This is a genomic window from Tianweitania populi (genome assembly GCF_014652875.1).
In the GTDB taxonomy this organism is placed as follows: domain Bacteria; phylum Pseudomonadota; class Alphaproteobacteria; order Rhizobiales; family Rhizobiaceae; genus Tianweitania; species Tianweitania populi.
Window position 1 is genome coordinate 1 of sequence record NZ_BMZQ01000004.1, and the last position, 115,343, is coordinate 115,343.

90 protein-coding genes and 1 pseudogene (1 of these 91 running past the window's edge) are annotated in these 115,343 nt (G+C 61.7%); 48 read left to right on the forward strand and 43 right to left on the reverse strand.

The annotated features are described in order from the left end of the window. Positions 1–243 precede the first annotated feature (243 nt). Positions 244–1,153 (forward strand): annotated as a pseudogene (locus IE166_RS17570) (ISNCY family transposase); the annotation flags it as partial. Positions 1,154–1,424: 271 nt separating this feature from the next. Here IE166_RS17570 and IE166_RS20890 read toward each other — a convergent pair. The 5 genes from IE166_RS20890 to IE166_RS17590 all read right to left on the reverse strand — a co-directional run bounded on the left by IE166_RS20890 (position 1,425) and on the right by IE166_RS17590 (position 3,310). Beyond that, a complete protein-coding gene (locus tag IE166_RS20890; protein ID WP_189506894.1) occupies positions 1,425–1,565 on the reverse strand; it encodes a hypothetical protein in 141 nt (46 codons plus the stop codon). 62 nt (positions 1,566–1,627) lie between these two features. Further along, positions 1,628–1,849 carry a zincin-like metallopeptidase domain-containing protein gene (locus tag IE166_RS20975; RefSeq protein ID WP_385963962.1) on the reverse strand — a complete coding sequence of 74 codons (222 nt, stop codon included), beginning with the start codon at positions 1,847–1,849 and terminating at the stop codon, positions 1,628–1,630. Positions 1,850–2,009: 160 nt separating this feature from the next. Then, a complete protein-coding gene (locus IE166_RS20980) occupies positions 2,010–2,147 on the reverse strand; it encodes an ArdC-like ssDNA-binding domain-containing protein (protein WP_385963959.1) in 138 nt (45 codons plus the stop codon). A gap of 246 nt (positions 2,148–2,393) precedes the next feature. Then, positions 2,394–2,579, reverse strand: coding sequence for a hypothetical protein (locus tag IE166_RS17585; protein ID WP_189506528.1), 186 nt, complete (start codon positions 2,577–2,579; stop codon positions 2,394–2,396). A 419-nt stretch (positions 2,580–2,998) separates the two neighbouring features. Beyond that, complete coding sequence (locus IE166_RS17590) at positions 2,999–3,310, reverse strand: hypothetical protein (RefSeq protein ID WP_189506530.1); 312 nt, start codon at positions 3,308–3,310, stop codon at positions 2,999–3,001. Between the two features lie 180 nt (positions 3,311–3,490). Here IE166_RS17590 and IE166_RS17595 point away from each other — a divergent pair, with 180 nt between their 5' ends. Then, positions 3,491–3,754: a Rossmann-fold NAD(P)-binding domain-containing protein gene (locus IE166_RS17595; RefSeq protein WP_189506532.1), complete on the forward strand. Its 264-nt coding sequence runs from the start codon at positions 3,491–3,493 to the stop codon at positions 3,752–3,754. 31 nt (positions 3,755–3,785) lie between these two features. Here IE166_RS17595 and IE166_RS17600 read toward each other — a convergent pair whose 3' ends face one another. The 3 genes from IE166_RS17600 to IE166_RS17610 all read right to left on the reverse strand — a co-directional run bounded on the left by IE166_RS17600 (position 3,786) and on the right by IE166_RS17610 (position 7,906). Then, positions 3,786–4,217 carry an FAD-binding oxidoreductase gene (locus IE166_RS17600; RefSeq protein WP_189506534.1) on the reverse strand — a complete coding sequence of 144 codons (432 nt, stop codon included), beginning with the start codon at positions 4,215–4,217 and terminating at the stop codon, positions 3,786–3,788. 347 nt (positions 4,218–4,564) lie between these two features. Beyond that, positions 4,565–5,839, reverse strand: coding sequence for a hydroxymethylglutaryl-CoA reductase, degradative (locus tag IE166_RS17605; RefSeq protein WP_189506536.1), 1,275 nt, complete (start codon positions 5,837–5,839; stop codon positions 4,565–4,567). 114 nt (positions 5,840–5,953) lie between these two features. Continuing rightward, complete coding sequence (locus tag IE166_RS17610) at positions 5,954–7,906, reverse strand: helix-turn-helix domain-containing protein (protein ID WP_189506538.1); 1,953 nt, start codon at positions 7,904–7,906, stop codon at positions 5,954–5,956. Positions 7,907–8,085: 179 nt separating this feature from the next. On the opposite strand from IE166_RS17610, the gene IE166_RS17615 reads away from it, so the two are divergent. The 10 genes from IE166_RS17615 to IE166_RS17660 all read left to right on the forward strand — a co-directional run bounded on the left by IE166_RS17615 (position 8,086) and on the right by IE166_RS17660 (position 20,801). Then, entirely contained in the window at positions 8,086–8,976 is an 891-nt protein-coding gene (locus IE166_RS17615; RefSeq protein ID WP_189506540.1) for a hydroxymethylglutaryl-CoA lyase, read from the forward strand. 84 nt (positions 8,977–9,060) lie between these two features. Continuing rightward, complete coding sequence (locus IE166_RS17620; protein WP_189506542.1) at positions 9,061–10,281, forward strand: CaiB/BaiF CoA transferase family protein; 1,221 nt, start codon at positions 9,061–9,063, stop codon at positions 10,279–10,281. Further along, on the forward strand, positions 10,281–11,036 hold the full coding sequence (locus IE166_RS17625) for an enoyl-CoA hydratase/isomerase family protein (protein ID WP_189506545.1): 756 nt from the start codon (positions 10,281–10,283) through the stop codon (positions 11,034–11,036). The genes IE166_RS17620 and IE166_RS17625 overlap by 1 nt, the downstream gene beginning before the upstream one ends. 164 nt (positions 11,037–11,200) lie before the next feature. Then, complete coding sequence (locus IE166_RS17630) at positions 11,201–12,439, forward strand: ABC transporter substrate-binding protein (RefSeq protein ID WP_189506547.1); 1,239 nt, start codon at positions 11,201–11,203, stop codon at positions 12,437–12,439. A gap of 70 nt (positions 12,440–12,509) precedes the next feature. After that, positions 12,510–14,090 (forward strand): ABC transporter substrate-binding protein, encoded by a 1,581-nt coding sequence (locus tag IE166_RS17635; RefSeq protein ID WP_189506549.1) that lies wholly within the window; start codon positions 12,510–12,512, stop codon positions 14,088–14,090. Positions 14,091–14,140: 50 nt separating this feature from the next. After that, positions 14,141–15,340, forward strand: a complete 1,200-nt coding sequence (locus IE166_RS17640; protein WP_244641560.1) for an amidohydrolase — start codon at positions 14,141–14,143, stop codon at positions 15,338–15,340. 21 nt (positions 15,341–15,361) lie between these two features. Next, the gene (locus tag IE166_RS17645) at positions 15,362–16,339 is read left to right on the forward strand and encodes an ABC transporter permease (RefSeq protein WP_189506551.1); all 978 of its coding nucleotides are present in this window, start codon (positions 15,362–15,364) and stop codon (positions 16,337–16,339) included. An 11-nt stretch (positions 16,340–16,350) separates the two neighbouring features. Further along, a complete protein-coding gene (locus IE166_RS17650) occupies positions 16,351–17,181 on the forward strand; it encodes an ABC transporter permease (RefSeq protein WP_189506553.1) in 831 nt (276 codons plus the stop codon). Next, complete coding sequence (locus tag IE166_RS17655) at positions 17,178–18,800, forward strand: ABC transporter ATP-binding protein (protein WP_189506555.1); 1,623 nt, start codon at positions 17,178–17,180, stop codon at positions 18,798–18,800. The genes IE166_RS17650 and IE166_RS17655 overlap by 4 nt, the downstream gene beginning before the upstream one ends. Before the next feature lie 9 nt (positions 18,801–18,809). Next, positions 18,810–20,801, forward strand: a complete 1,992-nt coding sequence (locus tag IE166_RS17660; RefSeq protein ID WP_189506557.1) for a pyridoxamine 5'-phosphate oxidase family protein — start codon at positions 18,810–18,812, stop codon at positions 20,799–20,801. A 142-nt stretch (positions 20,802–20,943) separates the two neighbouring features. Here IE166_RS17660 and uxuA read toward each other — a convergent pair whose 3' ends face one another. The 7 genes from uxuA to IE166_RS17695 form a co-directional block, all read right to left on the reverse strand. After that, positions 20,944–22,164 carry a mannonate dehydratase gene (gene uxuA, locus IE166_RS17665; protein WP_189506559.1) on the reverse strand — a complete coding sequence of 407 codons (1,221 nt, stop codon included), beginning with the start codon at positions 22,162–22,164 and terminating at the stop codon, positions 20,944–20,946. 65 nt (positions 22,165–22,229) lie between these two features. Next, positions 22,230–23,267 (reverse strand): ABC transporter ATP-binding protein, encoded by a 1,038-nt coding sequence (locus tag IE166_RS17670; RefSeq protein WP_189506561.1) that lies wholly within the window; start codon positions 23,265–23,267, stop codon positions 22,230–22,232. Between the two features lie 12 nt (positions 23,268–23,279). After that, positions 23,280–24,113, reverse strand: coding sequence for a carbohydrate ABC transporter permease (locus IE166_RS17675; protein ID WP_189506563.1), 834 nt, complete (start codon positions 24,111–24,113; stop codon positions 23,280–23,282). Further along, complete coding sequence (locus IE166_RS17680; protein ID WP_189506565.1) at positions 24,110–25,036, reverse strand: carbohydrate ABC transporter permease; 927 nt, start codon at positions 25,034–25,036, stop codon at positions 24,110–24,112. Before IE166_RS17680 ends, IE166_RS17675 begins: the two co-directional genes overlap by 4 nt. A gap of 12 nt (positions 25,037–25,048) precedes the next feature. Next, on the reverse strand, positions 25,049–26,290 hold the full coding sequence (locus IE166_RS17685) for an ABC transporter substrate-binding protein (protein WP_189506567.1): 1,242 nt from the start codon (positions 26,288–26,290) through the stop codon (positions 25,049–25,051). A 51-nt stretch (positions 26,291–26,341) separates the two neighbouring features. Continuing rightward, positions 26,342–27,130 (reverse strand): SDR family NAD(P)-dependent oxidoreductase, encoded by a 789-nt coding sequence (locus IE166_RS17690; protein WP_189506569.1) that lies wholly within the window; start codon positions 27,128–27,130, stop codon positions 26,342–26,344. Then, positions 27,127–27,882: a FadR/GntR family transcriptional regulator gene (locus IE166_RS17695; protein ID WP_189506570.1), complete on the reverse strand. Its 756-nt coding sequence runs from the start codon at positions 27,880–27,882 to the stop codon at positions 27,127–27,129. The genes IE166_RS17690 and IE166_RS17695 overlap by 4 nt, the downstream gene beginning before the upstream one ends. A gap of 101 nt (positions 27,883–27,983) precedes the next feature. Between IE166_RS17695 and IE166_RS17700 the strand changes: the two genes are divergently transcribed. The 4 genes from IE166_RS17700 to IE166_RS17715 are packed head-to-tail and all read left to right on the forward strand — an operon-like array spanning position 27,984 to position 31,128. Next, complete coding sequence (locus tag IE166_RS17700) at positions 27,984–29,111, forward strand: mandelate racemase/muconate lactonizing enzyme family protein (RefSeq protein WP_189506572.1); 1,128 nt, start codon at positions 27,984–27,986, stop codon at positions 29,109–29,111. Positions 29,112–29,148: 37 nt separating this feature from the next. Continuing rightward, on the forward strand, positions 29,149–30,015 hold the full coding sequence (locus IE166_RS17705) for a DUF6772 family protein (RefSeq protein ID WP_189506863.1): 867 nt from the start codon (positions 29,149–29,151) through the stop codon (positions 30,013–30,015). Beyond that, a complete protein-coding gene (locus IE166_RS17710; RefSeq protein WP_189506574.1) occupies positions 30,015–30,350 on the forward strand; it encodes a hypothetical protein in 336 nt (111 codons plus the stop codon). The genes IE166_RS17705 and IE166_RS17710 overlap by 1 nt, the downstream gene beginning before the upstream one ends. 4 nt (positions 30,351–30,354) lie before the next feature. Continuing rightward, positions 30,355–31,128 (forward strand): SDR family NAD(P)-dependent oxidoreductase, encoded by a 774-nt coding sequence (locus IE166_RS17715; protein ID WP_189506576.1) that lies wholly within the window; start codon positions 30,355–30,357, stop codon positions 31,126–31,128. Between the two features lie 115 nt (positions 31,129–31,243). Here the strand turns inward: IE166_RS17715 and IE166_RS17720 are convergent, their stop codons facing one another. Then, entirely contained in the window at positions 31,244–32,131 is an 888-nt protein-coding gene (locus IE166_RS17720) for an alpha/beta hydrolase (protein WP_189506578.1), read from the reverse strand. A gap of 17 nt (positions 32,132–32,148) precedes the next feature. Beyond that, complete coding sequence (locus tag IE166_RS17725; protein ID WP_244641562.1) at positions 32,149–34,167, reverse strand: TonB-dependent siderophore receptor; 2,019 nt, start codon at positions 34,165–34,167, stop codon at positions 32,149–32,151. A gap of 366 nt (positions 34,168–34,533) precedes the next feature. Between IE166_RS17725 and IE166_RS17730 the strand changes: the two genes are divergently transcribed. The 4 genes from IE166_RS17730 (at position 34,534) to IE166_RS17745 (ending at position 39,750) form a co-directional block, all read left to right on the forward strand. After that, a complete protein-coding gene (locus IE166_RS17730; RefSeq protein ID WP_189506582.1) occupies positions 34,534–35,313 on the forward strand; it encodes an ABC transporter substrate-binding protein in 780 nt (259 codons plus the stop codon). An 11-nt stretch (positions 35,314–35,324) separates the two neighbouring features. Next, positions 35,325–37,319 carry a Fe(3+)-hydroxamate ABC transporter permease FhuB gene (gene fhuB, locus IE166_RS17735; protein ID WP_244641563.1) on the forward strand — a complete coding sequence of 665 codons (1,995 nt, stop codon included), beginning with the start codon at positions 35,325–35,327 and terminating at the stop codon, positions 37,317–37,319. Further along, on the forward strand, positions 37,319–38,167 hold the full coding sequence (locus tag IE166_RS17740; protein ID WP_189506584.1) for an ABC transporter ATP-binding protein: 849 nt from the start codon (positions 37,319–37,321) through the stop codon (positions 38,165–38,167). Before fhuB ends, IE166_RS17740 begins: the two co-directional genes overlap by 1 nt. 497 nt (positions 38,168–38,664) lie before the next feature. Continuing rightward, the gene (locus IE166_RS17745) at positions 38,665–39,750 is read left to right on the forward strand and encodes a glucosamine inositolphosphorylceramide transferase family protein (RefSeq protein ID WP_244641564.1); all 1,086 of its coding nucleotides are present in this window, start codon (positions 38,665–38,667) and stop codon (positions 39,748–39,750) included. A 2-nt stretch (positions 39,751–39,752) separates the two neighbouring features. Here the strand turns inward: IE166_RS17745 and IE166_RS17750 are convergent, their stop codons facing one another. After that, the gene (locus IE166_RS17750) at positions 39,753–41,048 is read right to left on the reverse strand and encodes a VpsF family polysaccharide biosynthesis protein (protein ID WP_189506586.1); all 1,296 of its coding nucleotides are present in this window, start codon (positions 41,046–41,048) and stop codon (positions 39,753–39,755) included. Positions 41,049–41,205: 157 nt separating this feature from the next. Here IE166_RS17750 and IE166_RS17755 point away from each other — a divergent pair, with 157 nt between their 5' ends. The 4 genes from IE166_RS17755 to IE166_RS17770 are packed head-to-tail and all read left to right on the forward strand — an operon-like array spanning position 41,206 to position 46,443. Then, a complete protein-coding gene (locus tag IE166_RS17755; protein WP_189506588.1) occupies positions 41,206–42,822 on the forward strand; it encodes a GumC family protein in 1,617 nt (538 codons plus the stop codon). Further along, a complete protein-coding gene (locus tag IE166_RS17760; protein ID WP_244641565.1) occupies positions 42,791–43,921 on the forward strand; it encodes a glycosyltransferase in 1,131 nt (376 codons plus the stop codon). Before IE166_RS17755 ends, IE166_RS17760 begins: the two co-directional genes overlap by 32 nt. Before the next feature lie 57 nt (positions 43,922–43,978). Continuing rightward, positions 43,979–45,127 (forward strand): glycosyltransferase family 4 protein, encoded by a 1,149-nt coding sequence (locus IE166_RS17765; protein WP_244641566.1) that lies wholly within the window; start codon positions 43,979–43,981, stop codon positions 45,125–45,127. After that, complete coding sequence (locus tag IE166_RS17770) at positions 45,124–46,443, forward strand: phenylacetate--CoA ligase family protein (protein WP_189506590.1); 1,320 nt, start codon at positions 45,124–45,126, stop codon at positions 46,441–46,443. Before IE166_RS17765 ends, IE166_RS17770 begins: the two co-directional genes overlap by 4 nt. A gap of 7 nt (positions 46,444–46,450) precedes the next feature. Here IE166_RS17770 and IE166_RS17775 read toward each other — a convergent pair whose 3' ends face one another. The 3 genes from IE166_RS17775 to IE166_RS17785 all read right to left on the reverse strand — a co-directional run bounded on the left by IE166_RS17775 (position 46,451) and on the right by IE166_RS17785 (position 50,679). After that, positions 46,451–47,602 carry a GNAT family N-acetyltransferase gene (locus IE166_RS17775; RefSeq protein ID WP_189506592.1) on the reverse strand — a complete coding sequence of 384 codons (1,152 nt, stop codon included), beginning with the start codon at positions 47,600–47,602 and terminating at the stop codon, positions 46,451–46,453. Next, the gene (locus tag IE166_RS17780) at positions 47,599–48,597 is read right to left on the reverse strand and encodes a sterol desaturase family protein (RefSeq protein WP_189506872.1); all 999 of its coding nucleotides are present in this window, start codon (positions 48,595–48,597) and stop codon (positions 47,599–47,601) included. The genes IE166_RS17775 and IE166_RS17780 overlap by 4 nt, the downstream gene beginning before the upstream one ends. A 162-nt stretch (positions 48,598–48,759) precedes the next feature. Further along, positions 48,760–50,679, reverse strand: coding sequence for a heparinase II/III family protein (locus IE166_RS17785; RefSeq protein ID WP_189506594.1), 1,920 nt, complete (start codon positions 50,677–50,679; stop codon positions 48,760–48,762). Between the two features lie 104 nt (positions 50,680–50,783). On the opposite strand from IE166_RS17785, the gene IE166_RS17790 reads away from it, so the two are divergent. Both IE166_RS17790 and IE166_RS17795 read left to right on the forward strand, forming a co-directional pair. Further along, positions 50,784–52,031, forward strand: a complete 1,248-nt coding sequence (locus IE166_RS17790) for a glycoside hydrolase family 5 protein (protein ID WP_189506595.1) — start codon at positions 50,784–50,786, stop codon at positions 52,029–52,031. Between the two features lie 44 nt (positions 52,032–52,075). Continuing rightward, complete coding sequence (locus tag IE166_RS17795) at positions 52,076–53,527, forward strand: lipopolysaccharide biosynthesis protein (protein ID WP_189506597.1); 1,452 nt, start codon at positions 52,076–52,078, stop codon at positions 53,525–53,527. Between the two features lies 1 nt (position 53,528). Here the strand turns inward: IE166_RS17795 and IE166_RS17800 are convergent, their stop codons facing one another. The 4 genes from IE166_RS17800 to IE166_RS17815 form a co-directional block, all read right to left on the reverse strand. Then, complete coding sequence (locus tag IE166_RS17800; RefSeq protein ID WP_244641567.1) at positions 53,529–54,338, reverse strand: WecB/TagA/CpsF family glycosyltransferase; 810 nt, start codon at positions 54,336–54,338, stop codon at positions 53,529–53,531. After that, positions 54,335–55,657, reverse strand: a complete 1,323-nt coding sequence (gene wecC, locus IE166_RS17805) for a UDP-N-acetyl-D-mannosamine dehydrogenase (protein ID WP_189506599.1) — start codon at positions 55,655–55,657, stop codon at positions 54,335–54,337. Before wecC ends, IE166_RS17800 begins: the two co-directional genes overlap by 4 nt. After that, positions 55,650–56,801: a non-hydrolyzing UDP-N-acetylglucosamine 2-epimerase gene (gene wecB, locus IE166_RS17810; protein WP_189506601.1), complete on the reverse strand. Its 1,152-nt coding sequence runs from the start codon at positions 56,799–56,801 to the stop codon at positions 55,650–55,652. Before wecB ends, wecC begins: the two co-directional genes overlap by 8 nt. Before the next feature lie 194 nt (positions 56,802–56,995). After that, entirely contained in the window at positions 56,996–58,099 is a 1,104-nt protein-coding gene (locus tag IE166_RS17815) for an NnrS family protein (RefSeq protein ID WP_189506603.1), read from the reverse strand. Between the two features lie 447 nt (positions 58,100–58,546). Here IE166_RS17815 and IE166_RS17820 point away from each other — a divergent pair, with 447 nt between their 5' ends. Together IE166_RS17820 and IE166_RS17825 are read left to right on the forward strand one after the other, a co-directional pair. Beyond that, on the forward strand, positions 58,547–66,547 hold the full coding sequence (locus IE166_RS17820) for a non-ribosomal peptide synthetase/type I polyketide synthase (RefSeq protein WP_189506605.1): 8,001 nt from the start codon (positions 58,547–58,549) through the stop codon (positions 66,545–66,547). Continuing rightward, complete coding sequence (locus IE166_RS17825) at positions 66,544–69,306, forward strand: condensation domain-containing protein (RefSeq protein WP_189506607.1); 2,763 nt, start codon at positions 66,544–66,546, stop codon at positions 69,304–69,306. The genes IE166_RS17820 and IE166_RS17825 overlap by 4 nt, the downstream gene beginning before the upstream one ends. A gap of 77 nt (positions 69,307–69,383) precedes the next feature. Here the strand turns inward: IE166_RS17825 and IE166_RS17830 are convergent, their stop codons facing one another. The 9 genes from IE166_RS17830 to IE166_RS17875 all read right to left on the reverse strand — a co-directional run bounded on the left by IE166_RS17830 (position 69,384) and on the right by IE166_RS17875 (position 81,437). Further along, positions 69,384–70,058, reverse strand: a complete 675-nt coding sequence (locus IE166_RS17830; RefSeq protein WP_189506609.1) for a response regulator transcription factor — start codon at positions 70,056–70,058, stop codon at positions 69,384–69,386. After that, positions 70,058–70,723, reverse strand: coding sequence for a sensor histidine kinase (locus tag IE166_RS17835; RefSeq protein WP_189506611.1), 666 nt, complete (start codon positions 70,721–70,723; stop codon positions 70,058–70,060). Before IE166_RS17835 ends, IE166_RS17830 begins: the two co-directional genes overlap by 1 nt. A 451-nt stretch (positions 70,724–71,174) precedes the next feature. Beyond that, the gene (locus tag IE166_RS17840; RefSeq protein WP_189506613.1) at positions 71,175–71,948 is read right to left on the reverse strand and encodes a sugar transferase; all 774 of its coding nucleotides are present in this window, start codon (positions 71,946–71,948) and stop codon (positions 71,175–71,177) included. 18 nt (positions 71,949–71,966) lie between these two features. Continuing rightward, on the reverse strand, positions 71,967–74,231 hold the full coding sequence (locus IE166_RS17845; protein WP_189506615.1) for a hypothetical protein: 2,265 nt from the start codon (positions 74,229–74,231) through the stop codon (positions 71,967–71,969). Next, positions 74,228–75,685, reverse strand: coding sequence for a hypothetical protein (locus tag IE166_RS17850; RefSeq protein ID WP_244641568.1), 1,458 nt, complete (start codon positions 75,683–75,685; stop codon positions 74,228–74,230). Before IE166_RS17850 ends, IE166_RS17845 begins: the two co-directional genes overlap by 4 nt. After that, positions 75,682–76,953 (reverse strand): glycosyltransferase family 4 protein, encoded by a 1,272-nt coding sequence (locus IE166_RS17860; protein ID WP_189506621.1) that lies wholly within the window; start codon positions 76,951–76,953, stop codon positions 75,682–75,684. Before IE166_RS17860 ends, IE166_RS17850 begins: the two co-directional genes overlap by 4 nt. A 5-nt stretch (positions 76,954–76,958) precedes the next feature. After that, the gene (locus IE166_RS17865; RefSeq protein ID WP_189506623.1) at positions 76,959–77,879 is read right to left on the reverse strand and encodes a glycosyltransferase family 2 protein; all 921 of its coding nucleotides are present in this window, start codon (positions 77,877–77,879) and stop codon (positions 76,959–76,961) included. Between the two features lie 16 nt (positions 77,880–77,895). Then, positions 77,896–80,058, reverse strand: coding sequence for a GumC family protein (locus IE166_RS17870; RefSeq protein WP_189506625.1), 2,163 nt, complete (start codon positions 80,056–80,058; stop codon positions 77,896–77,898). Further along, positions 80,055–81,437, reverse strand: a complete 1,383-nt coding sequence (locus tag IE166_RS17875) for a polysaccharide biosynthesis/export family protein (protein ID WP_189506627.1) — start codon at positions 81,435–81,437, stop codon at positions 80,055–80,057. Before IE166_RS17875 ends, IE166_RS17870 begins: the two co-directional genes overlap by 4 nt. A 405-nt stretch (positions 81,438–81,842) precedes the next feature. Between IE166_RS17875 and IE166_RS17880 the strand changes: the two genes are divergently transcribed. From IE166_RS17880 to IE166_RS17905, 6 genes are all read left to right on the forward strand, one after another. After that, on the forward strand, positions 81,843–83,330 hold the full coding sequence (locus IE166_RS17880; protein ID WP_189506629.1) for an oligosaccharide flippase family protein: 1,488 nt from the start codon (positions 81,843–81,845) through the stop codon (positions 83,328–83,330). Next, the gene (locus tag IE166_RS17885) at positions 83,327–84,601 is read left to right on the forward strand and encodes a polysaccharide pyruvyl transferase family protein (RefSeq protein ID WP_189506630.1); all 1,275 of its coding nucleotides are present in this window, start codon (positions 83,327–83,329) and stop codon (positions 84,599–84,601) included. The genes IE166_RS17880 and IE166_RS17885 overlap by 4 nt, the downstream gene beginning before the upstream one ends. Continuing rightward, complete coding sequence (locus IE166_RS17890) at positions 84,598–85,812, forward strand: AGE family epimerase/isomerase (protein ID WP_189506632.1); 1,215 nt, start codon at positions 84,598–84,600, stop codon at positions 85,810–85,812. Before IE166_RS17885 ends, IE166_RS17890 begins: the two co-directional genes overlap by 4 nt. Next, on the forward strand, positions 85,809–87,266 hold the full coding sequence (gene rfaE2 / locus IE166_RS17895) for a D-glycero-beta-D-manno-heptose 1-phosphate adenylyltransferase (protein WP_189506634.1): 1,458 nt from the start codon (positions 85,809–85,811) through the stop codon (positions 87,264–87,266). Before IE166_RS17890 ends, rfaE2 begins: the two co-directional genes overlap by 4 nt. A gap of 89 nt (positions 87,267–87,355) precedes the next feature. Further along, positions 87,356–88,366, forward strand: a complete 1,011-nt coding sequence (locus IE166_RS17900) for a glycosyltransferase family 9 protein (RefSeq protein ID WP_189506636.1) — start codon at positions 87,356–87,358, stop codon at positions 88,364–88,366. Next, positions 88,366–88,992, forward strand: a complete 627-nt coding sequence (locus IE166_RS17905; RefSeq protein ID WP_189506638.1) for a D-glycero-alpha-D-manno-heptose-1,7-bisphosphate 7-phosphatase — start codon at positions 88,366–88,368, stop codon at positions 88,990–88,992. Before IE166_RS17900 ends, IE166_RS17905 begins: the two co-directional genes overlap by 1 nt. On the opposite strand, the gene rfaD is transcribed toward IE166_RS17905, so the two are convergent. Beyond that, positions 88,877–89,884 (reverse strand): ADP-glyceromanno-heptose 6-epimerase, encoded by a 1,008-nt coding sequence (gene rfaD / locus IE166_RS17910; protein ID WP_210312993.1) that lies wholly within the window; start codon positions 89,882–89,884, stop codon positions 88,877–88,879. The genes IE166_RS17905 and rfaD overlap by 116 nt on opposite strands. Here rfaD and IE166_RS17915 point away from each other — a divergent pair. The 8 genes from IE166_RS17915 (at position 89,861) to IE166_RS17950 (ending at position 99,765) form a co-directional block, all read left to right on the forward strand. Continuing rightward, on the forward strand, positions 89,861–90,844 hold the full coding sequence (locus IE166_RS17915; protein ID WP_189506640.1) for a 4'-phosphopantetheinyl transferase family protein: 984 nt from the start codon (positions 89,861–89,863) through the stop codon (positions 90,842–90,844). The two genes, rfaD and IE166_RS17915, sit on opposite strands and share 24 nt — an antisense overlap. Before the next feature lie 78 nt (positions 90,845–90,922). Then, positions 90,923–91,939: a class 1 fructose-bisphosphatase gene (locus IE166_RS17920; RefSeq protein ID WP_189506642.1), complete on the forward strand. Its 1,017-nt coding sequence runs from the start codon at positions 90,923–90,925 to the stop codon at positions 91,937–91,939. A 115-nt stretch (positions 91,940–92,054) separates the two neighbouring features. After that, the gene (locus IE166_RS17925) at positions 92,055–93,170 is read left to right on the forward strand and encodes a hypothetical protein (RefSeq protein WP_189506644.1); all 1,116 of its coding nucleotides are present in this window, start codon (positions 92,055–92,057) and stop codon (positions 93,168–93,170) included. Between the two features lie 154 nt (positions 93,171–93,324). After that, a complete protein-coding gene (locus tag IE166_RS17930; protein ID WP_189506646.1) occupies positions 93,325–94,374 on the forward strand; it encodes a substrate-binding domain-containing protein in 1,050 nt (349 codons plus the stop codon). A gap of 66 nt (positions 94,375–94,440) precedes the next feature. Beyond that, positions 94,441–97,026, forward strand: a complete 2,586-nt coding sequence (locus IE166_RS17935) for an ATP-binding cassette domain-containing protein (RefSeq protein ID WP_189506653.1) — start codon at positions 94,441–94,443, stop codon at positions 97,024–97,026. 11 nt (positions 97,027–97,037) lie between these two features. Next, positions 97,038–98,030 carry an ABC transporter permease gene (locus IE166_RS17940; protein WP_189506655.1) on the forward strand — a complete coding sequence of 331 codons (993 nt, stop codon included), beginning with the start codon at positions 97,038–97,040 and terminating at the stop codon, positions 98,028–98,030. 28 nt (positions 98,031–98,058) lie between these two features. Continuing rightward, entirely contained in the window at positions 98,059–98,778 is a 720-nt protein-coding gene (locus IE166_RS17945) for an amidohydrolase family protein (protein ID WP_189506657.1), read from the forward strand. Positions 98,779–98,802: 24 nt separating this feature from the next. After that, positions 98,803–99,765 (forward strand): sugar-binding transcriptional regulator, encoded by a 963-nt coding sequence (locus IE166_RS17950; RefSeq protein ID WP_189506659.1) that lies wholly within the window; start codon positions 98,803–98,805, stop codon positions 99,763–99,765. Between the two features lie 127 nt (positions 99,766–99,892). Here IE166_RS17950 and IE166_RS17955 read toward each other — a convergent pair whose 3' ends face one another. From IE166_RS17955 to IE166_RS17970, 4 genes are all read right to left on the reverse strand, one after another. Beyond that, positions 99,893–101,056 (reverse strand): NAD(P)/FAD-dependent oxidoreductase, encoded by a 1,164-nt coding sequence (locus IE166_RS17955; protein WP_189506661.1) that lies wholly within the window; start codon positions 101,054–101,056, stop codon positions 99,893–99,895. Then, positions 101,053–102,438, reverse strand: coding sequence for an FAD/NAD(P)-dependent oxidoreductase (locus IE166_RS17960; RefSeq protein WP_189506663.1), 1,386 nt, complete (start codon positions 102,436–102,438; stop codon positions 101,053–101,055). The genes IE166_RS17955 and IE166_RS17960 overlap by 4 nt, the downstream gene beginning before the upstream one ends. Further along, complete coding sequence (locus tag IE166_RS17965; RefSeq protein WP_189506665.1) at positions 102,435–102,743, reverse strand: (2Fe-2S)-binding protein; 309 nt, start codon at positions 102,741–102,743, stop codon at positions 102,435–102,437. Before IE166_RS17965 ends, IE166_RS17960 begins: the two co-directional genes overlap by 4 nt. 91 nt (positions 102,744–102,834) lie before the next feature. After that, positions 102,835–103,617, reverse strand: coding sequence for an IclR family transcriptional regulator (locus tag IE166_RS17970; RefSeq protein ID WP_244641569.1), 783 nt, complete (start codon positions 103,615–103,617; stop codon positions 102,835–102,837). Positions 103,618–103,865: 248 nt separating this feature from the next. Between IE166_RS17970 and IE166_RS17975 the strand changes: the two genes are divergently transcribed. From IE166_RS17975 to IE166_RS18000, 6 genes are all read left to right on the forward strand, one after another. Next, positions 103,866–104,639, forward strand: coding sequence for an enoyl-CoA hydratase/isomerase family protein (locus IE166_RS17975; RefSeq protein ID WP_189506667.1), 774 nt, complete (start codon positions 103,866–103,868; stop codon positions 104,637–104,639). 89 nt (positions 104,640–104,728) lie between these two features. Next, positions 104,729–105,787 (forward strand): ABC transporter substrate-binding protein, encoded by a 1,059-nt coding sequence (locus tag IE166_RS17980; RefSeq protein WP_189506669.1) that lies wholly within the window; start codon positions 104,729–104,731, stop codon positions 105,785–105,787. A 117-nt stretch (positions 105,788–105,904) separates the two neighbouring features. Continuing rightward, entirely contained in the window at positions 105,905–106,987 is a 1,083-nt protein-coding gene (locus IE166_RS17985; RefSeq protein ID WP_189506670.1) for an ABC transporter ATP-binding protein, read from the forward strand. Further along, positions 106,984–108,729 (forward strand): ABC transporter permease subunit, encoded by a 1,746-nt coding sequence (locus IE166_RS17990; protein ID WP_189506672.1) that lies wholly within the window; start codon positions 106,984–106,986, stop codon positions 108,727–108,729. The genes IE166_RS17985 and IE166_RS17990 overlap by 4 nt, the downstream gene beginning before the upstream one ends. A 53-nt stretch (positions 108,730–108,782) precedes the next feature. Further along, entirely contained in the window at positions 108,783–110,327 is a 1,545-nt protein-coding gene (locus IE166_RS17995; RefSeq protein WP_189506674.1) for a class I adenylate-forming enzyme family protein, read from the forward strand. Beyond that, complete coding sequence (locus IE166_RS18000) at positions 110,324–111,415, forward strand: hypothetical protein (RefSeq protein WP_189506676.1); 1,092 nt, start codon at positions 110,324–110,326, stop codon at positions 111,413–111,415. Before IE166_RS17995 ends, IE166_RS18000 begins: the two co-directional genes overlap by 4 nt. A 27-nt stretch (positions 111,416–111,442) precedes the next feature. Here IE166_RS18000 and IE166_RS18005 read toward each other — a convergent pair whose 3' ends face one another. The 4 genes from IE166_RS18005 to IE166_RS18020 all read right to left on the reverse strand — a co-directional run. Continuing rightward, positions 111,443–112,720 (reverse strand): four-carbon acid sugar kinase family protein, encoded by a 1,278-nt coding sequence (locus IE166_RS18005; RefSeq protein ID WP_189506678.1) that lies wholly within the window; start codon positions 112,718–112,720, stop codon positions 111,443–111,445. Then, complete coding sequence (locus IE166_RS18010) at positions 112,717–114,003, reverse strand: RuBisCO large subunit C-terminal-like domain-containing protein (RefSeq protein WP_244641570.1); 1,287 nt, start codon at positions 114,001–114,003, stop codon at positions 112,717–112,719. Before IE166_RS18010 ends, IE166_RS18005 begins: the two co-directional genes overlap by 4 nt. After that, positions 114,000–114,539: a VOC family protein gene (locus IE166_RS18015; RefSeq protein ID WP_189506680.1), complete on the reverse strand. Its 540-nt coding sequence runs from the start codon at positions 114,537–114,539 to the stop codon at positions 114,000–114,002. The genes IE166_RS18010 and IE166_RS18015 overlap by 4 nt, the downstream gene beginning before the upstream one ends. A gap of 76 nt (positions 114,540–114,615) precedes the next feature. Beyond that, positions 114,616–115,343, reverse strand: the 3' portion of a protein-coding gene (locus IE166_RS18020; protein WP_189506682.1) for a TRAP transporter substrate-binding protein. It continues 295 nt past the right edge of the window; 728 of the gene's 1,023 nt are visible here — the last part of the coding sequence; its start codon lies off the right edge, out of view; its stop codon occupies positions 114,616–114,618.

Sequence of the window (115,343 nt, forward strand, 5' to 3'; positions counted from 1 at the left end):
GCTCGCCCAAGCCTGCCATTGCGACGGATGGTGGCGCTTGGTGGATTCAAAAGCTACACTGCAACTGTCTAAAAGAATCGACCCGCAGACCTCTTTGTCGGTTCCATAACACAGATTATACAACTTAAGGCCATAACCGCAAAGTTCGAATGTCCTGTTCCTGCAAAGTTGGAATGTCACTCCTTGGTCTGAATGGCGCCTGGGAGCTTGCTGATGGGACTAATTACGATGAGCTAGCGCGATCTGCCGCCGATCGAGATTTTGTCGAAGGTCATTGCCGTCCGAATGAGCATGGTGTCCGGGGCGCATGTGCTTGATCTGAGCACACGCAAGATCCGGCGGCTGCTCGAGCGAATGCAAAATGGTGGCGCGGTATCGATCCGGCACAAGGCGATCGGCCGGCCATCGAACAACCGGATCAGCAACGGTGTCTGAGATTACGCGGTGACGCTGGTTCGCGAACGCTACGCGGATTTTGCGCCGACATTGGCGGCCGAGAAGCTGGCTGAGCGCGAAGGGTCTGATGTCTCGCGTGAGACGTTGCGCAACTGGATGTCGGAGTGCGGTCTTTGGCTATCCCGCAAACAGCGGCGGACGTTTCGTCAGCCGCGGCTGCGACGTGAAGCCTATGGCGAGCTGGCGCAGATTGACGGATCGGACCATCGTTGGTTCGAGGATCGCAGCCCGCCGTGCTCGTTGCTGGTGTTCGTCGACGATGCGACTGGCAGATTGATGCAGTTGCGGTTTGTTCGCTCGGAGAGTGCCTTCACCTATTTCGAGGCACTGGAGCTTTATCTGAAGTGTCACGGTGCACCGGTTGCCTTTTATTCCGACAAGCACTCGGTGTTTCGGGTGGCGAGGAAGGATGCCAAGGGCGGTCAGGGCATGACCCAATTTGGTCGTGCGCTTTGCGAGCTCAACATCGAGATCCCTTGTGCAAATTCGAGCCAAGCCAAGGGCCGCGTTGAGCGGATGAACCGCACGCTGCAGGATCGACTTGTTAAGGAGCTGCGGTTGGCGGGCATCGACACCATGGACGCAGGCAATGCGTTTTTGCCGGGCTTCATGGAGGACTACAATACACGCTTCGCGATCATCCCTCCCCGATCTGACGACCCTGCATCGTCCGATGAACCTGGCGCCCGATCGACTGGGCTTCCTTCCCGGTACGGCGCGTGCCCATAGTGACGATTTCGCCTTCGTCATCCTTGTCGAGGAATGGCCCGCGCCGCCGGCCGGCTTTACCGTTCGGGGGAAGGCCGGTACCGAGGCGCAGCGATGGCCCTCGCCGGCGGCCAAAAGCTGCACGCAAATATTGCCGACCGACACGACATACACCGGGAAGGGCAAGCCATTCGGCGACATCAGCCAGGCAAGCTGGTCATATACCGCCTTCGGTTCCAGCTGGTATCGGCGAAGATGGCTCAGTCGGGCATCGGCCCGATGTCGCCATGCGCGGCCATCAGCGCCATGGTGGTGGATTGCACGCCCGGTCCAAGCGAGACGGCGCGCAGGCAGATCGAGGACGCCTTGCCCTCCCCGGTGACAACAGGAGCGTGGAACATCAGGCCGCCGCGCGATCGTCGGAGGCGGCCGGTTGCAGCACATGCAGATAGTTGACCGCCCGCTAGGCATCGGCGGCGGCCTGGAAGATAGCTCGCTTGTAATTGGCGCGGACGGTCAGCCAGCTTTCGAGGTCCGCCGTTCGATCGGGCCAGCGGGTTTTATACTTGGTATAGGGACTGAGATCGCGACTGACACGGTCGGCCTTCGCTGTCCAATGAATGTGCTCATGGCTCAGGACAGCGACGTAGGAGGCCGCATCCCGGACGGTCTCGAAGGGTGGCATCTGGATGTGGTCGGAGACAGGTGCATAGAATGGCTACGATCCGACATGCTGCATATCGGCACCGGCATTGGTAAAGGATTGGTCGGCGCCCTCATTCGTTTGACCGGATCGATGACCGGCGCGGGCCGGAATAATAATGTTCGGGCAGCCTGCTTGAAGGTTATCCAGATAGGCCCGGCATAGCCACGCGCCAGGGCTGGACCCAAGGTCGCACCATCTTCTCTAGCTGCCCGACGATCAGGTTCGTGATTCGCTCATAGATGTCGATGCGAGTCTTGTTCTTCTCTTTACTGCGCATTTTTAAGAACCTCCCGTCTGGGGCATGCGCCAATCACGGCCTCGTCGCGAGGTGCAAAAAAAGGCGGAGCAGGCTCGCAGGCAGAGCACCCGGAAAGGCCGGAACGGAGCGCCGGACGGCGAAGCCTTTGCGCTGGCTGCCTGGCTTCGCCAAGATCCTCGACAGGACGGGGTCGTGAACTACCGCTGCGGAAAGAGAAAGGCGGCGCGCTGCGCCGCCTTTCTGCAATCAAGGAGGAAAGTCGGTTCAGTGAACCGAATGGCCGCCGCAATAGGGATCGCAGACGTAATGAGCACCGACTTCGGCGTCGTAGAGTTCGATTTCGGGAATGACGCCGTATTCGTCGGCGAAGCGGAAGAGGATGACCGTGGTTATGAGGGTGCGGGCGAGGTTCCAGGCGTGCTCCTGGGCAAGTTCGAGGTTGTGCGACACCTGAGGGCTCCATCTTGGAGCGGGACAATCCCGCTCGATGGCTCTGTCAGCGTGCGGCGGCGGGCGCGATCACCACAGGCGAAGACAAGCGGCCACAATTTGCTAGCGGACCCCTGCGGGTTGATCGTGGAAGATCCGCAGCCGCATCAGGAATGCCATTACTGGAAAGCGGGTTTGTACTGCGGCAATGGGGATAAAGGTGTGTTGCCGAGCGCCGTCCCGTCCGACATGCCGGGGGACAAGCCTGTACAGTTCGGCTGAGGGGATAGTCTTGCTTGCCGCTATGGGAGCGGTGCGACATGGTTCGTCAGCCTCAAGACTAATGGGATGTTACAGCATAGAGGACGGTACGCTTGACGTACGAAAGTGCACCTCACGGGATCCCGACCACGCACGCAGATGAGTTGAACGCCGATCTCCTATCGTTCGTCCGGAGCGAGTGATGACACGTTCGCCGATTGGTCGGCGACATTCATGGACAGGAGCTCCGACCGCCACAGCCGATCCTTTCCCTTCGCAACTCGCCAGGTTCGACCGTTCACAACTGTACCCCGCGCGGTGCAATATTCGGGAATTGAAAGGCGGAGAACATCGTCCTCCCCCGACCATTCGGCGATGACGGTGATGCCGTCGCCAAACTCGACCAGGCATTCCGGTCCGGGTTTTCCGTCGTCATCGACCGTCACCCGGCCCTTCCGGAAAGCGTGGCTGTGCGGAAACACGAAGCGCATGCGGCACTGCTCCTCTCGACGCGTTTCGTCATCTGCCCGCGGCGGGGCACCCTCGTCAAAAAAGCATAGTAGATTCAAACGATCCTCGGTGCCTACGGGCAGATCTCAAACGAGCCTGCCGTCTAACTAAAACGCAGCTTCACCAACGAAATTCGGCTGGTTAGCCGGAACCCAAGAAAGGTGAACGACAGCAACCATCTGCATAAAGCTGATCTGCTCGACGCTAGGGAAGCGCTTGAGGCATTCGAAGGCTCAGAGATCGTCTACCTGACCGCTGGGCTGCCGATGGATCTTAAGCTTTGGGTCGAACAGTGGCCGGTCAACATGAAGAACGTGTTCGACGCATGCGCCGACCACGGCACCCGGCTGGGAAGCGAGACGTCGAAGTCGACCATCATCTTGAACAACGCTATCACCGCTTCGAAGTCTTCGCGGATATTCTAAAGCTAAGGCCGCTGGCGCGAGGATTGCGGGATCACCGCATCGGCGATGTCTCCGCTTCCAGCGCGGTGGCGACAGCAGACTCGAACATCGCCGCATCCGTCCGACTCGAAGCCTTCGGCCTTGCAGACCACGTAAAAGGGATAGCCGAGACCAATCGGCGCGCGCTCGCCGAAAACAGCGCGGAGAATGAACTCGAGGGCTCATTCCACACGAGTTCGAAGGAAGAGAGCGTACCGGCCAGATCGCGCTGCATCCGGTTCAGCGTTCGTGCACCTGCGTCTAAACTGTCGAAGGACAACAGCGCGGTGCTTGTGGTGGATGGTGCCGGATGCAAACGCAGCACCGCTTTCGTGATCACACCGAGCGGTCCTTCGGACCCGATGAACAGGTGCATCAGATCATAACCGATAATGTCCTTGGGATACGGAACAAGGTGGCTGAGCACAGTTTCGTTTGCCAGCACGCATTCCAGCCCGAGAGCCTGGTCGCGCGCAACGCCATAGCGAAGGGGCCGGAAGCCACCTGCATTGGTGGGCAGTGTACCGCCGAGATGGGCGCTGCCGCGCAGGCCATTGGCAATCTCATGAAAATAACACCTTCGTCAAACCGCTGGACCTGTCGTTTACCTGTGGCACCAGGTTCCGGGTGGTCGCCAGGAAAGATCGCACCTTAACGCGTGCCACTGCGGTTCGTGGTTGGCTGCTGGCCATCCGCGATCAACCCATCGGGACTTGAGCGGCGGACGCTTGCGCAACCAACCCCAAGACGGGTGAAGCGGCAGGGCTTTCGCCTCGCCACCGAGTCTCTGGATCAAGCGCCCTGCCTGATCTCGTCGAGGATTGCGTGGGCGCGATCCATGCGCACGTGCCCGCCGCTGCGCAGCTTGGCGACGACGGCTTCGATCTCCTCGCCTTGCGCACCGGCCATGACGGCGATGTTGCGGGCATGGAGCGACATGTGGCCTTTCTGGATGCCTTCCGCCGCCAAAGCGCGCAGCGCGCCGGTGTTCTGGGCGAGGCCAACCGAAACGATCACCTGCGCCAGTTCCTGCGCGCCGGTGACACCGAGAAGCTTCACCGCGGCCTGCGCCACAGGATGGGTCTTGGTGGCGCCGCCGACGAGGCCAACCGGCATCGGCACTTCCATCGTGCCGACGAGGTTGCCGGCAGCATCCTTCTCGTAATGCGAAAGCGATGTGTAGCGTCCGCCCGCTGCTGCATGTGAGTGGCAGCCGGCTTCCACGGCGCGGGTGTCGTTGCCAGTTGCCAGCACCACGGCGGTGATGCCGTTCATGATGCCCTTATTGTGGGTCGCGGCGCGGTAGGGGTCGGCTACGGCGAACGCATAGGCGTCGATGATGCCGTCGACGACGTCCGGGCCACCAAGCGCTGCTGCGTCGTAGGTCGCGCGCACACGGGCCATGCGGCGGTCGGCTTTGTTGGAGAGGATCCGTAAGCGCACGCGGGCATCGGCGATTTCGGCCACCAGCGGTGCCAGCGCCTCGGCCATCGTGTTCACCGCATTCGCACCCATCGCATCGCGCACGTCGACGATGAGATGGAGCACGACATAAATGCGCCCTACCCCGGCTTCCACGATGCGCACGTCGATGTCGCGCGCACCGCCACCCAGCTTCACGAGGACCGGATCCTGCTCGTTTGCGAGCGCCAGAATGTCGTCGCGGCGCTCATAAAGCTTGAGGCGAGCGCCATACGGGTCCTTCGTGCCGACGAGCTGGATCTGCGAGATCATGATCGGCTGGTCGGCCGAGGTGAAGAAGCCGCCATTGATGCGGGCGACCGAGGCCATGTTGCTGGCCGCCGCCACCACCGAGGGCTCCTCGGTCGCCATCGGAATGAGGTAGTCACGGCCGTTGACAGTGAAGTTCGCGGCTACACCGACCGGGATCGACAGCGTGCCCACCACGTTCTCGATCATGCGGTCGGCAATCGACAGTATGTCCGGATTGGGCTGGGTCAGGCTGGCCAACTCGCTTTCGGGCAGCCCGGTCAGCTCGACGACGGCCTTGAACCGGTCCGCTGGCGAGAGCTTGTAGAAGCCCGGAATACGGCTGTTGACAGACATGTGGCGAAACTCCCTGCGTTTCTTTTTCGGGAAGCTAGGTGGCACGAGCTGCGATGGACAATGTGCAGGAAACACACAGAGCCGGGATGCGCCTGTGGCTTCGTCACACGTCGCTCAAACGGCTTGGCCCAATACGTGCAGGCGCAGCGCTACGTGAACTTCAAGCGTGCGCGCGGGGTCGGACCAGTCGGGATTGATATGCGCGATCGTATCAAGGCGCTGCCGCATCGTATTGACGTGGATGCCGAGCAGCTCGGCGGCTTTTTGCACGCTTCGGCCGGTGTCGAGATAGGTGAGCAGCGTCACCGCAAGCTGGCTCTTGCGCTTCTCGTCCTGCTCCACAAGCGTGCCGACCGCACTGCGCAGGAAGGCTGCGATGGCATCCTCGCCACGGTTCTGGAACAGCAGGCCGTACATCGAGAGGCTGCGCTCGAAGGTCACGCGACCCTGCTGGTTCAGGCCGCGGATGAGACCGAGGCAGCGGCGCAGCGCCTCATACTGAGCCGGCACCTTGTCGAAGCTGGAAACGGGATCGGAGATTACGATGGTGAAGCGCTGGTCGAAGGCCTCATCGAGCCGTTCGGAGATCCGTTTTGCGAGCTTTTCAGGGTCAGCCGCATTGGAAACGATCGCAAGGTCGCCGTTGAATTCGGCAAAGATCGTGTCGCGTCCTGCGAGCGTCGAGCGCAGTGCCGACGAGGCCTGCGCCGAGGTGATTGCAAGCAGTTCCACCAGGATGACGGTGACCGGCCATGTCAGGCTGATGCCTGGCGGCAGGCGGCGCGCGCTTTCAGGCGAAAACGGATCGGCAATGCCACGCAGCAGCGCCGACACCGTGTCGGCGACGTTGCGATGGGCCATCTGTGCGATGCGATCGAGCGACAGCAACACGATGCCGGTGGCGATGGCGCTGCGCTCGAGCGTGCGCGTTTCAGACGGCGAAAGCGGGCGACTGCGGGTAAAAACCAGCGCGCCGAGCCGTGCCGAGCCGCCCATTACGGCAGCGACCAGCGTGGTGCGGCCGTCCGCCCCCATGAGCGCCACGGAACGGCCAAGCCGATCACTTTCGCGCACGGCCTTGGCCAGCTCTTCATCGGTAAGCTGGCCCGGCGCCGTGCCGGAGATCGCGGTGCGGCTCTCGTCGATCACGCCGGCCTCGCCCTTGAGCAGCTTGGACACGCGGTTGACCAGGTCGTCCAGCGTACCGCCGCGTGCGATCAACTCGGTAAGCTGCTCATGCGCCACTGCCGCCTGCTCGATATCGTCGGCCTTGGCCCGTAGCGCGGCATTGGCGTCCTTAGCCAGCAGGAGTGAACGCTGCGCTTCCTCGAGCAGCCGCGCATTCTCGATGGCCAGGGCTGCAAAGGTGCCGAGCGAAGAAAGCACTGCCATTTCCTGCGGCGTATAGGAACGCACATAGCGGTCGCCGACGAAAAGCACGCCCATGACATGGGCTTCGAGTTCCAGCGGGATGCCGAGGATCGAGACAATGCCTTCGCCGCTGGTGGCGCGGTCGATCTCGACATCGTGGTCGAAATTGCGGTCGGCGGTATAATTGTTGGAATAGAACGGCCGGCGGGCGCGCGCCACGCTGCCGCAAACGCCGATGTTGCGCGGTACGCGGATACACCCGAAATCCTGTGACATGACGCCTTCCGTCACGCGCACGTAGAAGTCGCCGCGCTCGTCGTCGGCTGCCGAAAGATAGGCGATGTCGCTGCCCACGAGCTGGCGTGCGCGTCGCACGATAGCCTGCAGGATCTGGTCGGTATCCCGCAGGGCAGACAGATCGCGCGCGGTCTCGTAGAGCGCCGAGAGCTCCACCTCGCGCTTGCGCTTCAGCTCGAAGTTTTCGCGCAGTCGCAGCGCCGTCGCCATGGCACTACCCAGCGTATCGGCAGCCGCCTCGTCGCGCGCCGTACCTTTGGCGGCATTCGCGAGTTGCTCGAAGCTCGACAATGGCGCATTGCCGTCGAGAAGCGCCAGCATGCGTTGGTAGTAGGATGCGATATCCAGATTGTCTGCCGGCTTGTGGCCAATGGGCACGATCTCAGCATGACGCGACATGGCAACTCTCCAACATGGCGGCTCATCTAAGGCGTTGCCTGCCACCCTGTATGGACTGACACAGGCCCCGGTGGGAGATAATGTACAGAAAGCACACAACAACAAGCGATCCATATTGCCTGTGAACATCCGCACAAGCCAAGCCCCCGGCTAAATGTCGCTCGAAGAGGAGACACGGCATGGCGGATAGCGTGCGGATCGTGGAAGTGGCGCCACGCGACGGACTTCAAAACGAGGCGGTTGCTGTTTCGGTCGCAACCAAGCTCGACCTGATCCGGCAACTGCGCGACGCAGGACTTGCCGCGATCGAGGTCGGAAGTTTCGTGTCGCCTAAGCGCGTGCCGCAAATGGCAGATACCGACGAGGTCGTGCGGCAACTCAATTTAGATGGCGGGGTCCGTTATCCGGTGCTTGTTCCCAACGAACAGGGCATGGTGGCGGCCCTTGCCGCCGGCGTGCGCGAGATTGCCGTCTTCGCCTCGGCGTCCGAGACGTTCTCGCAAAAGAACATCAACTGCTCGATCGAACAAAGCATCGACCGCTTCCGGCCGGTGGTCGAGATGGCAAAGGCCAATCATGTTGCGGTGCGCGGCTATGTTTCTTGCGTGCTTGGCTGCCCTTACGAGGTCAAGGTGGCGATGAATGCCGTCGTTTCCGTGTCGCGCAAGCTGGCCGAACTCGGTTGCTACGAAATCTCACTCGGCGACACGATCGGCATCGGCACGCCGTGGCAGGCCCGCGATATGGTGCGCGCGGTGGCGGGTGAACTCGACATCGCCACGCTCGCTGCTCACTTCCACGACACACGCGGCCAGGCGCTGGCCAACATCCTGGCCTGCCTTGAAGAGGGCGTTTCGGTTGTCGATAGCGCTGTCGGCGGTTTAGGCGGCTGTCCTTATGCACCGGGTGCCGCGGGCAATGTCTCGACCGAGGATCTCGCTTTCATGCTGGATGGCCTGGGAATCCACACCGGCGTCGATCTCAGCCGCGTCGTGGCGGCAGGGCAGTTCATCTCGGCCGCACTCGGCAAAACGTCTCGCTCCAAGGTGGCGCAATCCATGTGTGCATGAGCCATCATCGAGGTCCGCACGATATGGCAAAGCCACATTGCGAACGCTACGCCAACGCCTGACCGTTTCCACAGGAGGAACAGAATGACCCAACACACCGCCGCATCCGGCCCGCTCGCCGGCGTGACCGTGCTCGACATCACCCGCGTGGTGGCCGGTCCTTTCTGCTCGATGCTGCTTGCCGAACTGGGCGCCACGGTCATCAAAGTCGAGCACCCCGACGAGCCCGATTATGCCCGCACCTTCCCGCCGATGGTTGAGCATGGTGATGACGAGTTCAGCGCCTTCTTCGCGCAGTACAATCGAAACAAGCAAGGCATTACGCTCAACATGAAGACGGTCGAGGGCAAGCAGCTTCTGCGCCAGCTCGTCCGCAAGGCCGACATCCTGGTGGAGAATTTCCGGCCCGGCACGATGGAAAAGCTCGGCCTCGGCTACGAGGTTCTGAAACAGGAAAACCCGCAGCTGGTTTATACGGCGATCAGCGGTTTCGGCCGCACCGGACCTAATGCATCCCGGCCTGCCTATGACAATACCGGCCAGGCAGCTGGCGGCCTGTGGTCGATGAACGGCTATGCCGACCGCCCGCCGGTTCGCGTCGGCACCATCATCGGCGATCTCGCCGCCTCGCTCTATGCTGCGATCGGCACGCTGGCTGCTCTGCGTCAGGCCGAACGGGACGGCTTGGGCCAGGTGGTGGACATTTCGCAGCAGGATTCGGTGCTGACGCTGACCGAGAACGCCGTTGTTCGCTACACGACGAAGGGCGAGGTCGCCTCCCCGCTCGGCAACGACCATCCCTTCGTGCGCCCTTACGGTTCCTTCCCCTGCAAGGATGGCTACGTGTTTTTCGGCGGCTATACCGACAAGTTCTGGCGTATCACCTGCGAAATGTTCGGCGAGCCGGAAGTGGCTGATGATACCGAGATCGACACGATGGAAAAGCGCTTTGATCCGGCTGTTGCCGAGCGTCGCGTGACGCCTTTGCTGGCGCGCTGGTTCGGCCAATACACCAAGGCCGAACTCGAGGAGATGGCGGGCGACCGCGTACCGCTCAGCGCCATCAAGACCATCGCCGAAGTCGTCGAGGATCCGCATATCGCCGCGCGCGAAATGATCGTCAACGTGCCTGTCGCCGGCAAGCTGGTGCGCATGTTCGGCATGCCGATCAAGCTTTCGGAGGCGAAGAGCCGCGACCATGTGAAGGCGCCGACGCCCGGCGAGCACAACGCCGAAATCTATGCGCGCCTCGCCGGTCTGTCTGCGGAAGAGATCGCCGGACTGGCTGAACGGGGGGTGATCTGATGTCGATCGAAATCGAGCGGGTCGGCCACGTCGCCACCATCCGCATCAATCGGCCGGAAAAGCTGAACGCGCTGTCGCTTGCCATGTACGAGGACCTCGGCAAAGCCTTTGCCGAAACGCGCGACGACGACGCGGTTCGGGCCGTGGTGCTGACGGGTGCGGGCGAGCGCGCCTTTTGCGTCGGCGCCGACCTGATGGAGTCGATTCCCGCTCTTGCCAGCGACCGCTTCGATATCAGCGCCTGGGACCCAGCGCATCTCAAGGGCATGAACTTCTACAAGCCGATCATCAGCGCCGTGCGCGGCCTGTGTATCGGCGGCGGCTTCGAGATCATGCTGGCGACCGACATCCGCATTGCCGCGACCGATGCCGTTTTCCAGCTACCGGAACCGAGCCACGGCTTCGTGCCGGCCGGCGGCACGCTGGTGCGGCTTGTGCGCCAGATCGGCTATGCCCATGCCATGGAGATCCTGCTGTCTGCTCGCCGCTTCGGCCCGGAAGAGATGCGCGCAAAGGGCGTGGTCAACCAGGTGGTCGCGGCCGACAAGGTCGAGGGCGTGGCGCATGACATCGCAAGCCACATCGCAACGCTGAGCCCAACCGCGATCCAGACCATCAAGGAAGCAGTGTTGAAACTGCAGGATCTGCCGCTGGAAGAAGCTTTCGCCAGGGAAGCGGAGCTTGGACAGCGCACCTTTACCAGCACCGATGCAAAGCGGGGCCTGCAGGCCTTCGCCGACCGGGCTGCACGCTAGGGCGTGTAGCGATTTGTCGAAGACCGACACTGCCGGTCTGCCCATGTGTGTTTCCGCGACATTGAACGCGGCCTCGCCCCACCCCTAGGCTCACACCCATACCGCTCGGCTGCGTGCAGGAGGTGCGTGCTGCATAGACGGGAAACCCTGGGAGGAGAAACGATATGAAAGGTTCGACGCAAATCGTGCGCACCATGTGCCTGACCATCGCTGCGACGGTATCAGCATTCGCCGTGACAGGCGCGTGGGCGCAGGATGCCAAAATCAGCGACGGTGTGGTGAAGATCGGCTTCATCGAAGACATGTCGGGCGTTTATGCCGACATTACAGGCAAAGGGGCGGTCACGGCTGCCGAGATGGCGGTCGAGGAGTTCGGCGGCAAGGTCCTGGGTAAGCCGATCGAGGTGCTTTCGGCCGATCACCAGAACAAGCCCGACATCGCGGCCTCGGTTGCGCGCAAGTGGTTCGACGAAGACAAGCTCGACGCGGTGCTCGACGTGGCTTCCTCCTCGCCCGCGCTGGCGGTGCTGGAAGTCGCAAAGCAGAAGGAAAAGATCATCACGCTGAGCTCGCCGGGCTCGCTGAGGATCACCAACGACGTTTGCGGCCCCACGGTCGTGCACTGGGCCTATGACAGTTATGCCATCGCGCATTCCACGGGCCAGGCGCTCATGGGGGCCGGCTTCGACAGCTGGTACTTCGTGACCGCCGATTATGCCTTCGGCCACAGCCTGGAGAAGGACACAGGCGACGTCGTCACCGCGCAGGGCGGCAAGGTTCTCGGCAGCACGCGCCTGCCGGTCGGCACCAGCGATTTCGGTTCGGCGCTGCTGACCGCTCAGTCGTCGGGTGCCAAGGTGGTCGCGCTGGCCAATGCGGGCTCGGATACTATCAACTCGATCAAGCAGGCCGCGCAGTTCGGATTGGCTCAAAGCGGCATAAAGATTGCGACGCTCGCAGGCTTCATCAACGACGTGCACGGCCTCGGTCTTCAGGAAGCGCAGGGGCTCACCATCACCGAAGCGTCCTACTGGGATATGAACGACGAGACCCGCGAATGGTCGAAGCGCTTCTTTGAGCGTGTCGGCGCAATGCCCAACATGCTGCAGACCGGCACCTATTCCTCGGTCAAACACTATCTGAAGGCGGTCGAGGCGGCGGGTACCGACGACACCAAGATCGTGATGGCCAAGATGCGCGAATTGCCCATCGAGGACATCTTCTACAAGGGCACGATCCGTCCCGACGGGCGCATGGTGCACGACATGTATCTCTTTGAGGTCAAGACGCCGGAAGAATCCAAGGCGCCCTGGGATTACTACAAGCTCGTTTCGAAGATCGACGGCGAGAAGGCCTTCCAGCCGCTCGAGAAGTCGACCTGCGAACTGGTCACCAAGAAATAGCGGTCGGGGAACCGCTTGCCGGCAGGGCGCGATTTGTATCCTGCCGGCATCGTTGAACAAAGGAAACGACATGAATCGCCGCGAATTCAATTTGTTGCTATCGGCCACCGTTGGCGCAACGGCATTCATGGGCAAGGCAGCCGTCGCGCAGGAACAGGGCGAAACGCTGACTGCCCTCATCCAGCCGGAGCCGCCGATCCTCAACCTCGGCATCAACCAGCAAACGCCGACCGGCGTGGTTGGCGGCAAGATGTATGAGGGCCTGTTGTCCTACGCCAGGGATCTGACCCCGCAGCCGCTGCTTGCGGATTCATGGGAGATCTCCGAGGACGGTTTGACCTACACGTTCAAGCTCGTCCAGAACGCCAAGTGGCACGACGGCCAGCCCTTCACCTCAGCCGACGTCGTGTTTTCGTGCAAGCAACTCCTGCCCGAGACCCACCCGCGCGCCCGCGCCGTATTCGACCGCTGCGCAAGCATCGAGGCGCCGGACGATTTCACCGTCGTGTTCAAGCTGAAATCGCCGTTCCCGGCCTTCATCATGGCCTTCGAAACGGCGTCCGCCCCAATCCTTCCGCGCCACCAGCTCGAGGGCAAGGACTTCAAGAAGGAAGGCGCGGAACTACCGCCGATCGGCACTGGGCCGTTCAAGCTGAACGAATGGGTCAAGGGCTCGCATATTCACCTGACCGCCGTTGAGGATTATTATCGTCCCGACCAGCCGAAGCTGAAGGAAATCTTCTACCGCGTCGTGCCGGACGCCGCTTCGCGCGCCGTCGCGCTCGAACAGGGCGAGGCACAGCTTGCACAATGGCAGGACATCGAGCCCTTCGACGTCGAGCGGCTGTCTTCGCTCGATCATCTGGACATAACCACCGACGGCTATGAGTACTTCTCGCCCATGGTTTGGATCGAGCTCAACTGCCGTAAGCCGCCAATGAACGACAAGCGCTTCCGGCAGGCGCTGACGCATCTGATCGATCGCGACTTCGTTCGCGACCGCATCTTCTTCGGGCTCGCTAATTCGGCCACCGGCCCCATCTCGTCCTCAATGCGCTTCTACGACAAGGACGTGAAGACCTATGAGCCCTCGGTCGAGAAGGCCACCGCGCTGCTTGACGAGATGGGTTTGAAGCCGGGTGCCGATGGCAACCGCGTCAGCCTGAAGTTCACCATGGTACCGGCGGGCGAAGTCTGGACCCGCATCGCCGAATATATCCGCCAGTCCTTCAGCCAGGCTGGCATCGCGGTCGAGCTGCAAAGCAACGATCTCGCAGGCTGGGTCTCGGCCGTCAGCAATGGCGACTTCGACATTTCCGGCAACCAGCTCTACCAGAACGGCGATCCGGCGCTCGGCGTTGCCCGCACCTACATTTCGTCCAACATCCGCAAGGGCGTGATGTTTTCCAACACGTCGGGCTATTCCAACCCCAAGGTGGACGAGCTGTTCGAGGCGGCGGCCGTCGAGCTCGACCAGGCCAAGCGTCAGGCGCTCTACACCGAGGTTCAGCAACTGCTGGTCGAGGAAATGCCGGTTCTCTGGCTCTGCGAGCAGAAGTATCCGACGATCTACGACAACCGTCTCAAGGACGTCGTGACCTCGTCCACCGGCGTGAACGCCAATTTCGGCACGACACATTTCGAGGCCTGACCGATATCGGTGCACCGGCGCTCCAGGGTGCCGGCGCATGCTTCTATTTCGTGACCAAGGAATTCCCGAACGCCATGACCTTCCATTTCGACCCTGCCGAGATCGCCACACTCACCGACTGGCGCCACAAGTTGCACCAGTTTCCGGAAGTCTCGGGCGAAGAGATCGAAACGGCCAAGGAAGTCGTGTCCTTTCTGGCCGACACCAATCCGGACACGGTGGTGACCGGTCTTGGCGGCCATGGCGTGGCGCTGGTCTACGAGGGTGCTGAACCCGGCCCGAGCGTGATGCTGCGTTGCGAGCTGGACGCGCTGCAGATCCACGAGATTTCCGACCTGCCCTATCGCTCGAAGATCGACAACAAGGCGCATATGTGCGGCCACGACGGTCACATGACGATGATGGCAGCGGTCGCGCGCCATATCGGCAAGAACCGCCCGGCAAAGGGACGCGCCATCCTGTTGTTCCAGCCGGCCGAAGAAACGGCGCATGGCGCCGAGGCCGTGCTGGCCGATCTCCAATTCGCGGCCATTACGCCCGACCTGTCCTTTGCAATCCACAACATGCCCGGCCTGCCGCTGGCGAGCGTTGCGGTGGCTGCCGGCCAGATCACCTGCGCCTCCATGGGGCTGAAGCTCGAGCTCACCGGCAAGACCGCACATGCCTCCATGCCCGAGACCGGCATCTCGCCGGCCAAGGCCGTGGCGCGCATCATCGACGAACTGGAGCGCTTCCAGACCGGCGAGGTGGTCGCTCAAGGGTTCCAGCGCGTGACGCTGACCAATGTTCAGATGGGCAAGCCGGTTTTCGGCGTGACACCCGGTTCGGCCGAAATTCGCATGACGCTGCGCCGCCCGGAGAGCGACGCGATGCCGGCCCTGGTCGAGGATGTCGTGGCGATGGTAGCGGCGATCGCCTCCGAGGAAGGGCTCGGTCTTTCGCACACCACCCACAATTTCTTCCGTGCCTGCATCAACGATCCGGAAGCAGCATCGGCTTTCGAGACCGCCGCCGCCGACATGGAGCTTGATCGTTCGCACGACTATGTGCCGATCCGCGGCGCGGAGGATTTCGGCCTGTTCGGTTCCTGCTCGAAGTCCGCGCTGCTGTTTATCGGCTCGGGCATGGACAAGCCGATGGTCCACAACCCGGACTACGACTTCCCCGATGCGCTGATCCCGGTGGGCGCAGGTCTGTTCCTGCGTGTCCTCGACCAGACACTGGGCCTTGCCCAGCCGTCCGGCCGCTAGTCGAAATCACGTAGCGAACCGATGTCGATCATCACCAGTCTTACCGGCAAGATCATCGGGATCGTTTTTACGATCCTCGTCATAGCCACGATCAACTTCATCCTGATCCACGCGACGCCGGGTGATCCGGCCATGGTGATCGCCGGTCAGTCCGGCGCGGCCGATCCGAAATTCATCGCCGATATCCGCGCGGCCTATGGTCTCGACCAGCCGTTCCTGATTCAGCTCGGCACCTATATCGGCAAGGTCCTGCAGTTTGATCTCGGCTATTCCTACCGCCAGCGCGCCGATGTCAGCGCCCTGATCCTCGATCGCCTTGGCCCTACCTTGCTTCTGACGCTGTCGGCATTCTTCGTTTCGCTGATCGGCGGCGTTTTCTTCGGCGCGCTGGCCGGCAAGCGGCAGGGTACGTGGGCCGACCTCGCGATCTCGATGGTTTCGCTGCTTCTTTACGCCACGCCGGTGTTCTGGCTTGGCCTGATGCTGGTGCTGGTCTTTTCAATCCAGCTCGGCTGGGTGCCGGCTTTCGGCTATGCCTCGATCCGCGCTTCGAGCTTCGGCCCGTGGGACTATGCGATGGATGTCGCGCGCCATTTGATCCTGCCAGTGCTGACGCTGGCCGCGATCTACATGGCCGTTTACACCCGCCTCATGCGCTCCTCGCTGATCGAAGTCAGCCACGAGGACCATGTCCGCACCGCCCGCGCCAAGGGCCTGAACGAGCGCCAGATCCTGTCGCGTCACATGCTGCGCAACGCGGCCGTGCCGGTCGTCACCTTTGCCGGCCTTCAGGCCAGCGCGCTGATCGGCGGTTCGGTTGTTGTGGAAACGGTGTTCTCATGGCCCGGCCTTGGCCGCTTGACCTACGATGCCGTGACGGCGCGCGACTATCCCGTGCTGCTCGGCCTGTTCCTCATCATGTCGGTGCTGGTTATCGCGACCAATCTGCTCACCGATGTCCTGCATCGCCTGATCGATCCGCGCGTGAAGGGCCGATAGGAGACCTGCTTATGAGCGAATTCTTCCGCACGTTCCTCAGCCGGCCAGCCGGCATCGTCGGACTTGTCCTCCTTGTCATCGTCTGCCTGATGGCAGTGCTCGCACCGCTGATCTATCCGGGCTCGCCCTGGGACATGGCCGGCATGCCCTTCGCCCGACCAGGCGAGGCTGGCATGCTGCTCGGCAGCGACACGCTTGGCCGAGACATCGCCTCCGGCATCGTTCACGGCGCCCGCGTTTCGATCCTGATCGGCCTTGCCTCGACTTTAACCGCGCTGTTTATCGGCGTGACGCTGGGCTGCATCGCCGGTTATGCCGGCGGAATGGTTGATGGCGCCATCGTGCGCTTCACCGAGATCTTTCAAACGATCCCGAGCTTCGTGCTGGCCATCCTGTTCGTCGCGATCCTGACACCGTCGATCGGCACGATCATCCTGGCGATCGGCCTCGTTTCATGGCCGCCGCTGTCACGCCTAACCCGTGCGCAAGTCAAGACGGTCACCCAGCGCGAATTCGTCCAGGCCGCGCGCTGCCAGGGCCAGTCGACGCTGTCGATCGTACTGCGCCACGTCCTGCCCAACGCCGTTTCACCCATCATCGTCGCCGGCTCGCTGACGGTCGCGGCCGCGATCCTGATTGAGGCCGCACTTTCCTTCATGGGCCTCGGCGATCCCAATTTCATGAGCTGGGGCTATATGGTCGGCGCTGGTCGCACCGTGATCCGGCAGGCCTGGTGGATGAGCGTCTTCCCGGGCATCGCCATCCTGCTCACCGTTGTCGCGATCAACCTCGTCGGCGAAGCCTTGAACGACACGCTGAACCCGAGGATTTCGCGCGCATGAGCCTGCTCCAGATCGAGAACCTCGTGCTTGGCCTCCCGGAAGGCGCCGACCGCCTGCGCGCTGTCGATGGCATCAGCATCGAGGTCAATCGCAACGAGATCGTTTGCCTGGTGGGCGAAAGCGGCTCGGGCAAGTCGATGACGGCTCACGCCATCCTCGGCCTGCTGCCTGCCAAGGTAAAGGCGCTGGAAGGCGCGATCCGCTTCGGCGGCAAGGACCTGCTGAAGCTTCCAGCTAGGGAAATGCGCCAGCTTCGCGGCAGCCGCATCGCCATGATTTTCCAGGAGCCGCTGACGGCGCTGAACCCGCTGGCAAAGGTCGGCAGCCAGGTCGCCGAGGCAATCCGCATCCACGGCAAGGCCGGCGGCGATGTCGAAGCACGCGTCGTCGAACTGTTCGGCCAGGTTGGCCTGCCCGATCCAGCCTCCATCATCTCCGCCTATCCGTTTCAGCTTTCCGGCGGTCAGCGTCAGCGCGTCATGATCGCCATGGCGCTTTCAAACGATCCCGAACTACTGATCGCCGACGAGCCCACAACAGCCCTCGACGTCACCACCCAGCGCCAGATTCTCGACCTGATCCTCGACCTTCAAAAGAAGCGCGATATGGGCGTGCTGTTCATTACGCACGACATCGGCGTGGTCGCTGATATTGCCGACCGTGTCGTTGTTCTCCGCCACGGCAAGGTGGTCGAACAGGGCGAGGCAAGCACCGTGCTCGACACGCCGCAGACGGACTACACGCGCGACCTTCTTGATGCCGTGCCGGGTCGCGGCGCGATCCGCTCGGTTCGTGACGACACCACGCCGCTGCTGGAAATTAAGAACCTGCAGAAGGTCTTTACCACGCGCCAGAGCATGTTTTCCAAGCCGCGCCGCGTGGTTGCGGCCGACGACCTTAACCTCTCCCTCCAGCGCGGCGACACGCTGGCCGTTGTGGGCGAGAGCGGTTCGGGTAAGTCGACGCTGGCCCGCATGGTGCTGCGCCTGATCGAGCCGGACAACGGCGTGATCAACTTTGATGGCGCTTCGGTGCGCGCCATGAAAGGCGAAGCGCTGCGGCAGTTTCGCCGCCGCGTGCAGATCGTGTTCCAGGATCCCTACGCCTCGCTCGACCCGCGCCTGAAGATTGGCGAGAGCATCGTGCGCGGCCCGATGGCGTTCGGAGCCTCGCGGACAGACGCGACAAAAACCGCGACCCGCTGGCTGGAAAAAGTCGGGCTCGGTGCGCACGCGCTGGACCGCTTCCCGCACGAATTTTCCGGCGGACAACGCCAGCGCATCTGCATCGCCCGCGCGCTGGCGCTTGATCCCGTCTGCCTGATCGCCGACGAGGCCGTGTCGGCGCTGGACGTTTCTGTTCAAGCGCAGGTTTTGAAGCTGCTTGCCGAATTGAAATCCGAGATGGGCCTGAGCGTGCTGTTCATCACCCACGACCTGCGTGTTGCGCGCGAGATCGCCGATCGCATTGTGGTCATGCAGAACGGCCGCATCGTCGAGCAGGCGCCTGCCGCCGCGCTCTTCGATCAGCCGCAGGCAGATTACACCAGGCGGCTGCTCCAAGCCGTCCCAGGGCGCGTGTTTTTTGAGCGCCGCGAGCTGGCGGGGAGTGCCGCTTAGGGCAGAACCATGGACAACCGGACGCGCGCCTTTATCGAAAAGTCCACGCTCCTCTTCATTGCCTCGCGCAATGCGGATGGGGCGATGGATGTTTCGCCGCGCGGTGGCCAGCCTTCAGTCCTTCGCTTTCGGGCGGATGGCGCGCTGCTGATGCCCGATTATGTCGGCAACAAGCGCCTCGACACGATCGGCAACGTGCTCGCCAACCCGGATGTCGCTCTTCTGCTGCTGAACCGGCTGAGCAACGATTATCTCCGCATCAATGCTCGCGCGATCGTATCGCAGGCCGAGGACGATCTTGCCGCCTTCCCGGCCGACGAGAACCCGCCGCTCAGCGTTATCGTACTCCAGCCGACCAGGATGGAATTCGTCGCCAGTAAGGCATTCCACCGCAGCGGCTTCTGGGTCGACGCGTCCGGCCTCAAGCCCACGCTGGACGTGCTCGACATCTATGCCCGCGACATCAAGTGGCAAACGGATGGCGGGCGCGATCCCGTTCCGTTTGATCCGGGCTCCGAAAGCCACCTTGCCGGCTCTGGCCTGCGCGCCTTCTACGGCACGCCGAGCCCCATGGTGCAAAAGAAGGTCTATGATACGGCCGGCCCCGGCTTCATGAGCTTCATCGAAGACGCCCGCTTCATCGTTTTTGCGCATGAGGGCGCGAGCGGCGAAATCCTGATCGACCTGGCCGGCGGCGCGCCATTGAAGGCCGATCGCGAGACGAACGCACCCTCGCTGCTGCTCGATATCGAGCATGAAGGCACGGCCGGCCCGGCAGCACTGCATTCGGCCCCGTTTGCGATCATCGCCGCCGAGCCAGGCCGCTGCGACAACATCCGGGTGAACGGGACCTATCGCGAGGTCTGCACGACGCCCGATGGCCGGCGCCGGCTCAGCCTTCAGTCGGAAGAAATCTATTTCCATTGCTCGGCAGCGCTCACCCGATCGCGCATCTGGATGGATGCGCGCCCCGCCGCCTGGAGCGGTAAGCGCAGCTTCACCTGCGTTGCGCGACGGCAGGAAAGTCCGGATGTCGTATCCTTGACCTTCAGCCCGCGCGACCGGGCGCCGGTCGGCTCGGCGGAACCTGGCCAGTTCGTCACCGTCTCGCTGCCGCATGATGACGCAAAAACCCCGCGCCGTCGCTGTTACTCGATCTCCTCGGTCCCGACCGACCGCGAGCTACGCATTTCCGTGCGCCGCATCGGCGATAACGGGGTTTCCGCGCTTTTGCACGACAGGGTCATGATCGGCGACGAGGTCTTCCTTGGTCCCCCCGGCGGTCAATTCGTGTTCAACAGCGCACCGCTGAAGGCGGTCGTGTTGGTTAGTGCCGGCGTCGGTATCACGCCGCTCCTGCCGATGGCTGAGCAATTGGCCCGCGAGGAGCCTGGTCGCGAGATTTGGTTCGTTCATGCGGCGCGCAATGGCCGGCACCACCTTTTCGGCCCTGAGGCGCTGGAACTCGCCAACCTCAATCCCGGCATTAGCCTGCTGACGGTTTACTCTCGCCCCGACGACGATGACACGTTCCACCACGAGGGCCGCCTTGATGCCGCGGCACTTGCACGGCATGTGCCGGTCGCGGAGGCCGACTTTTACATCTGCGGCCCCGAAACCTTCATGTCCTCGCTGCGCGACGGTCTGATCGAACTGGGCGCACCGCCGGCGGCGATCCGCATGGAAGCATTCGAACAAAGCGGCGGTGGAGGCTTTGCGCTGAGAGAGGCGCAGATGAACCTGCCGCCCCGCCTGGTCAGCTTTACGCGCTCCGACCGCCAGGCGACGTGGACCCCGGAATGCGGCTCGCTGCTCGACCTGGCGCTGGCCAACGACATCGAGGTCCAGTTTTCCTGCCGCAGCGGCGAGTGCCAGTCCTGCAGCCAGAAGATGATCAGTGGCGGTGTGATCTACCCGTCCGGCGAAGAACCGCTCATCGCCCGTGGCCAGGTCCTGCTTTGCCAAGCGATCCCTAAAAACGACCTGGTACTGGACTGCTGAACAGGGTTTGCAGTCTGCGAGCCAGCTTCAGGCATTCCTTGAAGAGAGTTCCTTTTTTCCATTATTGCGCCGCCACAAGCCGTCGGGCGCCGCGGAGATTTGATTGAGGAAGCAATAAACGGCTGCACCGGGTACAGCTCTATCAATGATCCATCTGGCCCGCTATAGGATGTGCCAACGCTGTCATGATGCCGCGCAATTCTGCAAGGCCTCGCAGTCTCCCGATGATCGGATAACCCGGTTGCCCGCTGCGGCCGAGATCGTCCACGATCCTCTGGCCGTGATCGGGGCGCATCGGGATTTGATGATCCCGGCGCCCCTCAACTTTTCGCCGTTTCTCCTCACGAACGATCTCGGCAATAAAGGCGACCATATCGGTGCTTCCACAAAGGTGCTCCGCCTCGTGGAAGGAAGCAGGGATGCCGGGCTCCTCGCGCGTGACATTGCGCAGATGCAGGAAGTGCACCCGTGACCCGAACCGGCGCATCAGGGCGGCTAGATCGTTATCGGGACGCGCACCAAGCGACCCCGAGCATAAGGTCAGCCCGCTAGCAGGGCTGTCGACAGCGTCGAGAATGGTTTCGAAATCCTCGCCTGTTGACATGATGCGCGGCAAACCGAGCAAAGGGAATGGCGGATCATCTGGATGGCAGCAAAGGCGCGTGCCGAGTTTCTCGGCGACCGGAACGACTTCTTCGAGGAAGGTGACATAGTGCGTACGCAACCGCTCTGAGTCGATGGCATCATATTGCGCCAGTAGCTGACGGACATCTTCAATCGTCAGGCTCTCCGTCGAGCCAGGCAATCCGCCGGTTACGTTCCTGGCAAGCTCACGTTGGCGATGTTCGTCCATGCTGGCGAAGCGCTCTTCCGCCTTGGCAACAGTCTGCTCATCGAAGGATGCGGCTGCGCTCTTGCGTTGGAGAATATGAATGTCGAAGGCTGCGAAGTCGATCAAATCGAAGCGCATGCAGTCGCCGCCATGGGGAAGTTTCCAGGCGAGATCGGTTCGGGTCCAGTCGAGCACGGGCATGAAGTTGTAGCAGATCGTTTCCAGCCCATTTTCGCTCAGATGCTGGAGGCTTTGCTTGTAATTCTCGATATGCGCGCGCCAGTCGCCCGTTTGTTTCTTGATGTCCTCCGACACCGGCAGGCTCTCCACCACCTCCCAGGCAAGTCCGGATGGCGAACCATCTTTCATGCGGCTAAGAGCATCCTGGCGGCGGCGGATTTCTTCGGACGACCAAACTTCTCCAGTCGGAATATAGTGCAAGGCACTGACGACGCCTTCCACCCCGGCTTGCCGCATGTCGTCCATCGACGCTTGATCATGCGGCCCGAACCAGCGCCAAGTCTGTCGCATTGCATTTTCCTGTGAAATTGGTGGCTGGCCGCATAGCAGCGCCCAGCTTGGCTGGTTTTCAGACGTCAGGATGAAGTGTGGACAGCAACGCCGTCAGCATCGAAGGCGTAGGTTCGGCCAGGCTCGGCAGTCAGCGTGACTGCGCTTTGAACGCGCGGCGGCGGGCCATCCCGGTGCAATGCGAGGCAGGTGTCGCCGTTCTCAAGCTGGATGTGAAGAAGCGTCTCCGCGCCTGCATATTCAGCCATCACAACCGTTCCAGGCAGACCGGGCTGTGCGGCAGAACCGACCCGAAGATGTTCAGGGCGCACGCCGCATTGCGTGGCTGAAAGTGGAAGAGACCCGCCTGGCGACAACGCCGCCGCCGTATCCGCCTTCAGAATGTTCATCTTTGGACTACCGATGAACTGCGCAACGAAGATGTTGGCTGGGCGCTCGTAAAGCTCCTGCGGCGCGCCGACTTGCTCGACCCTGCCGTCCTTGAGAACGACAATCCGGTCGGCCAGCGTCATGGCCTCCACCTGATCATGGGTGACATAGATCATCGTCGTTGCAACACGCTGGTGCAGACTGGCGATCTCGGAGCGCATATGCACCCGCAGTTCCGCATCGAGGTTCGAAAGCGGCTCATCGAAAAGAAAGACCGAGGGGTTCGCCACGATCGCCCGGCCGATTGCGACACGCTGGCGCTGACCACCCGAGAGTTGGCGCGGATAGCGGTCAAGCAGTGCCTCGAGCTTCAAAAGCGCCGCAGCTTTCGACACAGCCTTTTCGCGCTCGGCACGCGCGACTTTGCGCACCTTCAACCCAAAGCCCATATTCTCACGCACTGTGAGGTGCGGATAAAGGGCGTAGGATTGGAACACCATCGCGACGCCACGCGCGGATGCCGGAACATCGTTCACGACCCGGTCGCCGATCGTTAGCTCGCCGTGGGTAATCGGCTCCAACCCGGCGATGAGCCGCAGCAGGGTGGACTTCCCGCAGCCGGATGGGCCGACAAAGACCACGAACTCGCCATCGGCAATGTCGAGATCGATGCCGCGAATGATCTCGACCGAGCCGAAGGTCTTCCGCAAATCCTGGAGCTTAACACTGGCCATTGGATGCAATCCTCAACCTTTGACGCCGGAAAGCGCGAAGCTTTCGACAATTTGGCGCTGGGCGATGAGATAGATGATGAGAACGGGGATAACCGTGAGGGTCGTTGCCGCCAGCTGCAGGTTCCACAAGGGCAGGCCATAGCTGTCGTTGAAGTTCGACAAAGCGAGAGGCAGGGTGAACTTTTCCAGAGAACTCAGGAAAATCAGCGGCTCGAGGAAGAGGTTCCAGGAGTTCAGGAAGGTGATGATGGCCACAGCTGCCAGAGCCGGCCGCGACATAGGAATGGCGATCTTCCACCAGATGCCGAAGCGCGACAGCCCGTCCATCTTGGCGGCTTCTTCCAGTTCCTTGGGTAGCGACAGGAAGTATTGCCGCATCAGGAAGGTGGCGACGACGCCCTGCGCACCGAACACAGGCAGAAGGATCAGCGGCCAGTGCGTATCCACCAGGCCAAGCCACCGGATGAGGAAGAAGTTCGGGATGATGGTCACTTCATCCGGCATCATCAGCGCGGTCACGAGCAGCAGCATGAGAAGTCCTGCTCCGACAAAGCGTATGCGCGCCAAGGCATAACCAGCAAGCGAAGAGATCAGCAGCGTCAGGATTGTCACCACTCCGGCAATGTAGAGCGAGTTGAAATACTGTCGCGCGAAGGGCTGGTAGGTGAACACTTCCACGAAGTTCTCGTACCGCCACACGCGCGGGATCAGGTTAGGCGCGCCGAAGATCTCGGTGACGCTCTTGAATCCAGCCGACACCATCCAGAGGAAGGGAAAGACGAACGGAACCGCAAGCAGCAAGAGCGCCAGCGTCCAGGCGAGACGGTTCCAGGAGGCGCGCGTCATGCATCGTCCTTTCGCCGCAGGGACACTTGGATCAGGGTGAGGATGGTTACGATCACGAACATGATGATCGCCAGGGCTGAAGCGTAGCCGATATCGAAGAACTGGAAGCCCTGCTGGTAGATGTAGAAGGCCAGCACCAGCGTTCCGTTTTCTGGCCCGCCGCCGGTCATCTGGTAAATATGGTCGAACACCTTGAACGAGCCGATCGTCGTCAAAACTACAATCACCAGCGTTGTTGGTCCAAGCAGAGGCCAGGTGATCAACCGGAAGATTTGCCAGCGTGAGGCACCTTCGAGACCCGCAGCCTCATCGTAATCGCGCGGGATCGCTTGAAGTGCGGCGATGTAAAGGATCATGTTCAGGCCGACCATTTTGATGACCCGCGTCACGATCACGGCGGCCATGGCCCAGTTCGGCTCGCGCAGCCAGTTCGGTCCGGTGATACCGATCAGCGCCAGCATTTGGTTGATGGGTCCGCCTTCGCCCTGCAGCATGAACTTCCAGACGATTGCCCAGGCGATGGCCGAGGTGATGACCGGAGCAAAGAAGATCGTGCGAAAAATGATGACGCCGCGAAACGGACGTGAAAGTGCGACTGCCAGAAAAAGGGCGAGCGCGACATTCAGCGGAACCAGGCCTAGCGCGAAAACTGCCGAATTGCGCAGCACATGCCAGAAATCGGGGTTTTCGAGGAGCGCGTCTTCGAAATTGGTGAGGCCGACAAAGGTGGCCTCCCCCGAAAGGAAGTTCCAGTCCGACATCGCATAGATGAAGATTGCGATGAGGGGACCGAGGAAGAAGATCAGGAAGCCGAGCAGCGTTGGGCTAACGAACAACCAACCCTCTATCGCGTCGCGACGCTGAAGGGTCAGCCAGGGCGCACGAGCCTGCGCCCCGGAGCGGTGCGATAAAGAGCTGGTCACGGGTTCTTCCTTTTAGAGCAGCGGCTGGATTGCTGCGCAGACACCCTGAAGCGATTTCGCGACGTCGGCATCCGGCCGCCACAAGGCGTCCACACGCGGCTTCATGGCAGCGAGAATTTGCGGAACGCGTTCATGCGCGGCGACGACGCGACCTTTTTCGATCCCGGCCGCAACGAAGCCCATCATCTCAGGCGAGAGATACTGGTTCTTGTTGAGGAAGGCGTCGCTCGTCAAAACGCTGCGGCGCGCCGGCGGGAAGAACTGCGCCAATGCGGCCACGCCTTCCTTGTCTGTCATCTGCGCAACCAGTTCGGCGGCGAGTTCCTTGTTCGGGCTTGCCTCGAACACAACGAAGCCAGCCTGACCGATCACCGGACCTTCTTCGCCGTTCGGACCCGTCGGCAACGGCGCGACGCCCCAATCAAATCCAGCTTCCTTCATTTTCGAGGCGCGGGAGATCTGATTCACCGTCATGGCCGAATCGCCGGAGAAGTAGTCGCCCTGCGTGCCGGGCGGCACGATCGTCTTGTCCTTGAACACCATGTCGTGGATCTGCTGCACGGCTTTCACCGCGCCGGGGCTTTCCAGACCACACTGGCCATTTTCCCACAGGTCGCCGCCATAAGCGCGAATGGGCGGAAGCAGCGCATGCGTCATGCGCGAGGCGTAACCTTCGCCGTCCTTGAATTCGAAGGCATACTTGCCGGGATTGGCTGCAACAAGCTGCTTGGAAACCTCCTGGAACTTCGTCATGTTCCACTCGCCTTTTTCGGCAAGCTGCTTCGGATCTTCCAGCCCGGCCTTATCGAACATGGCCTTGTTGTAGTAGATCAGGAAAGGCGAGGTCGAGAACGGGACGCCATAGACCTGATCGCCCTTGCGCCATAGCGCCATGGCCGGATCGGTGAAGTCGGCCAGATCGTAATTCGGGAATGCCTGTAGGACCGGCGTTAGGTCCATGAGGATATTAGCCTCGATGAAGGCGGGGGCCGCATCTTCCATCATCCAGGCGACGTCTGGGGCTTTGCCGCCGGCAACCTGGAACGAAAGCTTCTGCGTGTAGTCGGCGACCGGAATGGTTTCGAACCTCACATTCACGCCGGGATGCGAAGCCTTAAAGCCATCGGCAAGTTGGTTGAGAAGTTTTAGATGCGGCTCGCTGCTCGTGTAAACAGCAACCCGTAGGTCCTGTGCTGATGCCTGCGCCGCCATCAAGACCATGGCGGATGCTGTGAGTGTAAAAATGCCCTTCATCGTTTCCTCCCGATGTGAAGACTAGGTGCTGCGCTCGAGCGCGGTTTTTGCTCAGGTCACTTCAAGCGTTTGAGCGACGGGGGCATCGCCGATCGACCAGCCGCCATTGATGGGTATGTCGGCGCCAGTGACATAGGCCGCCGCGTCGCTGCACAGATAGACATAGGCGCCGACGAGGTCGGCTGGTTTGCCAGGTCGGCCGGCCGGTATCTTGGCGCTGACCGCCCTGCGAAATTGGCTGTTGGCGTATAGCTGAGCGTTCGCCTCGATTTCGATCGCGCCCGGCGAAACGACGTTCATCGTCACACCGGCAGACGCGACCTCTCGTCCGATCGCGCGAATGGTTGTGAGCTGCGCTGATTTCATGGCCGCGTACACAACCGTTTCGGCGCGTGGACGTGTCGCCATGATGCTGCCGGTGGCGACCACTCTGCCCCAGCCACGTTCTGCCATTGGCGGCACCAAACGCTGGGTCACCGTCAGCAAAGCGGCAAAGTTCGCGGCGACGTGATCGACGACGGTCTCTTGCGAGACTTCATTCCACGTCCCGCGTCGCTCAATCGCCGCGTTCCAGATCAGGATGTCGATCTCGCCTAGCTGCAACGCTTCTTCCGAAAACCGTGCTGCCGCATCCGTCTGGGTAAAGTCGGCTTCCAGCACAGGCACCGAGCCGCCGATGCTTTGCGCAAGCGATCGAGCGCCAGCCTCATCCTTGTAATAATGCAGCACAAGAGAGGCGCCATGTTCGGCCAAGCCTTGGGCCACCGCACGACCGATGCCGGAGCTCGCGCCGGTCACGAGCGCTCGCTTCCCAGCCAGCGAGAACTGGTCAGCACTCATTGCTGGCCTCGCCGCTCATCTTCAGCGACCTCGACGGAAGCGATGTCAGCCGCTTCATAATGCGCGAGGATCTTCTCTTCCGCCTGAGCCGCATCGCCGGCTTCGATCGCCTGCAAGATCCCGGCATGCCGCGCGACTGTCTTTCGCCAATCATCCTGCGTGCGTTTCGAGCGGTTCGAGAAGATTTCCGAAACCTGGCGCTGGATCGAGCGCAGTCCCTCGATCTGGATGCGGATCATGGAATTTCCCGTCGCCATCGCCATACCGAGATGGAAACGGATATCCGCATCGGTGAAGTCAGCCGGCTTTCCAACCGATGCATTAAGATCGGCCAGCGCTTCCCGCATAACGGCAAGTCCATCCCCATCGCGGCGGGTCGCTGCCAATCTGGCGACGCCGACTTCCATGACACGCCGCATTTCGTTTGCTTCGCGCAGCGACTTGATGCTGGAGCGGACGGCATAGCCATAGATCTTGTCCATGGGCTCGCCGCTCAGAGCCTTGGCGCGCGCAACCTTGCCCTGCTGTGTCGAGACGAGCCCGGCGGATGTGAGTTGCCTCAGCGCTTCTCTCGCAATTGGGCGCGAAACGCCGAACTCCCGCGCGATCTCGCCTTCCGGCGGCAGTGCTTCACCCGGCGCAATGCTGCCTTCGAGCAGCGCTGCGGCAATCGCGTCAGATACCGTGTCGGCAAGCCGAAGCGGACTGGCCACCTTTCCGCTGAAGATCGTGCTGCGTTTCATTTCGTTCATACCTCCAACCTAACGCCAACTTTTTAACTTGGCAACTAGGTTTGTTTGTTGATAGGTTTCTCTGTGACTTCGAACTTAGCAGGGTATTGAAAGCCACGGGCATGACTTCCGCGCCGATCGAGATTGTCGATGTCATCGCGCATCCGCTTCAGCAAAGCCTCCCGATCCCGACGGTCACCTCGTGGGGCACTTACACGACTGTTGGAATGGTGCTCGTCGAGGTGCGAACACGCGACGGCTTGGTTGGCGTTGGTGAAACGCTGGGACGCTTCGCGCCGAAGGCCTATGCCGAGCTCATTCACTCGGCTCTGCGCCCTCGCCTGATTGGCCAAGATGCTCGCAATATTGCCGCGCTCTGGGCCAGCATGCGTCGCGCTTTGTCCGGCCGTTCGGGTGGAATGCTGATCGAAGCGATCGCAGGCGTCGACATCGCTCTGTGGGATATTGCCGGCAAGGCCGCGCGCCAACCGATCTCCAAGTTGCTTGGCGGAATGGGGCGCGAGCAGATCGACGTTTACGCCGCGGCGGTGAATTGGGGTTCAAACGAACAGGCCGACCGCGAGCTCCAGCGCTACCTGGACGAAGGCTTCACAAAGATCAAAGTCAAGTTGGCCAATCCAGTGCCTGAAGCGTGCAAACGCGTGGAGCGGATGCGCCAGCGGGCGGGCGACCAGATCGGTCTGTGTGTCGATGCCAACTGGGCTTATGAGCTCGACGAGGCGCTCGAGATCGGTCGCGCTTTATCGGATAACGGCTACTTCTGGTTCGAGGAACCGCTCGCACCGGAAAACGAGCAAGGCTACGAGGAACTGCGCAAGCGCTGTTCTGTGCCGCTCGCTGCCGGTGAAAGCAATTACACGCTTGATCAGGCAACGCGGCTTCTGTCCTCGCGCACCCTTTCGATCCTGCAGCCGGATATCGCTCGTTCGGGCGGCTTCACGGAAACCCGCCGGATGGCGGATTACGCAGCCGCGCATGGCGTGGCCTACGCCCCGCATATCGGCATGTCCGGCATCATCTGCGAGACCGCGAGCGTCCATCTCGCGGCCACGGTTCCCAACTTCAAAATTCTCGAATGCGAGTGCGATCGCAGCCCCTTCAAGACGCTTCTGGCCGATCTTGAGCCGGGCTGCCTGCGACAGAAAAACGGTGTTCTCGACGTGCCGCAAGGCCCCGGTCTGGGCATCGAAATCAACTGGGACGCCGTAAAGACCCTGAGGGCTGTATGACATGAATGAACAAACCAACACGAGCTTGGCGCATGACCTGCGTCTGGCCCTCTTGCGATCCGATCCCGCACTCAGCCACTTTGATCCCCTTCCCCGCATCATTGCCAATGACAGCTTCGCCAAGGGCCATTGCGGTTGGTCGCAACTGGTCGGCAACTACGAAGGCGATCTTGATACGATGCTGCCGGGCTATGCGCAGCACAGCAGCGCCATGCTGTCCACGCTGTCGCATTGGGATGCCGGCTCGCATGGCGGCATGAATTCGTCCTATGCGCTCAAGATCGCCACCAAGCCCGTTGCCGGCTCTCGCAATGTCGCGATCAAACGGCATACGTTCCGCAAGCGCGGTCCGATCCGCCTGGAAGCCTATGTCACCTTCAAGCCGGAAGCCAACGAACTGAAACTGTCTGAAACGGATGTTCGATCCTTCGGCTTCCTGTTCGATCTACAGGGCGGCGATCAGGATGGCGATGCACTACGCGTGATGCCGCATCTGCGGTTCCTCAATGCCGAGAACGGCCATCATACGCAGAAGTGGCAGTTCAAGCAGCGCACCAGCGATATCAAGCCGATGGGCGCCGAGGACAAGATCGTCAGCCACGACCACCTCAATCCCAATGACTGGCAGGACCTGCCGGGCGGCGGGCAGCGTCTTTGTTACAACGAAATCCCGACAAAGGTGAACTGGACCTATCTCTGCTTCGACTTCGATCTGGAAACGATGCAGGCCACGGGCTTTCGCTGCAACGACCGCGTGTTCGACGTAAGTGGGTTCGAGAGCATCAAGATCCCCGCCATGAAGAACCTTTGGTGCATGCTCAACATATGCCTGTTTGCCGAAACCGACACAAATAAGCGCGCCTTTCTGTATGTCGATTCCGTTTGTCTTTCGGGAGACTTCTGATGCTGCCGGAAAACATCACCGCCGTCGTCACCCGCAACGAGACATGGGCCGGCGTGGCGGCAAGCGAGCCTTACGAGGCGGGATGGGCCAAAGAAGCGGTCTTTTTCGTCCGCGCCTTGAAGCAGCCCGTCGGAATGCCCGCAAAAGCCTTTGTCGATATTTCTCCCGACGGCATCCGCTGGGTGCCCGAAGGAACGGAGTTCACCCTGCCCTCTTCCCGCGACGGCATTTCGGTCGCCCGGGTCAGCCACTTTGGCAATTGGCTGCGCGTGCGTGCGCAGTTCGATGACGGCGCCGAATGCACCGTTCTTGTCACCCTCCACCTGAAAGCCTGAACCGATGACACCCTATCCGACATTTGCCTCTGATGCCTTTGCCGGCAAGACCGTCCTCATCACCGGCGCCGCCAGTGGCATGGGCTTCGAAACGGCCCGCGCCTTCCTGAGCAAGGGTGCTGAAATCGTTCTCGCCGACCGCGATGCTGAAGGTTTGGCACGGGCGAAAAGCGAGCTGTCAGGCAAGGTCCATACGGTCACCGTGGATATTGGGCAGAATGACAGCATCGAAACGATGTTCGCCTATTGCGATGCCAACCTGGCTCAGCTCGACCATGTGATCTGCTGCGCAGCCATCATTACCGCGAAGAAGATCCCCGATCAGGATTGGGCGCACTGGGAGCGCGTGATGTCGGTGAACCTTCTGGGAACCTTCTTCACCGTGAAGGGAGCCGTGACCCGGATGCTTGGCAACGCTGAAGGCGGCAACATCGTCTGCGTCGCTTCCGATGTCGCCTATCACGGTGGTGGCGGTCTGATCGCAGACACCGCCTATGCGGCTTCAAAGGCGGGCACGCTTTCGATCGTCAAATCCGTTGGTCGCGAATTGGCAGGCAAGAATGTGCGCATCAACGCGCTCAATCCCGGCCCCACCGACTCGCCGATGCACAACCACATCGATCCCGCGCTCAAAGAGCGCATCGCAGCCAACCTCCCCCGCCGTCGCATGGGCCGGCCGCATGACATGGCTGCTGCAATCCTCTTCCTGTGCTCACCCGAAGCCAGCTTCGTTTACGGTACGGCCGTGGATGTCGATGGGGGATCGAGTTTCAGGTGATGAGCTAAAGCACTCACCAAGCGGAATGCAACTTTCCAACAGCGTCTTACGAAAGCTGACTCACCTGACCCGGTCAGGCTGCGTCAGCCATTCGGAACGCACAAAATACAAGGTTCTACTGCTTCAAAGAAAAGGCGACCTGCACGGCGCGCGCGATGGCGGGCGTCGGTGCCGACATGTGGGTGTGGTTGGCTAGGTTTTCGAAGCTGGTCTGGAGGTTTGCACCATCTGGCTCAGCAAGCTTGGCGGCCATCTCTTCCGCATAGGCCAGCGTGCGTTCTGTTTTCTTGCTGATGAGGCGGGCTGCGGCATCCTCGTTCCCTTCCTGGAAGGGCGCCAGACGCTCCCCTTCATGCTCGCCGGCAGAGAGGTGAATGCTCGGACGGACTGGGAGATCGAAAGTCGCCGCCTTTTCCGTGCGCAGGATCGCGCAGTCATCCCAGTGGATGGTGGGACTGACGGCAATGATCTTCTGGAACAAGCCAGGGCGCGTAAACAGCGCATGGAGGGCAAACAGCCCGCCAAACGAATGGCCGAACAGGCTTTTGCGCGCGGGGTCGATTTTCGTGCGCGCGGTAATGAAAGGCAGGAGACGCGATTCCAGAAAGTCGAGGAACTCGTCGGCGCCGCCCGTTCGAACCGGTGGCCCATCCGGCGTATAAGGCGGGAAGCTGGTTCCAGGCGGCGGGCTCAGATCCCACGACCGGCGCAGCGGATCATAGGCCTCCTCGGTTGGATAACCGACCGCCGCGATCACACCCCAGCCTATATTGGTGCCCTTGGGATAATCGGCTTGCGACCGCAGGGCATCGACCGCAGTTCCAAAGCAGCTGTTTCCGTCCGTCATCAGCAACAGCGGCCAGCCCTCTCCCGGCATGGTCCGCGCCGGAAGATAGTCGGGCACTTCCATGCGAGGCACATAAAGCAGCAGGCGATAAACCGCTCCGCTCGCCGCCTCGATGTCATGGACGCTCGCGCCAGCGAGCGAATAGGCGTTCGACATGGCGGGCCCGATGCCTTCTAGAACTGGTAGCGCAGGCTGCCGATGATCTGGCGTCCTTCACCGCGATAACCGTAGGTGCCGGAATAGGTCGGCTCGCGGTCGTCGAACACGTTCTTTACGTTGAGCTTGGCCTGCGTGCCCTTCATGCTCTCGCTCAACTTGCTGAAGTCGTAGGTGACCGATGCATCCACGAGCAGGCGCGCGTCGTTCTTCAAGGTGTTGGCGTCGTCCCCGAAGCTTTTACCCTCAACGCGCAGGCCAAGACCCAGCCCAAGACCTTCGGCTGGTCCGTTCACGAAGGTGTAGTCGCCCCAGACAGCGAACTGATGGGCGGGAATGCCCGACGGCGTGGATCCGACATTATCGCCTTCCGTGATCTCGAGGTCGAGATAGGTGTAGGCCGCCGTCAGGTTGATGCCGTTGGGCAGGCTGGTTGCCGCTTCAAGTTCCAGGCCACGGGAGCGGACCTCGCCACGCTGAACCTGGAACAACGGATTGGTCTCGTCGGGGGCAAGCACGTTGGACTGAACGATATTGAAGACCGCCGCACTCGCGGTGAGGTTTAGGTCCGTCGGCTGGTACTTGATGCCGGCTTCGACCTGCTCGCCTTCCGTCGGCTTGAAGCTGGTGCCGTCGGCATTGGCGCCGATGGTGGGCGAGAACGACGTCGAGTAGCTTACATACGGCGCGATGCCGTTATCGAAGAGATAGCCCAGGCCGACGCGGCCGGAGAAGTTGGTGTCGTCCTGTTTGGTGTCGGAGCCGAGGTCGTTGTCGTGGTCCTTGTTGCTTACCCAGTCGTAGCGGCCGCCCAACGTCAGGATGAAGCTGTTCCATTCAAGCTGATCCTGAAGATAGGCGCCTGTTTGGTGCTGCTTGGTGGTCACGTTCCGATAATTGTAGTCAGGCCGCTCGAACGGTTGCGCGCCATAGTTCAGCGAAACGAGATCGAGATCCGGCGCAGGTCCATATCCGATCCTGTCGTCGACATCGACGTGGTTGTAATCGAGGCCCATCAAGACCGTATGATCGACCGTGCCGGTCTGGAATTCGGCCTGTGCCTGGTTGTCGACGGCAAGGGAGTCGAGCTTGTCCTGGATGATCCAGGACGAGCGCTGCGCGGTCAGGCGATCCGGCGCGATCGCGTCGATCTGCCCATAAGGAACGTCTGCATAGATGTGGGCATAACGCAGGTTCTGGCGCACGCTCCACGTTTCGTTGAAGCGATGCTTGAACTCATAGCCCACGCGGCCCTGGTCCTGAACGAAAGGCCCCGATGCGGGATCGCCGGATTCGAGATTGGTGATCCGGCCGTCTTCGTTGAAGAAGGACGCATTGCCGCCCACCTCGGCGTGGGAATATTCGCCCAAAAGCGTCAGGCTGGTGTCACGATCATCCGAACGGAAGGTCACCGCTGGCGCGATGAAGATGCGGTCGTCCGGTACGCTGCGCAAGTCGGTATCGGCATCGCGGTAAAGGCCCGTCAGGCGATACAGAACGTTGTCGTTGCCGGCCACCGGACCGGACAGGTCGAACTGGCTCTGGTAGCGGCTGTTGTTCCCGATCTGACCTTCGATCACCCGGTAGGTGTCTTCGGTTGGTCGCTTGGAGACCAGGTTGACGATGCCACCCGGTGCACCGCCGCCATAAAGAACTGAACTCGGTCCTTTGAGGATGCTGATCGCGTCGAGACCGTAAGGCTCCGTCTTGAAGAGCGAAAAGTTGCCCGGCAGTTCGCGCAGGCCATCGCGGTAAACAGCATCATAGGTCACGTTGAAGCCGCGGATGTAGAAGCTGTCGAAGCGATTGTCGAAGCCGAATGCCTGGTTCACGATGCCGGGCGTGTAATCGAGCGCTTCCTTCAGCGTCTGAACCTTGCGATCTTCGAGCTGCTGGCTCGTCACGACATTGATTGCCTGCGGAACCTTCACCAGCGGCGTGTCGGTTTTGGTTCCGACCTCGGCGCGAGTCGCGACATAGCCATCGGCGGTCACGCCGCCACCTGGCCCGGTTCCGTCGCCTCCATTGCCGCTCACCACCACCGTTTCAAGCGTGACTGCCTCCTGCGCGAGGGCAGGATAGAGCCCGCTAGCCAACGCGAGAGAGAAGAGCGAAACGCCTTTAAGCAAGCGGTGCAAAGACGAAGTTGGATGGGTCGGTGACATGGGATACCTCTGGACCTGCAGATGCAGCCAGCGGGTTTTGCGTTAACATGAGTGGGGCTTTCAAGTATCATTTGCAAAGATGCGCCGGGTGTTGCTAAGCCGCATCACGAAAACGTTAGAACAGGCTCCGCATTGGTTTTTTCCCGTCGACACTTTCTGGCAACATGCGCCGGGGCAGTCAGCTCCGGCTTCCCCTTAAGCGCCGGTGCCAGTTCGATAGCAGGTACACCCAGGATCGTGTCACTCGATTACGGTTTGGCGGAAACCCTGCTGATGCTCGATTCGGCGCCCATCGCGGTTGCTGACGCGCGTGGCTGGAAGGACTGGGTGGCCCAGCCCACGCTGCCGATTTCGACGGTTGATTGTGGGGTCGCGCTGGATCCCAACCTGGAACTTCTGTCCACCCTTAAACCGGATGTCATCCTGACAACCGAGTATCTGGCGATGGTTGAGGACCGGCTGACTGTGGTGGCTCCCGTTCGCCGCTTGTCGATCTTTTCCGAAGGCGGCACGCCCTATCCAAAAGCCGTGGAAGCAGCGCTGGCTCTTGGGGAACTCATCGGCGACCGGGATCGGGCTCAGCGCTACGTCGCGGAGTCGGAAACCTATTTCGATGTCTGCCGCGAGCGGGCGCGGCCTTTCAGCGAGAAGCCGATCCTGCTTCTCTCCTTTCTCGATCCACGCCATGTCAGGGTCTATGGTGCGCCCGGCATGTATGACGACGTCTTGAAGCGCATCGGCCTGCGCAATGCTTGGACGGAAGAAACGAACTACTGGGGCTTTTCCACGATCGGCATCGAGGCTCTGGCAAAGATCGGTTCGGCCTTTGCCGTTGCCGATCATCTGCCGCAAGACATCCAGGCTGTTCTGGACCAAAGCCCGCTCTGGAACGATCTGCCTTCCGTATCGGGTCGCAAGATCCCCGTTCTGCCGACGGTCCTGATGTTCGGCGCCATTCCCTCCGCGCGCCGTTTTGCCGGACTTCTTCTCGATGCATTGGAAGGCGCGGCAGCTTGATTTCGTCGCCCTTGAACAAAGCGCACCGGCAACTGCCGCATGGCCCTGCCCTGCTGGCGCTCATGCTGGTCATTCCGATCCTGATCCTAGGCGCGATGCTTCTGTCTTCGAAGCTTCCCATGCTTTGGCAGCCTCCCAGCGCCGCTTATGACCCCGATCGGATGGTGTTTCTGTATTCCACGCTTCCGCGTCTGGTGATGGCGGTGTTGTGCGGTGGAGCCCTTGCGGCGTCGGGCGCCATTTTGCAGCAGGTGTTGCGCAACCCGCTGGCATCGCCAACCACGTTGGGGATCGATGCCGGAGCGCGACTGGCTCTTGCGCTCGCCACGCTCTTTTTTCCCGCCCTTTTTGGCTGGGGGCGCGATGTGGTGGCGCTTCTTGGCTCATCGCTGGCAGCCTGCCTCGTTTTCGCTCTTGCCCGAAGACAGGATTTCGCGCCGATCCCGCTTGTTCTATCGGGCCTGCTTGTCGGCCTTTACTGCGGCGCGCTCGCCTCGATCCTGGCGTTGATCGATAGCCGCTGGCTTGCCAGTCTTTTCATCTGGGGCGGCGGTTCTCTCAGCCAGCAGAGCTGGCAGCCAACCGTGGATCTTTCAATCAGGCTGGCATTGGCGGCGCCCTTCGCGGTGTTTCTCCTGCGGCCCCTGACACTGCTCGAGCTTGGGGATGACGCAGCGCGCGGGCTGGGACTGCCCGTGTCACGCCTGCGCCTTGGCGCCGTAGCACTGGCCGTGGTTCTCTCGGCCTTTACGGTCAGCGCAGTGGGGGTGATCGGCTTTGTTGGCTTGGTTGCACCCATTTTGACACGCTTGGCCGGTGCGCGGGACTTTACGGCCCGCCTCGTTTGGTCAACCCTGATCGGCGCCTTGTTGCTGTTGTTGACCGATCTTCTGGTGCAATACGGCGCCGGCGCGTCATCCGACCTGTTGCCGACCGGTGCGGTGACGGCGATCCTGGGATCACCGATCCTGCTTTGGCTTCTGCCGCGCCTTCAGGCTTCCATGCGCCCATCCAGCGGGCACACATCCGGCACTCGCGCTGCGCGTCTGAACAACAGCCAAAACAGGCTGGTCATGGCTGCGCTCGCGGTCGGGCTTCTTGGTCTCGTTCTGGTGGTGCTGTTTTTCGGGCGCGCGCCCGATGGCTCCTGGCACTGGCTCGCTCAAACCGAACTATCGACCGCCCTGCCCTGGCGATGGCCGCGCAGCCTTGCGGTGGCTTCGGCCGGTGCGCTTCTTGCCACGGCAGGCTTCGTGCTCCAGCGCCTGACCGGCAATGAAATGGCCAGTCCCGAAATTCTCGGCATCAGCGCCGGCTCGACCTTCGCCGTGGCGATCGGCCTTTTCGTGATCGGCGACATGTCGTCCGTTGAAGCCTTCCTAGCGGCTATGGCGGGCGCTGCCGCGACCTTGTTCCTGGTTCTTCTGCTGGGGCGGCGCGCGGGATTTGCACCAGAACGCATGCTGCTTGCCGGCATCGCCATTTCTGCGCTGCTCGATGCCGTGATCGGCATGCTTTCGGCAACAGGCGATCCGCGCTCCTTCCAGCTCCTGTCTTGGATGTCCGGTGTTGCCAGCGGCGTTCAGCCGGTCGGCGCGGCCTCCGCTGCTGTTGTCGCGGCACTCATGCTTGCGGTCACCCTCCTGGCTCGTCGGCCGATCGAACTGCTGGCGCTGGGAGCCCCAAGTGCTGGCGGGCTGGGCCTGAACGTGCGCTCAGTGCACCTACTCCTGCTGGCCCTGGCCGCGATCGCCACGGCGGCGGCCACTCCGTTGGTGGGGCCGCTGACATTCGCAGGCTTGATCGCGCCGCATCTTGTTCGACTGACGGGTGTCAGGGGAGCCTTGCCGTCCCTGCTGGGCAGCGCCTGCGCCGGCGCCACAATCCTTCTTGCCGCGGACTGGCTTGCGCGAGTCTGCGCCTTCCCGTTCCAGCTTCCCACCGGTCTCGTCGCCTGCCTCGTCGGCGCGCCCGTCCTGCTTTGGCTCCTGCAAAGGCGTGCCTGATGACAACGAACCTTTCTTCAGGCTCGCCTGGCCCCCAATCCGCCTTTTCGCTTGACAAGGTGCACTTCAAGGTTGGCGATCGCACCATCCTTCATCCACTCGACCTCACTTTGTATCCCGGCGAAGTTGTTGGCCTGATCGGACAAAACGGCTCGGGAAAGTCGACCTTGCTCAAGTTTCTGGCGCGCCAGAACGAGCCCAGCGGCGGCACCATCCACTTCGAAAACCGTTCACTGACGAAATGGGGCGCGCGCGACTTCGCCAAGCGTGTCGCTTATCTTCCCCAGGATCCGCCGATCGGCACCGGCCTCACCGCGCGTGAACTCGTTCGCCTCGGCCGCTATCCCTGGCATGGTGCCTTGGGCCGGTTCACCGAAGACGACGCGGCGAAGGCCGAGAAGGCGATGGAGATGACCGACACGCTGCAATTTGCCGAGCGCAGCATCGATACGCTGTCGGGGGGCGAGCGTCAGCGTGTCTGGCTTGCCATGCTGGTGGCGCAGGATGCCGGCTGTCTTCTTCTCGACGAACCAACCTCGGCGCTCGACATCGCGCACCAGATCGAAGTCCTTTCGCTGATCCGGCGCCTAGGCCATACGCGAAACCTTTGCGTCGTTGTCGTGCTCCACGACGTCAACATGGCCGCGCGCTTCTGCGACCGCATCGTGGCCCTGCGGAACGGATGCCTCGTTGCGGACGAAACGCCGGCAAACTTCATGACACCGTCGGCGCTTTCGTCGGTCTATGGCATCGACATGACGGTCTTGGCGCAGCTCGGAACCCCACGGGTCGGCGTCGCGGTTCCGGCCTACAAGGAAGAGCGTTTACCGGCTAGTCGAGTGCCTTAGCTCGGCCACGCGACTGTTAGCAGGTGCACTCGTCAGGCTACCTGTCTCGTAATGCTCCATAAGGGGTTCCTCCCTACAACAACACTCGCACAAGTAGCTCACAAGGAAGCTCCTGCGAGTCTGATGAAGGGTGTTCGTTCGTGGTCCAAATTCTTCTTACACTTCCGGCGGATGGTTGCCGGCGTTGGCAGAATGAGGTGGCGGCGCGACTGCTGGAGGCGGGGCATGTCGTTTCCGTGCGCCATTCGCCAGGTCGACCTACAGGCTCGCGGCTTCTGAATGCTGTGCTTTCCGCTGAGACCCGCGTTTTCGGCGCTTCACTGGCCAGCGAGTGCAAACCTCTTCCGCAAACCGAGTATGATGAGGTTGATCTCGTGATCAACCTCGCTCCTTCCGCGCCAAAGATAAGCAAGCCAACACTGACGCTTACATTTGCCGGTTGCAGTAGTTTCGAGGACGGGCTGGCCCAGCTGGTGACGGGCAGCGACACGTTGGACTTGGTTGCAAGCATCGATGGCATCGCGCTTGGGCGTGCGAGACCGATGATCCGAGACCGGCTTTGGCTCAAGCGCGCATCCGACGATCTGCTCGCCGGCGCCCTATCGTTGATCCTGCAGACCGTCAGCCGTTTTGCAGCCAACAGACTAGTTCCGTTGGAGGATATGCCCTCCTCCCCCACTGGCCAAACATCGTTCGCACGGCACTATCCCTTGTTCTTCAGCAAGGCGGTGGTCGCTCGCTTGATCCGGAAGGTTCAGCGCCGAAAGCGTCCCTTCTATTGGCAGGTTGCGTATCGCAGCATCAAGGGTGGGGGCGTAGCCGAAACCGGCGCAATCGACGGAGCACCGTTCACGGTCCTGCCCGACGACGGCACGCGCTTCTATGCCGACCCCTTCGTGTTCGAACATGAAGGCCGCATGTTCCTGTTCGTGGAAGAGTTTCCCTATGCGCTGAACCGAGGCGTTATCTCGGTTGCGGAGCTTCAGAATGACGGAACCTTCGACACGCCGCGCAGAGTGCTGGAGGAGCCGCATCATCTTTCTTACCCTCAGGTCTTCAGGCATGATGGCGAGATCTACATGCTGCCTGAAAGCGCTGCTGCGCGGGAACTGGTGCTGTATCGCGCCGCGTCCTTTCCGGACACGTGGGTGCGTGACAGGGTTCTTCTCGCGGATCGCGACATCAACGACGCCACGGTTCTTCAACACGGAGGACGTTTCTGGCTCGTCGCCACGGAGCGAGTGGGTGTCGGCGGCCCTTCGGACACGATGGTGGTCCTGTCTGCTGACAATCCGCGCGGGCCCTGGATCGACCATGCGCTCAATCCGGTTGCCATCGATCACTCGGCAGCAAGGCCAGGTGGCTCGTTTATTCGAACAGGCGAGCGCATCCTGCTGCCCGTTCAGAATGGATCACAAAGCTATGGAGGAGGGCTGGGGCTGATGGAGTTGCAACAGCTCGACGATGGTCATGTTCGGTTCAGTGCGCCGGAACCCATTCGTCCCGGTTCAGCCTGGGACCGAAAAGGCATCCACACGCTCAATCGTGTTGGCCGGGTGGAAGTGATCGATAGCGCCGGCTGATTTTAAGCTACGTCAGCAAGCCCTCTTCGCCGAACATTCACCTCGTCCGACGCGCCATTGACCTGATATGCCATCAGCAGAATGAACACGATCATCAGTTCCGGCGCCTTGGACGACAGCGTGTTGTTCGACAAGGCTGCCAGAAGGAAGGTGATCGTCCCGATCCAGGCCGGGCGCGTCGTGTTGCGAAGCAGCTGATACAAGAAGCGGAAGAAGCTCAGCGAGAAGATAACGGCAAGCGGAACACCAAACAGCAGGCCGAGCACAACCGGCGTGCTTTCGATATAAGGCAGGTGAAGCTTCTCGTTGACGATCGCCAGCAGGTCGTCGGCATTCATGCCGAACAGGATGTTCTGCCAAGTCACGAAGTCGAACACCTGATACACTGTCACGCGTGCCGAAAAGTTCTCGTCGAAAATCGTTTCATTGAAGCGGTTCAGGAAACCGCCGGCCGCAAACGCAATGATCAATGCCGCGCCCCCGATCACGGTTAGAAGCGTCACCGTGAATTTCGCCTCCCGTTGCTGACGGCGGGAAAGTCCTCGCCAGGGAAGGATGGTCGTAAGCAAGAGAGTTTCGATGATGGCGAGCAGCAAAGCTGCGCGTGCGCCGGAGGCGGCGGTGCCCGCAAACAACAAGAGGATGCAGGCAATCTTGACCCATAGCCGCCACGGTGTCAGCGCGACGAAGGCGATGGCCGTGGCGCAAAGCGTGCCCAGTGCAAGCGGATGCGCAGAAAGACCGATCGGCCGGAACTCCTGTTCCCGAAATGGATAGGGCAGGAAGTGCTGCTGCACGACCGCTTCCACGATGCCCAGGATCGCGCTGACGACGATCATGCCGAGCATGACACTTCCCAGTGCCGTCCGCGTTTCCCGGTTCAGGCTGAGCATGATCATGGCCGCGGCACAGGCGACCAGGTAGGAATCAATGACGAACCCGCTTGAACCTGCTCGGCCGGTGACGAAGAGATAGGGCACGAGCAGAAGGATCAGCGCGGTAAAGCGCAGGATTGCCTTGAACAGGCTGACCTCATCGCCTTTCAGCACCAGCGGCCTGCTGATGAGGATGGCTGCAAGCAGGAAGAAGATGGCGTAAGTTCCGATATGGAGCTTTTCCGGGAACGAGCCTCCTTCTGTGGAGTATGAAACCGCAAGATTCAGCATTTGCGGCGAGACCACCGCACGCAGAATGAAGACAACTGCAGCACATAGAAAAAGCAGCAGAGACACGGCATTCCGCTGATACACGTCCGCGGCGCTCGATTTCTCGATTCCGCCAGTGACACTTGCAGCCATTTTCAACCAGAAGCGAGAGGGCTCGATGGAAGCAACGATCTTGGCATTCGCCCTTGCTCCCAAGTCAAAGATCGTGATGCCACAATAAAGCGGCGTGGATAATCGTATCTTAACAAACCCGATTTACAGCTGAGCTCACAGCATCCGGCGATCCATCATGAGCCAAATTCTCGGGCGAAAGGCCTCCCCTTTGTCTTCGGAGGACTTCAACATCGATGCGCTTGACCATAGAGCCCGCCGGCGCCCGGCCGGTGGTTCGCTTCTGCTGACTGCAAAAAGCCTGGCCGATCGGGACCTTACGGATGATCGATCCACGCAGCAGGCAACCAGGGTCGAGCAGACCGCGACCACCGCTGACCCGCTACGGTCTGAAGCGCCAATTACGACATCCCCGTCAGACCACCGCACGGATCGCCCCTCGCCTGTCACCGTTGCCAAAGTGGGCGAGTTCCTCGAACTTGACTTCCGCCGCTTGTTCACCTGGCTGCGCGCCGGCTTTCTTTTGGCCTGCATCCTGGCTGTCATCGGTGCTCTCGCCGGTGGCGGTTACGGGCTTCTGGCAAAGAAGCGCTATACAGTTGCAACCGACATCCTGCTGAACCCGACCAATCTGCAGGTCGTCAATGACGACCTTTATGTTCAGTCCGGCCAGATCGACAATCAGCTCCTCAACATCCGCAGCAAGCAGCGAGTTCTGACATCCAGAAATGTCCTTGCACGTGTCGTGGACGATCTGAACCTCGCCAGCGAACCAGAGTTCGGCGATGGCGCGTCCGATCCCAAGCTGACGGCCCTGAGGCGCTTGCAGGAGGCCATCAAGGTTCAGGCTGATGAAGGGTCGTTCGTAACGACGCTGCTGGTGACCGCCCAGACACCCGACAAGGCGATCGAGATCTCGCAGGCGATCGTCAAGACCTTCCAGGATGAGCTAGCCGAAGCTGAGAGCAATGGCGCAAGCCGCGCTGCAACCGCACTCGATAGCCGCCTTGGGCAGTTAAGAGCTGACGTGCAGGCGGCGGAAAAGAAGATCGAAGACTACCGCCGCGATCAAAATCTGTCGTCGAGCTACGGCCAACTCGTAAGCTCGCAGACCATGACCCAGCTCAACACCCAGATCGTGCAGGCTCAGGCCAGGGCTAGCGCGGCGCAAGCAGATTACGACGCGCTGATTGCGGGCGGCGCAAACGGCACGAATGCCAGCCCTTCCGTTTCAGAAACACTGGTCGCTTTGCGCAACGAAGCCAACCGGATCCGACAGGAACTTGAGTCTCAATCCGCGCAACTCGGTCCCCGCCACCCGTCCATCCTGAAATTGCGGGTCGCGCTTGATACAGTCAACGCTCAGGTGAAAACCGAGTATCTGCACACGGTCGAAGTGGCCAAAGGCAGCCGTGACGCGACCAAGAACACCATGGACTCGCTGGTTGCACGCATGAACGATCTTCAGGGCAACGTCTTTGCCGATCGCGAGTCGGAAGTTGCCCTCCGCGAACTTGAGCGGGACGCGACGTCCAAGACGGCGATCTACGAAAGCTTCCTGTCGCGCGCACGCCAGATCACTGAGCGCCAGCAGATCGATACGACCAATGTGCAGGTGATCTCGACCGCTGTTCCACCGAATGGGCGGTCCTGGCCTCCGAGAACGATTGTGCTGGCAGTCGGTGGCGCAGTCGCGGGCTTTGCTCTCGGCCTTCTCCTGGCCCTCATCACGGGTATCCGTCGAGACCTGCGCGACGAGCCGGATGATTATCGCAGCCCTGCTTACGGTGTCTAAGCGGATCGTCTTTCATACACCGAGCCTTCGCGGCGGCGGAGCCGAACGCGTCTTCGTGTTGATGGCAAACGAACTCGCTTCGCGGGGGCATGACGTGACCCTGCTGACATGGAATGCCGCCGGTCCAAACGCAGCGCTGCTGTCGAGCGCGGTGACGCTGGTGGATTTCGCCCTCCCCGTCCAAGGCGAAGGCTTCAGCATCGTGAAGACGCTGAAAACCGTCAGGCGCAGTGCGCAGGCCTTACGAAAGCTGCAACCCGACGCGGTGTTCAGCGCACCGGAATTCATGAACCTGGTTGCGGCGCTCGCACTTCTGATGGCGACGAGCCGTGCCCGCTTTTTCCCGACCTTTCACGCCGCCACTTCGCTCGTGACAGGCAGGCTAGGCGCGCGATTGGCCGTCAGGCTTTCTGCGCTGGTTTCCGCCCAAGCGACCAAAGCCATCGTTGTTTCGACCGGCATTGGTCGAGAGCTGAAGGCACGTGGGTTTCCGCCGAGCAAGATTACCGTGATCCACAATCCGGTGCCTGCTGGCGCGGATCCCCAAACCGAAGTCTATCCCTGGCAGAACGATCTGGCCGCGATGGGAGACGGTGCGGTGATCGTCACGGCCGGGCGCTTGGTCGAGGTCAAAGATCACCGAACGCTGCTTCGCGCCTTCGCGCTCCTGCGCGAACAACGGCCTGCGCGGCTGGTGATCTTTGGAGAAGGTCCGCTCGAAGGTGCCTTGCGTTCCCTTGCGCACGAACTTGGCATCGACAGCCAAGTGCTGTTTGCCGGATATGTGAACAATCCCGCCGCCTGCTACGCAGTGGCTGATCTTTTTACCCTGTCGTCTATCAGCGAGGGCTTCGGCAATGTGCTGGTGGAGGCCATGAATGCGGGGGTTCCGGTTGTATCCACCGAAGCGCCCTATGGTCCGGCCGAGATCCTTCAGGATGGGCGCTGCGGAACGCTTGTTCCGGTTAGTGATGCGGCGGCTTTAGCCCGCGCTATGGGTGAGATGCTCGATCAGCCTACGCCCATTGAGATCCTGAAAAACAGGGCAGCCGACTTCGACGTTAAGCGGATTGGCGATCAGTATGAGGCCCTGCTTTGACCGTAAAGCGAACGCTCCGGTGCCCGCAACGACATATGACTAAGCGACCTTTGTCTGGTGGACAAACCCTTGCGCAACGCTGCTGCTGATCGACCCCTGAAGGTTCTTGTTGCGACACCGGCGGGGACGACCGGCCGCGGCGGAATTGACCGCATGATGGCTGCACTCCAGTCTGAATTGGAGCGGCGCTCAGTTGAAGTCATTGCGCGCTTCCTACCCACGCGCGGCAACGGATCGCTCGCGCTTTCGTGGCTTCATCTTACGCGCTTTTGCCTGCAGATGGCTGGGGCGCGTGTTCGCGGCGACGTCGATCTGGTGCACATCAATCTCGCAAGCCGCGGCAGCACCTATCGCAAGATCGTTCTGGCAGCCTGTGCACGCATCCTGCGGATCCCCTACGTCATCCACCTCCACGGTGCGGAATATCGCGAGTTCTGGGCAAACAGCCGCCCGACGGTAAGCCGCCGTATCCACGGGATGTTTGCGCATGCAAGCCGCATCATCGTGCTTGGCACGCCCTGGCGCGCCTTCGTGGCGCAGATGGTGCCCGAGGCAGCAGCGCGGATCGTTATCGTGCCCAATGCCGTCGCGGAGGCTGAAACACGACCGGATGCTGGCGCTACAACCGTCCACATCCTGTTCATGGGACGGATCGAAGAGCGCAAGGGCGTTCCCGAACTCGTTCGCGCCCTGACCAATCTACGCGAAATGCCAGGCTGGCATGCGACTATTGCAGGCGATGGCAGCGTCGAAGCCTTGCGGGCCGAAGTCGCCGAGCTCGGCCTTCAAGACCGGATCGCAGTTCCCGGATGGCTGGGTGCCCAAGATGCGGCAAGGCTTCTAGCGACGGGCGATATTCTGACCCTCCCCTCTCATGCCGAAAACTTGGCGATGTCGGTGATCGAAGCCATGGCTGCTGGGCTTGCAGTGGTGACGACGCCGGTAGGAGCGGTGGAGGACATCATCGAAGATGGCGAAACGGGTCTGCTGGTTCCGCCGGGGGATGTTGCCGCTTTGGCCGACGCCCTGGCGCTTCTGGTGCGCGATACGGCGTTGCGACAACGGCTTGCTGCTGCTGGGCAACGCTTCCAACGCGAGCATCTGAGCATATCGCCCTATGCCGACCGGATCGTTTCCGTTTGGCATGATGCTGTTGCAGAGCATCTCGGCGAGACCGCGCGGGAAGACCGGAGGGGACCGCAGTGAACGCCGCCGCTTATTTGAAGAACTCGATTGCGGAAAACTTGGTTCGCCGAACGCCTGGCATTTACCAGAGATTCCAACATCTTGCACAGCGTTCTGAAACAATGTCGCTCGATGAGCGAAGGGCTTTACGCGATGCATTAACGCTCAGAACCCTCGCGAAAGCACGGAAAACGCGGCACGGAAAGATGTTGGAGTCGCCGGGTTCCTTTAGCGATTGGCCGATCCTGGAGAAGGAAATGCTTCGGCAGGACCCTGATCTTTGCTCGGTTCGCACGCTGCTGCCGGCGCATGCCGCCTCGACCGGGGGCACCACCGGCATCCCGATCAAGCTTCGCCGCTCGCTTTCTTCGGTGGTTTTCGAACAAGCGATCCTGGATCATCTGGTGCACCGGTTCTCCGGTCTCGATCTGAAAACTGCTCGGGTCGCCGTTCTGCGGGGGGATGCTTTCAAGGATCCCGGCGATACGAAGCCGCCATTTTGGCAGGAAAAAACCGGAAATTTTCGGCTTGTGGCGTCGAGTTTTCACCTGAATGGCTCCACAATTTCCGCTTTTATCGCCGCTTTCCGGAAATTTCAGCCGGATTTGCTCTGGGTTTACCCGTCTTCTCTAGAGGCGTTCGTGCGTTTGGGGGATGACGGCTTGAAGGATCATCCGATCAAAAGCCTGAAGCTTGTTCTTTCGTCGTCGGAAGTTTTGAGCGCCGACGTCTCTCGCGAAGCGACCGAAAAACTCAACGTACCCGTTCTCGATTTTTATGGTCAGTCCGAACGGGTCAGCGCTTCGTACTCGGTCGCCGGCAATGAGCACTATTTCTTGCCGGCCTATGGCAGGGTCGAGTTGTTGCCGGTCGAGGATAGCGACGCGTCCGGGCTCTACGAGATCATCGGCACATCCTACTGGAACGCAGCGCAGCCTCTGGTTCGGTTTCGGACCGGCGATCTGGCGCGGCTACCAGGTGGAATGAGCGTGGAGGAAATCGAGGCAGTCACACTAGGCATATTGCCATTTCTAGGCGTTGAAGGCCGGCAGTCGGAATATGTTCTGTCTCCGGAAGGCAGCCGTTTGATCGGCATGAACCATATTCCGCGTGGCGTGCCGGATATTGCGCAGATGCAGATCATCCAGACGGAGGCGGCGCGGGTGGAAATCCAGGTCGTTCCGCTGCCAAGCTTCGGCGAAGAAAGCCGGAAAATCATCCTTGCCAATGCGCGTCAGAAGATCCCGTCCAGCGTGGATATCGAGATCAAGACGGTCGATGCGGTGACACGCACGAAGAGTGGGAAGACGCCGCTGGTGATGCGGCTGGTGGATTGATGGTTGCTTAGGCTGAAGTCCCCTCAGCCGGCTCGGCTTCCACCTTCTCGGTTTTCTGCCGGAACTTGCGGCGCAGATTATCCGCGAGCATCGCCAGCGAACCCTTGGCTGAGCCGGTGCCCATCAGGGATTGCAGGGCTACGGTATGCGTTGCCAGCCTGTCCTTGAACGCTTCGCCGCCGCACAACAGATCGACCATCTTCAGGCCGTGGTCGAACGACCACTGCACATATTCGAAGATCAGCACCATTCCGGGTGATGCCCGCGCATAATCGGGATCATAGGTGGTGACCCAGGCCATCATCGTGTCGCGCTGCACGAAGTTGACCGATATGGCGGCGACCGCGCCGTTCACCTCGATCACGAACAAGCGCAGGATGCCGGCGCGCGCCAAAACTTCGACCAGAGCGGGCAAGGCCTCGGCGCTTTCATCAAACAGCTCGGAAACGTTGCGGCCAGTTCGTTCCATCCACCTGCGCTTCAACAAAGCCAGTTTTTGGAGCACAGGCCCAAGAGGCTCGTCAGGCCCGAGCAATCGAAACTGAACGGTCCCCGCTTCTTCAAGGATGCGGATGCTGCGGCGATGATTGTGCCTGACCTTCTTGGGATGGCTGGCAAACCACGCCGCTCCGCTGTTCCAGTCGCCCGCCATGCGCGAGCTGATTTCTTCCCGGTGGTTGGGACGAAGCTTCGCCCCACCTTTCGTCTCGGGATCAAACAGGCGCCAGGCGGCTGCGTCCGGCAGCAGGCGATTGATGAAGACGAGATCATAGCCGCCGGCTTGCCGGATCTGCGTCCAGACCCTTGCTAGCGCGGCATCCGTACAGTCAGGCGCACGAAGAATGTCGCCATAGTCGGTATAGGCAGCAGCCGCCCATTCCAGAAACCGAAGTCCCTTGCGGCGCGTGATCGCCAGCGGCACGACCGCAACCAGCCTGTCGCCGTTCCACACCAGACCAACGCGCAGTGCAACCTGGTTCTGGTTTTTCAGCGTCGTCCACCACGCCGAAATCCAGCCATGGCTTTGGAAGATCAGGGCATCACCGGCCTGCCACAGCTGTGTCCATTGGTGTTCCAGCTCGGCCAGACGCTCCGATGAACTGACGATCTCGAGGCGCTCCGCTTCCGTGGCTACCATAGGGGCAACATGCTTATTCATGTTGCCGACCGGTCCCGCGTCAGCGTGCTTGCGGCACGACGACGGCGCCTTACGCGACGTGCGGCGTGCCCCCACATCTTTTGCAGCGGCAGGATCCAGAGCCCGCGCAAGGTCTGATAATCGGCTGCATCGCGATCCATCAGGCCGAATTTCAGATCCAGGTTGGGTTCGGGCACGAACTGCGTGCCGAACAGGCGGTCCCAGAAGGAAAACAGCAGGCCGAAGTTCTTGTCGTAATGGCGCGGATCGACGCTGTGATGCACCTGATGCCAATGCGGGCACAGGATGATGTTGTTCAGCGGACCGAAGGAGATCTTCAAATGCGTGTGGCGCACGAAGTCCATCATCAAGATATTGCGCACGACATAGACGTTGATGCCGAACACGGCGACCTCGACGGGGTTGAGCGCAATGACGCTCCATATGCCGAAGCAGATGCCGGGAATGACCCCATCCCATATCCGGTTCATCAGATCGTCGAGCGGATGAACGCGATCCTTGGTGATGCCGACCATGACCTCGGCCGAGTGGTGCACCTTGTGCAGCTCCCAAAGGAACGGGAAACGATGCTGCGCGGCATGATAGAGGTAATAGGACAGATCGTAGGCCAGAAGCATGGTCACGGTGAAGATCAGGATCGTGATGGGGCCTGCGGGGCCTGTCATCAGCGGACGGTCCAGGCCAAAAATCCAGCTGATGCTCTGGTTGGTCGCGTAACCCACGGCGGTCACGAAGGTCGCACCAGCCGGGATCAGCAGGAATGGCATGATCAGCTTCTTGGTGACGAAGAAGAGCGCGTCCGCCTTTGCCGAGCGGTGGAGAATGATCTCGGTAGGAAAAGCGAAATCGAAAAAGTCGCGCACCGACTTCTTTTCGACGGTACGCCAGTAAGCCACCAGCGCGCAGATCAGGGCAGTGACAAGGATCAAGCCTGGCGTGACATAGTCGATGTTGGCGAGCTTATGCGTAATCTTTGTGCTGAGTTCAGTGAACATGGGCATCCCGAGAGATTAACGCTTGATCCGAGCCAAGATCACGAAGCGTCGAGCGGCTATCCTGAAGGCTGTTGTTTGAAATCGGTGGAGTTACTGTCCGGTTCTAGCACACCGGCCTTCTCAAAACGGATAAACGTGCTGCTATAATTAACATCGAATGCGTCAAGCCTCGTTAACGCCGTTGTCTGGCGCGACGATCTTGATCAGCGACACCACGCCTGCATCATCCACCTTGCCGCGCCAGGCGATCCTGTCTGCGGGTTGGCGCTCGCCGAAGCGCTGCGAGACCCAACCGCCCTCACCCGGATGGTCCCCGCCTGCCCGACTTTCAATCGCGCCGTCTGGAAGATCAAGCGACACGATCGGTTCGCCGGCGCGAAAAACGGTCATGCGATTTCCGGTCTGATGCGTGGTGAGCCCCTCGGCAAGCTGGAAAACGATCTCCGCATTACACGCCGTGCCAAGCAAGCGATCGCGCACCTGGATGCCCTCAGCGCAACGCTCCACCCTTCTCTGGTGCACAGCGCCGAAGCGGTTTTTGTAGCCATCATGATGGGCGCAAAGGCTCCAGTCCGGTTCCGGCCGGGCATCCGTCAGGTTTGCCGCAGCCTTGTGCGACCAGTTGAACTTGCCCGACATGACGCTTTGGCTTGTTTTCTCGATGTTGAGCGTGTTGTGGGCGGGCGTCGAACGGAACCAGTCGCGCCATTCGCCACCTGACCCATAAAGATAGGTTCCGGGATCAACCAGAACGGGCTCGCCATCCACGAATAAGGTGATCGCCAAGCCATCGGCATGACCATGCGCGGCAATCGAAAGATAGCCGAGCGGTCCATGATCGAAGGTCAGTTCCACCAGTCGGCCGTTGATGTCGCCGCGCCAGATCGACAAGCCGCCTTGATAGAAGGTTTTCAACCCGGTCGGCTGGGGCATGGCGTGGCTGGGTCGTCCGAAGATGATCGCGCGGAAATCCTGTGGCGAAGTGGTGAGGCCCGGTTGTTGAAGGAAGCCGTGGATCGCCGACGCCACAGAGGGCACGTAGTCCTCCTCACCTCCCAATGTGAGAGCCCTACCCTCGTCGTCGTCACCATAGGATACTCCACGTGGCAGCCAAGCGGCCGCATCGGCGAATGCTGCGAGCCGCTGCGTCGCGCTCGCCGGAAACGGCGTTCCCGCCGCCTGCGACGCTGCCGCGCAAAGCAGGATCAGTTCGGCCGTGAAGGCACCATAGGTCGGGCTTTGCTCGGCGGCCAGCCCATCCGGCAAGATCTGCTTCGTTGTTTCCGCAATCAGCGCATGGCGGAGGTGATCGACCTTTCTGCCCAGCGAAAGCCCGATCAGGAACTCTCCGGCCAATTCGGCGACGAGATGATTGTTGGCTGACGAAAAGCGGGACGGGAAGCGTTGCAGCCAATACGCACTTGCCACCAGGATTGCGCCGATCTGCTTGAGCGTTTCTCCGTCAAGTTCGTCGCCAACCAGATCGAGCGTTATGATCAGACTGATAGCGCGCAGGGCTACCTCGATGCCGGACGCCCAGGCGACACCTCGAAACGGCGGGTTGGCCGCATGCCAGCTTTCCACTGCTGTCTGGATGGCTCGGCGCGCTCTTGCATCGCCCGACAATACGAGGTGCGCGGCCTGAACCGGCAGAACCTGCAAACGGTTGGCTTCCCAGACATATTTGATGTCCCCGAAAGTGCCGGCCTGACGGTAATCGACCGCAAATGTATGTGTCTCGGCGCCCGCCCAGAGCTTGTCCGTCACCGGATCCAGACGCCAGAAGTCTGCGGGGAAGAGACGTTCCGTATCGCGCTTTGGCCAGTCGCGTCCCAAGGCCGAATAGCGGCCTTGAAGCGTTTGCTCTGCGGCATTTGCAATTCCCTGCCTTTGTTCGGAAGAGGCTGCAAGCAGCGCGTCGCGCAAGCTTAAGAAGACCGGATGAAGCGGCGCTGTGGGATAGCGATGCCAGCCATCGTCGCGACGGCGTGAGACGATCTTGCGCTGATGTTCCTTCAGTCGGTGAAGCACTTCGGCGGGCTCCATGTTGCGCAGTCGTTTCAGATACCAGCCGAGTTTCATCTGTGACGAGACCGCTTCGATGGAGAGAACGAATAGGCGATAAACAAGCTTCTTCTTTACACTTGCCGGGTTAACGTCCGTTTCTCTTGAGGTGGGGACGGCAGATGAGAGTGATTGCAGCCATTGCTTTGGCTTTCAGCTTTCTTACGGCAACAGCGCAGGCGAAGGTGCTTGAGCTTCATCGCGGCGTTGGCGTGCATGAATGGCTCAACTGGTCGCCGGTCAATGAAGATGGCACCTATATCTGGCCACCCTATCGCGCTGAACAAGAGTGGCTGGACAGCTTCCGGAAAGGCACCGTTTCCAAAGGGGAGAACGAGTTCCAGCGCATCCGCTCGATGGGCTTCGACTTCGTGCGGCTAAGCGTCGATCCCGGCCCGCTGGTGTCGAGCGAGGGGACCAAGCGAAAGGAAGCGCTCGCGATCCTTTCAAAGGCAGTGAAGCGCATTACGGCCAGCGGCTTGCGTGTCGTGTTCGACCTGCACGGCGTCAACCAGGTTCCGGCCACCAGCATGAAGCTGATCTATGACGGCGCCGACAGCGAGGGCGTGGCGCGCTATCGCGCCATGGTCAAAGAGGTGGCGGGAATGCTGGTGAAGGTCGGCACCGACAAGGTTGCGATCGAGCCCTATAACGAGCCTGCTTACTACCCTTGCGATGCCAGCGGCACAGACGATTGGCAGCGGATCATGGAAGCAACGGTCGCCGACATCCGCTCCGTGAGTGGGGATCTGACCATCATCGCCACAGGCGCTTGCGGCGGCGGTGTCAAAGGCTTGCTCAACCTGAAGCCCGGCTTCGACGATCCCAACATCTATTACAGCTTCCACATGTATGAGCCGCACGACTTCACGCATCAGCGCTCGGAAACAAAGGGTGGATTTGCGTCCGGCATGCCTTGGCCGGCATCGACCAGCACGCCGGAGGCCGTGCGCAAGGCGCTGGAAGCCCGCATAGACGCAGCCGGTTTGAGCAGGGCGGAGAAGCGCGCCAACCTGGCGGAAGCCGATCCCCTGATCGCCAAATACTTCGCGGAGAATTGGGGTGAGAAACAGCTCGACGCTAGGTTCGAGCAGGCACTTGGCTGGGCCAAAACAAACGCCATCCCGTCCGAGCGCCTGTTCATGGGCGAATTCGGCGCCATCCTCATGACAGCCGACGGGCGTATGGGAGCCGATGATGCGGACCGCATCCGCTATCTCACTGCGGTCAGGCGCTCGGCGGAAAAAGCCGGCATTCCGTGGTCGATCTGGGAATATGCGAATACTTACGGAATGTCGGTGATCGTGCCGAAGGAAAACGCGGTGCCTGACATGAATATGCTCGGAGCGCTGGGCCTGATGCGGCAATGATTGGCCGCCTTCGCGCTTTCGGCCAGCTTTGAGGCATCTTCCGCTTGCTGCTGCGCTCAACCCTCATCTATGGCCCGGCCATTCTGCTGACGCGCATCTCAGCGCTGCTTCTGCTCGTCGTCGTCACGCGCCTCATCGATCAGGATGAATACGGCCTGTTGACGCTGGTAGTGACGGTCGGCGAGATGACCGATCTGGCGGTTACCAACTGGCTGCGCATTGCGCTTCTGCGGCTGGGCGGCACGGTGGATGTCAGCCGCGGCTCGCTGGCGCTGGCGGGGAAGGTTCTGCTGGGCAGCACGGCGCTGGCGCTGGTCATTGCGGTGGCGGGCTCGGTGATCGTCGTGCCGGAGCGCTGGCCGGAATTTGCGCTGGCGGTTTGCGCCTATCTCATTGCCGGATCGATTGCGCGCCTGGCGTTGACGGTGCTGCAGATGCAGCAGCGCCATTCCGCCTATTCGCTGCTGGAATGCTTGCGCGCCATCCTGCAGCTGGCGCTTCCGATCCTCGCCATTCTCCTTTTGCCGAACTCCTTTCTGGTTGTTTCGCTGGGATCGAGTGCGGGCATGCTGATTGCGGGGCTCATCGCCGGCATTGTCGCTGCGCGGCGGGTGGTGGTTGGGCCGGCAAAATTCACCGGGCGCGAACTGGTGAGTTTGGGTCTGCCTCTGGTCGTGATGGCGCTGGTCGGGTTCGGGCTCAACAGCGCCGAACGCCTTTTCCTCAACGCCTATCATGATGCCGGTGCGGTCGCGCTTTTTGCCGCTGCCTATGTTCTGGCGCGCCAGCCGATCGACATGGTGGGCAACGCCATCAATGTCGGCGCTTTTCCGCAGGTGATGAACCGTTTCGACGAGGAAGGGCCCGCCGGATCGGCCGCCTTGCTGACGCAGCTGATGGCGCTGATGTTGCAGCTTTGCTTGCCGGTCGCGGCCTTGTTGGTGGCGCTGAACGGCCCCATCACCGAACTCATGCTGCCCGCAAGTTACCATGGGCGCGTCGGGCTGCTTTTCCCCGTGATCGCCTTCAGCGTGCTTTGCGCCAACCTGACAAGCTTCGTTTACGGCACGGTCATCCACGCGCATAAGCGGCCGGCGCTGTTGATTGTCGGCACCCTTGTTGGATCGGCGGCGACGATCGGATTGTCGATGCTTCTCATTCCCCGCTGGGCCGAGCTTGGCGCAGCCCTTGCGCTGGCCGGAGGTTCGATCGCGGCACTTGGCGCCTGTGCTTTCCTGAGCGAGCGGCTGACCCATGTGCCGGTGGCATGGCGCAGCATCGGGTGCTCCCTAGCAATTGCACTCGGCACAGGCTTGAGCGCAGCGCTGACCGCCTTCCTGCTCGAAGCCCTGCCAGCCCTGATCGTGCTGGTCGCAGGCGGTTCTGCCGGGTTGGCTGTGTTCCTGATCCTGTCGTGGATGATCTATCCGCAAGCCGCGCGGCAGTTTGGCGACGCGGCGGTGCAGCGCTACCGTAAGCTTCGCAATCGCGGTTGATCTAGGCGCTGATATTGCGGCGCCGGCGACGGCTGGTCCACACTTCGCGGGAGAGAAGAACGGCATAGGCGGTGTTGGTCTCGTAATAGCGGCGCCACAGGCGCTTCGGCTCCTGGGCCACGCGGAACAGCCATTCAAGCCCGATCGCCTGGATGAACTTCGGTGCCCGGGCGACCTTGCCGCCATAAACATCGAAGCTGCCGCCCACGCCCATGATGAGGCTTGGCAGAAGCTCGGCACGATGGCGCTTCGTGAAGCGCTCCTTGCGCGGGGTCGGCATCGCGACCAGCAGGCAGTCGGCTCCCGATGCATTGATCTCCGCGACCACCTCGGCCTCGTCTTCAGGCTTGAAGTAGCCGTTACGTGCGCCGGCGATCACCAGTTTCGGATGGTTGCGTGCAAGGCGTTCAACGACGCTATCCAGGACGTCCTGTTCAGCGCCGAGGAGGAAGGGTTTGTAGCCGCGCTGTTCGCACAGGATGAACAGGTTCGTCATGATATCGACGCCGCTGACACGCTCCGGCAAAGCCACGCCGCACAGCCGCGCACCCCACAACACGCCCTTGCCGTCGACATTCACCACATCGGCCGTCGAAACATCCTCGTGCAGTTCGGCATTCTTGCGCATGTTCACGAGCTTGGCGACATTGACCACGACATGATGCAGCGGCCGCTTCAGCCGCATGGCTTCTTCGGCCAGATCCATGGTCTCCGCCATGGTCAAAGCATGGATCGGCGAGGCCAGGAATTCGCCCCGGCGCGATGCCAGCAGGCTATGCTCGGACCAACCCGATCGGGCCGTTTCGCTCACGCTGCAACCCCGACGGACCGGCGATCTTCAGGCGCCCGGCGTTCAATGCGCGCGTCTGGCTTGCGCGCCTTCCGCCATGTCCAAAGCCCGCGCGTATCGACCAGCTTCTTGTTTTTCAGCTCTTCGGGATCGATGAAGTTGAACTGCCGATGGTCGACGAGAAGAACCACGATGTCGGCCTGATCGATGGCTGAAAGCGCATCCGTGAACACGATGCCCTTGTTCTGCAAAGGAGCCGGAAGAGCATTCGTGTTTGGCTCCGCAGCGACGATTTTGACGTTTGGAAGCTGCGCCAAAAGTTCGACGACTTCTACCGCCGGGCTTTCGCGCATGTCGTCGATATTGGGTTTGAAGCTCAAGCCGAGACAGGCGATCGTCTGCTTGGCTGCCGGATTAAGCAGGGCCTTGATGTCCTCCACCACCGAATGCGGGCGGGCGGAGTTGATCCGACGCGCGGCTGCAATCAACGGCGTGCTGTCGGGCGCGGCATCGATGATGAAATACGGATCGATGGCGATGCAGTGTCCACCGACGCCGGGGCTCGGCTGCAGGATGTTGACGCGCGGATGCTTGTTGGCGAGCTCGATGACCTCCCAGACATTGAGCGACAGATCCTGGCAAACAGCCGCGATCTCGTTGGCGAAGGCGATATTCACGTCGCGGAACGCGTTTTCCGTGAGCTTCACGAGTTCGGCGCTTTCCGCGCTCGTCAAATAGAGGTCGCCGGTGACGAAGGTGGAGTAAAGGGCTGCGGCCCGCGCAGCCGAACGGCGCGACAACCCGCCGATCGAGCGGTCATTGTTACAAAGCTCCGTCAGCACCTTGCCGGGAAGAACACGCTCGGGAGAATAAACCACAAGCATTTCCGACTGTTCTTCACCGGCGAGCGGGAACTTCAGATCCGGCCGCAACTCGGCAAGCATCTCCGTCAGGGCGCGCGTCGTACCGACCGGCGAGGTCGATTCCAGCACGATGAGATCGCCTGACTTCAACACGGGCGCGATGCTTCTTCCTGCCGCAAGCACGTAAGTGATGTCGGGCCGGTGGTCCTGCGTCATCGGCGTTGGCACGGCGATGACATGCGCGTCCGCCGGTTGCGGCTTGCTGCTGGCCTTGAGCTTACCATTGGCGACGACCTTCTGGATCAAACCGTCAAGGTCGGGTTCGACGATATGGATCTCGCCGCGATTGACCCTTTCGACAACGGCCTCGTTGACGTCGACGCCCGTCACATCAAGCCCGCGGCTCGCGAGGATGGCGCAAGTCGGCAGGCCGACATAGCCCATGCCGATAACGGAAACAGTCTTGATGTCAGCCATGAAGTAATTCCTCGACAATGCGTTGTGCGGCCTGTCCGTCGCCATAGGGGTTGTGCCGTGTCGCCATGCTTTCATAGGCATCGCGATCGTCCAGCAGGCGGTTGGCATGGGAAATGATCTTGTCGGGGTCGGCGCCCACGAGAAGCGCGGTGCCGGCCTCGACACCTTCCGGCCGTTCGGTGTTTTCGCGCATAACCAAGACTGGCTTGCCGAGTGATGGCGCTTCTTCCTGAACGCCGCCGCTATCGGTCAAAACCAAGTGGCTTTGCTTTTGCAGGTATAGAAACGGCAGATAGGTCTGCGGTTCGATGAGATGGATGTTGGCGACAGCGTCCAACTGCGCTGCCACTACCGATCGGACATTGGGATTGGGATGCACGGGCAGGACAATCTGGACATCCGGTCGCGCAGCCAGCGTCTTCATCGCCGTGCAGATGCGTTCGATGCCACCATCGAAATTCTCGCGCCTATGCGCGGTTGCCAGGATCAACCGTTTTGCGGGGTCTAGAAACGGAAACTGCCCGGCCAGCTCTGTCCGCACGGCGGAATTGGCATCGATCTCTGCGGAGAAATGGAGCAGCGTGTCGATGACCGTATTGCCCGTCACGAAGATCGTGTCCGGGGACTTGCCTTCCGCCAGAAGATTGGCACGCGCCTGGGCAGTCGGCGCAAAGTGCCATGTCGCGATGTCACCCGCGATCTTGCGGTTCAACTCCTCCGGAAACGGTGAGTTGATGTCATGGCTGCGCAAACCCGCTTCGACATGGGCAACCGGCACGCGCTTGTAGAAGGCGGCAAGCGCGGCGGCCATGGCCGTCGTGGTATCGCCCTGAACGATGACCACATCTGGCTTGGCGCGATCAAGAACCTCCGCCATCCCCTCGAGAACACGCGCGGTGACGTCGAACAGCGTCTGGTTCGGCTGCATGACGTTGAGATCGTAGTGGACGGGCAAACCGGTCATGGCGATGACCTGATCGACCATCTCACGGTGCTGAGCGGTGATGCAGGTTTCAACAACACAGTCCGACCGGTTCATCGCCGCACGCGCAATCGGAAAGCATTTCAGCGCTTCCGGTCGGGTGCCGAAGACGATCAAGAACTTGGGTTTGGCTTGCGGCTTGCTGTCGGCGAAGATTGTCATTGCGACAGTAAAGCAAATTGGTATTTCAAAAAGTTGAACAAGGCTGAGTAAATGCAGTACAGATAAGCGAGAAGAGCTTGTCGTTGCCGTGGCTGGTCGTCATTCGGGAGCATGCCTCCCCAACGAGTCTTCCTTTGTTTTGCCACTGCGATCCGATGCTTGCATCGGAAAGATGCCAGCCTGCAAACGCTGCATCACGGCAAGCGTGCGGGGTTGGCGTCGACGTGCTCACCGACGAACTGGCGCGGACGTTTTGCGCTGAGCAAGGGAAACGGGGCGGGCTTCATCAATGCCTGCACATGCGCGGACAGAAAGACGATCCAGGCTGCGGACCATAGAGTTCCAGCCACGAGAAGGCATAAGGGCGCCTGTTCACTCACTTCGGCAAAGGCACGCGCAACCGCAGAACCGAAGATCAACCCTAGTGCATACCAGTGCCGGCGGCGGGGTTGGATTTCTGTGTATTCCGACCGAAGCATCGTCACGCGCGATGCGATCGCCAGGATCATCGCTCCCATCGTCCCCATGGTCAGGGCATGGACCTGAACCAAATGAGGCACCAGGCCGAACCTGGCAGCGACGACAGCAAGCAGGCCGGGAAGAAGGCCGGCATAGCCAAGAGACAGCATCCGGTTTGCCCTTCCGAGCCCAAAACCGTCGATGCTGCAAGTCATCACCCATAGCATTGCGGCAACAAGCGCCAGCGTTCCGATTGCTCCCCCGTCAAGGAGGCCGATCATCAACAGGACGACCGCCATCCAAAGCAATGGCCGGCGCAGATCTCCGAGGCCGAGCCGCCGCCGCGCTTCAGCGGTGAAGGAAGGAACGACCCGTCCCCCGACGATGAAGATAAGAACCGAAATCGCCACAGGCAGAACGCCTGCAAGATCCCGTTGCTGAAGCAGCATCACCTCTGCCCAGACAAGCAACAGCGGCACCATGGCCAACGGCACCTTGTCCCACCTCTTTGCCCGCAACACAGGCACCATGATGAACAAGGCGACCGGCAGCGCCAGGAGAAGCATCGGCCACGCGTCCGCCGGAAACAACAGCGAAACAAGCCGCGATGCGAAGGCGAGCGCACCAAGGACAAGAGGCGACACCGGAAACGGCCGGCCGGTCCAGGCCTTTTGCGCAGTCATGATGTAGCCGGAAATGGCCAGACCACCAAAGCCGAACAAGCCCAGCCGGACATGTGCCAGCTGTGGATCGTCCAGTGGCAAAAGCCAGACCCACGGCAGCATGGCCGCCATGAAGGCGGCGAGCGCAAAGAACACGCCTGCTGGATGAAAGATCAACAGCGAACGGCTTTTGGCGGATCTTGCAACGTGCACGTCTTGGGCTTCCCGCCGCATGTTCGACTGGCCTCTCAGCAAGACGCCCTGGTCTGAACGCCCGACGAGCGCCGAATGCGTCTGGCGCATCATAGCTGATGAAGCAGGATTTTAGTGCGCTGAAGTAAGGCCGCTCGACATAACCAGAGATCGCTCAGGTAGGACTTTTCCTGACAGCTTGCGGCCAATTACCTTCGCGTGCCCGAAACGCCTTTCCATACACTCGCAGGCGGGCATGGGCATTTTTGCAAGTTGGCCAACAGACAGATCGCGAGATCGGCTGGTCCTTGCGCGTTGTTTGCTACTGATTTCCAGCCCGGGGCTTCGCGTTCTCATGCAGTCATAGAAGCTGCTCCCAAGCGCATCAGCCTCTTCGAACCTTCAACGAGGCTGCGCGATCGGACGAAGCAGATGAACGACCTGTCTCTTCTTTCCAGCATCCACCGGAGCGAACCGGCTGATGTGTCAACCGGCGCAATCGCCATCATTGGCATGTCCGGACGGTTTCCCGGTGCTCCCACGGTCGACCAGCTATGGCAGATGGTGCGGGAAGGTCGGCATGCCTTCCGTTCCTTCTCGCCGGATGAGCTGGAAGATGCGTTCGATGAGGAGACGCGGAAATCGGCCGATTATGTGCCGAGCCGGCCGCATCTAGAAGATGTCGATCTGTTCGATGCCGCTTTCTTCGGCATCAAGCCACGCGATGCCGCTCTGATCGATCCGCAGCAACGCATTTTCCTGGAAATTGCCTGGGAAGCGCTCGAAGACGCCGGCTATGATCCAGCGCGCTATGAGGGCGCAATCGGCGTTTTCGCGGGCGCTGCCTTCAACACCTATCTTCTGAACAACGTCCTCGCCGGGCGCGATCAGGTCGAAGACTTTACGTCGAACTACCAGGTGGGCTGCTATCCGACCTTTCTCGGCGGAATTTCCGACTCGCTGGCGACACGCGTTGCGCACAAGCTCGATCTGCGCGGCCCGGCCATCACCATGCTGTCGGCCTGCTCGACCTCGCTTCTTTGCGTGGCGGAAGCCTGCCAGAGCCTTCAGTCAGGCCAATCTGACATGGCGCTTGCAGGCGGCGTTTCCGTTACGGTGCCGCAAAAGCGCGGCTATATCCACCAGCCCGGCGGTATGGTTTCCGGCGACGGGGTCTGCCGGCCCTTCGACGCGTCTGCGAGCGGCACCGTGTTCGGGAGCGGCGCGGGTTGCGTGCTTCTGAAGCGGCTCGACGACGCGCTGGCCGACGGCGACCACATCCATGCAGTCATACGAGGCTGCGGCGTCAATAATGATGGCGCTGCCAAGGTCAGCTATACCGGGCCGAGCGCGGAGGGCCAGGCCGCGGTCATCAAGGCCGCGCATCGCAATGCGGGCGTGGATCCGGCCACCATCGGCTATGTGGAATGCCACGGTACGGCTACGCCGCTCGGCGATCCGATCGAGTTTCTTGGACTGTCCGCTGCGTTCGCTGATGCCGGGTTGGATCAGCGCTGCGTTCTTGGATCCACCAAGGGCAATGTCGGGCACCTGGATGTGGCGGCGGGCATCACCGGCCTGATCAAGACCGCCTTGATGCTGCGCGAGCGGGAAATCCCGCCGCTGGCTCAGTTCCGTTCCATCAATCCGGCGATCGACCTTAACCGCAGCCCCTTCAAGGTCGCCACGAGCCTGACACCATGGCCGGAGGGGTCGACACCCCGGCGGGCCGGCGTGAGTTCGTTCGGGATCGGCGGCACCAATGTTCATGTGGTGATGGAAGAGCCTTCCCGTTCTGTTCGCTTAATTGAAGAAGCGGCAGATCGCATCCACATCCTGCCGCTGTCGGCCCGCTCAGACGCCGCGCTCAACACAACGTGCGCAGCGCTCGCGCAATCCATTGTGAACTGCGACGTTGCGATGGAAGACGTTGCCTTCACGCTGCAACATGGACGGCATGCCTTTTCGCATAGGGCAGCCTTCGTGTGCGAGAGCGCGGCGGAGGCGGTTAGCAGGCTCGCTTCCCCGCCGGCCATCAAAGGGTTGGCGCCTGCTGAGGCGCCGGGCCTCGTCTTCCTGTTCCCGGGACAGGGGTCACAATATCCTGGCATGGCGAGCGGCCTCTACCACAGTGAAGCCGTTTTCGCGGAGTGGATCGACAAGGGCGCTGATATCCTCGAACCCATGCTGGGGTTCGACATCCGCACGCTGATCTGCCGGGATGTCGAGGGAGCGGATGCCGCGCGGGCGCTCAGGGACACCCAGGTTACCCAGCCGGCCCTTTTCCTGACGGAATATGCAACGGCACAGCTTTGGATCGATCGCGGCATCGTTCCGGCGGGGATGGTAGGCCACAGCGTCGGCGAACTGGCGGCGGCGTGTATCGCGGGCGTGCTCAGCTTCGAGGATGCGTTGCGGCTGATCGCCCATCGCGGCCGGTTGATGCAGAATTGCGAAGCGGGCGCCATGCTGTCGGTACGCGCCACGGAAAGCGAGCTGCGCGATCTCCTGATCGACGGCGCCGATCTCGCCGCGCTCAACGCGCCGAAGCTCAGCGTCGTGGCTGGCCCGTTCGAAGCCATTGAGGCCTTTGAAGCCGTTCTTGCCAAGGCCGGCCTGCAGGCGAGCAGGCTTCATACATCGCACGCGTTTCATTCCGCGATGATGGATCCGGTTGTGGAGGCGCTGCGCGCGAAGGCAGATGAGATGCGGTTTGCCGAGCCGCAGTTGCCGTTCGTCTCCAGCGTCACCGGAGAGTGGGCAGGGCGCGAGGTGATGGCCGGCGATTACTGGGCCGATCACTGCCGCCAGAAGGTGCGCTTCGCCGATGCGTTGCGAACGGCCTGCGACGGGACCAAGCCCGTCCTGCTCGAAGTCGGGCCGGGGCGCACGCTTTCCACTTTCGCGGCGCAAACGCTCAAGCGCGGCGACCTAGCGGCCAACATCACCAGTCTGCCGGATCACGAGCGCGGGGTGAGCGACCAGCGAGCCATCGCCGAAGCCACCGCAAGGCTGTGGACCGCCGGCGTTTCCATCGACTGGCCGCAGCAAGGATCGGCGCGGCGCACAAGCCTGCCGACCTACCCCTTCGAGCGCGAACGGTTCTGGATCGACGCGCCCACGCCGCTTGCCCGGCAGGGCCTCACGACCTTTTCCCCTCGCGCGCAAGCGTCGCTCGAACTCAACAACGGACCCGATCACACAGAGACCAACACCATGAACGCAATGCCGGAGTTTACCGTCGAACGCAGGACTGCACGTTTCGAAATCACGCTGACCGGCCTTCTGAGCGACCTGTCCGGGCAGCCAGGCGATGAGCTGCCGACCAGCGCGACTTTCGTCGAACTCGGCTTCGACTCCCTGTTCCTCGGCCTGTTCAGCCAGGAGGTTCAGAAGCGGTTCGGCGTGAAGGTGAGCTTCCGCCAGCTTCTCGGCGACATCGGGAGTGTGGCCAGCCTTGCCGCGCATCTGAATCGGGAACTGCCGGCGGCGACCGTCGCGCCGGCTCCGACGCCGGTCCCGGCGCCAGCACCCATGCCGGCCACATCCGTCATCGTCCCGGTCGTTCCCGCCGCTCCAATCGCCACTTCACCGATGATCGAAACCGCTGAGCCTGGACGTCTCGAAAGCATTATGCATGGCCAGTTGCAGACCATGCAGGCGATCTTTGCCGAGCAGATGCATGCGCTGACCCGTCTGCAGGGCGCAGCGCACTCGATCTCCGTCGCATGTCCAGTTGCGCAGCCCACACCTGCACCCCAGCCGGTTCCCGCTCCCGAAGACATCTTTCTGCCGGCTGAGGAAGGCCCGTCGCGGTTTCGGATGTACAGGCCCGGCAGCGATGCCGCGCAGACGGATATGCCTGATCAGACCCGCGCCTTCATCGCCGATCTCGTGAACCGTTTCGGCCAAACGCATCCGACATCCAAGGCGATGACGCAGGACGCCCGGGCTCACCTTGCCGATCCGCGCACGGCCGCGGGTTTCCGGGCGACATGGAAAGACGCCGTGTTCCCGATCGTGGCCGCGTCAGCGAAGGGGTCGCGCATCACCGACATGGACGGCAATACTTATGTCGACCTCGTCAACGGCTACGGCCAATGCGCCTTCGGCCACGCGCCGGACTTCGTGTTGCGTGCCTTGGCCGAACAAATGGAGAAAGGTTTTGCCATCGGCCCGCAGTCGCCGCTGGCCGGCAAGGTCGCCGAGCGCATCGGCCGCATGATCGGCCATGAGCGCGTGACGTTCTGCAACACGGGCTCGGAGGCCGTCATGGCCGCCATGCGGGTGGCCCGCAGCGTCACCGGACGCGACCGGGTCGTGGTGTTCTCCAACGACTATCACGGCCAATTCGACGAGGTTCTGGTAAAGCGCGGCGGCCGTGCGGGCGCGGCGATGCCGATCGCGCCGGGCATTCCAGCGGGCTCGGTCGGCAACATGTCCGTCATCCCTTACGGGGCTCCCGAAAGTCTGGACTGGATCGCGCGCCATGCGGGCGAGATCGCCGCCGTGGTGATCGAGCCGATCCAGAGCCGGCATCCGGAACTGCGCCCGGTGGAGTTCGTGCGGGAACTACGCGCGCTTACGGCGCAAAAGGACATCGCGCTGGTGTTCGACGAGGTCGTCAGCGGCTTCCGCGTGGCGCCGGGCGGCGTTCAAAGCCTGTGGGGTATTCAGGGCGACATGGCGACTTATGGCAAGGTTCTGGGCGGCAGCATGCCGCTCGGCATCCTGGCCGGCAGCGCCCGCTACATGGATGCGCTCGACGGCGGCTTCTGGCGCTATGGCGATGCTTCCGAGCCGGAAGTGAGCCCGACCTTCTTTGCCGGAACCTTCGTGCGCCATCCACTGACATTGGCAGCGGCTGACGCCGTGCTCACCCACATCGAAGGCGAAGGGCGCGCGCTTTACGACCGCGTCGCGCCGCGTACGGCCGCGCTGGTCGAGGAGATCAACGCGGATCTCGCCAGCCGTGGCGTGCCGGCCCGGGCGGAGGTCTTCAGCTCCTGGTTCGTGATCAATTTCAGCCAGACCGACCCGCTCGGCAGCCTTGCCTATACGCAGCTGCGGCAGATGGGGCTGCATATTCAGGAAGGCTTTCCCTGCTATCTCACGACCGCCCACAGCGAAGACGACTTCGCCTTCATCATCAGGACCTTCCGCGATGCAACCGACGCGCTTCAAGCTGGCGGCATTCTCTGCCCCCCTGAAGGCATGCGCCCAATGGCCGTGACGAAGCAGCCCGAGCCACCGGCCATACCGGTTTCCGCGCCGCTGACGGAGTCGCAGATGGAGATCTGGCTGGCGGCCCAAATGGGTCCCGCCGCGTCAGCCGCCTTCAACGAGTCCTTCAGCATCACCATCGACGGGTCGGTTGACGACGCAGCCCTTCAGGCCGCGCTCCGTGATGTTGCGATGCGCCACGATGCCCTGCGCACGGTTTTCGCCAAGGACGGCAAGAGCCAGTCCGTTCAGGCCGAAAGCGAGTTCGACGTCGCGCGCGTTGATCTCTCGCAGGCTCCCGACGTGGACGCGGCGATCAAGGAGATCATCGCAGCCGATGCACGCAAGCCCTTCGACCTGACGCAAGCGCCGCCCGTGCGGGCTGCCTTGCTGCGGCTGCCCGAAGGCCGAAGCCTGTTCCTGTTTACCGCGCACCACATCGTCTGCGACGGCTGGTCGGGCAATATCATCGCCGAAGATCTCGCGACCGCCTATTCGGCACGCATGGCGGAGCGGGAATTGGACATGCCGGAAGCCGCGTCCTTCTTCCGGCACACGGCCGCAGCCAAGCCGGCCAGCGAAGGCGAAGCGGCATTCTGGCTCGACCGGTTCCAGACCGTTCCCGATCCACTCGATCTGCCTTTTGATCGCGCACGGCCCGAACAGCGCAGCTATCAAGGTGCGACCGTCACCCGCGAACTCAGTGCCGACATGCTGAAGCGGGTCCGCAAAGCCGGCGCGGCGTATGGCTGCACGCTGTTCTCGACCCTGCTCGGCAGCTTGCATATCCTGCTAGCGCGTTTGTCCGGCCAGGAGGATTTCGCCATCGCCGTGCCCTCGGCCGGGCAGAGCCTCGATGGCAATGAAGGGCTTGTCGGCCATTGCGTGAACCTTTTGCCGATCCGGCTGGCCTCGACGCCTTCAACCGCCCTGCGCGATCACTTCAAGGCCGTGCAGACGCATGTTTCGGATGCTTTCGAACATCGCAGCTACACCTATGGGACACTGGTGCGTCGCCTTGCCATCAAGCCGATGCCCGGTGTGCTGCCGCTGACGCAGGTCCAGTTCAACCTTGAGCGCGTGCCCGAAGCGCTGAGCTTCGGCGGCAGGCGCGCGATGGTGACGCCCAATCCCAAGGCGTTCTCCAATTTCGACCTGTTCTTCAACGTCATTGAACAGCCCGACGGGCTGCGGCTTGATGTCGATTACAACACCGACGTCCTCGATGACGGCACAATCGCGCGCTGGATCGATTGTTTCGGAACCCTGCTGGACGCGCTGGCTGGCAGTGAGGCGGAGACTGTCGGTGCCCTGCCTGTCGTTCCAGCCGATCAAGCGCGCTGGCTGATCGACGATCTCAACCGGACGCAAGCGCTGTTCGACGACCAAACAACCGTCGTAGACATGTTTGCCGAGCAGGTTACGCTCCGGCCAAACAGCATCGCGGTGCGCTACCGCGACCAGGCGCTCACTTATGCCGAACTCGACCAGCGCAGCACGCAGCTGGCACGGCATATCGCGTCCCTGGACCTTGGGACCGGCCAGCGCGTCGCGATAGCGGTCGAGCGATCAGCTGAAATGCTGGTGAGCCTGCTGGCTGTGATGAAGGCGGGCCACACCTATATCCCGCTTGACCCCGCCCACCCGGCCCCGCGTCTGACACAAACAATGGAAATGGCGGCGGTTGCCGCAGTGATCGCCGACAGCGACGATGTGGGGGCATTACGGCCGCAGGAATCGAAGCTCATCCACGTCCATCGCGATATGGCGGCAATATCCGCGCAGGACAAAGAACCGTTACCGCGCTCGGCGCGCGATGGCAGCGCATCGGCCTATATCATCTTCACCTCTGGCTCGACCGGCATTCCTAAAGGTGTCGAGGTTCCGCATCGCGCGCTCACCAACTTCCTTCGATCGATGGCGAAGGAGCCCGGCTTCGGGCCGCAGGATTCCATCGTCGCGCTGACGACCATCTCGTTCGACATCGCGGCGCTGGAGCTTTATCTGCCCCTGATCTGCGGCGGCACCGTGGTCATCGCCGATCGATCCGAGGTCACGGACGGCTTTGCCCTTGTGGACCGGATCAAGGCGAGCGGTGCGAGGGTGCTGCAGGCAACGCCCACTTTGTGGCGCATGCTGCTGGAAGCCGGCTTCGAACCGGATGCATCCATGCGCATGCTGTGCGGCGGCGAAGCGCTGCCGCGCTATCTGGCGGAACGCCTCACCCAGTCCGGCGGCACGCTGTGGAACATGTATGGCCCAACCGAGACGACGATCTGGTCTTCCGTCGATCGTGTCGATGCCAGCCGGCCGATCACCATCGGCCACCCCATCGACAACACGTCGCTGCATATCCTTTCGCCGGAGGGGCAGTTGCAGCCGGTCGGCGCGATCGGGGAGTTGCATATCGGCGGTGTCGGTCTCGCGCATGGCTATCTCAACCAGCCCGATCTGACGGAGAAGAGCTTCCGCTCCATTGCCCTGCCGGGCCATACCATCCAGCGCCTTTACAGCACGGGCGATGTGGGGAAGCGCCTGCCGGATGGTTCGCTCCAGCTGCTCGGGCGACGCGACAATCAGGTCAAATTGCGCGGCTTCCGCATCGAGCTTGGCGATATAGAAGCCGTGCTGCGGAAGGTCAAAGGCATCGCCGATGCGGCCGTGGACGTGAAGGCAAAGGCGACCGGTGATCGTCAGCTGGTCGGCTATTATGTCTGTACGCCGGGCCAGAGCGTGTCCGCTGAAACCCTCGCTACGCAAGCTGCTGCCAAGCTGCCGGCCTACATGTTGCCGAGTGCGTGGGTGCAGCTTGAGGCCCTGCCGGAAACCGCCAACGGCAAGCTTGATCGCAAGGCGTTGCCCCTGCCCGGCTTGGCGGTATCAGCGGCGCCGACTGCATTGCAGGGTCCGACAACACAACTGGAACACGAGCTCGCCGAAATCTGGAAGAACGTGTTGGGCATCCCCGAGGTGGATGTACGCCACAACATCTTTTCGCTGGGCGCCGATTCCCTTTCGGTGTTCCGCATTGCTGCCCGGATGATGGAGGCAGGCCTCGGTCTTGACGCGCGCGATCTCCTCAAGTTCCCGACGATCCGCGACCTCGCCCGCCACGCTGCCCAGGCGAAACCCGGCGTAGGTTCCGGTTCGGCCACCAGCCTCAAAGATTTCCGCAATGGCGCCAGGCGCGCTGCAAGGAGGGTCGCATGAACCAACATTCCCTTGGCGCGCGACCCCTGCCGCTTCCGAGTGTCGTTGATCGCTTTCCTTGCACGCAGTCGCAGCAGCGCTTCTGGCTGCTCGAACAGATGGCGCCCGGCAACACCTCCGCCAATGTCGCCTTGTGCTGGGAATTACGCGGGAGCTTTCAGGCGGAAACCATCGAAAAAGCGTTCCGCCAAGTGAACGACCGGCATGAGATCCTGCGCACCCGCTTTGTGGAAGAAGACTCCGTGCCACTGCAGGAAGTCGTCGATCACTGCGACTTCAAGCTCTCCGTCGTCGATCTTCGCACCGTCCCCACGGATCAGTTGGAAAAGCGGGTCGCATCCATCAGCAAAGAGGAGGCCCGTATCTCCTTCGATCTGTCGCGGGCATGCCTCCTTCGCGCCACCTTGCTCCAGCTTGCCGCAGACCGTGCCTATCTGCTGATTACCGTCCATCATCTGTGCTTCGACGGCATGTCGATCCGCGTCCTTGGTCGCGAGATCGGCGAGATCCTCGATGCGGCGGACAACAACCGTGCACCCGAACTGCCGGAGCTTGCGCTTCAATATGGCGACTTTGCCCTGTGGGAGGAGGCACATCGGCAATCGGCGGATTTCGAGACCGAGCGATCATATTGGCGCGACAGGCTGGCCGACGCGCCGTATTTCGAATTGCCGACGGACAAGCCGCGCGATCTGGCGCGGAGCCATGCCGGCGCAGCTGTCTCGATGCTGTTGTCCAAAGACACCTCCAACCGCATCGACGCTCTTTCCCGCAGCGAAGGGGTCAGCGTCTTCAGCCTGTCGGCGGCGATCCTGGCCGCCGTGCTTCATCGCTGGACGGGCAAGACCGACATCGCCATCGGAACGCAGATCGCCGGCCGTGATGAGACCGACCTCGAGACGCTTCTTGGCGTCTTCATCAACAACATCGTCCTTCGCTTCGCAGTTGAGCCCGACGCCGGCTTTCAATCCCATTTGGCCGCTGCGAACGGGATAGTTAGGGATGCGCTGGTTCATCAGCATATGCCCTTCAACACGCTGGTGGAGATGCTCAATCCGCCGCGCGATCCTGCACGCACGCCGCTGTTTTCGGTCAACATGATCGTGCAGAGGGCGTTCATGGAGGATCATCGCTACAAGCACTTCGAAATGCTTGGCCGCCCCTCTTCCACGCCTGGTGCGCTATTTGATCTCAATTTTATGATGATCGGGCGGCCGGACGGCTGGCGGGCAACCATCGAATACAATCCGGATCTTTTCGACGCCACCACGGCAGACCGGCTTCTTGCCGACTGGACGGGGGCGATCGAGACGCTGACAGCCCATCCGGCACGCGCGATCGCGGCGCTTCCCATCACCTTCCCGGCTGCCGCAACTGCTGTCGACCAGCCTGGTCCGGCGACGATTGAGGCGCTGCTCCTCGAACACGCGGCGGTTGCCGCCGTGAAGGCCGTTGATCCGAGCAACGGGGCCTACCGGCTTCTTGTGGTGCCTGACCCCTCCTGCACGCAGCCGCTCGAAACATTGCCGACGACACTCCTCGACCATCTATCGAAGACCGCGCCGGCTTTATCCCGGCCAATCTCGATCAGCTTGGTCATGCAATTGCCCGGCGACGTCGGCAAAAGCCTTCAAGCTAGGCCAGCCAAGGGCGACGCCGAAACTGCCACGAATGCTCATCACGACGCGCTTGAAGCCGTGGTCAGCGAACTGTGGCGCGAGCTTCTTGGGCTTTCGGACGTGGATCGCACTGCCAACTTCTTCGATCTTGGCGGGCACTCGTTATTGGCTGTCCGCCTGATCGCAAAGCTGCGCGAGCGCTTGAACGTCAAGCTGACCACCACGGCCCTTTACCGCGCGCCGACGATCGAGAAGCTCACAGCCGAGCTGGCGGCGTTCGCGCCCATCAACGCTGTCATCCCGGAAGAAGACACCCGCATCCACGACATCAATCCGGATGCACCGGGCATTCCGATCATCTCGATCAACAACTATTCGACGATCTACGCCATCTCCAAGCATTTCAGCACGCCGCGGCGCTGCATCAGCGTGCGGTTGGTCGATCCGGACGCGCCTTTCGAGCCCGATAACAAGAGCTTCGAGCAGATCGCCGACGCCTATGTCGAACTGGTCAAGCGCGTGCAGCCTAGAGGCCCCTATGCCCTCTTCGGCGTTTGCGTTCATGGCAATATCGCGCTGGAAATCGCACGCCGACTGATTGCCGGCGGCGACGAGGTGGCGGGGCTGTTTATCAAAGATGTCTGGGCGCCGGCCTATTCGGCCCATGTGCGAGACAACCGCAAGATCCGCCTGCTCAACAAGGTCCACGACGGTCTCCTGAGGCTTCGCAGATGGCGACGTGGGGAGTTGTCGATGTTCGACGTGCTCAGATATTATCCCATTATCCGATCGCGACGCCTGTTCCTGGTGATGGAGCGTTTCTTCGGGAACACGCTGGAAATGGAAACACGCCTGCTATCCACGACCTCGCAGGGTGCCTTTGTTTCCTACCTGGCTGCGGCCAGGAACCGGTACATGCCTGAAACCTATCCCGGCGATGTGGTGATGTTCAAGACAAACGAGTCGCCTGCCGGCCGCGACTTCGACAAGAGCCTGGGCTGGAAGGCTGTTGTTTCAGGCAGGTTCGACATTGCCGAGCTTGAGGAGATCGTGGTGTCGCGGGGCGTTGAGATCGGCACGGCCGAAGCGGCGGCCCGGATCGAAGCGACTTTGCAGCAAGCGGAGGGCGGCGGGGCTTGAGAACAAGCCCGCCGCCATCGACGCCGACCGAGGCACGATCGCTGCCTTATGCCCGGCCTCAGCACGATAAGGATGGATCAGTCCAGCGCCGAGAACCAGCCATTGGCGATCGCATAGCGCACGATGGCCGAACGCGTGCCGAGGCCGAGCTTTTCGGCCGCGCGCAGTTTGTAAGTCTCGACCGACTTTGGACTGAGGTTGAACTCGGCGGCGATCTCCTTGATCCCGTAGCCGAGTGCCGTCAGCCGCAGCGTATCGAGTTCCCTCGTGCTGACTTTCGGATGTGCAGGATGCGGCGCAATCCTAATGCCCTGGTTCGCCGAACTGCGTCCGAGTGTCCGGCTCAGCAGCACCGGATCGACGTAAGTGCCGCCGGCCCTGACGGAGCGAATAGCCGGTACAATCAGGCGCGGATCGGAACTCTTCAAGATAAAGCCGCCCACCTGCATCTGCAGGGCGTTGCGGAGGGTTTCCTGATCCGTGTGCATGCTGTGAAGCAGCACTTTCACGGTCGGGAAGCGGCTCATTAGCCTGGCGATCCAGCTCAAGCCTTGATCCTGCTCAAGGGTGATGTCGAGGATCGCGACGGAGGCACGCGGATCGGCGAAATGCGTTGCCGCGCTGTCCGCCGTTCTTGCCGATCCGATCAGCGTCAGATCGGGCTCGCTGGCCATGAGGGCCGAGAGGCCAGCGATGATACTGGGGTGGTCGTCCACAATGAAGACGCCCGTGCTTGCCGCATCTTTTTCCATCACCACCTCGCATCGGGGATGTGGATGAGCATGCGCGCTCCCCGCGGGTGATTGGGCTCGATCTGCAAATTGCCTTTCAACTCCGCGAGGCGCTCGCGCACGCAGTGCAGACCCAGATGTCGGCCGCTGCGGTCGTAAGCCTTTTCGAGATCGATGCCGTTCCCGTCATCGCTGAACGTGATCTCCAACGTGCCGATCGCGGACTGATGCAGACGAACCAGCACATGGGTCGAGCTCGGCGCGTGCTTGGCGACGTTGGTCAGCAATTCGCCGATCACGGCCGTGATAAGGTCAGCGCAATGGCTCCCGACATCAACATGCGGTGTGTTCAGCTCAACGAGTGTTGGAATTTGCGTGACCTGAGACCAGGTCTGCATCTGGTTGCTGATGACTTCAACGAGCCCCCGGTGCTGAATGCACCGCATGTCGCAGGCCAGACCCCGTAAGGTGCCGTTGAGGGTGTCGAGCCGCTTTCGCAGCGTCGCAATCTTCAGCCGGTCGGTCGGATCGTTCTCGACAGCAAACAATTCGTAGCTGAAGGCCGTGAGGTCCCAACCGACCCGGTCGTGCAACTCTCGCGACAGGTGCAGGCGCGCGCTGAGGTATGCATCCGCCCACGCGCCATTATCACTTACGCTAACCTTCTCCTGATCTTCGATAAACATGATATTATTCCCCACATCGCCAAATCTCCTTTGTCCCCGAAGTAAACCTATTATTAATGACACTAATGCGCCATAGCTCCTCGGGCCTAAACCATAGGTGGGAATTTGGCGCCTGCTGCGGCCGATGTAGTCCATCCCGCGCGAGAAGAACTAGCCCTTCGTTGCGTTACCACGCGTGGAGCCACCTGTTCGAAGCGCAAGGCGGCGTTAGATCGGCGTTAACCTTGATTTGGCACCATCAGGTGCGAAACAGGACAACAAGGGCGAGACCTTGGGACGTTTGCTGATGCAACAAACATCCGGGCCTGGATCACGAACCCGGTGGACGGCAAGCGGCGCGTTCTATCGCAGGCTTGCGATCATCCTCGCCCTTCTGTTCTGGGGTGGCGTTGGGATAGCGATCTACGCGTACGTCTAGTCCGTTCTTTTTAGACCGTTGGCTGTACCAGCCTCAGCATGAACCGCGGCCGGTCCACGCAACGCCGGCAGTTTTCAACAGGATAAAGATGTCGAGCACGAGGTTGTGTTCGCGAACATACTGCACATCCAGCCGCACGCGCTCCTCATAGGTCGTATCGCTGCGTCCGCTAATTTGCCAAAGACCTGTCAGGCCGGGCCGCACCTGGGCATAGAAGGTAAAGTCGTCATCGTAGCGGGAGATCTCGTCGGTAACGATCGGCCGGGGGCCCACCAGACTCATCTCGCCGCGCAAGACGTTCCAAAGCTGCGGCAGTTCATCGAGACTGGACTTCCTGAGCATCGCACCCAACCGGGTGACGCGGGGGTCACGATGCAGCTTGTGGAAGGCGGCCCACTCCGACCGAGCCGCCTCGCTTGCTTCCAGATGGCAGCGCAGGAGGTGCTCGGCATTCCTCGCCATGGTGCGAAACTTGTAGCAGCGGAACATCTTGCCGCCGCGCCCTACCCGCATCTGCGAAAACAGCACAGGTGTCCCTTCCGTTACCGCCAGAGCGATGAAGATCAGGAGGAAAACCGGTAGGAAGAACAGCAGCAACATGCTTGCGCCCACAACGTCGAGCAGACGTTTTGAGGCTTCTGATGTAAGAACGGTGTGCGGCCAACCCGCATCGCCTGCGTCGACCAACACCCTCACGCCGTCGTCGATAACACGGCCTGGCAGATCCACGACAATGGCCGGCCCGCTTGCCTGCCGCATGGTTGCAGACAGGTCGATCAATCTATCGTCTTTTTCTGCGAGGCTCATGGTTCTGATCCAGAACTGTCACACGGCGGCTGCGAATGGCGAACGCAGCAGGAGCTGGTCGCCGGGTTGAAGGTTTTTCAGGTTGAGGCGGATGGCGATATGCGTGGCGAAGGCGGGAACTGTTCCGTCGCGCCATTCGTCTTCACGCGTGTCCAGGGTCGAACCGGCAAGGGTTCGCCATTCCACGAGATCGCTCGCCGCGATCGGAAGCGGCTTTTTCGCCACCACATAGGAAAGCGGCTCGCCGTTTCCGCTGGTCTGCGATGGGTCGCAAAACAGGATGTCGAGCAGCAGGTCATCGGTCGGCGGCCGTTCACCGATGGTCGTGACGGTCCGTTCCAGCCTGAGATCGAGCGACCATGAGAGCCGCATTCCCGGGAGTGCCCGCGCGATCAGCCAACAAGCGGCATCGCCTCCGTTCCCTGTTCCTGGCGTAAGCGCGACAACCCCGGCTTCGCTGTGCCGGGACAGGCAGTCGCGTTGCTCCACTTCATCGCGGCCGACCAGTCGGATCGGCAGGTTTGCAAGGTCTTCGAACGCCGCTGTCGGTCCAAACAGGTTGCTGGCCGGATCGCGAGTCACGATGGGTGCGATGAACTTGCGCGCATCCCCTGCGATGTCCTGCAGGATGACCTTTCCATCGCCGCTGCCGAATATGCCGGTAGCGGTTCTCAAGTTGTAGCAGCTGGCGCGCGTTAAACGAAACGTCGCCAGACGTGAGCGGCATAGAACGATGTGATCGGCCTGATTGCCGTCTTCGAAGTCGCGGCCGCTCACCATCATCGTGCCGCCTTCGATGGTAACCAGCCCCGCACCGATATCGAACAGGAGTTGGTCCTTGCACAGAAGGCGGCCGGTTTCGAAATGGCAGCCGGAGGCATGCACTTTACCGGCGCCGACATAAAACTGATCGCAGAAATTGACGGATGTTCCGAACAGGTTCAGCTCCGCGCCGCCGTTCCAGATGCCGATGCGGCCGGCGCCAATCGCGCAACCGAAGAAGCTGATATTCTCGCCGGCATCCTCCGTGCCGCCGAGCACATGTACGCCGATCTCGCCGACGAAGCGGCAGCTGTCGAACTGCGCGAGATAGCAGCGGTCCGCCAAAACGAGCGCGGTGCCGAAACCTTCCACCATGACATCACGCATTGCGAGCCTGCTTGCGCGACTGTCGATGGTGGTCTGGAAGCGGATGCCTTCGAGGCCGTTGTCCACGCCGGCCGTTCCTGGACCGCGCAGTCTCAGACCAGTGATCCAGCGGTGGCCGTATTGCGCGCCGTCCTCTCGGCAGCGGATCAGCAGGCATTCGCGCGGGTCTGATTGCGTCAGTCGAAAATCTTCGATCGCTGCGTCGCTGTTGCAGGACAGCCTCAGCCTGCAAGGCGCATCCGGAGCATCGAACTCGAAGGCATAGATGCCCGCTGCCGAGAGAACCCACTTGAACAAGGGGGCCTCCTGCCCTTCGGGCGAGATCTGAATGCGCAGGAAGGGGTTGTTGGGGTCGCCCTGCAGCAAGGCCAGATCGACTTCCATGCGACAGCGTTTGCCTGGTTGGACCTGCAACGGCAGGGTCAGCTCTTCGGTCTCAGCGCCGACATGATGAAGACGCTCATCCCTCTTCATCCAGGATCCGGCGGCTACGGCCACGAGACCCGTCAGCGCAACGATGTCGCGTGTTTGAACGTCCTTGCGCTGTGAGAAATCCAGCACCGCGCCGGAAGCCGTCAACGCGCACAGTGTCGGGTCCAGTTCGATGCGCGATCGGCAGCTGTAGGTTCGGCTGCCGAGATCGACCTGCCCGCCGCGAACATCCGATACGAAGGTGATGGCGCGCTGGATCGTGCGCGCATGGTCGGCGCCAGCTTCCAGTGGACCAAACCAGCCCGGCCGCACGCTTGCGCCGTCATAATCAGCCCGAACCCAGTATCCACCGCGCCCGGTCGCGTCGGCTACATGCACATGGCCGTCATCGGGTACGGCATCTTCTGTTTGCGGGCGCCATACGAAAAGGCCCCCGCCGCTGTCTTCAGGCCTTTCAAGCCCTTCGGCGTAAGCCAGATGGGTAGCAGTCTGGATATGCGCCAGCTGCCGCACCGTGCGGACGGGAACAATGGGAAGCGAAGGCGCTTCACCCTCTTCGCCGTCTGCAGCCTTAGCCGCCGAGACCGTCATGAATGCTGCGAGACCAAGGCTGCCGGCGCCACCGCAAAGCAGCTTGCGCCGGGGCAGTGTCCAGGTGTCTGTTGTTTGTGCCGAGTGGACAGCTGCGTCTTGGTCACTCATGCGAGCGCCTCCGACCTTGAAGCGTTGGCAAAGGCGGGACGGATGGTGAGAGGGACGTCAAATGACTGCCTGATGGCTGCGCGATGTGGCGCGAAAGATGCGGCCGCGATCCCACCGGCCATGACATAGACGAACAGTCCGATGTCGAAGACTGCACCAACGATGCTTTCGGCGATCAGGGCACCAACCAGTCCGCAACGCAGCGCTGTAACGAAGCGCCTATCCTCTGCGGAAAGCGTTCGTTCCAGCCGCATCCACAAAAGCGAGGCTACGAAACCGGCGAAAAGGATGAAGCCGGGCAATCCGACATTCGATAGGAGAACCAGAAGAAAGCTGGAGGCCCGCGCGCCGCCGATCCCGACTCCTAGACCATAAGAATCGAGGAAGTTCTGGAAGGCGACCTCGTTCCACATCATGCGCTCACGGCCCGATGCGTCGGAAATCTTGCCGACAACGGTCTCTTCGAAAAACTCCTGAACGCGGTCTGCGATGGAAGGCGCCAGCAGCAGGAGAAGCATCAGAAAGGCCAGCCCGAGCACGGCTATGGAAAACAGCGCGATCGGTCGCCGGATCGGCCTTCCAACAAAAGGACCACCGAACTCGTAAAGCACGAGAGCCAACAAGAAGACGGCCAGTCCGACATAGGCGGTACCGGATGTCGAAGCGAGGAGGAGAACCAGCATCGCTACGGCGAAACAGCCGGTCACGCGGGGTCGCTGACGGTCCAGCCAGAGACTGACCGATATGGCGAACAAAACAAGGCTGAAGCAGGCGAAGGCCGAGGCCTCGGAAAACGACCCGGTGATGCGCTTGAGGCCGCCCTTTTCGGCGTCCGTCAACAGCGCGTAGTTCGCGGTGCGAATGAAGCCGAGAAGAAAGGCTGTTCCTGTCTGATAGGTCAGCACGTCGACAATCCCGAGCAGGACATGCAGGCCGAGAACGAGGTAGATCGCCCGCCTGAGGTGACGCATGCCATCCGGTAGCCTTGTCAGGGCGAAGGTTGCCATGAAAGTCGCCACGCCGCCGAGAAAGTAGATCAGCTGGCTCAGATACATCGAGTTGTTTTCAAGCGGGCGCAGTTGGAGCGCGGCTTTCCCGTCTGGATCGCGGACGATGGAGATGGTGTCGGTGATGCCCGCCATCATTCGGGGGAAGAACAGCGCTGAAACGACGGCATAGATCGCCAGCAACAGCAGCCAGAAACCGGGACTTGGTGGCATCAGTGATTGCAGAACCGGCGCCGGGCCGACGCGGCGAACTGCTCGCGCCATGTAGAACAGCAGGAAGAGGTTGGCGCAGATAACAGACAATCCGCCAACCGATGTCAGGTTGAGGGCCGCGGCTGTTCTGAGAATCGAAAGCACCGCAATCGAGCCGATCGCGAGACCTACCGGCATGAACAGGCTTGCGAACCCGAGAACAAGCGTGAAGGCGCCAATGGCGGTAAGGCTCATGATGCAAATCCTTCCTGCATCATCGGCGGACGGGCCGTTCCGCCTGCCTCCACCAGACAGACGCGATAGCGATCCATCAGCTGGTCGCACCAGGCGCTCTCGCTCTGCGTCAGTTCCTTCGCCTGTGATCGTGCTTGCCCTGACATGCGCTCAATCAAGGCATCGTTATCCGCGAGCCCGCGCATGGTGGCTGCGAGCGCTGCAACGGAACCGGTGGTAAAGGTGAGGCCGAAGCCACCCTGCACTGCTTCTTCCGCAATGTTGGCCTGATCATTGATAATGATCGGCAAACCGCTTCCAGCTGCTTCCACGGCAGCCATCCCGAATGGCTCCGGTCCGCGCGATGGAACGACAACCGCTCGCGCATCAACAAGCAGCGCTCCGATCTCGCTTTTGGCACGCCATCCAAGGACTTCGACCTCGGGATAGTGCGTGCGCAGCAGATCGCGGCCAGGCCCGTCACCGATGATCGCCAGATGGACCCCCGCCAAGCGTGCTGCCGCTGCTGCGTCCTCGAACCCTTTTTCGGGGTTGAGGCGCGAGATCATGTAGAACTTTGCGAAGCGCTGCGGTGAAAGGTCTTCGCGCGTGAACGGCTCGGCAGGATTGCGGATCAGATGTACCTGCGAAGCCGGCAAGCCTGCACGCAGGAACGTCGCGCGCATGTTGGGATGGATGGTGATGACCTGGCTCGACCCCGCCGCCACATCAAACAGCGCCTGCCTCACGCTCTGGCGCGACGAACGCCACAGTTTCTGGCCATAGGACCGCTTGTCGCAATGCGTCAGCAGGCATGCCGGCGACAAGGCGGTTCGTTGGCAGGCATGGGCGCTCCGGAAGTTGTATTGCAGCCCATTGGGACAGGTAAGGAAATAGTCGTGCGCATGGATCAGCATACGATCGGCCACCGGCTTCAATGCATGGAAAATCGCCGGCGACAGGATCCGAGACCACGTATGCAGATGATAAACGAGGCCGGGCTGGTCGTTCTCGGCGATCCAGGCGCGCATCATGCGAAATGCAGAAAGGTTATAAAGGCCGGTCAAGAGCGACCGGGCACGGCCCCGTTCAAGCAGCGGCGCCGATCCCAGGCTCACCACCCTGACGCCAAGTGCCTCAAGTTCGGCGCGCCCTTCGCCGGCGTCTCCCGTAACAAAGGTGACCGGTACGTCGCGCTCGCGCAGCAGTCGAGCCGACAGCAAGGCAAGGCTGGTCGCACCGCCTGCGGCGCGGGACAGATCGTTGATGATCACAACGCCGGTCAGCATGGCAGCTAATCCAGATCCAGAATGCGCATGGGAGACAGGCGCCCGGCGAGAAGTTCGCTCAGCCCGATCAGATTGCCCTTCAGCCGCCCGCGACGATCCACCCAGGGTTCGGGTCGGAAACTGCGGACGAGGTTCGCAATCAGGTTCCGCGCGACGCGCGTCACCGTACGGCGGGCCGTCATCCGGTTCTTGCGCCAGAGATAGATGGGGTTGGCGACCTGCGAATAGCCGAACTTGATGCCGGGTGTTCGTCCGCTCTTGGTGCCGAGATGCACGCCGCGAAGCGCGGAGCTGCGAACGATCCGCCCACAACGCGCAACGGCGCGGCTGAACTCGACGTCTTCCAGCCAGCTATACAGGGGAAGATTGGCGTCGAACCGAGCGCCCTGCTCCAGGATCGGGCGCAAACGCAACAGCATGTTGCAACCGTAAACGTTGTAAACGTCTTGCAGGGCGCCGATCCGAGATGCCCTGCCCGACCGTTGATCGTCATCAAGCACGTGGATGGCTTCAGTCAGAGGAACGCCGGAATTCTTGATGCCGTCCTTCAGCACGGTTCCCGTGGCGAGAACGACCTCGGGATGGTCATTTGCGAGCGAGATCGCCTGCTCCACAAAAGTCGTTGCGGGCACGAAGTCGTCATCGAGAAAAAGAAGGAGGCTTGCCTCAGGCCAATGCGCTTCCAGAAGATCGAGGATCGCATTGCGCTGCAGCGCCAGGCCTTTCACACCATGCAGGACCACAACAGGAAATGGCGCACGCGCCAGCGCATACTTGTCGACATCATCCACAGCCGTCCCGCAAACCACCGCGAGATCCGGGTAGGTCGACTGATGATCGAGCCGCGCAAACACCTCAGACAGCAGGTCGCGCCGACCTGCGGTTGCGATGCCGAGCACAAGAAACGGCTGCTCCGGCTTCCTCATCCAGGCGTTGTGGTATCTATCCAACGGACGAACCCTCCAAGGCGCCATCGATCATCACGGCGCGGAAGCGCGTCGGTGAGCCGGCAAGTGACGCAAGCGCGCCGGCAATATCTGCGACCGGCGTGCGGAGGTAACGGCAGCTGATCAGCAGGCCATCCAGCCCAGCGCATATGGCTCTGGCATCAGGCGCTTCCTTGAGCGGTGGCAGATCGACGATGATGACATCGTAAATGCCAGCGGCTTCGCGCAGCGCGAGTTTCAGATATGTCGGCACGCGATGCGCATCCTTACCGGTCAGGTCGGCAAGGCTGACGAACCGGATGCCGTCCCCGGTTTCCGTGACGGAGCGGCCGATGACAGAACGTTCCTCGCCCTCTCCGTCCTCAACGCTCTCCATCTCTTGCGTCAAACCAGAATGCAGTCGGTCCGCGTCGACAAGCAGCGTTGATGCACCGCCCGCGGCATAAAGCAGAGCCAGGTTGCTCGAGATCTGTGCGCGGCCGGCGTCGTGGTTCACAGATGTGATGCCAAGAACCATCGGCCGCTTTTCGTTCAGCGCAATATCGAGCGAGGTCTTTGCTTCTGCGAGCGCACGAGAAAATTCGGATTGCGGTGCCGCTAACACAGCGCGGAAGGCATCCTCTTCGAGCTCCCTCCCACGCATCCATGCGCGCAACGCGGCCAGTCGGCCGGGTCGGGGAAGCACGGCAAGGCACGGCACGCCTGTACGGCTTTCGATCTGCCGACGCGACGTGACCCCCGGTGCGAGCGCACGTCGCATGAGCGCAGCACCGACGCCCAAAACGGCCCCGAGCACGACGCCCAGGCTGACGATCAGCGTGGTTTTCGGCTGGCTCGGCGTGAAAGGTTGCACTGCGGGCGTGACGATGCGGGCATCCGAGACGGGGAAAGACTCCCGCTGCACGGTCTGCGTGAAATGTTGCAGCATGAGTTCGTACATGCGCCGGAAGGTAGATGCGCGGCTTTCCAACTCAGCCAGCCTCACATATTGAACACTGGCTTCGCCCGCCTGATCGAGCATCTGCTCGAGCGTGTCATCGGTGCTCAAACGGTTGCGCTCGGCGGTGTCGAGTTCGAGCTTGTAGGTGGTGCGCAAACGCGTCAGCTCGCTGCGCATTTCTTCGCGGATCTGCTCGATCTCGGCGGCAACGGCGGACGGTGCTGCGCCATCTGGCCCGTAACGCGCCGACAGATCGGCTTGCCGGATGCGCGCATCGAGAAGGCGTTGGCGCAGCGTGGTCAGCACCGGCGTTTCGCCGATATCGGCATCCATGGTCTCGCTGATTGCGCCCGATCGCAGGATCGCATCCACGGCGTCGAGCCGTGCCTTCAGCCGTGAAGACTCGCCGCGTGCAGCCTGCAACTGCGTGCTTGTATCGCGCAGTTCGCGGTCGGCCAGCGGACCATCCGTGCGGGACGTGAACAAACGCTGCGAGGTTCTGAACTGTTCGACGGCCGCAGCGGCCTGATTGGCTTGCGTGCCCAGCTCGTCGAGGCGGCCTTCCAGCCATTTGGCGCCGCGTCGCGCGGCTTCGGCCTTGGAGTCGACCTTGGCGGCGATGTAGGCATCGACGATCGCGTTGGTGATCTGCGCAGCCCGCGCAGCCGAGGACGAGGAATACGAGATCTCGAGCACATAGGACTGACCAAGACGGCGCACGCCGAGACGGGCGGCATAGGCGCCCATGGCGCCGCGCAGCCGCGCATCCACTTCGTTGCCCTCGATCGAAGGCATATCCTCGAAGGCCGCCTTGATTGACCGACGGATCCTCGTCAAAAGACCGGGTTCGGCATTGTACTCCGCCTCGTTCACCAGCCCGAGCTTTTCGATCACGGCCAAAGCGATGGAGCGCGATTTGACCAGCTCGACCTCGCTGTCGACACGCGCGGACTCCATGGCCAGCGACACGGAATCCGCTTCCTGCAAAACGAGACGCGACTGGGACGTGTCGATGATGAGCCGGGCTTCGGCCGTGTAGGTCGGCAGAGCGGTTGCCGCATAGGCCACGCTGAGTACGGTGAAGGTCACCACGCAAAGGCCGATGATCAGCCACTCCTTGCGGATGAAGTCGACGACGTCGCGCAACGAGACGTGCTCCGCCTCAGTTAACGGCTGGGCTGGCATTCCGAGCGTTGGCTGAAGCGTGACGGGGATCATTCCTGACCTCCCGCAACATCCGTTTGATTATCCAGTGCTGGTGCAGCGGGCACCGCAAAGGGCTGTGTCGTGATGGCGCCGACGCTTGCCTCGACGGGGGGCATTTCCACGATTTCCACGACGTCGTCGGCCATGACCGGCGTGTCGGCCGATGCCGTCAGACGGACCGTCTTGCCTTCGACGGTGCGGGCGATGGTCATCTTGAAGTTGGATTGCTGGTTGAGGAAAGCTTCGATGCTGCCGCGCGCTGCAATCGAGCTGGCCTCGAACACAAGCCGCTCGGCCGTCAGGCGGCGTTCGCCGAGCTGGTCGATGGAAGCCTGCGTATCCTGTATGTCGCGGGCGACCTGTAGCCGCTGGTCTTCCACAAGTGCGATCTTGTCGCGTTCGGCGTTTGCGATGCCCTGCCGGGCGCGAACGAGGCTTGTCGCAAGATCGAGCTGCTGCGCCTGGATGTTGCCCAGCACGCGATCCATCTCGAACTGCCGGTTTGCGGGAGCAATACCCTGTTTTACAAGGCCCGTGACACTGGCCAACTCCGATTTGCTGGACTCCAGCTGCCGCTCGAGGACGTGCGTCTTGGCTCCTAAAGTGTCGATTTCCGTCTGCAGCAAGCCTTTTAGCGCGTCGATGGCCGCGACCTGGCGCGCAAGCTTCTCACGACGCGAGCCGAGGATCGCACGCTCTTCTGCCATGATCTGGTTGCCGGTCGCATGGCTGGTGATTGGCTGCGGAAAGGCGATGTCGGCTGCGTCCGCCGCCTCTGCCGACAAGCGCGCACGGCGGGCCAACATGCGGACGATTTCCAGATCGATCGACGTGATGACGCCCATCTGCGTGATGACATCACGCTCAGGACGCTGCGATGTTTCGAATGGTCGCTGTCGTCCGCCCGCAAGACTGATCGCTTTCGTGACATCCATGCCCGGCCGCCAGGGATATTCACCCGGCTTGGAGACGGCACCGCTAACATAGACGGGACGAAACTGCGAAACTTCGACCGAGGCGACCGGAGCCGTCTGCAAACCCGTCGTCTTCTGCATGAGAAGACCGACTTCGCTGCCGAGCTCCTCAGCGCTCTTACCGGCTGCAGGAACGGCGCCGAGCAGAGGCATCGAAATCGTACCCGCTTCGGAAACCGTATAATCACCGTCAAGCGCTTCCCAGGTCTGGTAGGTGCCTTTCGCGGCAATCCATTCCAGCACACGGATGCGCAGCTTGTCCTGTGGCCCCAGCCGATACCCGTCTGCCAGCGCGGGCGCGGACACGATGCCGGAAAAACAAAGAAGCGCCGCAGCGTAGACGGCCGGTCGATGACAAGCCGCGACCAACGCCCCGCCCAAGACTTGCCGCTTCAACGGCGCTGAAATCGCAACCATGCCGGACCATCTCACACTGGGTCCCAGGCAGCGCGCACGTCTCGCATTTCCGTTTGAAGCGGAATTACACCTCGCGAACATCAACGCCTGGGAACATCAACCCGGACACAGAATGACAAACAACGATGGTGCGGAAGCGCAGTATAAGCGCTGCAATCTGACAGGAAAAACCTGACAGCACTGCGCATTTGCCTTCTTTCATTTGGGTCATGGCCGATTGAAGATGCCAACAATTCAGCCACGGCAATGTGTTCTGCCGTGGCGATGTGTCCGCCCTTTGCGGGCAATTTGGAACCTTAGTCCAACCACGCATGGATACGTCCAGTCACGGCGCGCGCCGCCGCTTGACCTGCGCAACCGTGCCATGTCGCATCAGGGGCGCACCGAGGAAATCGGCGCGATTGCATGTTCATGACAAGCGCTGCTTTCCTGCGGCTTCTGAAACGTCTGGGCACAGGCGATAGCCTGTATTTCATATCGGCCCGGACCTTCATGCAGGTCAGCCAGTTCGTCATCTTCATCGTGGCGGCCCGCGTGCTGGCTCCCGCGCAGTTCGGCATGTTCGCGCTCGGATCGGCTGTGGCGATCCTTCTGGCGAAACTCGGCGAAGCCGGCTGGCGGGAATATGTCCTGTCGTCGCGCAGTCCTAGCGCCGTGGCATCTGCTACCACGGCCGCCCTGATCAGCGGGCTTGTCTCCACGTCCATATGCTTCGGCGCCGCGACCGTGGCCGCTTCCTTTTTCGCGGCAAGCGAGATGGGCTGGTTGCTGGGTTTCTTTGCATTATGGCTGCTGCCCGCGGGCATCAGCTCCGTGCAGTCGGGCGTGATGATCCGAGGCGGACGGGTCCGGGCGCTTTCGATCGTTCAGATGCTCGGCGAGTTGATCGGGCTCGCCTGTTCGCTCGCGAGTTTGAACGCAGGTTTTGGCCTCCTGTCGCTCGTTTACGGACGACTTGCGTGCCAGATCTTCAGCCTGCTGGCCTTTGTCTCGCTCATTGGCGCGCCGCGCCCGGTCCGGCTGGATAGAGCAACAGCATGGGAACTTGTCGATTTCTCGCGTCAGATCCTGGCCACCCGGCTGATCGCCTTCTTCCGGTCTTATGGCGCGACCTTCATCATTGGTTTCCTGCTCGGTTCGGCGAGCACCGGCCTTTTTCGCGCAGCCGAGCGGCTCGTCGTTTCCCTTTCGGAGGTTCTGGCAGAAACCGTTCAGGTCATTGCCTGGAAGAACTGCAGCCGCTCCCTGACGCAAACCGATGAGCGCGGCGCGCAGCAGCGGTTTCTCGCCCGCGAGGCCGAATACATCCACCCCATCCTGCTCGCGACCTCAGCTCCGATATTTCTTGGACTGGCGCTGGTTTCAGGCAATGTGATCGAGGTGGTGCTCGGCCCAGCCTGGACGCCGGCCGCAGCCGTGGCCTCTCTTATCGCCATCCGTCAGCTGCTGCTGATGCCAGGCTTTGTCACCGAGCCGCTTTTGGCGACCATGGGCGAAGTGCGGCGCATGCCTCCGGTCTCCCTGTTCAACGCCATTCTGGCTCTGGTGCTGGTGCTGGTCTGCGCGCCGTTCGGCATCCTTGCCGTGGCGGTCGGACAATGCCTTGCGGCTGCGGTTTCTTTAGCCTTCCAGGTGCGGCTGCAAAGCCGCTATGCCGGAGTCGCATTCGACCGCGTCCTTCGCCGCGCCTTTCCCATTGTGCCAGCCTTGGTCGCCATGGCGGTAGCGGTCACTTCCGCGCAAGCGATCGCAACGGAGGAGAATTGGGCGCTATGGCCCGTTCTGGCGCTGCAGATCATGTCAGGCGCTATCGCCTATACCGGCACGCTGCTCATTGTTGAGCGCCTGACCAGCCACGAGCGAAGCCTCCTTTATCGTCCGGTGACAGCATGAGCGTCATCGAAGCCAGGACCCCACGCGAGGCTGAGTGGAGGCAGGTTCCGTCGGCTTCTTTTGGACAGGCGGTGGTGCTGCGCTGCTTCAATGTTAAGTACAGCCCCAATCTCGGCGACGGCATCCTGTCCGAATGCCTGGAAGCCGCGCTGATCGCACTTGGCGCCGATCCCGACACACAGTCGATCGATCTTGCAGCACGCACCCGCTTCGGCGACGTCATGACCGGGCGAAGCGGCGCGCTGAAAGTGCTGGACAGTCTGCCGGACGCCTTGCGACGCAAAGCCGTGCGGCTGCCGCTCGCACTCAGCGCATCGATGAAATGGCGGCCGCACTATGCCGAAGGGCTGGAAGGCGCGAGCGGCGTCGTGATCGGCGGCGGCAACCTCATCTCGGACATCGACCTCAACTTCCCGACCAAACTCCCACTCGCCATTGCCGAAGCGGAACGCCGCAACCTTCCCGTGGCGATCTATGCCTGCGGTGCCGGCTGCGATTTCAGCGAGGCCGGCTTGCGGCGTTTGCGGCGCGCCTTCGCCAGCCCGGCGCTTCGCGCGGTCTTCGTGCGCGATCAGGATTCAAAGACGGTTTGGGACAAGCTCCTGGCGCCAGCGACTGGCCACATCGCGCAGGTCGTGCGCGATCCCGGCCTGTTGGCGAGCGAGGTCTATGATGCGCGCTCGCCTCGACAAAAGGCGAACAGTCGCCCGATTGCCGGCCTTGGCATCATCAGCCCCATCGCCATCCGCTACCATTCCGATAAGGCACCTTCACCGCGCGCGCTCGAAGAGTGGTTTGTGGAAGCGGCCTCCGGGCTGGTTAGACTGGGCTTTTCGGTCCGTGTCTTCACCAATGGCAGCCCGGAAGACGTCGCCTTTGCCGCGCGCCTGCGACCCCGTCTGGCCTCGCTCGGAAGCTCTGCCGACATCAGCTTTTTCGACCAGCGCACGCCACGCGAGTTGTGCCGACACATTGCCGGTTTCGACGTGATGCTGGCCCATCGCATGCATGCGGTGATCGCCGCTTACTCCTATGGCGTTCCCGCTATCGCACTGGAATGGGACCGCAAGCTGCGCTCCTTCATGGCTTCGGTCGGCCGCGAACAATGGCTGGCGGATCCCTTGTCGATTGATGGACCGCGATGCGCCGAGCTCGCGATGCTGGCCCATGCAGAAGGGATCCCCGACGCCGAACGCTGCGCTGTCATCGCGGAAGCCAGGGCCGACGTCGCCAAGCTCTGGCAAGTCTTTGCACCGGGAGCAGCCGCATGACGCTCGCTTCATCCCCGATGCCCCCCACCCCTATCGCGCCGAATGCGAATGCCTTGGCCGGGCTCGCATTCCACCGGTTCAAGACCTGGATGCTGGACCTCGCTTTGCCATTCTGGTCCACCACTGGCCTGTCGCCGGATGGCGGCGTGGTGGAATGCCTTTCGCTCGACGGTCGACCGGCACGGCCTGGCTTCAAGCGCGTGCGTGTTCATGCGCGCCAGATCTACGTGTTCTCGCATGCGCATGTTCTCGGCGTTCCCGACATGCTTCCGGCTGCGCGACACGGCGTCGACTTCCTTCTGCGCCACGGCCGCGATCATGCCGGCGGCTGGGTGGTCAAGATGGGCGAGGCGGGCGGCGTGGTAAACAGCGACGTCGACCTCTACGACCAGGCCTTTGTCATTCTCGCTCTGGTCTGGTGGTACAAGGCCAGCGGCGAACACGAGGCGCTTGCGCTCGCGCGTGACACGCTGGCGATGATTGAGACCCGCTTTGCGCGCGCCGATGGCCAAGGCTTCCACTGCCGGTTGCCCGACCGCGGCGAGCAGCTTCAGAACCCGCACATGCATCTGCTGGAATCCATCCTTGCGCTGCACGAAGTCATGCCGAACGAGCGATCCGACAGGGTGATCCGGATGCTGTTGCGGCTGTTCGAAACCCACCTCTTTGATCCCGAAACAGGCACGCTCGGCGAACACTTCGACCAAAACTGGCAGACGCCGGCGGATGGAACAGGCGACCATCTTGAGCCCGGCCATCACTATGAATGGGTTTGGCTGCTGCATCGGGCTCGGCAGCTGGGATACGCCGTCGAGCCGAACAAATCGGAACGCCTGTTCGCCTTCGCCGAAACATACGGTCTCGCACCCGGCTCAGCCCTGATCCATGATGAGGTGGCCCGCGACGGCCGCATCCTTGCATCCGGCCATCGATCCTGGCCGCAAACCGAGCGCATCAAGGCGCTGATTGCCTGCGGCGAAACAACATGCCAGTGGCCGCATCCCGACATCTTCCAGGCCCTGGACGCGCTTTGGACGCACTACATCGCCCCAGCCCCGCAGGGCGCGTGGATCGACCACATCACCGCCAAAGGGAAACCGTGTGTGTCAGCAGTTCCCGCCAGCACACTCTACCATCTGTTCCTGGCCTATGCCGAGCTCGATCGGACGGCCCATGCATTGTTCGGCACTGCGCAGGGGGATGCAGCATGATCGTCGATGACTTTCACGGCAAACGAATCTTGGTCGTTGGCGACATCATGCTCGACCACTTCGTTCGGGGATCGGTAGAGCGTGTGTCACCGGAAGCACCGGCGCTCGTGTTGCGCATCCAGTCCGATTACTGGGCCGTCGGCGGCGCAGGCAATGTCGCGACGAATGTGTCGAGCCTTGGCGGGATCGGCTGCCTCGTCGGCGTGGTGGGAGAGGACGATGCCGCTCGCCGCATCGATATCCTGTTCGACCGGGACGCCAATCTCGAAAACCATCTCGTCACTTATCCCAGCTGGCCGACCATCGAGAAAACCCGCTTCATTGCCGGCGACAACCACCTTCTGCGTGCCGACCGCGAGGGGGCGCCCGCCATCGCAGGTGCTGTGGAGGAGGAGTTGGTCCAGCGGATCGAGGCAGCCGCAGCAACCTGCGACGCAATCATCCTGTCCGACTATGCAAAGGGTGTGGTCACCCCGGCAATCATCGCGGCCTGCGTGCTTGCCGGACGCGCGCATGGCATCCCCGTCGTCGCTGATCCGAAGCGCGCCAATTTTGCGGATTATCGCGGCTGCACCGTTCTCACGCCCAATCGCAAGGAGTTTTCGCTCGCAACCAAGATGCCTGCCGACAGCGATGCCGACGTCGAACGAGCAGCACCGGCGGCGATGGATCAGTTCGGCGGCCCGATCGTCCTGACCCGCTCGGAACAAGGCATGTCCGTCTTGCATCCCGCTCGCCCGCCGCTCCATGACGGCGCGCGCAACCGCGAGCTCCGCGACGTGTCGGGTGCCGGCGATACCGTCGCTGCGGTGATCGCCTTGGCATTGGCGGCAGGTGCGGACCTCACGGATGCAGCGCTCACAGCCAACATCGCAGCTGGCATTGTCGTGGGCAAAAGCGGCACGTCGTCCGTGGTTGCTTCCGAACTTATCGCCGCCATGTTGCAGCATGCCGACAGCACGATGCTGAACCGTAAGCTCGCCTCGCTCGCGACGGCAAAGGCGATCCGCGCGGAATGGGCGCGGCGGGGTCTTTCGGTCGGCTTCACCAATGGCTGTTTCGATATCATCCACCGCGGCCATGTCACGCTTCTCAACAAGGCCCGCAAGAAATGCGACCGTCTCATCGTCGCGCTCAACACGGATGCATCGGTCCGGCGCCTCAAAGGACCGGCGCGACCTATTCAGCCGGACGGCGCCCGTGCCGAAGTCATCGCAGCACTGGAGGCCGTCGACATGGCCTTGCTGTTTGACGAGGACACGCCGATGGGACTGATCGAGGCGCTTCAGCCCGACGTGATCCTCAAGGGCTCTGATTATACGCTCGAGACCGTCGTCGGCGGTGCTTTCGTCCAATCCTATGGCGGCCGCGTCGAACTGGTTGATCTGGTGGAAGGCTTCTCTACCAGCCGCATCATCGAGCGGTCGAAGCAACTGGTGGAGGCCAAAGGCTGATGCGCTCGGGCGAGTTGGGACGCAAGCTGGATCAGTCCGTCGGAACCGTCATCGCTCCGATGATCGGAGCGATGCGCCGGAAGGCGCCGATGCCCAGAAACCCGCGCCGCATCGTCGTGATCGAGCCCACGGCGATCGGCGATACGCTGATCGGCTCCGGCTGCATCCTCGCTTTGACCAAACGCTTTCCCCGAGCAACCGTCATCGTCGCGCATGGGCCGAGCAATGCGGCCGCGGTCGAGATCCTGCTGGCGCCGGTCGAGATGGCGCAAATCTCGTTCACCAACCCGTTGAAAGCTGGGATGAAACTGCGCTCGCTGGCACCAGACATCGTCGTGGATCTCTGCCCTTGGCCCTATGCTACCGCTTTGGCGGCCCGCATGACGGGCGCCTGGACCGCCGGCTTCGTGCCACAAGGCAGCCGGCGAGGGTCCCTCTACGATCTAGCCGTGCCTCACCACATCGATCGGCACGAAAGCCGCAACCTGTGGGCTATGGCGGACGCCTTGGGCGCCGGCCCCGTATCGGGCATGGCAATCAAGCGGCACCGCGCCTTGCTTGAAGCCGACCTCGATCCACGAGGCCTCGTCCTCTGCCACATCGCAGCCGGCGGTTCTCGCGCTGCCGCCAAGGCCTGGCCGATGCATCATTGGCGAAAGCTGATCCACGCCCTCGTGCAGCGCGGCTATCGCGTCGGCCTGACCGGAACGTCCAAGGACCAGCGTGTGGTGGATGACCTAATTCAGCGGGTTGCCCTGCCGAACGAGCGCGTCACCAATCTATGCGGAAAACTGTCGCTCAGTCTGCTTGCCGAACTGTTGGCGGAGGTCGACATGCTCATTTCCGTCGACACCGGCGTGCTGCATCTTTCCGCAGCGGTGAACGGACGTTCCATTGGCCTGCACGGCCCGACACGCGCGGCACGCTGGGGGTCGTCTAGCCCGCATGCGATCGGCCTCGACGCACCGCACCCATATGCCGGCTATATCAATTACGGATTCGAGCAGCATTCATCCGCCATGCAGATCATGGCGACCCTCCGGCCGAGCCAGGTGCTCACGGTGATGGACGGACTTGCGCCAAGCCTACAGGCCGGTTGATGACAGAGCCCTTTCGCCCGGCGCTATTTCTGGATCGCGACGGCGTGGTGAATGTCGACTACGGCTATGTCTCGCGTTGGGAGCGTTTCCACTACATTCCCGGCGTTGAGGCGGTGATCCAGGCCGCCAACGATTTGGGATGGGTTGTCGTGATCGTGACAAACCAGTCCGGCATCGCGCGCGGCTATTTCTCAGAAGCAGACATTGCCGCCCTGCACGAAACGCTGACCCAAGATCTTGCATCACGAGGAGCGCGGATCGACGCGATCTACGCCTGCCCCTACCTGCCCGGCTGCGGATCCCTGCTCTATGACCGCGACAGCGAAGATCGCAAGCCCAAGCCCGGCATGCTGCTACGCGCCGCCCGCGACCTCAATCTCGACCTCGCCCGCTCCCACATGATCGGCGATCAGGCTCGGGACATGCAGGCAGCCGCAGCGGCGGGCGTGACAGGCCATTTCTTTCCCGGCGGCAACCTCTGGGACTTCGCAGTCGCCCATATCGCGGACTTCAGAAGTCGGGATTGTCCCGCAGCCAGGCGACATATTCCGCCGCGCCGTCTTCCAGAGACCGGTAGTTCGGCGCAAGTTGCCCAGCAACGCCCCGACCTGTCTTCGCTTCGGTGAAATACTGGTAGCGCGCACGCAGTGCCGGCGGCATGTCCACGTAACTGATCTCGGGTTCGCGTCCCATTGCCGCGAAGGTCGCCACCGCAAGCTCGCGAAAGGTCCTCGCCTGCCCGGTCCCGACATTGAAGATGCCGGCGGTGCCGGGCTTCGCCAATACGTTCAGGATGAAGCGCACGCAGTCATCGACATGGATGAAATCGCGCATCTGCCCGCCTTCGGGATAGTCGGGGTTGTCGGACTTGAACAGGGTGACCGTCTCACCGCGCTCGATCGTCTGATAGATCTGGTGGATTACCGAGCGCATCGGCCCCTTATGGCTTTCGCGCGGCCCGTACACGTTGAAGAATTTGAGCCCAGCCCAGCTCGGCGGCGTCGGCGCACCGCGATCCCGGTCGGCGAGAATGCGACGATCCACGAAGTGCTTGCTCCAGCCATAGGCATTAAGCGGCTTCAAGCGCTCGAGCTGGCCGAGATCCTGTGTGTCATCAAAGCCGAGCGCTCCATCCCCATAGGTCGCGGCCGAGGACGCATAGATGAAGGGGATGCCAATCCGTGCACACAGCGCCCAAAGATCGAGCGAGGCGCGAATGTTCAGCCGCACGATCCTGTCGACATCCCGCTCGGTGGTGGCGGAAATCGCACCCATGTGGACGATCGCCCCGACCTCATCCTCATGGCCGGAAAGCCAGCGCGGAAGATCATCGATCGCGATGATGTCGTGGAAGGTGCCTTCGCGCAGATTCATCCAACGGGCATCGGCACCAAGATCGTCGCAGATCACAACCTGTCTGCCTTGAGCGGCTAGCGCCAACGCCACATTGGACCCGATGAAGCCAGCTCCGCCGGTGACCAGCACCAGCCCGGTGTGATCGGTTACGGACCCGTCCATGCCACCCTCACCGCACTCAACAGCCAGAGCCAACCACCGGCTTCAAACAATCATCCGTTGTTCTCAGCTATAAAGAAAGAGACTTTGTTCGTCCCTGTGTCGCTCGTCAGCAAATGGACAGAACTCCGGGCCTCCGATACCTTCAGATGCAACAAACGTTGCTCAAAGTCGTACGCAATGCTTCATGATCTGGGGCCGCTTGACCCAAATGACGTCCATTGCTGGTTCTTCGACATGGACGGCTTCGACGTCGGGAGGCTGAGGAATCTGCTTGCGCCAGACGAGCAGGAACGCGCCGCGCGCTTTGTGTTCGAACAGGATCGTGCCCGATACAGGATCGGTCGCGGTCTGCTGCGCCTGTTGATCGGAGCTTATCTCGGACAGGCACCCGGCTCCCTGCGCTTTGACTATTGCCCGGCCGGCAAACCCATGCTGGCGCACCCCCTGCACTTCAACCTTGCCCATTCCCACGGTGCCGGCCTGATCGCGGTCACGCGCGCAGGGCAGGTCGGCGTCGATCTCGAGCGTGTCCGCCCCATCGATGACATCGACGCTGTCGTCGCCAACCATTTCGCGGAAGAAGAGCGCGCGGAATTCGCGGCCTTGCACCCAGATCTGCAATTACGTGGCTTCTATGCGGGATGGACACGCAAGGAAGCGATCCTGAAGGTGACCGGCGACGGACTGGCAACGCGGTCTTTGCAGAGTTTCGCTCTACAACTGGCTCCGGAAGAACGAAACCCGCTTCTTCTGCGCTACGATGACCATCCGTCGCCTAATGCCTTGTGGACGATCGTGGACATATCGTCGAGTTCCGAACTCACCGCTGCTGTTGCGCTCAGTGGCAATGACCTAAAGATCAGGGTGCGTGATTTCAGCGCAAATCTTGCAGACACTTGGCTTCTTAATCGCGATAAAATCGATTTGAGCGTCAGGCCAAGCCTGTGCGCGCGGACGTAAGTACGTTACGCCGTCACCCTAACGCCAAGCGGCTGCATGATCGTAGCCCGCTGTGAATTATGATCCGGAGTGGTTCGCATGAAGAAGTCTTTGACTCAGTTTCTCGTTGAGCAGCAGCGGCGCGAGAATGCCATGCCGGCCCAACTTCGCCTTTTGATCGAGGTTGTGGCGCGCGCCTGCAAGGTGATCGGCCATACCGTGAACAAGGGTGCGATCACCGGCTCGCTCGGTTCGATCGATCAGATCAATGTGCAAGGCGAAGTACAGAAACGCTTGGACGTCATCTCCAACGACATTCTGCTGGACGCCAACGAATGGGGCGGCAACCTGGCGGCCCTTGCTTCCGAAGAGATGGAGGCGATCCATCCGATCCCGCATCGTTTCCCCAAAGGCGAGTATCTGCTCGTTTATGATCCGATCGATGGATCGAGCAATATCGACGTGAACGGCGTCGTCGGCACCATCTTCTCCGTGCTCAAGGCGCCGGAAAGCGTGGCCGGTCGTGAAGCGGTTGAAGCTGATTTCCTTCAGCCCGGAACCCAGCAGGTCGCCGCGGGCTACGCGATCTACGGTCCGCAGACGCTCCTGGTGCTGACGGTTGGCACCGGCGTTCATGCCTTCTCGCTCGATCGTGAGATGGGCTCATGGGTGCAGACCGCCGATCACATGACGATCCCGCGCGCCACGCGTGAGTTCGCGATCAACATGGCGAACCACCGTCACTGGGAAGCGCCGATGCGCCGCTACATCGACGAGCTGGTGGCCGGCAAGGAAGGCGCACGCGCACAAGACTTCAACATGCGCTGGATGGCCTCGATGGTAGGTGACGTCCACCGCGTGCTGACCCGCGGCGGTGTCTTCATGTATCCGACCGACACGCGGCCCAATATGCAGAACGGCAAGCTTCGCCTGATGTATGAAGCCAACCCGATGGCTTTCCTCGTGGAACAAGCCGGCGGCATGGCGACGGACGGCAAGCGGCGCATCCTCGAAATCCAGCCCGACAGTCTGCATCAGCGTGTCGGCGTCGTGCTCGGCTCCACAGACGAAGTCGCGCGCGTCGCGGAATACCTTTCCGGATCAGCGGCAGCATAGACGTCGCACATCCTGCATCAGTTATCATGGCTCCTTGCTGAGCGAAGCTGAGTCCTCGGCTTCGTTCAGGCCCGAGCTGTGAGTCGGTCTGCCAAACGAGAGGCATGGTTCCCAGATGGAAAATACTTCTGCCTCGCACAGTGTTCGATGGACCCTGGCAGACTTTCTGAGCACCTACCGCTTCTGGGCGCTGTTTGCCGCAGCCCTGTTCGTGGCGGTTGGCGGACAGAGCCTCACCACCTTCTTCCCGCTGATGCTGTCGGAAACCGGGAGCAGCTATCAGACAATCGGGCTGTTCTATTTCGGCTTGAATTTCGGCTGGGTAATCGGCGCCTTTCTCGCCTTTGTTGTTGGCGGACGGCATCCATTGTGGGCTTTGATCAGCCCGCTCACCCTTTGCACCCTCACTGCAATTGCCTTCTCTGCGATCTTTTATCTGGGCGGCACGCTTGCGCTTCTATTTCCGTTTGGCTTGCTGCTCGGAACGGTTCAGGCGGTCTTCCCTATCACCATCGCCGTCACGTTGAACGGCGGGCGGCCTAGCCGGCTGGACTTCGCCGGTGCCCTCGCCGTTTTGTCGACAACACTCCTGGCCTCGAACTTTGCGGCCTTTGGATCATCCTTGCTTTACGGGCGCTTTCAAAACGGCCTGCCCATCCTGCTGGCGTTTGTCGCTTACCTCGTCCTTGCAGTCATCGTGCTCATGGCCGCACCGAACCTCTCTTTTGTTGACCAACCGCGCCCACGCCACGTACCGCTTGAACCTCGCCGGCGCTCGCCTTGGAAGGTCGCGCTGCTCCTGCTGACGCCGCCCGTGTTGCTCGGCGCGATGATCCTGGCGAACTATATCCTAGAGGACCGCGGTTACGAGCTTTTCGCGTCTCCCGCCTTCCTCATCGGCTACTACCTGATCCTGGCTCTGGTCGTCGCCGCCTTCATCTATTTCCTTTACTGGATGTACCGCATTCATGGCGAACTCGCCGGTGCAGAGCCGTCGCAGCGTCTGCTGACGCCGCTCGGCGCCTTGCTGATCGCGCTTCTGGCGCCACTCGCCGTGCCGATCCTCATCACCACGCTCGGCGATATTCTCAACGATCGCGCGCGCGAAAGAGGACAAGCACGGGCCGTCTCGATCTCCTGGCTGGCCATCTGGACCTTCCTCCTGCCTCCCGTCGCCTTCGCCCTCATCCAGAATGCGGCGAACAAAAGCTATGCGCTGGATGCAAGCTGATGACCAGATGACTCGAAGTTTTGCTCATGGTGCATAGCGTCTGGGCTTGGCGAAGAGATCCTCTCTAATGATTTTCTGCTTGCTCTCTGAATAATTGCTCGACATAGATGATCCGAACCGCTGGTGCTCCAGCCGGCGTGGTGGAGGAAACATCATGATTTCAGGAACGCTGAAGGGCTTGGCCCTATCTGCGGCCATCGGCTTGGCAACGCTGACCAGTGCCGCTTACGCGCAGGACGTCGCTGGCAAGAAGATCGGCATCGCTGCCCGCGAAATTACCAACGACTACAACCGCGACATCATCGCCGGCGCCGAAAAGGCGCTGAAGGCGGCTGGCGCGGAAGTTGTGGTGACTGATGGCGGCGCAGATCCGCGCAAGCACAACGAGAATATCGAAAGCCTGATCAATTCCGGCGTTGCTGGCATCGTGGTTCAGCTCGGTGACGCACAGCAGCTGGCACCGGTCGTGGCAAAGGCAACTGCGGCTGGCATCCCTGTTGTCACCACCTCCATCGGTTCCAAGACGGAAGGCGTGCTGGCCGATGTCGGCGGTGACGATGCCTTGATGTCGGCCATCGTCAGCCGAGCGCTTTTGTCCAGCATCGACTACAAGGGCGACGTTTACGTGTTCTGGGTGCCGGGCGCGCCGATTCTTGAGACACGCAAACGCATCCTGCAGGCGATGGTGGCGGATTATCCTCAGGTCAAGCTGCATGAAGTGCCGACCGAACATAGCGCCGCGCGTGTTCAGGCGCAGATGGAGGACATCCTGACGGCCAACCCGGAGCCCGGCAGCGTTGCCGCCGTTTGGGGCGCTTACGATCTGCTCGTCTCCGGCGCCGTCGAAGCCGTGCGCCGCAATGATCGCAACGAGATCAAGATCGCTTCGATCGACGGTGATCGCGTCGGCTTCCAGATGCTGCTCGACGAGGAAAGCCCCTTTGTCGCCACTGTCGTTCAGGACGTGCCGCGCATCGGTTCGCTTGCGGCCGAAGTCTTGCTGAAGGGCATCGCCGGCGAGAAGGAGTTTGCAAGCACGCTGTTCACCGATGCTTGGCTTGCAACTCATGCCAATGGCGTTGCTTCCGCCGAAAAGCGTTGGGGCGCCGGTATCTGGGATGAGATGTTCATTCCGCGCGCCGATGTCGAAGAGCGTTGGGAGCAGAACGGCGAGCTGATCGTCGTCCATCCCATCCTGCCTTAATCACCTTCGAAGGTGGCGGCGAACAAACGCCACCTTCTCCCGCATAACTTCCCGAGGTTCTGTCCTATGACAAGCACCATCGATGTCGCGCGCGCGCCAGAGGCAGCGGCGGCCCCCGTCCTCGAGTGCCGCGGCATCGGCAAGGAGTTCCCCGGCGTTGTTGCCCTGAGCGATGTTTCGCTCGAGATCCGCGCCGGTGAGATCCATGCGTTCCTGGGCCAGAACGGCGCGGGCAAGTCGACGCTCGTCAAGGTGCTGACCGGCGTTTATCGCGCCACGCGCGGCGAGATCCTGGTTGATGGCAAGAGCGTGCAGCTACGCGATCCGCGCGACGCGGAAGCCAACGGTATCGCGATCGTGCATCAGGACCAGCCGCTGGTCGCACAGCTCGACGTCACGCGGAACGTGTTTCTCGGACAGGAACTTACGCTCGGTGGAGGCGTGCTGGATCTTGCGACCATGCGCAAGCAGACCACCGTTGCGCTGCAACAGGTCGGTGCCTCCTTCGACGCTGACACACTGGTTGGAGAGTTGAGCGTAGCGCAGCGTGAACAAGCGGCCATTGCCGCTGCGATCGTGCGCAAGCCGCGCATTCTCATCCTGGATGAGCCCACGGCGTCCTTGAGCGATAGCGAGGCCGAGCTTTTGTTCGGCATCGTTCGCGCGCTGCGCGATAACGGTGTCACGATCATCTATATCTCGCACTATCTCGACGAAGTGCTTGATCTTGTTGACCGCGTCACGGTTCTGCGCGACGGCAAGCTGGTCGCCACGCTGCCTGTCGCCGAAACATCGCGCGCGGGCATCGTCCAGATGATGGTCGGCCGCGACATCGAACAGCTTTACCCGAAAGAGCAGGTCACGATCGGCGAACCGCTGCTGCAGGTCCGGGGCCTCGCGCAAGGCCATATGCTGCGCGGCGTCGATCTCGATGTCAGGCGCGGCGAGATCTTCGGCATTGCGGGCCTCATGGGCGCCGGGCGAAGCGAGCTTGCTTTGTCCCTGATCGGTGCCCTGCCCCGTTCCACCGGGACGGTGACGATTGCCGGCAAGCCTTCCAATCCTCGCACGCCCCGCAGCGCCAAGAAGCAGGGCTTCGCGCTCATCCCCGAAGACCGGCGCCATGAAGGTCTGGTGACCGACATGACGGTGCGTGAAAACCTCACGCTGCCGGAACTCACGCGTTATTCCCGCGCCGGCATCGTGCGCGGCGGGCAAGAGCGGGCTGCGGCCAAGTCTCTGGTCGAGCGGCTGCGCATCCAGCCCCCGCACCTCAACCAGGCCACCCGCAACCTTTCCGGCGGCAACCAGCAGAAGATTGTCATCGGCCGCTGGCTCCTGGGTGATGCCGAGGTCTTCCTGTTCGACGAACCGACCACGGGCGTGGACGTCGGCTCCAAGGTCGAGATCTACCGTCAGATGGTGGAATTGGCGCGGCGCGGTGCTGCCGTCATCTTCATCTCGTCCGACTTCGAAGAAATCGCAGGCATGAGCGACCGCGTGGCCGTCATGCATAAGGGGCGGATCAACAAGCTGTTCGAGCCCGGCGAGGCCACGGCGGAATCGCTGCTATACTGGGCCTCCGGGTCCGGGGATGAGGCAAAGCCGGCATCTGCCACCTCCCGCGAGACTGTCGCCGATGAAGCGACCAGCCAAATGCCTAGCGCAGACGCCGTCGCATCGCCGGCGCAAGTCGCAAAACCGCCGAGTGTTTGGGCGCGTTGGGGCACGATCGGCGGCATGGTGGTTGTGCTGGCCCTGATCGCGGTGCTCGCGCCGCAGTTTCTGGCCCTCAACAACATCTTCGACGTGTTAAAGCAGGGCAGCGTGCTCGCCTTCATTGCGCTTGGTCTCACCGTCGTGCTGATCGCCGGTGGGTTCGATATGTCGGCGGGCGCCGTCAGCCAGTTCGCGACCAATCTTGCCGCCGGCACATTGATTGCGGGAGCAGGATCAGCGGCCGCCCTTGGGCTCGGCGCCTTGACCGGCCTGGTCGCAGGCGCCGTCAACGCTGCCCTCGTGCTGATCTTCGGCATGCCCGCCTTCGTCGCCACACTCGGCGTCATGTTCGTCGCGATGGGCGCAACGCTGCTTTACAATGGCGGACAGGCTCTCACCCTCGCCAACCAGCCCGGCTTCTTCTTTATCGGCCAGGGTTATGTCGGCCCCGTCCCCTTCGTGCTGCTCCTGCTTCTCGCCACAACTGCAGTCCTGCATTTCGTGCTGAAGCGCACCCAGCTTGGCCTGCGCATGTATGCCGTCGGTCAAAACCTCGTGGCGGCTGAGCTGCGCGGCATCGGTCGTGCTCGCTATGCCACCGCATCCTTCATGCTGGGCGGCCTGGTGCTGGGTCTGGCAGGCGTGATCCTCGCCTCCTACTCCTATGGCGCGTCTGCGCTGGCCACCGGCATCGACTTCCTGATCAGCGCCCTGGCCGCCGCCTTCCTCGGCAGCACGTTGAACAAGGCGGGCGAACTCAACGTCGTCGGAACGCTGATCGCGGCCCTGTTCCTCGCTTCTCTGTCCAACGGCCTCATCCTCATCGGGATTTCGAGCCAGGCCCTGCCCGGGATCCAGGGTCTCGTTCTCATCCTCTCTATCGCACTTGGCGTGATCCACAAGCGTGGCATCGGCCAGGTCCTGATCTTCTGAGGAGCATCGCGATGTCTGTTTCATCAAACCTCCCGAAGTCCTCGACCGCCTCGATCTCGGTGCTTGGCCTGTTGCGCGATTACGGCGCGATCCTCGGCATGATCGTCGTGCTCGGCATCTTCTGGTATCTGAAGCCCGCCTTCCTTTCGGCTGCCAATATCGAGAATGTCTTTCGTCAAAGCGGCATCGTGATGATCATGGCTCTAGGCCTGACGATCGTCATGAAGATGCGCGGCGTCGACTTGTCCATCGCACAAACCGCGGATGCGGCTGGCCTGATTGCAGCCATGCTGATCATCGCCAAATATCCGATCTGGATGGCCTTTGCGCTTCCGCTTCTGTTCGGCCTGGTGGTCGGCCTCGTGAATGCAGTGTTGATGGCCTATGTCGGCATCCCCGCCATCATAGGCACGCTGGGCATGATGTTCATCATCCGCTGGGGCGAGTTGATGGCAACCAACGGTGCCGAGCCGCAGATCCTGTTTACGCTGCCGCGCTCCGTCACTCGCGACTTCCTGTGGTTGGGGCAAAAGGATCTGGGACCGGTCGCCGCGCTGATCGTGCTGGCCCTCGTTGTCTTCCTCGTCGTCTTCGTGGTCATGCGCTTCACACCGTTTGCCCGATACGCCAAGGCCGTGGGAAGCAATGTCCGCGCCGCGTTCCTCGCGGGCATCGACATCCGCCTGACCTTCGGTCTGGGCTTCGTGATCGCCGGTGTTCTGGCAGCGCTTGCCGGCGTGGCGCTCGTTTCGCGCACCGGCATCGCCATGCCGCGCGGTGCCGAGCCCTTCCTGCTCGACGCCTTTGCCGCCGCTTATCTCGGAACACTCGCATCACGCCAAGGCGAGATGAGCATTCCCGGCACGCTGATGGGCGCGCTGTTCATCGGCTTCCTCAGCAACGGCTTGACGCTGCTGGGCCTCGGCGCCCCTTATCGCTACGCACTCAATGGCGGGTTCATCCTGCTGGCAATGGCCATCGGCGCCCTGAAGCGCAAGAACTAGAACGTAAGATCTCAACGGAGGATTTTCCATGACGCTGATCATCGATGCCCATAATCACCTCGGCATCCGCCACGGCGCACGGCAGACCGGAGCGGACCTCGTCGCCAAGATCGACGCGGTCGGCGTCGACAAGGCCGTCATGTTCCCCTTTGTTGAAGGCAACTTCACCAACGATCCGATCAAGGAAGCCTATGACGAGTTTCCCGATCGCTTGATCCCCTACTGCGCCGTCAATCCCTGGCAGCCCGATGCCGCCGAAGAAGTCCGGCGCTGCATCCGCGACTGGGGCTTCAAGGGTTTGAAGCTGCATCCGACCATCAACGGCTATCATCTTTCGGATTCCGGTCTGGTCGACCCGCTGTTCAAGATCGCGGATGAGTACGGCATCCCGGTCATCGTGCATGGCGCGAGCGACCTGCTCAACAGCCCGCCCGAATTCCGCATCATGGCCAAGCGCTTCCCAGATGTGACGCTGCTGATGGCGCATATGGGCTTCTTCTGGTCGGTCGAGCAGGCCATCGAATATGCCCAGGAATGCCCGAACCTCTACCTCGAAACCTCGCGCGCGCCGATCTTCGAGATCCAAACGGCAGTCAAGGCATTGGGACCCGAGAAGGTCATCTGGGGCACGGACTCGCCCTTCGTGGACTATGAATTCGAGTTCAAGAAAATGGAACGCGCCACCGATGATCCGGAAGGTTACCGCGCGATCGTCGGCGGCAACATCGCCAAGATCCTGAAGCTCTAAGCAGCCAACAGCGTCAAGACGATCATGGCAGTTACCGAGAGAAGCGAAGCCGATCGACGGCTCGACCAGGCTGCACGCGCGGCCTGGCTCTATTACGTCAAAGGCAAGCGTCAGGACGATATCGCGGGGGATCTCGGCATTTCCCGCCAGATCGTCCAGCGCCTGATTGCGCTGGCGCTCAGCGAAAACCTGATCAGCTTCCAGGTCCGGCACCCACTTGCCGAGTGCATCGCCCTGGCAGACCAGCTCAAAGAGCGCTTCGACCTTCAGTTCTGCGAAGTGTCTTTGAGCGAGGCCGGCAGCACGGAAGACATACCGTCTGCGGCAACGGTAGCCGCGCTCTATCTCGACAACCTCCTGACCCAGAAGTCGCCCTTCACCATCGCCGTCGGCAACGGCACCGCGATGCGGGAAACCGTGCTGCGCGTTAGTTCCATGGACCGGCCACAGCATCGCTGCGTGTCGCTCATGGGCAACCTCACGCCGACCGGCCGGGCGTCGCGCCATGATGTGGTGACCAAGCTGGCGGAACGAATCGGCGCGCAAAGCTACCCACTGCCGATGCCCTTGGTGACGGCGACGACATCCGACCGCGAGATCCTGCAGGCTCAGCTCGGCTATAAGACCCTACGAGGCCTTGTGGATGAGGCCAATTTGCTGGTGATGGGCAGCGGCAATGTTGGCTGGCAGGTTGGCGTTCATCTTGATGGTTTCATCAGCGATCGTGAGCTGGCGGAAGCCATGGATGCAGGCGCCGTCGGCGAAATCCTCGGCGGCGTGATCGACAAGGAAGGCCGGTTCATCGAGACCGGCTACTTCGATCGGCTGACCTCATTGCTCCGCGCACCAGACAGCAAGCAGACAACGCTTCTCGTCAGCTCGGGCGAAATTCGCGTTCCAGCCATCCGCGCCGCCCTCACCGGCAAGCTCGCAAACGCTTTCATTACCGACGAAAATACGGCCCGCGCGGTGCTGCAAATCCGGTAAGTCGCAGCACAAAACCGGGTTATGGCGACGCAAAAGCGGGATGTTTCAGGCGAAAAAGTCCGCTTTTCCGGATCATTTCCCCGGTTTTTGCCCGCTTTTCCGCAGCCTTACTTCGGCTTTGCTCGGCTCAAACCCGATCAAATTCCCGCGTCAGCTTTTCGCTGGCTTCGATCGCCGAAGCGAAACGGGTGATGGCGTAGGGAGCAAGGTCGACCGGCGGTGTGTCTCCGGAGATCAGATGTGCCAGGCATTCTCCGACCGCCGGCGCGATCTGGAACCCACCGCCACTGCCGCCGAAGGCGTGGAAGAGGCCAGGGGTTGTCTGGCCTGCGCCGACGATCGGCAGCATGTCCGGCAGGTAACCTTCGACACCCGACCAGACGCGCATCACCTCGGCATGCCGCAGTGCGGGAATGTGGGTGGCGACGGCGCGCATGCCGTTGAGGGTCTTGTGCGGGGGAACGAAGGTGTGGCGGCCGTCGGCGTTGGATAGCGTTCGAGGATAGCCGGCGAAGATGAAGTTGCCGCGGGTCGTTTGGCGCAGGATCATGTCGCCTTCGATGGCATAGACCGAAGGCTGGAGAACATAGGGCAGCGGCTCGGTGACGAACTGGGGTGGCCCGGCGGAGAAGAGCGGGACCTCTTCGCCGAATTGCTTGGCCAGCTGACCTGCCCAGCCGCCGGCGGCGTTAATGAGGACCGGCGCGGTTATGGGCTCGCAGCCAGTTCCCGCGACGGTGAAGAGACCGTCCTTGTGATCGACCTGCGTGACGTCGCAGTTCTGCAGCAAAGCCCCGCCCGCCCCGATCATGGCGCGCGCGACGGCAGGCGTTGCGGTGCGGGGATTGGCGACGGCGCAGCGTGGCGAGAAGGACGCGATCAGAGCGGAGGGTGCGAGCCAGGGAAGGTTGCGGCGCAGGGCTTCGCCTTCCCACAACGCGATCTCCAAACCGCAACGGCGCGAGTTTTCGGCATAGCCCAGCAGGCGCTCGCGACCGGCGTCGGTATGGGCAAAATAGACCATCCCGTTCCGGTCATATTCGCAGCTTTCGCCGCTCAGCTCTTCAAACGTTTCCCAGTGATGCTGGGCCGCAAGCGAAAGCGGATACTGGCTCAGGGATCGACCTTGCAGTCGGAGACCACCGAAATTGGCACCGCTCGATTGCGCGCCGACATAGCCACGTTCCAGCACCGCGACGCGCTTGCCAGAGCGAGCAAGAAACAGGCCGGTGAAGCAGCCAAACAAGCCACCGCCGATGATGATGGCGTCGAAAGACGACGAGCGGGTCAAAGCCCATCCCCTTCCATTGCCGCTTCGATCGGGATCGGGCGCACCGGCGCTTGGGCACGCAAGCGCCCGACGGTTTCCACCGGCATGCCGCTGGTCGACGCTGTTAGCTCCTGCAGGGTCTGGCCACAGAAGCGGCCTTGGCAGCGGCCCATTCCGCAGCGGGTGATCGCCTTGACCCGGTTGACCTCGACCGGTCCGGCTTGCTTGCGAACGGCTTCGCGGATCGTACCGGCGTGCACGCGCTCGCATCGGCAGACGATTGTTTCGTCCGGCAGTTCGGCGGCAAGATGGCTCGGCCAACGGAAGGCAGAGGCCATTCGCTGCTGAAAAACGCGGAGGCGCTCAACCCTGCGCCGCAGCTTAGCCGCGTCTGCCGGCACGGTCATGCCCCTAGCGGCAAGCATCGACAAAGCCGCCAAGCGCCCGCTTTCGGCCGCAGCGATCCGCCCGCCGGTCATCGCGCTATCGCCGGCGAGCCAGAGGCGATCACCGGCGCGTCCGTCTTCGTCTGTTTCGGGAAACCAGTTGCGTAAGATCGGGTCGAACTTAAGCTTTGCGCCAGCGAGTTCGGCTAGTTGCGTTTCCGGACGGAGGCCATGGCCTAGCGCTACGGCATCGCAGCTCAACGCCTCGACCCGTCCGTCAGCATGGCGGATCTCGATGGCTTCGACCCTATTCGTTCCGTTTACACGAAGAAGCTCTGCACCCTCGATGCGCCGTACTCCTCTGCGTCTCAGCTCCGCGAGAAGGAGCAGGCCTTCGGCGAATGTGCCCGGTGCCGAAAGCACCATGCCGATGGCAGCGCGGCGTTTGTCCGCCGACTTCGACGTGTCGACGACGATGAGATCTCGAAGCCCCATGCGGGCATATTGGGCTGCGGCGAGGTAAAGCAGCGGTGACGAGCCGGCCATGACCACGCGCTGGCCGATGAAGGCGGAATGCTGCTTGAGCGCGACTTGCGCTCCACCCAAGGTGAAGACACCCGGCAAAGTCCAGCCAGGCAGGGCCATCAGCCGGTCCGTCGCGCCGACAGCGACCAGCAACTGATCGAATCGAATGCTGTCATGCCGACCGTCCTGCACCACCTCCAGGCGATCCTCAAAGATGCCCCAGGCCAATGTGCCGGGCCGCCAGTCGCAGCGGGTGAGAAGGCGATCTTCGAGGGCTTCGCGTGTCGCGGTCTTGTTTGCGTAGGCTCGTCCCAAGAACTGCTCCGCAAACGGCATCATCGCGGGCGAAAGGCGGCGGGTGCCCTGCCCGCCCGGTCGCCGCGCTTCGTCAAGCAGGATTGGCCGAAGTCCCGCTTCCACCAGGGTTGCGGCACAGGCAAGTCCTGCTGGACCAGCGCCGACGATCACCGGCGGAAGCTGCGGCAAGCTCATGACGCAAAGGTCTCGAAAGGCGCACTTGTACGCAAATCGAGACCAGGCCGCGCTTCGGTCATGCAGGCGCGAATCCGCTGTCCGGCTGAGGTCCAGACCGTGCATTCCTGGCAGACGCCCATCAAGCAGAAGCCGGCACGCGGCGTGCCATCAAATTCCGAGCGACCTGTCAGAAGTCCGGCAGTGAGCAGTGCTGTGACGAGGCTTTCGCCTGCACAAGCGGGAATGTCTCGCCCTTCAAAGCGGATCGTGATGTCCGGCCGCCTTTCTACAGCGGGCCGAAACAAAATCGGGCCATCCAGCATGTTATTGCAATCCGATAACTCGTATTGCATCATGGGAGCGTCAAAGCGGTTCGCTGTCAACAAGCAAATGTCCGCCAGGCGGCTTATCCTGTCAGCCGAAGGAAATGCTGCGTGCCGCCGCGACCACCAGCTTAGGAAATGTGGCCAGGACTTCATCCCGGCTGAAGCGGGCCAGTGGCACTGCTATGCTGACCGCGGCAACCACCGCGCCGTTGGAGCCAAGGATCGGCGCGGCGACTGAAGCGTCCCCGTGGTAGATTTCTTCAAAGGCCACGGCGTGACCGTCCAGCTTGGCCTTGGCAACGAGGCCAAGAATGTCATCGGCACTCTTGGGCGTCGATGACGTATAGGCTTGAAGCTCCGAGGCTTGCACGATCGAGCGCACTTCCGCTTCGGGCAGACACGACAGGATCGCGCGACCCGGCGAGGTGCAATAGGCGGGCAGACGAGAACCGGTGATAACGTCCGTGCTGAGCATCTGGCGGCTGAGATAGCGCGTGACGAAGACGATCTCCGTGCCATCGAGGATCGTCAGGCTGATTGCCTCCTGCGTTTCCTTGCTGAGATGCTGCAGCACAGGCATCGCTCGGTCCACCAGGCGTGAACCGCGCGTGTAATGATAGGCAAGATCGAGGGTCTTGATGGTCAGTTCGAACTGACGCGTCACCGGATCGCGCTTAAGATAGCCGAGTTGTGTCAGCGTGTGGGTGAAGCGTTGAGCAGCACTGACGTCCATGTCCGTGAGCTGGGCAATCTGCGATAGCGTCAGCGAACCATGCCCTTTATCGAAGACGGTCAACACCCGAAAGGCTTTCGCAACGGACTGGACCATCAAAGGATCTTCGCGCCGCGCTGTGGCCGGTTTGTCCTGCATTCTTGTTCCTGACCTTTCGACTACTCGTCTTTTCCAGCTTAGCCGAGTGGCGCTTGGTTCCGATACTTCCGGTCAACTTACAACAAGTGCCAGCACCGGAAAGACATTGATCTTACAGCGCGATAGATCGGCTCGATCGATCCGTCCAGCAGCTTTCAACCCAAGTTTTTTCACAACCCCGCTTGACCGATCCGTTCTCTCAGTTGCATCATGCAATAACAGCTATTGCATCGCAATAAGGAGGAAGCGTGTCCCAGGAATTCGTGTTGGCTGAAACCATCGGTCAAGTGCGTCGCCTGACCTTGAACCGGCCAGAAAAGCTCAACGCCTGGAACACGCCGATGCGTGATCAGCTGATTGCAGCGCTGCAGGCTGCTGAAGCAGACGATCAGGTGCGTGCGATCGTTCTGACCGGCGCAGGCGACCGCGCTTTCGGTGCCGGCCAGGATCTTTCGGAAAGCAAGAGCTTCGATGCCGATCGCGCCGAAAGCTGGATGGGAGAGTGGAAGACGCTCTACAACCTGTTCCGTTTGGGATCGAAGCCGATCGTTGCCGCTCTGAACGGCGTGGCGGCAGGCTCTGCCTTCCAGGTGGCGCTGTTGTGTGACCTGCGCGTTGCGCATGCCGGCGTAAAGATGGGGCAGCCCGAGATCAATTCCGGCATCGCCACGGTGACCGGCAGCTGGATCATGCGCGAAATTCTCGGTCTCGCACGGACGATCGACCTGACGCTGACCGGACGAATGCTCGATGCGCAGGAAGCTTTCGGCTTTGGCTTGATCTCGCGCCTTGTCGAAGAAGACCAGGTTCAATCGGCCGCGCTGGAACTGGCTGAGTTTCTGGCGGGCAAGCCGCCGGTCGCGATGCGCCTCAACCGTCAGCGTTTTGCCGAGTTGACACAGGAAGGTTTCGACGACGCCATGACTTCCGGCGTCCGCATCCAGCGCGAGGCTTATGCCTCCGGTGAGCCTTCCGCGATGATGGAGAAGTTCCTGGCAAGCCGCGCCGCACGCAAGGCTTGACGAGACTGCATTCCAGGCATTGGACGCGCCTGGAATGCCACTACCGACGCCGGCAAACGGTGCGGCTCAACAACCAGAGGAGAACAGAAATGACCAAGTCGCTTCTTCCAGTTCTAACGCGCCGAACCCTCCTGGCTTCAGGAGCAGCAGCGCTTGCTACACCCATGCTGATGCGCCGCGCTCATGCCGAGCAATCGCTGGTCGTCGCCGATCCAGGCGGTCCCTTCACCGAAGGCTACCGCAAGGCGTTCTACGAGCCGTTCACCGCGGCAACAGGCATCGCCATCAACAGCGTGGCGCGCGATGCCGAGCCGACTGCACAGTTCAAGTCGATCGTGGATACCAAATCCTACATCTGGGACGTGTGCACGATCACGCTTTCCGCGCGGCTGATCCTCGAAGAACAGGGTTTGCTCGAGCCGCTCAATCTCGATGCGACCAAGGTGTCCGACGTGATGCCGGAAGCCGTTCACCCGAACATGCTGGGCACGGACGTTTATTCCACAGTGCTGGCCTACAACACCGATACGATAACCGAGGCGCCCGAAGGCTGGGCCGCGTTCTGGGATTTCGACAAGCTCCCCGGCCGCCGTTCCTTGCGCAAGAACCCGATCGACACGCTGGAAATCGCTTTGATGGCCGACGGCGTCGCGCCGAAGGATCTTTATCCGCTCGATGTTGATCGTGCCTTCCGCAAGCTCGACGAAATCAAGGACAAGATCGACGTCTGGTGGACCGGCGGCGCACAATCCACGCAGCTGCTGGAAAGCGGCGAAGTGGACATGATCGCCGGCTGGAACGCGCGTTTCCAGGCAGCCATCGACGGCGGTGCTCCGGCAAAGATCGTCTGGAACGGCGGCCTTTATTCCATTGAAGGCTGGGGCGTGCCGAAGGGCAACCCGAAGGCCGATCTGGCCCGCCAATTCGTTGCCTTCTGCGGCCAGGCCGAGATGCAGGCGAAGTTCACCGACGACCTGGCTTACGGCCCGACCAATCTGCGCGCTTACGATCACATCGAAGCTGACCGCGCGGCCATCCTGCCGACCTCGCCGAAGAACCTGGAACTGATGTCGCTAGCATCAGAGCCGTTCTGGAAAGCCAATCGCGCGGCGCTGACGGAACGCTTCAACGGCTGGCTGCTCGACTAGGCAGATCCAGCTTGGGGAGCGGCGTGCTGCTCCCCTGACCATCTCTTTCGGCCATAGACGCTTGCTCGGCATGACTGCGGAGCAAGCGTTGATCGGCATCACTTTCCAGGAGCCCCAATGGCAGCGGCATCTCAGCAGGGCGCGCTTGTGCTTGAAGGTTTGTCGAAGCGCTATGGCACGTTCACAGCGCTCGAACCCACCAGCCTGACCATCGAAGACGGCGAGTTCCTCACGCTGCTGGGGCCATCGGGTTCCGGCAAGACCACCTTGCTGCAGATGATCTCCGGTTTGACCGATCCGAGCGAAGGGCGCCTGATCTTCAACGGTGAAGACTGGACTCACAGGCCCGTCAACGCGCGCGGCATGGGGTTAGTGTTCCAGCATTATGCGTTGTTCCCGCACATGACGGTTGCCGAAAACGTCGCCTTCCCGCTGGAAATGCGCAAGCTGCCTTCGGCCGAGATGAAGACGCGCGTGGAAGAAACGCTGCGCAAGGTTCAGCTCGACCAGTTCGCGCATCGCTTTCCCAAGGAACTGTCGGGCGGCCAGCAGCAGCGTGTCGCCTTGGCCCGCTGTCTTGTGTTCCGCCCGAAGGTGATCCTGATGGACGAGCCGCTGGGCGCGCTCGACAAGGCGTTGCGCGAGCATATGCAGCTCGAAATCCGCCGACTGCACAAGGAGTACGGCACCACGATCATCTACGTGACCCATGACCAGGAAGAAGCGCTGGTGATGTCCGACCGCATCTGCGTCATGAACCATGCGCGGGTGGAACAGATCGGCGCGCCGAGCCAGATCTACGGCAATCCGGAAACGCTCTTCGCCGCGACCTTTATCGGCCATTCCAACGTGCTGAGCGGTGAGAAGGTGTCGAGCGACGGTGATGTCGCGACCATCCGCACGCCGTTTGGCACGTTCAGCGGCAAACATACGGCGCGTGATCGTTCCGCAACCGATGTGTCGTTGATCATCCGGCCGGAGCAGATGCGTTTGGGTTCGGCGCCTGGTGACGCGTTTGACGGCGTGACGGGTCGGCTGACGGACCTGATCTATGTCGGCGCCGAAACGCGGCTTTTGTTGACGCTTGGGTCCGACACCAGCCTGACCTTGCGCCATGATCCTTCGGCTGGCGACCTGCCGTCGATCGGCGACGAGGTGGCGGTTCATTGGCCGAAAACAGCAGCGAGAATCGTGACATGAGCGCGAGTGCTGTTGTTTCCGCGCCGCGGCGCTTTCAGTTCGGCCCGCTTTGGCTGGTGCTTCCGGCGCTGGCTTTGCTTGCCGTTTTCTTCATCTTCCCGCTGGGACGCCTTTTCGTGCTGGGCGTCCAGGATCCCGGCACAGGCGCGCTGACGACGGAGCATTATGCGCGCTTGGCCGACACGCCGGTTTATTGGCGCATCCTCGGCATCACCTTCCGCATCGCATTCCTGACGGCGGCGTTCTGCCTGCTGCTCGGCTACCCCCTGGCATTGTGGCTGTCGAAAATGGACAGCCGGCGCCAGTCTCTGATGACGCTGCTGGTTCTCCTGCCGTTCTGGACGTCCTACCTCGTCAAGACCTTCGCCTGGATGATCCTGCTCGGCAATCGCGGCGTGTTGAACTCGCTGCTGACGGATACGGGTCTGCTCGAGCGGCCGATGCGGCTGATGTATAACGAGCTCGGCGTCATTATCGGCATGGTGCATGCGATGATGCCACTGGCCGTGTTGACCATGTTGCCGGTGATGAACAGCATCGACAACCGGCTGTCGCTTGCCGCCGGCACGATGGGTGCGAGCCGCTCGCAGCGCTTCTGGCTGATCTACTTCCCGCTTTCCGCGCCCGGTGTGGCTGCGGCCGGTTTGCTGACCTTCATCACCTCGCTCGGCTTCTTTATCGTGCCAGCCTTCCTCGGCGGACGCGGCCAGACTATGCTGGCGCAGACCATCATCACGCAGGTTCAGGAGCTGGTGAACTGGTCGTTTGCGGCAGTTCTCGCCAGCCTGATGGTGGCGGCGACGCTGGTTGCGATTTGGATCTACAACAAGTTCTTCGGCCTTTCCGCACTGTCCGGTCAGGCACCAAAGGTCGATGGTACTCCGCGCGGAAGTGCGGCTCTGCGCGCCTGCGGACAGCGCGTTCTGAAAGACCTTGCCTGGCTTTCGAGCCCATTCGACCGCTTCGCCTCGCAGGACCCTTCAGCCAAAGGCGGCTTCAGCATCTATGCCCTGGTCGCGGTGATTTTTCTCGTCGCGCCGATCCTGGTCGTGTTTCCGCTGGCTTTCACCTCGGCGAGCTCGCTGCAGTTCCCGCCGCCCGGCTATTCGCTGCGTTGGTTCGAGCAATATTTCTCCTCGCCGGTGTGGCTTGCCGCAACGCTGCGCTCCTTCGGCGTCGCCTTTGCAACCGCCTTCTGCGCCACGGTGCTCGGCGGCCTTGCAGCACTGGCGCTGGCTCGCAGCCAGTCTCGCTGGAATGGGCCGATCTTCGCTCTGATGCTGGCGCCGATGGTGGTGCCCAGGATCGTCATTGCTGTGGGCCTGTTCTACCTCATGGCGCAGATCGGTCTGGTGGCGACGAATACCGGCCTTGTGATTGGCCACACGCTTCTTGCAATCCCCTACTGCTTCATCACGATTGGCGCGGTGCTGAAAAGCTATGACTGGCGGCTGAACCAGGCGGCCGAGACGCTGGGTGCCGGGCGCTTGACGATCCTGCGCCGCATCACCCTGCCGCTTCTGCGCGGCGGTGTGATCTCGGCTGCCTTGTTCGCCTTCGTCACCTCCTTCGATGAGCTGACGGTCGCGATCTTCATTTCGGGCGGGCTCAAGACGACGCTGCCGAAGCAGATGTGGGATGACATGTTCCTGCAGCTCAACCCGACCCTCGCGGCGGTGTCCGTAGTGGTTCTGCTGATCGTGACCGTGATCCTGCTTGCAACCCGCAAACTCCAGAAGTGAATGATGCCGGACAGTTCGTTCTGTCCGGCCCGATATCAAGGCATTCCAAACTCATGCAGCAAATCCTAGGACTGGCGAACCGCCTTCAGGACCTGGCGCGCGCCACACCTGACCGCATCTATGCGTCAACCGCTTCGGGCCCGGTGACGTTTGGCGCGCTCGCGACAGCAGCCGATGCGATGGCTCAACGCCTGCACGACCTCGGTATCAAGCGCGGCGACCGGGTGGTGGTCATGATGGCCAACAGCCTGGCATCGCTGTCGTTGATCCACGGCCTGATGCGCGGCGGCTTCGTGTGGGTGCCGGTCAATCCGGCCCTAGTCGGCGCGCCGCTCCAGCATGTGTTGCGCACTACGCAGCCAAGCCTCATTCTCTGCGATGCCGGTGTCGAAAACGCCTTCGAGAACCTAGCAGAGGTGGCCTCGATCCAGATCGAGATCATCTCCGATCGCGGTCTGCCGGCCAAAGCCGAAGAACCCTGTGCGGATGACTTCGCCGGACCGGATGATCTCGCGACCATCATGTTCACCTCCGGCACGACGGGTCCGGCCAAGGGGGTGATGGTGACCCACATGATGCTGGAACTGGCGGCCGAGGCGGTCAGCCTGTGTGCCGATGTCGTTCCCGGCGACAACCTCTTCATGTGGGAACCGTTCTATCATATCGGCGGCGCGCAGGTTCTGCTGCTGCCGCTCGTGCGCGACGTGTCGCTGACGATCTCGGACCGCTTCAGCGCATCGCGATTCTGGCAGCAGGTTGCCGAAGCGGGCTGCACGCATATCCACCATCTCGGCGGCATCATCCAGATCCTGCTGAAACAGCCCGACAGTTCCTGGGAGCGCAACCACAAGGTTCGTGTTGCCTGGGGCGGCGGCTGCGCGCCGGAAGCCTGGCTTCCATTTGAGAAGCGTTTCGGAATCCAGATCCGTGAATGCTACGGCATGACCGAATGCTCCAGCCTGACCTCGTGGAATGCGGAGGGCGTGGTCGGTTCAGTCGGGCGCGCCATGCCATGGTTCGACATCACGTTGAAGGATGAGACCGGCCGCACGTTAGGACCGGGCGAAGGCCGCGGCGAGATCGTCGTGCGCACGTCGCTGCCCGGCGCGATCACCCAAGGCTATTACGCCAACCCGCAAGCGACCGCGAAGGCACTGCAGGACGACGGCTTCCACACCGGCGATCTCGGCTCCTGGGACGAAAACGGCATGCTGTTCTTTCATGGGCGGATGACGGACTCGGTCCGATGCAAGGGCGAGAATGTTTCGGCCTTTGAAGTTGAAAGCGTTGCCAACCGCCACCCGGACGTTGCCGAAGCCGCGATGGTCGGCGTCCCGGGAGAAATCGGCGAGCACGATATTCAGCTGTTCATCCAGCCGCGCGAAGGAACAAGACCCGATCCGGCCGACATCTGGTCATGGATGGCGGACCAGCTCGCGCCCTATCAGCGTCCCCGCTACATCGCGCTGGTGCCGGAATTTCCGCGCACGCCAAGCCAGCGCATCCAGAAGCATCTTCTACCACAGCGGCCGGACATGCGGTGGGAAGCGAACATCCCCAGCCACAAGCCGAAGATCCGCGAAGGAGCATCCAAATGAGTTGCGACATCCTCATCACCGGCACGGGCATGTTCGCCGGGCGCATCGCGCTCGATATCGCATCAACGGCCAGGGAGCCTATCAACGTCGTGATTGCCGGCCGCAACCGGATGCGGCTCGACTGGCTGCGGACGGCCGGCAACGCCCGTGCAGCCATGTTCGACACGCCCGCGCGGTTTTCGACGCAGGCAATCGACCTGCTGGAGCCGGGCGCCAGCGAGGCTGTCATTCGCGAGCACCAGCCGCGCCTCGTGGTTCAAGCCGCATCGATCCAGACTTCGACCGTGATTTCCGACGGGGGTTCGCGCTGGACCGATCTGGTTGCGGAAGGCGGGTTGAGCGCGACCGCGGTGTTTCAGGCGCTGATTTCGAGCCGCATGGCTGCTGCGATCTCGGCACTTGCACCGCAAACCAAGCTAATCAACTGCTCGTTTCCCGATGTCGTCAACGGCATGATCACCGCGATGGGCCATGATGTGCTTTGCGGAACTGGCAATGTCGCCATCCTTTCAAACGTGTTTGCCGGCGCGCGTGAAAACCTTCCCGACGGCCCGCTGCGCGTGCTCGCCCATTATCAGTGCCTTGCGCCATGGCGTCAGCCGCCGGAAGCGCGCAAAGGTGCAGCGGCACCGCGCGTGTTCATCGGCGACACGGAGATCACCGATCCGTTCGACGCCTTCAGCCATTGCCAGCTGACGCCCGAGCCGGCCATTGAGATTTCAGGCGCATCCGGCGTCACCTTGATGCTGGCATTCGCGGCAAACAAGGTGTGGCACGGGCATGTCCCGGGGCCAAACGGGTTGCCGGGCGGTTATCCCGTCAAGCTCGAAGATGGGGCGTTGAAGCTAGACTTGCCTTCATCTGTCAGCGAGGCGGATGCGATTGCCTGGAACGAAGCGTTTGAAGCGCGCAAAGGCCTGACCGTCAGCGACGGAACGGCGCACTATCATGGCCGCCTGAAGGAGCTGTTGGCTGAAGAAGGGTCGGTTCACGCCGAGGGTTTTGCGTTGAAGGACCTTGAAGCGGTTTGCAGTGACTTACTCGTCTTGCGCGATCGTCTTTCTGCGACGCCCTCCAGAGTGAACTAGCAGCGCTCCATCAGGGCTTCGGCACGCCTAGACCTGACGCGGCTCTGCAAACCGATCGAACATCGCTTCCTCACCCATCTGCCCGCCTTTGAGCAGGAGGCACAGGCCATCGCGGGCGGGATTGTCGCTACGGGTTTTGGACAAGGCAACGCCTGGTGCGAAAGAGCCAGCGCTGGAGAGACCCCAGACGCCGAGATGCTGAACGACGTGGCTGGATGTGTCGCCGCCGGCGACCAGAAGACGGCGGACGGGGGCCTGGTTGAGGATGCTGTCGGTCAGTCGGCCCGTCGCGGTGGCGAGATCGGCGTGGGCGGAGGTGGCGTGCGCATCGGCATCCGGTGCCGTGGTGACGAGCACGTTGGCGCCTTGTTTCAGGAAGTTTACGGCTTCCTTGATGATGGCTTGGCGGTGCGCTTCCTCGCTGAGCAGGCGCTCTGGGTTCACCGCCACTCTGCGATAGCGGGTGGCGGCGGCGATCTGGCGGCGGGTCAAAGGTGACAGCGAGCCGGCGATCGCGAGGGTCGGACCGCTGTCGGCAGAAGCTTTGTTGGGCGCTGTGGTCTCGGAGGCCGGGAAGAAGGCTTGAGCGACACTGCTGGCGCCAAGGACGATTTGCGGTGTGCCTTGTGTCGCGCGGGCTCTGAGCAGCTGGCCGATGCAGGCAATGTGACGCTCGTCGAGTGCATCGAGCAGGACATAAGGCTTGTCGCCTGGGTTGATGTCCCGTTCGGCTTCGAGGTCGCGCCACGAAATGAGACCCACGTCACGTGCGCCGAGCGCAATCAGATGCCGGCGCAGATCCGCTTCACTCATCGGCGTTGCCGGATGGCGGCTCATGGTGGGGTGGCGATCGAGGCGGTAGACGTCGCCGCCTTGCCCGGCAGCGGCGAAGAGGTTGCCGAAGATGCAGTAACGGTCGAGCGAGGGTTGCCCGCCGAGCACAAGCACCTGATCACGAGCGCCGGGGACGCGCAGCGTTTCGACGGCGGTGACAAGATTGCCAAGTTCGGCAGCGCTGTCGAAGGTCGAGCAGCATTTGTAATGGATCAGGCGTGCGCCCGTTTCGGCGAAGAAGGTCGCGACGGGCTGCAACTCGCGATCCATCGCATCGGGCGCCATGCTGCGGACGGAACCGGCGACCCCGAGGGCGTCTAGCGGGCCGGCCTGTTCCAGATGCTCGCGCGATGGAACGCCGAGGAACAGGAAGGCTTGGACGCCACGGGCGGCGAGTGTCGCCAGCGTATCGGTGGCGCCGGTGAAATCATCGCCATACCAAGCATAGGATGGCCGGCTCTGGCCGCTCATGCCGCCTTGCTGCCGAAGAATTCCAGCGCTTGCCGCAATGGCTGCGAGGACTTGGCGGCATCTTTGAGCGTTTGGCCCGTGCGCGTTGCCTCGAAGGCTGCGCGGATGCTTTCGACACCGGCCGCAGCGCCACCGGGATGACCCGCAATGCCGCCGCCGGCCATGAACAGAAAATCGTCGCCGCCGGCCGCCTGGCGGGTGGCGGGCACCGTTCCCGCCCACTGACCGGAGGAAAAGGCAGGCAGCACGCGATCGTCGGATTGATCGTCGAGCGGGGTCAGGCAGAGTGCGGTGCTGTCGATCACTTCCTGGTTGTCCTGCGCGAATTTGCCGTCGAGACCATGCACATGCATGTGATCGACGCCCGCCAAACGCCAGAGCACCTGGTAGGCGCCAAAGCCGATGCCGAGCACCTCGCAGCGCGACAGAGCGCCGAAGCCGTTGCGGTGGCCATGCAGTGCCAGGTCGGTGGAACGGCGCAGCGTTTCCACGGCCGAAAAGCCGCACCAATTCAGATTGGCCATGACGCAAGTGCCGCCTTCGCGTGCAACCAGATCGGCATGGCGGCGCATGGCGTCGGTATCGTCGGTGATGTTGAAGGCCATCATCACCCGCCGGCCGGAGCGATCCTCGGCGCGCTTGATCTCGGCCATCACGGCCGGAATGCGCTCGCGCAGCGGTGCATGGTCCGGATTGGCCGAGATTTCGTCGTCCTTGATGAAATCGATGCCGGCTTGGCAGAGGATCACGACCTGCGCGGCGGTTTCAGCCGAAGACATGCCGACATTGGGCTTGATGATTGAGCCGAGCAGCGGCCCCTCGCCCGCCTTCATCAGCGCGCGCGTTCCGGCGATACCCTGCTTGGGCATACGGTAACGACGGCGATAGGATGAAGGCAGGGTGATGGTTTGCAGGCGAAGACCGGTCACCTCGCCGAGATCATAGAGGTTGCCGGCGACGGTTGAGGCAAGGGCTGAAAGGTTGACGCCGATATTGGCGATGGGAAAGCGGATGCGGATGCGCGCGCGTTTGAAAGGCCCAGCAATGCCCCGCCGTTGGAGCCAAGCGCTCGGCAGCGTCGGTTCGGGGCGTTCTTCGAGGCTATCGACGGCGATGACCTCCGCGCGGGCGCGGGCGCGCAGGTCGTCCGTTTCACCGGCAACGCGGATGAAGGTGCCGGATGACTGCTCGCCAGCCATGATCTCCGCCACTTTGGCAGGATCAAGCGGCGTTTCTATAAGGTATTCGGCCTCGAAATGCTCTTCCGCCATTGGCTGGCTCATAGCTTCGACAGGTCTGGGAACGGTCGGACCGGATCGCTGCCGTCCCAGGTCTCGGATGCCTGGCGGATGGCGTCGAACATCCGGCCCTTCGGTCCGGCGACTTCCGACAGTTCGATCACGGTGCCGGGGTGATAATGCGTGTCGAAATAAACGAAGCGGCCGTTCTGGCCGACCTCGCCGCTCATCACGACCTCGAAGCCCTGCTTGATCAGGCGCTCAAGATCGGCGTCGTATTGATCGGTCCAGTAGGCGACATGCTGCAGACCGCGATGGCCAGCCTCGCGAAAATCACGATACATGGAGGGGACATCGTTGCGCGTCTGGATCAGTTCGACCTGCAACTCGCCGGAGTTGGCGAGCGCGACCGAATTGTGCGGCTGGTAGGCTTCGCCCTTGTAGCGGTAGTTTTCGATCGGCACGCGCTCATTGTAGAAGAACGGGCCGACGCCGAGCGTACGGCTCCAATAATCCATAGCCGCCTCGATGTCGTCGACGACATAGCCGGCCTGGCGGATCTTTCCGAAGAAGCGACTCATCTGATGTCTTTACGTCTGCAAATCTGATGGAAACTGATGGGGAGATGCCTTGCATCTCCCGCATGATCATCCGGCGTCAGGCCAGTGAGCCGACGACGCTTTCGAGTGCGCCCCAGGCTTCGTCGCCGAACTCCTTGCTCCACTTGGAGTAGAAGCCGCCTTCCTTGAGCTTGTCGCGGAAGCTGTCGGTTTCGACCGTGTTGAACTTCAGACCGGCCTTTTCAAGATCCGTCTGCACGCTGGAGTTCAGCTTGGCGATATCGGCGCGCTGGTCCAAGCCGGCTTCATTGATGGCGCGCGCCACGATCTCTTTCACGTCATCCGGCAGACCGGACCACTGGCGGCCGTTGGCGATGAACCAGTAGCCGTCCCAGATGTGGTTGGTTAGTGCGCAGTTCTGCTGGACTTCGTAGATCTTGGAGACCTGGATGATCGGCAGCGGGTTTTCCTGCGCGTCGACCACCTTGGTCTGCAACGCGGAATAGACTTCCGAGAACTGCAGGCTGGTGGGCGAGGCGCCGAGTGCTGTGAACATGTCGATGCTGAGCGGGCTGACAGGCACGCGGATCTTCAAGCCCGCCATATCGTCGGCCTTGGTAATAGCGCCGCTGCTGGTCGTCGTCTGGCGGAAGCCGTTGTCCCACATGGTTTCGAGCGCATGCAGGCGGGAGTCCGCGATCTTGTTGCGCACGAAGGCGCCGACCGGGCCGTCCATGGCTTTCCAGACCTGATCGTAATCCTTGAAGGCGAAGCCGACGGCGTTGAGGGCGGCGGCCGGAACAAGCGTCGCGATCACAAGCGAGG

What these genes read in the sequence shown, in the direction of transcription:
- IE166_RS17935 (WP_189506653.1), top strand. Translation starts at nt 94,441, where the DNA reads ATGACAAGCACCATCGATGTCGCGCGCGCGCCAGAGGCAGCGGCGGCC.
- IE166_RS17760 (WP_244641565.1), top strand. Translation starts at nt 42,791, where the DNA reads ATGATTATCGCAGCCCTGCTTACGGTGTCTAAGCGGATCGTCTTTCAT.
- IE166_RS17630 (WP_189506547.1), top strand. Translation starts at nt 11,201, where the DNA reads ATGAAAGGTTCGACGCAAATCGTGCGCACCATGTGCCTGACCATCGCT.
- IE166_RS17790 (WP_189506595.1), top strand. Translation starts at nt 50,784, where the DNA reads ATGAGAGTGATTGCAGCCATTGCTTTGGCTTTCAGCTTTCTTACGGCA.
- IE166_RS17995 (WP_189506674.1), top strand. Translation starts at nt 108,783, where the DNA reads ATGCAGCAAATCCTAGGACTGGCGAACCGCCTTCAGGACCTGGCGCGC.
- wecC (WP_189506599.1), bottom strand. Translation starts at nt 55,657, where the DNA reads ATGGCTGACATCAAGACTGTTTCCGTTATCGGCATGGGCTATGTCGGC.
- IE166_RS17715 (WP_189506576.1), top strand. Translation starts at nt 30,355, where the DNA reads ATGACACCCTATCCGACATTTGCCTCTGATGCCTTTGCCGGCAAGACC.
- IE166_RS17885 (WP_189506630.1), top strand. Translation starts at nt 83,327, where the DNA reads ATGAGCGTCATCGAAGCCAGGACCCCACGCGAGGCTGAGTGGAGGCAG.
- IE166_RS20975 (WP_385963962.1), bottom strand. Translation starts at nt 1,849, where the DNA reads ATGCCACCCTTCGAGACCGTCCGGGATGCGGCCTCCTACGTCGCTGTC.
- IE166_RS17620 (WP_189506542.1), top strand. Translation starts at nt 9,061, where the DNA reads ATGACCCAACACACCGCCGCATCCGGCCCGCTCGCCGGCGTGACCGTG.
- IE166_RS17610 (WP_189506538.1), bottom strand. Translation starts at nt 7,906, where the DNA reads ATGTCGCGTCATGCTGAGATCGTGCCCATTGGCCACAAGCCGGCAGAC.
- IE166_RS17830 (WP_189506609.1), bottom strand. Translation starts at nt 70,058, where the DNA reads ATGGAAAAAGATGCGGCAAGCACGGGCGTCTTCATTGTGGACGACCAC.
- IE166_RS17820 (WP_189506605.1), top strand. Translation starts at nt 58,547, where the DNA reads ATGAACGACCTGTCTCTTCTTTCCAGCATCCACCGGAGCGAACCGGCT.
- IE166_RS17890 (WP_189506632.1), top strand. Translation starts at nt 84,598, where the DNA reads ATGACGCTCGCTTCATCCCCGATGCCCCCCACCCCTATCGCGCCGAAT.
- IE166_RS17905 (WP_189506638.1), top strand. Translation starts at nt 88,366, where the DNA reads ATGACAGAGCCCTTTCGCCCGGCGCTATTTCTGGATCGCGACGGCGTG.
- IE166_RS17940 (WP_189506655.1), top strand. Translation starts at nt 97,038, where the DNA reads ATGTCTGTTTCATCAAACCTCCCGAAGTCCTCGACCGCCTCGATCTCG.
- IE166_RS17990 (WP_189506672.1), top strand. Translation starts at nt 106,984, where the DNA reads ATGAGCGCGAGTGCTGTTGTTTCCGCGCCGCGGCGCTTTCAGTTCGGC.
- IE166_RS17605 (WP_189506536.1), bottom strand. Translation starts at nt 5,839, where the DNA reads ATGTCTGTCAACAGCCGTATTCCGGGCTTCTACAAGCTCTCGCCAGCG.
- IE166_RS17660 (WP_189506557.1), top strand. Translation starts at nt 18,810, where the DNA reads ATGGACAACCGGACGCGCGCCTTTATCGAAAAGTCCACGCTCCTCTTC.
- IE166_RS17755 (WP_189506588.1), top strand. Translation starts at nt 41,206, where the DNA reads ATGAGCCAAATTCTCGGGCGAAAGGCCTCCCCTTTGTCTTCGGAGGAC.
- IE166_RS17860 (WP_189506621.1), bottom strand. Translation starts at nt 76,953, where the DNA reads ATGCTGACCGGCGTTGTGATCATCAACGATCTGTCCCGCGCCGCAGGC.
- IE166_RS17980 (WP_189506669.1), top strand. Translation starts at nt 104,729, where the DNA reads ATGACCAAGTCGCTTCTTCCAGTTCTAACGCGCCGAACCCTCCTGGCT.
- IE166_RS17590 (WP_189506530.1), bottom strand. Translation starts at nt 3,310, where the DNA reads ATGCGCTTCGTGTTTCCGCACAGCCACGCTTTCCGGAAGGGCCGGGTG.
- IE166_RS17835 (WP_189506611.1), bottom strand. Translation starts at nt 70,723, where the DNA reads ATGTTTATCGAAGATCAGGAGAAGGTTAGCGTAAGTGATAATGGCGCG.
- IE166_RS17625 (WP_189506545.1), top strand. Translation starts at nt 10,281, where the DNA reads ATGTCGATCGAAATCGAGCGGGTCGGCCACGTCGCCACCATCCGCATC.
- IE166_RS17970 (WP_244641569.1), bottom strand. Translation starts at nt 103,617, where the DNA reads ATGCAGGACAAACCGGCCACAGCGCGGCGCGAAGATCCTTTGATGGTC.
- rfaD (WP_210312993.1), bottom strand. Translation starts at nt 89,884, where the DNA reads ATGGACGGGTCCGTAACCGATCACACCGGGCTGGTGCTGGTCACCGGC.
- IE166_RS17710 (WP_189506574.1), top strand. Translation starts at nt 30,015, where the DNA reads ATGCTGCCGGAAAACATCACCGCCGTCGTCACCCGCAACGAGACATGG.
- IE166_RS17945 (WP_189506657.1), top strand. Translation starts at nt 98,059, where the DNA reads ATGACGCTGATCATCGATGCCCATAATCACCTCGGCATCCGCCACGGC.
- IE166_RS18015 (WP_189506680.1), bottom strand. Translation starts at nt 114,539, where the DNA reads ATGAGTCGCTTCTTCGGAAAGATCCGCCAGGCCGGCTATGTCGTCGAC.
- IE166_RS17875 (WP_189506627.1), bottom strand. Translation starts at nt 81,437, where the DNA reads ATGGTTGCGATTTCAGCGCCGTTGAAGCGGCAAGTCTTGGGCGGGGCG.
- IE166_RS17920 (WP_189506642.1), top strand. Translation starts at nt 90,923, where the DNA reads ATGAAGAAGTCTTTGACTCAGTTTCTCGTTGAGCAGCAGCGGCGCGAG.
- IE166_RS17960 (WP_189506663.1), bottom strand. Translation starts at nt 102,438, where the DNA reads ATGAGCTTGCCGCAGCTTCCGCCGGTGATCGTCGGCGCTGGTCCAGCA.
- IE166_RS18005 (WP_189506678.1), bottom strand. Translation starts at nt 112,720, where the DNA reads ATGAGCGGCCAGAGCCGGCCATCCTATGCTTGGTATGGCGATGATTTC.
- IE166_RS17925 (WP_189506644.1), top strand. Translation starts at nt 92,055, where the DNA reads ATGGAAAATACTTCTGCCTCGCACAGTGTTCGATGGACCCTGGCAGAC.
- IE166_RS17930 (WP_189506646.1), top strand. Translation starts at nt 93,325, where the DNA reads ATGATTTCAGGAACGCTGAAGGGCTTGGCCCTATCTGCGGCCATCGGC.
- IE166_RS17700 (WP_189506572.1), top strand. Translation starts at nt 27,984, where the DNA reads ATGACTTCCGCGCCGATCGAGATTGTCGATGTCATCGCGCATCCGCTT.
- IE166_RS17635 (WP_189506549.1), top strand. Translation starts at nt 12,510, where the DNA reads ATGAATCGCCGCGAATTCAATTTGTTGCTATCGGCCACCGTTGGCGCA.
- IE166_RS17615 (WP_189506540.1), top strand. Translation starts at nt 8,086, where the DNA reads ATGGCGGATAGCGTGCGGATCGTGGAAGTGGCGCCACGCGACGGACTT.
- IE166_RS17850 (WP_244641568.1), bottom strand. Translation starts at nt 75,685, where the DNA reads ATGAGCCTTACCGCCATTGGCGCCTTCACGCTTGTTCTCGGGTTCGCA.
- IE166_RS20890 (WP_189506894.1), bottom strand. Translation starts at nt 1,565, where the DNA reads ATGTTCCACGCTCCTGTTGTCACCGGGGAGGGCAAGGCGTCCTCGATC.
- IE166_RS17785 (WP_189506594.1), bottom strand. Translation starts at nt 50,679, where the DNA reads ATGAAACTCGGCTGGTATCTGAAACGACTGCGCAACATGGAGCCCGCC.
- rfaE2 (WP_189506634.1), top strand. Translation starts at nt 85,809, where the DNA reads ATGATCGTCGATGACTTTCACGGCAAACGAATCTTGGTCGTTGGCGAC.
- IE166_RS17780 (WP_189506872.1), bottom strand. Translation starts at nt 48,597, where the DNA reads ATGTTCACTGAACTCAGCACAAAGATTACGCATAAGCTCGCCAACATC.
- IE166_RS17825 (WP_189506607.1), top strand. Translation starts at nt 66,544, where the DNA reads ATGAACCAACATTCCCTTGGCGCGCGACCCCTGCCGCTTCCGAGTGTC.
- IE166_RS17950 (WP_189506659.1), top strand. Translation starts at nt 98,803, where the DNA reads ATGGCAGTTACCGAGAGAAGCGAAGCCGATCGACGGCTCGACCAGGCT.
- IE166_RS17650 (WP_189506553.1), top strand. Translation starts at nt 16,351, where the DNA reads ATGAGCGAATTCTTCCGCACGTTCCTCAGCCGGCCAGCCGGCATCGTC.
- IE166_RS17900 (WP_189506636.1), top strand. Translation starts at nt 87,356, where the DNA reads ATGCCCAGAAACCCGCGCCGCATCGTCGTGATCGAGCCCACGGCGATC.
- IE166_RS17670 (WP_189506561.1), bottom strand. Translation starts at nt 23,267, where the DNA reads ATGGCCAGTGTTAAGCTCCAGGATTTGCGGAAGACCTTCGGCTCGGTC.
- IE166_RS17750 (WP_189506586.1), bottom strand. Translation starts at nt 41,048, where the DNA reads ATGGCTGCAAGTGTCACTGGCGGAATCGAGAAATCGAGCGCCGCGGAC.
- IE166_RS17720 (WP_189506578.1), bottom strand. Translation starts at nt 32,131, where the DNA reads ATGTCGAACGCCTATTCGCTCGCTGGCGCGAGCGTCCATGACATCGAG.
- IE166_RS17690 (WP_189506569.1), bottom strand. Translation starts at nt 27,130, where the DNA reads ATGAGTGCTGACCAGTTCTCGCTGGCTGGGAAGCGAGCGCTCGTGACC.
- IE166_RS17840 (WP_189506613.1), bottom strand. Translation starts at nt 71,948, where the DNA reads ATGAGCCTCGCAGAAAAAGACGATAGATTGATCGACCTGTCTGCAACC.
- IE166_RS17965 (WP_189506665.1), bottom strand. Translation starts at nt 102,743, where the DNA reads ATGCTGGATGGCCCGATTTTGTTTCGGCCCGCTGTAGAAAGGCGGCCG.
- IE166_RS17740 (WP_189506584.1), top strand. Translation starts at nt 37,319, where the DNA reads ATGACAACGAACCTTTCTTCAGGCTCGCCTGGCCCCCAATCCGCCTTT.
- wecB (WP_189506601.1), bottom strand. Translation starts at nt 56,801, where the DNA reads ATGACAATCTTCGCCGACAGCAAGCCGCAAGCCAAACCCAAGTTCTTG.
- IE166_RS18010 (WP_244641570.1), bottom strand. Translation starts at nt 114,003, where the DNA reads ATGAGCCAGCCAATGGCGGAAGAGCATTTCGAGGCCGAATACCTTATA.
- IE166_RS17775 (WP_189506592.1), bottom strand. Translation starts at nt 47,602, where the DNA reads ATGAATAAGCATGTTGCCCCTATGGTAGCCACGGAAGCGGAGCGCCTC.
- IE166_RS17675 (WP_189506563.1), bottom strand. Translation starts at nt 24,113, where the DNA reads ATGACGCGCGCCTCCTGGAACCGTCTCGCCTGGACGCTGGCGCTCTTG.
- IE166_RS17880 (WP_189506629.1), top strand. Translation starts at nt 81,843, where the DNA reads ATGTTCATGACAAGCGCTGCTTTCCTGCGGCTTCTGAAACGTCTGGGC.
- IE166_RS17655 (WP_189506555.1), top strand. Translation starts at nt 17,178, where the DNA reads ATGAGCCTGCTCCAGATCGAGAACCTCGTGCTTGGCCTCCCGGAAGGC.
- IE166_RS17870 (WP_189506625.1), bottom strand. Translation starts at nt 80,058, where the DNA reads ATGATCCCCGTCACGCTTCAGCCAACGCTCGGAATGCCAGCCCAGCCG.
- IE166_RS18000 (WP_189506676.1), top strand. Translation starts at nt 110,324, where the DNA reads ATGAGTTGCGACATCCTCATCACCGGCACGGGCATGTTCGCCGGGCGC.
- IE166_RS17865 (WP_189506623.1), bottom strand. Translation starts at nt 77,879, where the DNA reads ATGAGGAAGCCGGAGCAGCCGTTTCTTGTGCTCGGCATCGCAACCGCA.
- IE166_RS17685 (WP_189506567.1), bottom strand. Translation starts at nt 26,290, where the DNA reads ATGAAGGGCATTTTTACACTCACAGCATCCGCCATGGTCTTGATGGCG.
- uxuA (WP_189506559.1), bottom strand. Translation starts at nt 22,164, where the DNA reads ATGCGACAGACTTGGCGCTGGTTCGGGCCGCATGATCAAGCGTCGATG.
- IE166_RS17695 (WP_189506570.1), bottom strand. Translation starts at nt 27,882, where the DNA reads ATGAACGAAATGAAACGCAGCACGATCTTCAGCGGAAAGGTGGCCAGT.
- IE166_RS17985 (WP_189506670.1), top strand. Translation starts at nt 105,905, where the DNA reads ATGGCAGCGGCATCTCAGCAGGGCGCGCTTGTGCTTGAAGGTTTGTCG.
- IE166_RS17645 (WP_189506551.1), top strand. Translation starts at nt 15,362, where the DNA reads ATGTCGATCATCACCAGTCTTACCGGCAAGATCATCGGGATCGTTTTT.
- IE166_RS17845 (WP_189506615.1), bottom strand. Translation starts at nt 74,231, where the DNA reads ATGAGTGACCAAGACGCAGCTGTCCACTCGGCACAAACAACAGACACC.
- IE166_RS20980 (WP_385963959.1), bottom strand. Translation starts at nt 2,147, where the DNA reads ATGCGCAGTAAAGAGAAGAACAAGACTCGCATCGACATCTATGAGCGA.